This window comes from Modestobacter lapidis (genome assembly GCF_054780755.1).
Map to the genome: position 1 here is coordinate 401097 of NZ_BAAGVS010000001.1, position 112847 is coordinate 513943.

109 protein-coding genes (2 of these 109 cut by a window edge) are annotated in these 112847 nt (G+C 73.6%); 68 read left to right on the plus strand and 41 right to left on the minus strand.

Going from position 1 to position 112847, the window contains the following annotated elements; translation table 11 throughout:
* Positions 1–644 carry the 3' portion of an NADPH:quinone oxidoreductase family protein gene (locus ACYVG5_RS01840; protein WP_222047863.1) on the plus strand. Its footprint begins 313 nt before the window's first position, so only the last 644 of its 957 coding nucleotides appear in the window; its start codon lies off the left edge, out of view; its stop codon occupies positions 642–644.
* Positions 645–704: 60 nt separating this feature from the next.
* Here ACYVG5_RS01840 and ACYVG5_RS01845 read toward each other — a convergent pair whose 3' ends face one another.
* Complete coding sequence (locus tag ACYVG5_RS01845; RefSeq protein WP_222047866.1) at positions 705–908, minus strand: DUF5703 family protein; 204 nt, start codon at positions 906–908, stop codon at positions 705–707.
* Between the two features lie 148 nt (positions 909–1056).
* On the opposite strand from ACYVG5_RS01845, the gene ACYVG5_RS01850 reads away from it, so the two are divergent.
* Positions 1057–1311, plus strand: a complete 255-nt coding sequence (locus ACYVG5_RS01850; protein ID WP_222047869.1) for a hypothetical protein — start codon at positions 1057–1059, stop codon at positions 1309–1311.
* Positions 1312–1397: 86 nt separating this feature from the next.
* Here ACYVG5_RS01850 and rpsD read toward each other — a convergent pair whose 3' ends face one another.
* On the minus strand, positions 1398–1979 hold the full coding sequence (gene rpsD, locus ACYVG5_RS01855; protein WP_460682916.1) for a 30S ribosomal protein S4: 582 nt from the start codon (positions 1977–1979) through the stop codon (positions 1398–1400).
* Between the two features lie 88 nt (positions 1980–2067).
* On the opposite strand from rpsD, the gene ACYVG5_RS01860 reads away from it, so the two are divergent.
* Positions 2068–2862, plus strand: a complete 795-nt coding sequence (locus tag ACYVG5_RS01860; protein WP_222047873.1) for a DUF2470 domain-containing protein — start codon at positions 2068–2070, stop codon at positions 2860–2862.
* A 39-nt stretch (positions 2863–2901) separates the two neighbouring features.
* Here ACYVG5_RS01860 and ACYVG5_RS01865 read toward each other — a convergent pair whose 3' ends face one another.
* From ACYVG5_RS01865 to ACYVG5_RS01875, 3 genes are all read right to left on the minus strand, one after another.
* Positions 2902–3180, minus strand: a complete 279-nt coding sequence (locus tag ACYVG5_RS01865) for a GlsB/YeaQ/YmgE family stress response membrane protein (RefSeq protein WP_222047875.1) — start codon at positions 3178–3180, stop codon at positions 2902–2904.
* Between the two features lie 79 nt (positions 3181–3259).
* Positions 3260–5287 (minus strand): AAA family ATPase, encoded by a 2028-nt coding sequence (locus tag ACYVG5_RS01870; RefSeq protein WP_222047877.1) that lies wholly within the window; start codon positions 5285–5287, stop codon positions 3260–3262.
* Between the two features lie 10 nt (positions 5288–5297).
* Positions 5298–6278 carry an aldo/keto reductase gene (locus tag ACYVG5_RS01875; RefSeq protein WP_222047879.1) on the minus strand — a complete coding sequence of 327 codons (981 nt, stop codon included), beginning with the start codon at positions 6276–6278 and terminating at the stop codon, positions 5298–5300.
* Positions 6279–6440: 162 nt separating this feature from the next.
* Between ACYVG5_RS01875 and ACYVG5_RS01880 the strand changes: the two genes are divergently transcribed.
* From ACYVG5_RS01880 to ACYVG5_RS01905, 6 genes are all read left to right on the plus strand, one after another.
* Positions 6441–7274: an undecaprenyl-diphosphate phosphatase gene (locus tag ACYVG5_RS01880; protein WP_222047881.1), complete on the plus strand. Its 834-nt coding sequence runs from the start codon at positions 6441–6443 to the stop codon at positions 7272–7274.
* A gap of 72 nt (positions 7275–7346) precedes the next feature.
* Entirely contained in the window at positions 7347–8048 is a 702-nt protein-coding gene (locus ACYVG5_RS01885) for a histidine phosphatase family protein (RefSeq protein WP_222047884.1), read from the plus strand.
* An 89-nt stretch (positions 8049–8137) separates the two neighbouring features.
* Positions 8138–8689, plus strand: a complete 552-nt coding sequence (locus ACYVG5_RS01890; RefSeq protein ID WP_222047886.1) for a DUF3090 family protein — start codon at positions 8138–8140, stop codon at positions 8687–8689.
* A 20-nt stretch (positions 8690–8709) separates the two neighbouring features.
* On the plus strand, positions 8710–9573 hold the full coding sequence (locus ACYVG5_RS01895) for an SCO1664 family protein (protein WP_460682917.1): 864 nt from the start codon (positions 8710–8712) through the stop codon (positions 9571–9573).
* A 108-nt stretch (positions 9574–9681) separates the two neighbouring features.
* On the plus strand, positions 9682–10959 hold the full coding sequence (gene mshC, locus ACYVG5_RS01900) for a cysteine--1-D-myo-inosityl 2-amino-2-deoxy-alpha-D-glucopyranoside ligase (RefSeq protein WP_222047888.1): 1278 nt from the start codon (positions 9682–9684) through the stop codon (positions 10957–10959).
* Positions 10960–10961: 2 nt separating this feature from the next.
* Positions 10962–12011: an HD domain-containing protein gene (locus ACYVG5_RS01905; RefSeq protein WP_460682918.1), complete on the plus strand. Its 1050-nt coding sequence runs from the start codon at positions 10962–10964 to the stop codon at positions 12009–12011.
* Between the two features lie 58 nt (positions 12012–12069).
* Here ACYVG5_RS01905 and ACYVG5_RS01910 read toward each other — a convergent pair whose 3' ends face one another.
* The 3 genes from ACYVG5_RS01910 to ACYVG5_RS01920 form a co-directional block, all read right to left on the minus strand.
* Complete coding sequence (locus tag ACYVG5_RS01910) at positions 12070–13869, minus strand: AfsR/SARP family transcriptional regulator (protein ID WP_222047890.1); 1800 nt, start codon at positions 13867–13869, stop codon at positions 12070–12072.
* 100 nt (positions 13870–13969) lie between these two features.
* Positions 13970–14194: a tautomerase family protein gene (locus tag ACYVG5_RS01915; RefSeq protein WP_222047892.1), complete on the minus strand. Its 225-nt coding sequence runs from the start codon at positions 14192–14194 to the stop codon at positions 13970–13972.
* Positions 14195–14321: 127 nt separating this feature from the next.
* Complete coding sequence (locus tag ACYVG5_RS01920) at positions 14322–15185, minus strand: PAC2 family protein (protein WP_222047895.1); 864 nt, start codon at positions 15183–15185, stop codon at positions 14322–14324.
* A gap of 200 nt (positions 15186–15385) precedes the next feature.
* Between ACYVG5_RS01920 and metH the strand changes: the two genes are divergently transcribed.
* A complete protein-coding gene (metH, locus tag ACYVG5_RS01925; RefSeq protein WP_222047897.1) occupies positions 15386–19186 on the plus strand; it encodes a methionine synthase in 3801 nt (1266 codons plus the stop codon).
* Positions 19183–19950, plus strand: a complete 768-nt coding sequence (locus ACYVG5_RS01930) for an HAD family hydrolase (RefSeq protein WP_222047900.1) — start codon at positions 19183–19185, stop codon at positions 19948–19950. Before metH ends, ACYVG5_RS01930 begins: the two co-directional genes overlap by 4 nt.
* Positions 19951–20019: 69 nt before the next feature.
* Here ACYVG5_RS01930 and ACYVG5_RS01935 read toward each other — a convergent pair whose 3' ends face one another.
* Positions 20020–20982, minus strand: a complete 963-nt coding sequence (locus tag ACYVG5_RS01935; RefSeq protein WP_222047903.1) for a RecB family exonuclease — start codon at positions 20980–20982, stop codon at positions 20020–20022.
* A gap of 84 nt (positions 20983–21066) precedes the next feature.
* Here ACYVG5_RS01935 and ACYVG5_RS01940 point away from each other — a divergent pair, with 84 nt between their 5' ends.
* From ACYVG5_RS01940 to ACYVG5_RS01980, 9 genes are all read left to right on the plus strand, one after another.
* The gene (locus ACYVG5_RS01940) at positions 21067–22014 is read left to right on the plus strand and encodes a tRNA (adenine-N1)-methyltransferase (RefSeq protein WP_460682919.1); all 948 of its coding nucleotides are present in this window, start codon (positions 21067–21069) and stop codon (positions 22012–22014) included.
* A 141-nt stretch (positions 22015–22155) separates the two neighbouring features.
* Positions 22156–23934, plus strand: coding sequence for a proteasome ATPase (gene arc, locus ACYVG5_RS01945; RefSeq protein WP_222047906.1), 1779 nt, complete (start codon positions 22156–22158; stop codon positions 23932–23934).
* Between the two features lie 82 nt (positions 23935–24016).
* Positions 24017–25522, plus strand: coding sequence for a depupylase/deamidase Dop (dop, locus tag ACYVG5_RS01950; protein WP_246630090.1), 1506 nt, complete (start codon positions 24017–24019; stop codon positions 25520–25522).
* Between the two features lie 93 nt (positions 25523–25615).
* A complete protein-coding gene (locus ACYVG5_RS01955) occupies positions 25616–25825 on the plus strand; it encodes a ubiquitin-like protein Pup (protein WP_222047909.1) in 210 nt (69 codons plus the stop codon).
* 102 nt (positions 25826–25927) lie between these two features.
* Complete coding sequence (locus ACYVG5_RS01960) at positions 25928–26506, plus strand: endonuclease VII domain-containing protein (RefSeq protein WP_246630091.1); 579 nt, start codon at positions 25928–25930, stop codon at positions 26504–26506.
* Between the two features lie 85 nt (positions 26507–26591).
* Positions 26592–27434, plus strand: coding sequence for a proteasome subunit beta (gene prcB, locus ACYVG5_RS01965; protein WP_222047912.1), 843 nt, complete (start codon positions 26592–26594; stop codon positions 27432–27434).
* 3 nt (positions 27435–27437) lie between these two features.
* The gene (gene prcA, locus ACYVG5_RS01970) at positions 27438–28367 is read left to right on the plus strand and encodes a proteasome subunit alpha (protein WP_222047916.1); all 930 of its coding nucleotides are present in this window, start codon (positions 27438–27440) and stop codon (positions 28365–28367) included.
* A 59-nt stretch (positions 28368–28426) separates the two neighbouring features.
* Entirely contained in the window at positions 28427–29785 is a 1359-nt protein-coding gene (gene pafA, locus ACYVG5_RS01975) for a Pup--protein ligase (RefSeq protein WP_222047919.1), read from the plus strand.
* 111 nt (positions 29786–29896) lie between these two features.
* Entirely contained in the window at positions 29897–30640 is a 744-nt protein-coding gene (locus tag ACYVG5_RS01980; protein ID WP_222047922.1) for an SDR family oxidoreductase, read from the plus strand.
* A 143-nt stretch (positions 30641–30783) separates the two neighbouring features.
* Here ACYVG5_RS01980 and ACYVG5_RS01985 read toward each other — a convergent pair whose 3' ends face one another.
* Entirely contained in the window at positions 30784–31905 is a 1122-nt protein-coding gene (locus ACYVG5_RS01985; RefSeq protein ID WP_222047925.1) for a DUF3866 family protein, read from the minus strand.
* A 103-nt stretch (positions 31906–32008) separates the two neighbouring features.
* Between ACYVG5_RS01985 and ACYVG5_RS01990 the strand changes: the two genes are divergently transcribed.
* The 7 genes from ACYVG5_RS01990 (at position 32009) to ACYVG5_RS02020 (ending at position 39318) form a co-directional block, all read left to right on the plus strand.
* Positions 32009–32986: a helix-turn-helix transcriptional regulator gene (locus ACYVG5_RS01990; RefSeq protein ID WP_222047928.1), complete on the plus strand. Its 978-nt coding sequence runs from the start codon at positions 32009–32011 to the stop codon at positions 32984–32986.
* A 73-nt stretch (positions 32987–33059) separates the two neighbouring features.
* Complete coding sequence (locus ACYVG5_RS01995) at positions 33060–34031, plus strand: helix-turn-helix transcriptional regulator (RefSeq protein WP_222047931.1); 972 nt, start codon at positions 33060–33062, stop codon at positions 34029–34031.
* Between the two features lie 50 nt (positions 34032–34081).
* Positions 34082–34291 carry a hypothetical protein gene (locus ACYVG5_RS02000; protein ID WP_222048240.1) on the plus strand — a complete coding sequence of 70 codons (210 nt, stop codon included), beginning with the start codon at positions 34082–34084 and terminating at the stop codon, positions 34289–34291.
* Positions 34292–34399: 108 nt separating this feature from the next.
* Positions 34400–34714: a Sec-independent protein translocase subunit TatA gene (tatA, locus tag ACYVG5_RS02005; RefSeq protein ID WP_222047934.1), complete on the plus strand. Its 315-nt coding sequence runs from the start codon at positions 34400–34402 to the stop codon at positions 34712–34714.
* 87 nt (positions 34715–34801) lie between these two features.
* Positions 34802–35662 (plus strand): twin-arginine translocase subunit TatC, encoded by an 861-nt coding sequence (tatC, locus tag ACYVG5_RS02010; protein ID WP_222048242.1) that lies wholly within the window; start codon positions 34802–34804, stop codon positions 35660–35662.
* 83 nt (positions 35663–35745) lie between these two features.
* Complete coding sequence (locus ACYVG5_RS02015; RefSeq protein ID WP_222047937.1) at positions 35746–38577, plus strand: DEAD/DEAH box helicase; 2832 nt, start codon at positions 35746–35748, stop codon at positions 38575–38577.
* Positions 38578–38697: 120 nt separating this feature from the next.
* Positions 38698–39318, plus strand: coding sequence for a DUF4333 domain-containing protein (locus ACYVG5_RS02020; RefSeq protein ID WP_222047940.1), 621 nt, complete (start codon positions 38698–38700; stop codon positions 39316–39318).
* 13 nt (positions 39319–39331) lie between these two features.
* Here the strand turns inward: ACYVG5_RS02020 and ACYVG5_RS02025 are convergent, their stop codons facing one another.
* Positions 39332–40249: a 5'-3' exonuclease gene (locus tag ACYVG5_RS02025; RefSeq protein ID WP_222048244.1), complete on the minus strand. Its 918-nt coding sequence runs from the start codon at positions 40247–40249 to the stop codon at positions 39332–39334.
* Between the two features lie 75 nt (positions 40250–40324).
* On the opposite strand from ACYVG5_RS02025, the gene ACYVG5_RS02030 reads away from it, so the two are divergent.
* The 4 genes from ACYVG5_RS02030 (at position 40325) to ACYVG5_RS02045 (ending at position 43957) form a co-directional block, all read left to right on the plus strand.
* Complete coding sequence (locus tag ACYVG5_RS02030; RefSeq protein WP_460682920.1) at positions 40325–41476, plus strand: M24 family metallopeptidase; 1152 nt, start codon at positions 40325–40327, stop codon at positions 41474–41476.
* Complete coding sequence (locus ACYVG5_RS02035; RefSeq protein WP_222047943.1) at positions 41451–41942, plus strand: Lrp/AsnC family transcriptional regulator; 492 nt, start codon at positions 41451–41453, stop codon at positions 41940–41942. The genes ACYVG5_RS02030 and ACYVG5_RS02035 overlap by 26 nt, the downstream gene beginning before the upstream one ends.
* Positions 41943–42092: 150 nt before the next feature.
* Positions 42093–42995 (plus strand): hypothetical protein, encoded by a 903-nt coding sequence (locus tag ACYVG5_RS02040; RefSeq protein ID WP_246630092.1) that lies wholly within the window; start codon positions 42093–42095, stop codon positions 42993–42995.
* The gene (locus tag ACYVG5_RS02045) at positions 42950–43957 is read left to right on the plus strand and encodes an Rv2578c family radical SAM protein (RefSeq protein WP_460682921.1); all 1008 of its coding nucleotides are present in this window, start codon (positions 42950–42952) and stop codon (positions 43955–43957) included. Before ACYVG5_RS02040 ends, ACYVG5_RS02045 begins: the two co-directional genes overlap by 46 nt.
* A 4-nt stretch (positions 43958–43961) precedes the next feature.
* On the opposite strand, the gene ACYVG5_RS02050 is transcribed toward ACYVG5_RS02045, so the two are convergent.
* Complete coding sequence (locus ACYVG5_RS02050) at positions 43962–44807, minus strand: hypothetical protein (protein ID WP_222047949.1); 846 nt, start codon at positions 44805–44807, stop codon at positions 43962–43964.
* Positions 44808–45009: 202 nt separating this feature from the next.
* On the opposite strand from ACYVG5_RS02050, the gene ACYVG5_RS02055 reads away from it, so the two are divergent.
* Positions 45010–45879 carry a lysophospholipid acyltransferase family protein gene (locus tag ACYVG5_RS02055; RefSeq protein WP_222047951.1) on the plus strand — a complete coding sequence of 290 codons (870 nt, stop codon included), beginning with the start codon at positions 45010–45012 and terminating at the stop codon, positions 45877–45879.
* Here ACYVG5_RS02055 and ACYVG5_RS02060 read toward each other — a convergent pair.
* Positions 45857–47293, minus strand: a complete 1437-nt coding sequence (locus ACYVG5_RS02060; protein ID WP_222047953.1) for a lipase maturation factor family protein — start codon at positions 47291–47293, stop codon at positions 45857–45859. The genes ACYVG5_RS02055 and ACYVG5_RS02060 overlap by 23 nt on opposite strands.
* Positions 47294–47305: 12 nt before the next feature.
* The gene (locus ACYVG5_RS02065) at positions 47306–47815 is read right to left on the minus strand and encodes a GNAT family N-acetyltransferase (RefSeq protein WP_222047955.1); all 510 of its coding nucleotides are present in this window, start codon (positions 47813–47815) and stop codon (positions 47306–47308) included.
* A 184-nt stretch (positions 47816–47999) separates the two neighbouring features.
* Here ACYVG5_RS02065 and kdd point away from each other — a divergent pair, with 184 nt between their 5' ends.
* From kdd to ACYVG5_RS02090, 5 genes are all read left to right on the plus strand, one after another.
* Entirely contained in the window at positions 48000–49034 is a 1035-nt protein-coding gene (gene kdd / locus ACYVG5_RS02070) for an L-erythro-3,5-diaminohexanoate dehydrogenase (protein ID WP_222047957.1), read from the plus strand.
* Complete coding sequence (locus ACYVG5_RS02075; protein ID WP_222047959.1) at positions 49031–50554, plus strand: amidohydrolase; 1524 nt, start codon at positions 49031–49033, stop codon at positions 50552–50554. Before kdd ends, ACYVG5_RS02075 begins: the two co-directional genes overlap by 4 nt.
* 482 nt (positions 50555–51036) lie before the next feature.
* Positions 51037–52692 carry an apolipoprotein N-acyltransferase gene (lnt, locus tag ACYVG5_RS02080; protein ID WP_460682922.1) on the plus strand — a complete coding sequence of 552 codons (1656 nt, stop codon included), beginning with the start codon at positions 51037–51039 and terminating at the stop codon, positions 52690–52692.
* On the plus strand, positions 52689–53459 hold the full coding sequence (locus ACYVG5_RS02085; RefSeq protein ID WP_222047961.1) for a polyprenol monophosphomannose synthase: 771 nt from the start codon (positions 52689–52691) through the stop codon (positions 53457–53459). The genes lnt and ACYVG5_RS02085 overlap by 4 nt, the downstream gene beginning before the upstream one ends.
* 77 nt (positions 53460–53536) lie before the next feature.
* Positions 53537–54115, plus strand: a complete 579-nt coding sequence (locus tag ACYVG5_RS02090) for an FxsA family protein (RefSeq protein WP_222047963.1) — start codon at positions 53537–53539, stop codon at positions 54113–54115.
* Positions 54116–54238: 123 nt separating this feature from the next.
* Here the strand turns inward: ACYVG5_RS02090 and ACYVG5_RS02095 are convergent, their stop codons facing one another.
* From ACYVG5_RS02095 to ACYVG5_RS02115, 5 genes are all read right to left on the minus strand, one after another.
* Positions 54239–54583, minus strand: coding sequence for an RNA polymerase-binding protein RbpA (locus tag ACYVG5_RS02095; RefSeq protein WP_222047965.1), 345 nt, complete (start codon positions 54581–54583; stop codon positions 54239–54241).
* A 205-nt stretch (positions 54584–54788) separates the two neighbouring features.
* Complete coding sequence (locus ACYVG5_RS02100; protein WP_460682923.1) at positions 54789–55547, minus strand: thymidine kinase; 759 nt, start codon at positions 55545–55547, stop codon at positions 54789–54791.
* Positions 55544–56926 carry an MFS transporter gene (locus ACYVG5_RS02105; RefSeq protein ID WP_222047967.1) on the minus strand — a complete coding sequence of 461 codons (1383 nt, stop codon included), beginning with the start codon at positions 56924–56926 and terminating at the stop codon, positions 55544–55546. The genes ACYVG5_RS02100 and ACYVG5_RS02105 overlap by 4 nt, the downstream gene beginning before the upstream one ends.
* The gene (locus ACYVG5_RS02110) at positions 56923–57816 is read right to left on the minus strand and encodes a lysophospholipid acyltransferase family protein (RefSeq protein WP_222047969.1); all 894 of its coding nucleotides are present in this window, start codon (positions 57814–57816) and stop codon (positions 56923–56925) included. The genes ACYVG5_RS02105 and ACYVG5_RS02110 overlap by 4 nt, the downstream gene beginning before the upstream one ends.
* A complete protein-coding gene (locus ACYVG5_RS02115; protein ID WP_222047971.1) occupies positions 57813–58589 on the minus strand; it encodes a glycerophosphodiester phosphodiesterase in 777 nt (258 codons plus the stop codon). The genes ACYVG5_RS02110 and ACYVG5_RS02115 overlap by 4 nt, the downstream gene beginning before the upstream one ends.
* A gap of 216 nt (positions 58590–58805) precedes the next feature.
* On the opposite strand from ACYVG5_RS02115, the gene ACYVG5_RS02120 reads away from it, so the two are divergent.
* Complete coding sequence (locus tag ACYVG5_RS02120) at positions 58806–59114, plus strand: hypothetical protein (RefSeq protein ID WP_222048252.1); 309 nt, start codon at positions 58806–58808, stop codon at positions 59112–59114.
* Between the two features lie 86 nt (positions 59115–59200).
* On the opposite strand, the gene ACYVG5_RS02125 is transcribed toward ACYVG5_RS02120, so the two are convergent.
* Together ACYVG5_RS02125 and ACYVG5_RS02130 are read right to left on the minus strand one after the other, a co-directional pair.
* Positions 59201–59473 carry a hypothetical protein gene (locus tag ACYVG5_RS02125; protein WP_222047973.1) on the minus strand — a complete coding sequence of 91 codons (273 nt, stop codon included), beginning with the start codon at positions 59471–59473 and terminating at the stop codon, positions 59201–59203.
* Positions 59474–59617: 144 nt separating this feature from the next.
* The gene (locus ACYVG5_RS02130; RefSeq protein WP_222047975.1) at positions 59618–60532 is read right to left on the minus strand and encodes a DMT family transporter; all 915 of its coding nucleotides are present in this window, start codon (positions 60530–60532) and stop codon (positions 59618–59620) included.
* Between the two features lie 178 nt (positions 60533–60710).
* Between ACYVG5_RS02130 and ACYVG5_RS02135 the strand changes: the two genes are divergently transcribed.
* A complete protein-coding gene (locus ACYVG5_RS02135; protein ID WP_222047977.1) occupies positions 60711–61868 on the plus strand; it encodes a glucose 1-dehydrogenase in 1158 nt (385 codons plus the stop codon).
* 50 nt (positions 61869–61918) lie between these two features.
* Positions 61919–63709, plus strand: a complete 1791-nt coding sequence (locus ACYVG5_RS02140) for a glycoside hydrolase family 15 protein (protein WP_222047979.1) — start codon at positions 61919–61921, stop codon at positions 63707–63709.
* A 62-nt stretch (positions 63710–63771) separates the two neighbouring features.
* On the opposite strand, the gene ACYVG5_RS02145 is transcribed toward ACYVG5_RS02140, so the two are convergent.
* On the minus strand, positions 63772–64566 hold the full coding sequence (locus ACYVG5_RS02145) for a hypothetical protein (protein ID WP_222047981.1): 795 nt from the start codon (positions 64564–64566) through the stop codon (positions 63772–63774).
* Complete coding sequence (locus tag ACYVG5_RS02150) at positions 64563–65498, minus strand: ATP-binding cassette domain-containing protein (RefSeq protein ID WP_222047983.1); 936 nt, start codon at positions 65496–65498, stop codon at positions 64563–64565. Before ACYVG5_RS02150 ends, ACYVG5_RS02145 begins: the two co-directional genes overlap by 4 nt.
* A 138-nt stretch (positions 65499–65636) precedes the next feature.
* Here ACYVG5_RS02150 and ACYVG5_RS02155 point away from each other — a divergent pair, with 138 nt between their 5' ends.
* From ACYVG5_RS02155 to ACYVG5_RS02165, 3 genes are all read left to right on the plus strand, one after another.
* A complete protein-coding gene (locus ACYVG5_RS02155) occupies positions 65637–66953 on the plus strand; it encodes a sensor histidine kinase (RefSeq protein WP_222047985.1) in 1317 nt (438 codons plus the stop codon).
* Positions 66950–67651 (plus strand): response regulator transcription factor, encoded by a 702-nt coding sequence (locus tag ACYVG5_RS02160; protein WP_222047987.1) that lies wholly within the window; start codon positions 66950–66952, stop codon positions 67649–67651. Before ACYVG5_RS02155 ends, ACYVG5_RS02160 begins: the two co-directional genes overlap by 4 nt.
* 94 nt (positions 67652–67745) lie before the next feature.
* Positions 67746–68453 carry a M50 family metallopeptidase gene (locus ACYVG5_RS02165; RefSeq protein WP_222047990.1) on the plus strand — a complete coding sequence of 236 codons (708 nt, stop codon included), beginning with the start codon at positions 67746–67748 and terminating at the stop codon, positions 68451–68453.
* Positions 68454–68519: 66 nt separating this feature from the next.
* On the opposite strand, the gene ACYVG5_RS02170 is transcribed toward ACYVG5_RS02165, so the two are convergent.
* Together ACYVG5_RS02170 and ACYVG5_RS02175 are read right to left on the minus strand one after the other, a co-directional pair.
* Positions 68520–70892 (minus strand): glycoside hydrolase family 65 protein, encoded by a 2373-nt coding sequence (locus ACYVG5_RS02170; protein ID WP_222047992.1) that lies wholly within the window; start codon positions 70890–70892, stop codon positions 68520–68522.
* Entirely contained in the window at positions 70889–71626 is a 738-nt protein-coding gene (locus ACYVG5_RS02175) for a beta-phosphoglucomutase family hydrolase (RefSeq protein WP_222047994.1), read from the minus strand. The genes ACYVG5_RS02170 and ACYVG5_RS02175 overlap by 4 nt, the downstream gene beginning before the upstream one ends.
* Before the next feature lie 297 nt (positions 71627–71923).
* Here ACYVG5_RS02175 and ACYVG5_RS02180 point away from each other — a divergent pair, with 297 nt between their 5' ends.
* Positions 71924–72469 carry a YbhB/YbcL family Raf kinase inhibitor-like protein gene (locus tag ACYVG5_RS02180; RefSeq protein WP_222047997.1) on the plus strand — a complete coding sequence of 182 codons (546 nt, stop codon included), beginning with the start codon at positions 71924–71926 and terminating at the stop codon, positions 72467–72469.
* Between the two features lie 31 nt (positions 72470–72500).
* Here the strand turns inward: ACYVG5_RS02180 and ACYVG5_RS02185 are convergent, their stop codons facing one another.
* Positions 72501–73301, minus strand: a complete 801-nt coding sequence (locus ACYVG5_RS02185) for a GNAT family N-acetyltransferase (protein WP_222047999.1) — start codon at positions 73299–73301, stop codon at positions 72501–72503.
* Between the two features lie 123 nt (positions 73302–73424).
* Here ACYVG5_RS02185 and coaA point away from each other — a divergent pair, with 123 nt between their 5' ends.
* The 3 genes from coaA (at position 73425) to ACYVG5_RS02200 (ending at position 75840) form a co-directional block, all read left to right on the plus strand.
* Positions 73425–74384, plus strand: a complete 960-nt coding sequence (gene coaA / locus ACYVG5_RS02190; protein WP_222048254.1) for a type I pantothenate kinase — start codon at positions 73425–73427, stop codon at positions 74382–74384.
* Positions 74385–74562: 178 nt separating this feature from the next.
* On the plus strand, positions 74563–74754 hold the full coding sequence (locus ACYVG5_RS02195; protein ID WP_222048002.1) for a DUF5999 family protein: 192 nt from the start codon (positions 74563–74565) through the stop codon (positions 74752–74754).
* A gap of 117 nt (positions 74755–74871) precedes the next feature.
* A complete protein-coding gene (locus tag ACYVG5_RS02200) occupies positions 74872–75840 on the plus strand; it encodes a class A beta-lactamase-related serine hydrolase (protein ID WP_222048005.1) in 969 nt (322 codons plus the stop codon).
* 15 nt (positions 75841–75855) lie between these two features.
* Here the strand turns inward: ACYVG5_RS02200 and gcvP are convergent, their stop codons facing one another.
* From gcvP to ACYVG5_RS02255, 11 genes are all read right to left on the minus strand, one after another.
* Complete coding sequence (gene gcvP / locus ACYVG5_RS02205; RefSeq protein ID WP_222048008.1) at positions 75856–78894, minus strand: aminomethyl-transferring glycine dehydrogenase; 3039 nt, start codon at positions 78892–78894, stop codon at positions 75856–75858.
* Between the two features lie 149 nt (positions 78895–79043).
* A complete protein-coding gene (locus tag ACYVG5_RS02210) occupies positions 79044–79616 on the minus strand; it encodes a MerR family transcriptional regulator (RefSeq protein ID WP_222048011.1) in 573 nt (190 codons plus the stop codon).
* A gap of 328 nt (positions 79617–79944) precedes the next feature.
* Positions 79945–80439 carry a bifunctional nuclease family protein gene (locus ACYVG5_RS02215; RefSeq protein ID WP_222048013.1) on the minus strand — a complete coding sequence of 165 codons (495 nt, stop codon included), beginning with the start codon at positions 80437–80439 and terminating at the stop codon, positions 79945–79947.
* A 148-nt stretch (positions 80440–80587) separates the two neighbouring features.
* Positions 80588–81364, minus strand: a complete 777-nt coding sequence (ftsR, locus tag ACYVG5_RS02220) for a transcriptional regulator FtsR (protein WP_222048016.1) — start codon at positions 81362–81364, stop codon at positions 80588–80590.
* 54 nt (positions 81365–81418) lie between these two features.
* Positions 81419–81937 carry an oxoglutarate dehydrogenase inhibitor Odhl gene (odhI, locus tag ACYVG5_RS02225; protein WP_222048256.1) on the minus strand — a complete coding sequence of 173 codons (519 nt, stop codon included), beginning with the start codon at positions 81935–81937 and terminating at the stop codon, positions 81419–81421.
* A gap of 250 nt (positions 81938–82187) precedes the next feature.
* Positions 82188–82592 (minus strand): glycine cleavage system protein GcvH, encoded by a 405-nt coding sequence (gene gcvH / locus ACYVG5_RS02230; RefSeq protein WP_222048019.1) that lies wholly within the window; start codon positions 82590–82592, stop codon positions 82188–82190.
* Positions 82593–82694: 102 nt separating this feature from the next.
* Positions 82695–83510 (minus strand): DUF881 domain-containing protein, encoded by an 816-nt coding sequence (locus ACYVG5_RS02235; RefSeq protein WP_222048022.1) that lies wholly within the window; start codon positions 83508–83510, stop codon positions 82695–82697.
* Positions 83507–83839: a small basic family protein gene (locus ACYVG5_RS02240; RefSeq protein ID WP_222048025.1), complete on the minus strand. Its 333-nt coding sequence runs from the start codon at positions 83837–83839 to the stop codon at positions 83507–83509. The genes ACYVG5_RS02235 and ACYVG5_RS02240 overlap by 4 nt, the downstream gene beginning before the upstream one ends.
* A 3-nt stretch (positions 83840–83842) precedes the next feature.
* On the minus strand, positions 83843–84781 hold the full coding sequence (locus ACYVG5_RS02245) for a DUF881 domain-containing protein (protein ID WP_222048028.1): 939 nt from the start codon (positions 84779–84781) through the stop codon (positions 83843–83845).
* A complete protein-coding gene (locus ACYVG5_RS02250; RefSeq protein ID WP_222048031.1) occupies positions 84778–85443 on the minus strand; it encodes a CDP-alcohol phosphatidyltransferase family protein in 666 nt (221 codons plus the stop codon). Before ACYVG5_RS02250 ends, ACYVG5_RS02245 begins: the two co-directional genes overlap by 4 nt.
* A gap of 225 nt (positions 85444–85668) precedes the next feature.
* Positions 85669–86241 carry an AMIN-like domain-containing (lipo)protein gene (locus ACYVG5_RS02255; protein WP_222048033.1) on the minus strand — a complete coding sequence of 191 codons (573 nt, stop codon included), beginning with the start codon at positions 86239–86241 and terminating at the stop codon, positions 85669–85671.
* Between the two features lie 250 nt (positions 86242–86491).
* Here ACYVG5_RS02255 and ACYVG5_RS02260 point away from each other — a divergent pair, with 250 nt between their 5' ends.
* Positions 86492–87661 (plus strand): LLM class flavin-dependent oxidoreductase, encoded by a 1170-nt coding sequence (locus ACYVG5_RS02260; protein ID WP_246630151.1) that lies wholly within the window; start codon positions 86492–86494, stop codon positions 87659–87661.
* 161 nt (positions 87662–87822) lie between these two features.
* Positions 87823–88377: a DUF6158 family protein gene (locus ACYVG5_RS02265; RefSeq protein WP_222048038.1), complete on the plus strand. Its 555-nt coding sequence runs from the start codon at positions 87823–87825 to the stop codon at positions 88375–88377.
* A gap of 1 nt (position 88378) precedes the next feature.
* Here the strand turns inward: ACYVG5_RS02265 and ACYVG5_RS02270 are convergent, their stop codons facing one another.
* Complete coding sequence (locus ACYVG5_RS02270) at positions 88379–89233, minus strand: PaaX family transcriptional regulator (RefSeq protein WP_246630095.1); 855 nt, start codon at positions 89231–89233, stop codon at positions 88379–88381.
* 189 nt (positions 89234–89422) lie between these two features.
* Between ACYVG5_RS02270 and ACYVG5_RS02275 the strand changes: the two genes are divergently transcribed.
* The 5 genes from ACYVG5_RS02275 to ACYVG5_RS02295 all read left to right on the plus strand — a co-directional run bounded on the left by ACYVG5_RS02275 (position 89423) and on the right by ACYVG5_RS02295 (position 94216).
* Positions 89423–90643, plus strand: a complete 1221-nt coding sequence (locus ACYVG5_RS02275; protein ID WP_222048041.1) for an ABC transporter substrate-binding protein — start codon at positions 89423–89425, stop codon at positions 90641–90643.
* An 81-nt stretch (positions 90644–90724) separates the two neighbouring features.
* Positions 90725–91609, plus strand: coding sequence for a branched-chain amino acid ABC transporter permease (locus tag ACYVG5_RS02280; RefSeq protein ID WP_222048044.1), 885 nt, complete (start codon positions 90725–90727; stop codon positions 91607–91609).
* A 73-nt stretch (positions 91610–91682) separates the two neighbouring features.
* On the plus strand, positions 91683–92726 hold the full coding sequence (locus tag ACYVG5_RS02285) for a branched-chain amino acid ABC transporter permease (protein ID WP_222048047.1): 1044 nt from the start codon (positions 91683–91685) through the stop codon (positions 92724–92726).
* Positions 92723–93514: an ABC transporter ATP-binding protein gene (locus tag ACYVG5_RS02290; RefSeq protein ID WP_222048050.1), complete on the plus strand. Its 792-nt coding sequence runs from the start codon at positions 92723–92725 to the stop codon at positions 93512–93514. The genes ACYVG5_RS02285 and ACYVG5_RS02290 overlap by 4 nt, the downstream gene beginning before the upstream one ends.
* Entirely contained in the window at positions 93515–94216 is a 702-nt protein-coding gene (locus ACYVG5_RS02295) for an ABC transporter ATP-binding protein (protein ID WP_222048053.1), read from the plus strand.
* 71 nt (positions 94217–94287) lie between these two features.
* Here the strand turns inward: ACYVG5_RS02295 and ACYVG5_RS02300 are convergent, their stop codons facing one another.
* The gene (locus tag ACYVG5_RS02300) at positions 94288–94938 is read right to left on the minus strand and encodes a GNAT family N-acetyltransferase (RefSeq protein WP_222048056.1); all 651 of its coding nucleotides are present in this window, start codon (positions 94936–94938) and stop codon (positions 94288–94290) included.
* A gap of 185 nt (positions 94939–95123) precedes the next feature.
* Between ACYVG5_RS02300 and boxC the strand changes: the two genes are divergently transcribed.
* The 6 genes from boxC (at position 95124) to ACYVG5_RS02330 (ending at position 102135) form a co-directional block, all read left to right on the plus strand.
* The gene (gene boxC / locus ACYVG5_RS02305; protein WP_460682924.1) at positions 95124–96854 is read left to right on the plus strand and encodes a 2,3-epoxybenzoyl-CoA dihydrolase; all 1731 of its coding nucleotides are present in this window, start codon (positions 95124–95126) and stop codon (positions 96852–96854) included.
* 3 nt (positions 96855–96857) lie between these two features.
* Positions 96858–98339 carry a benzoyl-CoA 2,3-epoxidase subunit BoxB gene (boxB, locus tag ACYVG5_RS02310; protein ID WP_222048059.1) on the plus strand — a complete coding sequence of 494 codons (1482 nt, stop codon included), beginning with the start codon at positions 96858–96860 and terminating at the stop codon, positions 98337–98339.
* A gap of 165 nt (positions 98340–98504) precedes the next feature.
* Positions 98505–100202: a benzoate-CoA ligase family protein gene (locus ACYVG5_RS02315; protein WP_460682925.1), complete on the plus strand. Its 1698-nt coding sequence runs from the start codon at positions 98505–98507 to the stop codon at positions 100200–100202.
* The gene (locus ACYVG5_RS02320) at positions 100199–101260 is read left to right on the plus strand and encodes an NAD(P)/FAD-dependent oxidoreductase (RefSeq protein ID WP_222048062.1); all 1062 of its coding nucleotides are present in this window, start codon (positions 100199–100201) and stop codon (positions 101258–101260) included. The genes ACYVG5_RS02315 and ACYVG5_RS02320 overlap by 4 nt, the downstream gene beginning before the upstream one ends.
* Positions 101261–101287: 27 nt before the next feature.
* The gene (fdxA, locus tag ACYVG5_RS02325) at positions 101288–101620 is read left to right on the plus strand and encodes a ferredoxin (RefSeq protein ID WP_222048065.1); all 333 of its coding nucleotides are present in this window, start codon (positions 101288–101290) and stop codon (positions 101618–101620) included.
* Entirely contained in the window at positions 101617–102135 is a 519-nt protein-coding gene (locus ACYVG5_RS02330; protein WP_222048068.1) for a gamma carbonic anhydrase family protein, read from the plus strand. The genes fdxA and ACYVG5_RS02330 overlap by 4 nt, the downstream gene beginning before the upstream one ends.
* A 29-nt stretch (positions 102136–102164) precedes the next feature.
* Here the strand turns inward: ACYVG5_RS02330 and ACYVG5_RS02335 are convergent, their stop codons facing one another.
* Positions 102165–102881 carry an SDR family NAD(P)-dependent oxidoreductase gene (locus ACYVG5_RS02335; protein ID WP_222048071.1) on the minus strand — a complete coding sequence of 239 codons (717 nt, stop codon included), beginning with the start codon at positions 102879–102881 and terminating at the stop codon, positions 102165–102167.
* Positions 102882–102950: 69 nt separating this feature from the next.
* Entirely contained in the window at positions 102951–103811 is an 861-nt protein-coding gene (locus tag ACYVG5_RS02340; protein WP_222048074.1) for an amidohydrolase family protein, read from the minus strand.
* A gap of 226 nt (positions 103812–104037) precedes the next feature.
* Here ACYVG5_RS02340 and ACYVG5_RS02345 point away from each other — a divergent pair, with 226 nt between their 5' ends.
* The 8 genes from ACYVG5_RS02345 to ACYVG5_RS02380 all read left to right on the plus strand — a co-directional run.
* Positions 104038–104907, plus strand: coding sequence for a 3-hydroxyacyl-CoA dehydrogenase family protein (locus ACYVG5_RS02345; protein ID WP_460682926.1), 870 nt, complete (start codon positions 104038–104040; stop codon positions 104905–104907).
* The gene (locus ACYVG5_RS02350; RefSeq protein WP_222048077.1) at positions 104904–105680 is read left to right on the plus strand and encodes an enoyl-CoA hydratase-related protein; all 777 of its coding nucleotides are present in this window, start codon (positions 104904–104906) and stop codon (positions 105678–105680) included. Before ACYVG5_RS02345 ends, ACYVG5_RS02350 begins: the two co-directional genes overlap by 4 nt.
* 105 nt (positions 105681–105785) lie before the next feature.
* The gene (locus ACYVG5_RS02355; RefSeq protein ID WP_222048080.1) at positions 105786–106697 is read left to right on the plus strand and encodes an LLM class flavin-dependent oxidoreductase; all 912 of its coding nucleotides are present in this window, start codon (positions 105786–105788) and stop codon (positions 106695–106697) included.
* 63 nt (positions 106698–106760) lie between these two features.
* Positions 106761–108332 carry a phenylacetic acid degradation bifunctional protein PaaZ gene (paaZ, locus tag ACYVG5_RS02360; RefSeq protein WP_222048083.1) on the plus strand — a complete coding sequence of 524 codons (1572 nt, stop codon included), beginning with the start codon at positions 106761–106763 and terminating at the stop codon, positions 108330–108332.
* Positions 108329–108787 (plus strand): MaoC family dehydratase, encoded by a 459-nt coding sequence (locus ACYVG5_RS02365; protein WP_222048087.1) that lies wholly within the window; start codon positions 108329–108331, stop codon positions 108785–108787. The genes paaZ and ACYVG5_RS02365 overlap by 4 nt, the downstream gene beginning before the upstream one ends.
* A gap of 154 nt (positions 108788–108941) precedes the next feature.
* On the plus strand, positions 108942–110387 hold the full coding sequence (locus ACYVG5_RS02370; protein ID WP_222048090.1) for an amidase family protein: 1446 nt from the start codon (positions 108942–108944) through the stop codon (positions 110385–110387).
* Between the two features lie 297 nt (positions 110388–110684).
* Entirely contained in the window at positions 110685–112220 is a 1536-nt protein-coding gene (locus ACYVG5_RS02375) for a tannase/feruloyl esterase family alpha/beta hydrolase (RefSeq protein ID WP_460682927.1), read from the plus strand.
* Positions 112221–112336: 116 nt separating this feature from the next.
* A protein-coding gene (locus tag ACYVG5_RS02380) for a PaaX family transcriptional regulator (protein WP_460682928.1) crosses the window boundary here: on the plus strand, positions 112337–112847 show its 5' portion. 392 nt of this gene lie beyond the right edge of the window; only the first 511 of its 903 coding nucleotides appear in the window; its start codon is at positions 112337–112339; its stop codon lies beyond the right edge, outside the window.

Here is a 112847-nt window from a genome sequence, read left to right on the forward strand (position 1 = left end):
ACATGACCGACGAGCAGGCCGCCGCCCTGTACCTCACGTACCAGACCGGCCACGTCGGCCTGCACCGTCGCGCCGGCCTGCGGGCAGGGGAGTGGCTGCTCGTGCACGCCGGCGCCGGAGGCGTCGGCACGGCGGCCATCCAGCTGGGCAAGGCGGCCGGCGCCAAGGTGATCGCCACCGCCGGCGGCCAGCGCAAGACCGAGGTCTGCCGCTCGCTGGGCGCCGACCACGTCATCGACTACACGGGCGAGGACTTCGTGCCGATCGTCAAGGAGGTCACCGGCGGGCACGGCGCCGACGTGGTCTACGACCCGGTCGGCGGTGACGTGTTCGACGCCTCCCGCAGGTGCATCGCGTTCGAGGGCCGGCTCGTCGTGGTGGGCTTCACCAGCGGCCGGATCCCGGCGGCGCCGGCCAACCACGTGCTGGTGAAGAACTACAGCGTCGTGGGGCTGCACTGGGGGCTCTACCGCGCCCACGACCCGGCGGCGATCGGGATGGTGCACGAGGAGCTGTGCCGGCTGTTCGCCGACGGCGCGATCGAGCCGATGGTCGGCCAGGTGCTGCCGCTGGACGCCGCACCGCGGGCGATGGCCGCGATCGCCGACCGGAGCACGGTCGGCAAGGTGGTGCTCAGACCCTGATCGGCCTCCTCCAGGGCCCCGCCGCGAGCTTGCGAGTGGTGGGCGGGAGGAGGTCCTTCTTCAGGTGACCATCCCGGGTAGGTAGGACAGCCGCATCCGGCGCCGCATGATCACCTTGCGGGTGCCGTCGGCGTGCAGCTGGAGGCGGGCGAGCTCCCAGCCGCCGGTGTCGGACTGCATGCTCATCAGCTGCGCGGCCGCCGAGCGGGACGTGCCGGGCGGGATGCGCAGCGGGACGTACTCGTACTCACCGGCTGAGGACACCCGCCCGATTGTGCCTGCCGGACGCAGTCCGGTCACGTGGTGGTCACCACCATGTGACCGGCGGTGTGTCACCGTCGGACCGGACGGGCAGGGCAGCACTACGCGCGCCGGCAGCGGGCCGGCGCTCCCGACGGGCAGGAGATCCCCGATGACCGAGCCGGAAGCCAACGACGCCGACCGCCAGGAGCAGGCCGCCACCGTTGCCCCGGGCGGTCCGGAGCTGGCCGACGAGGTGATCCCGCCGGGTGACGGGGTCCCCGAGGCCGACGCCATCGAGCAGCAGCTCAGCGCCGCGCCCGGGAGGTCGGCCTCGGTCCGGGCCGGGGCGCCGGAGGCCGACGAGTACGACGTGCTGGAGCAGCAGACCGACGTCCCCGCCGACGAGGACGACGTCCGCGACTAGCCCGGCGACCACCGGGCGCGCCAGGCCGACCTGCCCTCCGCCGGGCCGGGACCGGCCGGGAGCGCTGCCGCCCGCGGCCCGACGGGTCAGCGGGAGTAGTACTCCACGACCAGCTGCTCCTCGCAGACCACCGGGACCTCCTCGCGCCGTGGCCGGCGGGCCACCGTGCAGCGCAGGTCACCGAGGGACACCTCGAGGTAGGCCGGCGCCGTGGCGTGGGCGCCGGACGCGGCCACCTGGAACGGTGGCTTGGCCCTGCTCCGCTCGGCGATGGCCACCACGTCGTAGGGCTGCACCGAGTAGCTGGGGCGGTCGACCCGCCGCCCGTTCACCGTCACGTGCTGGTGGGTGACGGTCTGGCGGGCCTGGTAGATGGTCCGGGCGAAGCCGGCGCGCAGCACCGTGGCGTCCAGCCGGGACTCCAGGTCGGTGATCAGCGCCTCGCCGGTCTTGCCGCCGGTGCGCTTGGCCCGGTCGAAGGCCCGCCGCAGCTGTGTCTCGCTGATGTCGTACTGCGCGCGCAGCCGCTGCTTCTCCAGCAACCGGGTCTTGTAGTCGCTGGTGTTCTTGCGCTTGCGGCCGTGCTCGCCCGGCGGGTAGGGCCGGCGCTCGAAGTAGCTCACGCACTTGGGAGTGAGGGGGATGCCGAGCGCGCGACTGCGGCGCACCTTGGGACGAGACGTGTTCACAGGAACCTCCGGGTTCGGTTAGGCTCACCTTACTCCGACGACGAGTCGGCCGGCCCCGGAGGAACACATGGCTCGATCGACCCGTCCCGCCGTCCCGGGACCCGTTCCCGACGCGCTCCGCCCGTCGGCCGCCGAGCGGGCCCGCACCGTCGCCGGCCGGCCCGGGGCCGCGGTCTGCGCCCCCGGCATCGACGGCAGCCGGGTGCTGGCGCACGCCACGACCGACTGTGGCCGGGTGCTGGTCGTGGTGCCCACCGACGGGGAGGTGTGCGCCGCCGTCTCGAGCGCCCCCGACGGCGACCTTGCCGCCTTGGTGCTGGTCACCGACCATGCGCCGGTCCCGCTGCGCGACCCGGTCCGGGCCCAGGTATGGCTGTCCGGGTGGCTCACCCCGGTCCGGCCGGCCGACCAGCGCGCGGCCACCCTCGCCTTCGCCGACGTCGCACCCGTTGCCGAGCTGCTGGACGTCGGGAGGGGGAACTCGCTGTTGCGCCTCGACCTCGCCGAGGTGGTCCTGGGCGAGGGGGGCGTGGTGGTGGAGGTGGCGCCCGAGGCCTACCTGGAGGCGGAGCCCGACCCGCTGGCCGGCATCGAGGCCACCGCGCTGCGGCACCTGGTCAGCGCGCACCCGGACGAGCTCTCGGCACTCCGCTCGTGGGTGCCGCCCTGCTGGCGGGGCGAGGACGCCGTGGTGCAGCCGCTCGGCCTGGACCGCTTCGGCTTCCGGCTGCGGATCGAGCACCGGCACGGTACCCGCGACCTGCGGGTGCCCTTCGGCGCCCCGGTGACGAGCCCGGACGCGCTGGGGCCTGCGGTGCACCGGTTGCTGTGCGCCGCGCAGCGCAACTGCCCGGGGCACTGACGCGGAGTCAGTGTCCCGGGCAGGCGAATGCGGTGTGCGTCAGTGCACGGAGCGCTTCTTGCCGCCGCTGACGCCCTCGGCGACGCCGATCAGCAGTACCGCGGCGATGATCGCCACGATGCCACCGATGATGTTGAGCTCGCCGAAGTCGCCGGTGCCCAGCGCGCTGGCGACCAGCCCACCGATGAGGGCGCCGACGACGCCGAGCGCGAGGGTGGCCAGGATGCTGAGGTTCTGCTTGCCGGGCTTGATGAGGCGCGCGAGCGCACCGACGATCAGGCCGAACACGAGGAACCCGATGATGCCGCTGATGCTCATGGCCCCTCTGTGCCCCGGATGATCATGCGGCTAAACACCGGATGATCATGTCCTCGGTCACAAAGCGTCACCGGGCCCGTCACTCGGCGAGGTCGGCCAGCAGGGTCGCCAGCCGGGTGCGCCGGGGCCGGATGTCGACCTCGCGCACCGCCCGGGCCAGTGCCGCACCGCTGGCGTGGACGATCGAGAGATGTCGCTGTGCCCGGGTCAGCGCGGTGTAGACCAGCGGCCGGGACAGCATCCCGCCGGCCTCCGGCGGCAGGACGACGACCACGCCCGGCCACTCGGAGCCCTGCGCGCGGTGCACGGTGATCGCCCAACCGTGCCGTAGGTCCGACAGCGCGTTCGTGGGCACGGTGACCGGGCCCGAGGCGAAGGCCACGTCCAGCGAGCCTTCCCCGGTGCCGGTCACCACGCCGACCTCACCGTTGGCGAAGCCGATCGGCTCCAGGTCCAGGTGGTTGGCGGTGGCCACCACGCGGTCACCGACGTCGAAGCCGAACAGCGTCCCGTCGCCGGGGTTGAGCTGGGCCTTGAGGGCCTTGTTCAGCTCGATCGTCCCGGCCGGACCACGGTGCACCGGTGTCACCACCTGGACCGAACCCGGGTCGATGCCCAGCGCGCGGGGGATGGAGTCGGTGACCAGCTGCACCACCCGCCGGGCCGCCTCGGCGCTGCCGGTCGCCGGCACGATCACCACCTCCCGGTCGGGGGAGTCGACCTGCGGTAGGTCGCCGGCGCGCACGCCGGTGGCCAGCCGGGCGATCGCGCCACCGGCGGCCTGCCGGTGCAGGGTGGTCAGCTCGGTCACCGGCACCACCCCGGAGTCGATCAGGTCGCCGAGCACGTGCCCGGGTCCGATCGAGGGCAGCTGGGCCGGGTCGCCCACGAGCAGCAGGTGGGTGCAGTCGGCGCAGGCCTCCAGCAGTGCGGCGGTCAGCTCGACGTCGAGCATCGAGGCCTCGTCCACCACCACGACGTCGGCGTCCAGCGGCCACTCCTCGGTGCGGGCGAACCCACCGGTGGTGCCCTGCGCGCCCAGCAGCCGGTGCACCGTGACCGCCGGGTGGTCGGTGAGCTCCTCCAGCCGCTTGGCCGCCCGGCCGGTCGGGGCGGCCAGCGCCACCTCGGTGCCCTTGGCCTCCAGCAGCTTCACCAGGCTCGCGACCGTCCGGCTCTTGCCGGTACCCGGCCCGCCGGTGAGCAGCGAGACCCCGGCGCCCAGCACCTGGGCCACCGCGGCCTGCTGGGCGGGGTCCAGCCCCGTGGCCACCGACCGCACCGACGCCGGGTCGGCGATCCGCTCACCGGTGGCCACCAGCCGGTGCACGTTCTCGGCGACGGCCTCCTCGGCCATGCCGTAGCGGGCCAGTGACAGGGTGCGTACGGCCTCGGTCCGGGTTCCCTCGTGAGCTTGCGAGTGGAGGGGAGAACGAGGTCCTTCTGCCGGCTGGGACAGCTCGCCGTCGTCCGAACCGTCCTCGTCCGGCTCGAGGAACGGGGGCTCATGCTCCAGCACGTCCCCCGACTCCACGGCGGCGACCACCGCGGCCACCGGGTCGGCGATGGCCTCCGCCCGCAGCGCGGCGACCACCAGGTCGGCCGGTAGCACGGTGTGCCCGTCCCGGGTCGCGGTGCGCAGGGTCAGCGACACGATCGCCCGGCCACGGCGGGTGTCCTGCCGGTCGGCGCCGTTCAGCACGGCGATCGCCAGCCGGTCGGCGTCGGCCAGCGTCACCGCCGCCAACGACAGCAGCGCCCAGGGGTCGTCCCGGAGCCGGCGGGCGGCGTCGGGGCCCAGCGCGTCGGCGGCGTTCGCGGCCAGCCGGGCGTTGAGGCCGGCGCCGACCAGCAGGTCCACGACCTCGTAGGTGGGTGCCGCGGCGAGGAAGGAGGAGAACAGCCGCTCGGCGCGCTGCCGGCCGACCCGCGGCAGCTTGCGCAGCCGGTCGGCGGTGACGTCGTCGGGCCGGGCGATGCCGGCGGCGGGCAGGTCGGCCGCCGTCCGTTTGCCCAGGCCGGGCCACAGGCCCGCGGCAGTGAACGCGGCGAAGACCGGATCCCCGGCAGGGGATCCGGTCGAGGGGGCGACGGGGGAGGAGCTCACGACCGGCCGTTCAAGAGTCGGGCCGGTGTTCGGGATAACCGGCCGGGGGCAGGGAGACGTCGTCCAGTGCGGTGCAGATCGCCGGCGGCAGACGGACCTCCTCGGCGTCCAGGGAGGCTTGCAGCTGCTGCGCGGTGCGGGCACCGACGATCGGGGCGACCACGCCGGGCTGGTCTCGCACCCAGGCCAATGCGACGGCGAGCGGGGTGGTGCCCAGGCCGTCGGCGGCGGTGCAGACGGCCTCGACGACGCGGTCGGTGGTGGACGAGCGGAGCGAGTCGATGAACCGGCCCCACTGGGGTGAGGCGCCGCGGGAATCACCCGGGGTGCTGTACCGGTACTTCCCGGTGAGCAGCCCGCGGCCCAGCGGTGACCACGGCAGCACGCCCAGGTCCAGTGCCTCGGCGGCCGGTATGACCTCGCGCTCGATCCCGCGCTGCAGCAGCGAGTACTCCATCTGCGTGCTGACCAACGGCACCCGCCCGGGCCAGGCCCGTTGCCAGGTGGCGGCCTGCGCGGTCTGCCAGCCGGTGAAGTTGCTGACGCCCACGTAGCGGGTCCGCCCGGAGGTCACCGCGGCGTCGCACGCGGCCAGGGTCTCCTCCAGGGGGGTGGCGTCGTCCCAGGCGTGCAGCTGCCACAGGTCGACGTGATCGAGGCCCAGTCGCCGCAGCGAGGCGTCGAGGGCGGCGAGCAGGTGCCCGCGGGAGGCGCCGCGGCCCATCGGACCCCGCCCGGTCCGGCCGACGGCCTTGGTGGCGACCAGCACGTCGGCGCGGGGGACGACGTCGGCCAGCAGCCGGCCGAGGGTCCGCTCGCTCGCGCCGTCGGCGTAGACGTCGGCGGTGTCCACCAGCGTGCCCCCGGCATCGACGAAGGCGGTGAGCTGCATCGCCGCCTCGTCCTCGTCGGTGTCGCGACCCCAGGTCATGGTGCCCAACCCGAGCCGGGAGACGACCAGGCCGCTGCGTCCGAGCGCCCGCTGTTCCACGACGGGTCAACCTACCGGCGCCAGGCCGCGCGACCCCGGGCAACGCGGCGAGGTCGGTCACGTTCCCGGGCGTCCGCCGCCTGCCGCCCTAGGCTGACCTCCCGTGTCCCGCCTCTCCGACGCCCGCCCACCCGCCGCGCCGTCCGCCGGGAGGAGCTGACCGTGGGCTGGATCGAGGCCATCGTCCTGGGCCTGGTGCAGGGCCTGACGGAGTTCCTGCCCATCTCCTCCAGCGCCCACCTGCGCGTGGTGGGGGAGGCCCTCGGCTGGGGCGACCCCGGCGCGGCGTTCACCGCGATCACCCAGATCGGCACCGAGATCGCGGTGCTGCTCTACTTCCGCCACGACATCTGGCGGATCACGAAGGCGTGGGTGCGCGCGCTGCACGACCGCGAGGCCCGCGGGGACCACGACGCCCGGATGGGCTGGCTGATCATCGTCGGCAGCATCCCGATCGTGGTGCTGGGCCTGCTGTTCCAGGACTCGATCGAGACCACCTTCCGCGACCTGCGGGTCATCGCCATCGCCCTGGTGGCGTTCTCCCTCGTGCTCTACGTGGCCGACCGGGTCGGCAGCACCCAGCGGGAGATGAGCGACCTCACCGTCAAGCACGGCCTGGTCTACGGCTTCGCCCAGGCCATGGCGCTCGTGCCCGGCGTCTCCCGGTCCGGCGGCACGATCACCGCCGGCCGCTTCCTGGGCTACTCCCGGGCCGCCGCCGCCCGCTACTCCTTCCTGCTCGCCGTGCCGGCGGTCCTGGGCGCCGGCTTCTACCAGAGCTACGAGGCCTTCAGCGGGGGCACGGAGGGGCCGCCGCTGGCGTGGGGGCCGACCCTGCTGGCCACCGTGATCGCCTTCGGCGTGGGGCTGGCGGTCATCGCCTGGCTGCTGCGCTACCTGGCCCGGGGCAGCTTCACCCCGTTCGTGGTCTACCGCATCGTGCTCGGCCTGCTGGTGCTCGCGCTGGTCGGCGCGGGGGTGCTCGACCCGACATGAGGGAGGACCCCGTCCTCCTCATCTCTCACCAGCTCGGGCTGAGCCTCCGGACGGGGCCTTAGGCTCGACGATGTGACCACCCTCATCCTGCTGCGCCACGGCCGCACGACGGCGAACGCCTCGGGCGTGCTGGCCGGCTGGACCCCCGGCGTCCGGCTCGACGAGTCCGGCGAGGCCCAGGTCCGCGCGGTCGCCGAGCGGCTCGCCGGTGTTCCACTGGCCGCCGTCGTCAGCAGCCCGCTGGAACGCTGCCAGCAGACCGCCGGCGCGGTCGTCGGGGACCGCGCGCTGGAGCTGCAGACCGATGACCGGCTGGGGGAGGCCCGCTACGGCGACTGGACCGGCCGCCCCATCAAGGAACTGGTCAAGGACCCGATGTGGAAGGTCGTGCAGCAGCACCCCTCTGCCGCGGTCTTCCCCGGCCCGGAGGGTGAGGGGCTGGCGCAGACCCAGGCCCGCGCGGTGGCCGCCGTCCGGGAGTGGAACGCCACGCTCGGCCCGGACGCCGTCTGGCTGGCCTGCAGCCACGGCGACGTGATCAAGGCCGTGCTCGCCGACGCGCTCGGGGTGCACCTGGACCAGTTCCAGCGCATCGTGGTCGATCCGGCGTCCCTGTCGGTGATCACCTACACCGACACCCGCCCCTTCGTGACGCGCATCAACGACACCGGCGGCGACGTCTCCGCGCTCATCCCACCGAAGAAGAAGCGCCGTGCACGGCGGGCGCCCAGTTCCGACGCCGTCGTCGGCGGCGGCGCGGGCGGGCCGGCCTGAGCCCTGCCCATCGGGCCCCGGTCGCGCCGCGCCGGTGACCTGCCCGCTCGTCGCGCGGGATGACCGGCGGACCCGCGTAACCTGATCGCGTGCCCCGTCAGGTCTTCCATTTCGACCGTCCCGCCCGGTTCGTCGCCGGGACCGTCGGCCAGCCCGGCGACCGCACCTTCTACCTGCAGGCCTCCGACGAGGCCGGCCGCACGGTCAGCGTGGCGCTGGAGAAGTCCCAGGTGCAGGTCCTGGCCGAGCGGATGGACGAGCTGCTCGACGAGATCGCCAACCGCGCGACGGTCGTCGTCCCGCCCGAGGCCGACGTCGACGACCTGGAGCCGCTCACCGCCCCGGTCGATGAGGAGTTCCGGGTCGCCGCCATGGGCCTGGCCTGGGACGGCGACGAGGACGCCGTGGTTGTCGAGGCCGTGGCCGCCGGCGAGGAGCCGGTCGAGGAGGACGCCATCCTCTCCGACAGCGACGACGGCCCGGACGCGCTCCGGGTGGTCATCACCCCGGCCGCCGCCCGTGCCTTCGTGGCCCGTGCCCGCCGCGTCGTGGCCGCCGGCCGGCCGGCGTGTCCGCTGTGCTCGCTGCCGCTGGACCCGGCGGGCCACGTGTGCCCCCGGCAGAACGGGTACCGCCGCTGAACCCCGGGGACGGTCGGACGGTGAGCGAGCAGCCGGACGCCGGGCTGGATCCCGCGCTCGCCGACGAGTGGGTCGAGGAGTTCGACGACGCCGACGACGAGTCCGACGGCGAGGAGGGTGAGGTCGTGGAGCTGGACCTCGGCGTCTTCGACCACGGCGACCGCCGCCCGCCGGCGACCGAGGCGGAGGAGCGGACCCTCCTCACCGAGGGCGTGCTCGACCTCGAGGGCCGGCTCATGGACGCCAGCAACGTCACCCTGATCGGCGCGATCCGCACCGACACGCTGGCGGGCGAGTGCGTCTACAAGCCGGTGGCGGGCGAGCGCCCGCTGTGGGACTTCCCCGACGGCACGCTCGCGGGCCGGGAGATCGGCGCGTTCCTGGTGTCCGAGGCGACCGGCTGGCGGGTGGTGCCGCCGACCGTGCTGCGGGACGGCCCGTTCGGCACCGGCATGGTCCAGCTCTGGATGGACGCCGACCCCACGATCGACCTGGCCGAGTTCGTCCGGCGGGACGTGCCCGGGCTGCGGCGGATGGCGATCTTCGACGCGGTGGTGAACAACGCCGACCGCAAGGGCGGCCACATCATCCCGATGGCCGACGGCCACGTGTACGGCGTCGACCACGGCATCTGCTTCTCCGCCGACCCCAAGCTGCGCACCCTGCTGTGGCGCTGGGCCGGCAAGCCGCTGCCGCTCGACGCGCTCGCGGTGCTGGAGGAGCTCGCCGACGACCTGCGCGGCGACCTCGGGGAGCAGCTGCACGAGCACCTCACCCGGCGCGAGGTCCGGCGCACCGAGCAGCGGGTGGCCGAGCTGCTCCGGACCCAGCTGCACCCGGAGCCCAGCGGCGAGTGGCCGGCGCTGCCCTGGCCGCCGTTCTGAAGCTGGCGCGGCGCGGTCTGCGCGTTCCGGTCACCTGGCCCTGGCCCTGAGGCGGGCGTCCCGGGTGCCGTGCGCCGGTCCGTCGGGAGCCCGATCTAGGCTCGACCCGTGCTCAGCTGGCCCGCCCCACTCCTGCCGACCCTCCCCGGGGCCGGTCCCGCACTGCGCCTGTACGACACCGCCCGGCAGGAGGTCGTCGAGACCCGGCCGGACCGCACGGCCCGGATGTACGTCTGCGGCATCACCCCCTACGACGCCACCCACCTCGGCCACGCCGCCACCTACCTGGCCTTCGACCTCGTCAACCGGGTGTGGCGGGACGCCGGGCACGCCGTCCACTACGTGCAGAACGTCACCGACGTCGACGACCCGCTGTTCGAGCGCGCCGACCGGGACGGCGAGGACTGGATCGTCCTGGGCATGCGGGAGACCGCGCTGTTCCGGGAGGACATGACGGCGCTGCGGGTGCTGCCACCGGAGGACTACGTCGGGGCCGTCGAGGCCATCCCGCGGATCGTCGGGCACGTCGAGACGCTCTGGGACGCCGGTCTGGCCTACCAGCTCGAGGACGGGACCGGCGACGTCTACCACGACGTCTCGCAGGCCCCCGGGTTCGGCAGCGAGTCCGGCTACGACGAGGAGACGATGCTCCGGCTGTCCGCCGAGCGCGGGGGAGACCCCGACCGCGCGGGCAAGCGGTCCGCGCTCGACCCGCTGCTCTGGCGCGGTGTCCGCGACGGCGAGCCGTCCTGGCCGGGGCCGCGAGGCGTCGCCGGCCGGCCCGGCTGGCACGTCGAGTGCGCCGCGATCGCGCTGGACACCATCGGCATGGGCTTCGACGTGCAGGGCGGCGGCAGCGACCTGGTGTTCCCGCACCACGAGTACTCCGCGGTGCACGCCGAGGGGCTCACCGGCACCAAGCCGTTCGCGCAGGCCTACGTGCACGCGGCGATGATCGGCCTGGACGGCGAGAAGATGAGCAAGAGCCGGGGCAACCTGGTGTTCGTCTCCCGGCTGCGCGGCGACGGCGTCGACTCGATGGCCGTGCGGCTGGCCCTGCTGGCCGGGCACTACCGCACCGACCGCGCCTGGACCCCCGACCTGCTCGCGGCTGCGGAGGAGCGGCTGGCCACCTGGCGGCGCGCCGTGGCGCTGCCGATCGGGGCACCGGCCGGGCCGGTGCTGACCGGAGTGCGCGAGCGGTTGGCCGATGACCTGGACTCGCCCGGGGCGATCGCCCTGGTCGACACCTGGGCGGCGGCCAGCCTGGCCGAGGCGGGTTCGGGCAGCAGCGCGCCCGCCGCCGAGGCGGTGGACGACTGGGACCCGCAGTCCCCGACGGTCGTCCGGGACATCGTCGACGCGCTGCTCGGGATCGATCTCTAGCCGTGGCAGAGCCGCTGCCGCCGTTCCGGCTGGCCGCCCGGGCCGCCCGGGAGCGGGCCGAGGAGTCGCTGGCCCCGGCAGCCGCACGGTCGGCATCCACCCGGGGGCGGGTGCGGCCGGAGGCCGAGGACGAACTGCGCACCGCGTACGAGCGCGACCGCGACCGGATCCTGCACGCCAAGGCCTTCCGCCGGCTGAAACACAAGACGCAGGTCTTCCTGCACCCCGACGGTGACCACTTCGTCACCCGGCTCACCCACACCCTCCAGGTCACCCAGGTGGCCCGGGCGCTGGCCGCGGCGCTGAGCCTCAACGAGACGTTGGCCGAGGCGATCGCGCTGGCCCACGACGTCGGTCACTCCCCGTTCGGCCACATCGGCGAAGAGGCGCTCGATCCCTACGTCGAGGGTGGCTGGCACCACGCGGCCCAGGGCGTCCGGATCGTCGAGGTGCTCGAGGACCTCAACCTCACGTGGGAGGTCCGCGACGGGGTGCGGGCGCACAGCTGGAAGATCACCCCGCCGCCGTCCACCCGCGAGGGCGAGTGCGTGCGGTACGCCGACCGGATCGGCTATCTCTCCCACGACGCGCTGGATGCCGTCCGGGCCGGCGTGCTGCAGCCCGGCGACCTGCCCGCGCGCACCCGGGCGGTGTTCGGTGACCCGGGCAGCGAGATGGTCGGCGCGATGATCGCCGCGGTCGTCGAGGGCAGCCTGTCGCCGGACAACACCGGTGGCGCGGTGGTCATGCGGGCCGACGCGCTCGAGGCGATGCACGAACTCCGCACGTTCATGTTCGAGCGGGTGTACGAGTCCGACACCGCGGCGGGGCAGAAGCACGTGGCCATCGACGTCATCCGCCGGCTGGTCGACCACCACCTCACGCACCCGGAACTGCTGCCGGCCAGCTACCGCGACACCGAGGCCGACCCGGTCACCCAGGTCGTCGACTACGTCACCGGGATGACCGACCGGTTCGCCCTCGCGACGCACGACCGGCTCTTCGACGACACGGCCGGCACGCGGATGCGCCCGTTGCTGGTGACGTCCTGAGCCGACAGATCGCCGTGTCGATCTGTCGACGAACGCCCGTGTCGACACGGCGGTGGGCTCAGCCCGCCACCGGGCAGGCCTGGATCCGGGCCTGCAGGGCCGGGTCGTCGATCTGCCCGGCGATGGCGGTGGCGGCCGCCAGCGCCGTGCGGGACCCGGCCCGGGCGCGGTGCAGGTGCACGCGCACCAGGAGGTCACGCATGCTGCCGCGCGAGGCGAGGTCGGCCAGCCGGTCGACCGGACCGGCTGCTGCGGCCGGGGCGGTGTCCAGCGTGATCGTGCAGACGACGTCGAGCAGGCGGGCGTAGGGCCACAGGTACCACGGCGCCGGGGTCAGGCCCTGGTCGCACCAGCGCCGTGCCCGCTCCGGGCTGCCCTCCGCTAGTGACAGGGTGGCCTGCCCGTGCGCGACCGTCGCCATCCAGCAGTGGTCATCGCTCTCGGTCGCGAGCACCCAGGCGTGGTCGAGCAGCTCGCGGGCAACGTTCAGGTCGCCCAGTCCGACCGCCGCCTCAGCCCGGAACGCCGTCGGCCACGGCTGGAAAGCCGTCCAGTCCTGCCGCGCCACCTTCTCGAGCGCGCCGTCGAGGACGGCCGCTGCGAGTGCGTACTCGCCGCGCAGGGCGTGGCGGCGTCCGATCATGGACAGCGACCACGCCTCCTGCCGGGAGTCGCCCACCTGCCGGGCCAGGGCAGCGGACCTGTCCAGGGCGGCGAGGGCGCCGGGGTAGTCGGCACCATCGGTGAGGCACATGCCGCGCACCCCGAGCAGCCGGGCGATCTCGGCGTCGTCGCCGGTGGACCGGCGGCCCTCGTCCAGCCAGAGCAATGCCCGATCCTGCTGACCGCGCTGCAGGGCCAGGAAGCCCAGCTCGCGGCAGGCGGCGGCGACGATGTCACCTGCCTGGACCCCGCGGGCCAGGGCGGCCGCCTCCTGGAGGAGACCCCGGACCGCGGTGCCCCGCTCTCCGGCGGCGTGCACCCGTGCACCGGCCAGCGCGACATAGGCGGTCGCGCGCAGGGCAGGTTCGCCGACCTCCACCGCCATGCCCGCCGCCCGGCGCAGCTGCTCGAGCGCGCGCTCCACGGCCCCGGCCATCAGCGACGCGCGGCCGGCGTCGAGGTAGGAGCGCACCGCGGCGGCGCTCGCGGGAAGCGGCGGCTGACGAGGGACCGGGTCCGTCGCGGCGGCGAGTACTTCAGCGGGTGGTGCGCAGCCGAGTTCGCGGCGGAACAGGTCGGTGCAGCGCAGGGCCTGCCGGCGAGCACCGGGCCGGTCCCCGGCCGCGGTCAGACTTCGAACCAGCACCGCGTGGTGGTCGGGGTCCAGCGGGTTCATCGCCACCGCCCGGGCGGCCAGCCGGGCCGCAGCCGCGGCGGAGCCCGCGGCGAGCAGGTCGAGCGCTGCCTCGACGAGGACCGTCTCGGTGCAGGACGTGATCCGGCACCGTTCCGCCGCCAGCCACGCCTCGAACCCAGGCGCGTCGGGGAGTGCCACCCCCTCCAGGAGCTCCGCGCCGAAGTCGGCGAGAGCCAGTGCCTGGGCGGATGTGCCGTCGGTGAGCTGGCGGACGTCGACGCCGCAGGCGGGGGAGAGGGTCAGCGCTAACCCGCCGCCGTCGAGGACGGCGATCCCGGCCAGCGCACGCCGCAGCTCGCTCAGGTTCCAGCGTAGGGCGCCCAAGGGGTCGAGCGCGTCGCCGAACAGCAGGGATGCCAGGTGCTGTCGGCTCGGCGGACACCCGGCCAGCACGAGGTAGGTCAGCAGGGCCCAGGCCTTGTTGCCCCGCGGGGCAACGGCCGGTGCCCCGTCCCGCTCGATGCGGGGTCGGCCGAGCAGTCTGATGGTGGCGGTCACGGCGTCGCCTCCTCCGCCGGAGCGACGGTAGCTGCATCGGGCCGCGCGTGGCGGTGGCGGGGTGGCGGCACCGTGTCCCGCCGGTACCGCCACCCGCTGGTCACCCGGCGGCAGTGCCGGCCAGCGCCCTCACGTCAGCGGTGGTCAGGCACTTCCCACCGATGCCCCACTCGCCGCTGGCCACCTCTTCCACGACCACCCAGGTCACGCCGCGCATGGCCTCGCCCTCGATGGCGACCATCGCATCGGTCAGTCGCTCCACGATGGCCTGCTTCTGGCCGGAAGTGAACACGCCCTCGATGACCTTCACGTTGACGAACGGCATGGCTGCTCCTCTGCTCGGCCGACACCGGATGTGCGGCTGGGAGGACCGTCCACGACCGGGGTGTGACCACGCGTGTGATCGCAACGTGCCACCGGCTCCGCGCGGGGCGGCGCGCCAGGGGAGGGGATCAGCTGCCGGACGGGCCCCGGCGGCGCAGGTAGCGCTCGAACTCGCGGGCGATCGAGTCGCCGCTGGTCTGGGACAGGTCGGTGGCGGTGGCCCGCTCCTCCAGGGACCGGACGTACTCGACGACCTCGTCGTCCTCCTGGGCCATCTCGTCGACGGTGGTGACCCACTCCTCGGCCTGCTGGGGCAGGGCGCCGAGCGGCACCGCCACCTCCAGCACCTCCTCCACCCGCTGGAGCAGCGCCATGGTCGCCCGCGGCGCCGGCGGCTGCGACACGTAGTGCGGCACCGCGGCCCAGAAGCTCACCGCCGGTAGCCCGGCCTGCACGCAGGCGTCCTGGAAGACGCCGAGGATGCCGGTCGGGCCCGTGTAGCGGGAGGTCTCCAGACCCCACTTCGTGGCGGACTCGTCGTCGTAGGCGGAGCCGGTGACCGGGGTGGGCCGGGTGTGCGGGGTGTCGGCCAGCAGGGCACCGAGGGCCACGACGGTGTGCGCGCCGAGCTCCTGGCAGATCTCGATCAGCTCCGCGCAGAAGCCCCGCCAGCGCATGTTGGGCTCGATGCCGCGGATGAGCACGACGTGCCGGTCGCCGTCCGGCGGGCGGGCGACCGAGATGCGGGTGGTCGGCCACTCCAGCCGGCGGCTGATGCCGTCGATCAGGGCGACGGTCGGCCGGTTGACCTGGAAGTCGTAGTAGTCCTCGGGGTCCAGCGCGGCCAGCGGGGTGGCGTCCCAGATGAGCTCGAGGTGCTCGAGCGCCCCGGTGGCGGCGTCCCCGGCGTCGTTCCAACCCTCGAACGCGACCACCACGACGGGGTCGTCCAGCTGGGGCAGGTCGTCTGCTGCGGACTTCGGATCACTCACCTTCACGAGCCTACGTCGATCCCGCCGCCCGGCCCCCGGTGACCGCGCGGGGAGGCACCGCGGTGCACGCAGGACGGTGCGGAGTGCGACCATGGTCGGGTTGTTCGAGGACGACGAGGGGCTCGCCCCCGTCGGAGTTGCCAGGGCCCTGGCGCCGGACGTCTCCGTGATCGTGCCCGATCGACGCCCGAGGATCGCCTGTGTCCGAGCTCCCGTCCCTCCGCCCCGACGCCACCGCCGAGCTGACCGCCCGGCTGGAACAGCGCATCCTGGTGCTCGACGGGGCGATGGGCACCGCGATCCAGCGCGACCGGCCGGACGAGGCGGGCTACCGGGGAGAGCGCTTCGCCGAGTGGCCCAGCGACGTCCAGGGCAACAACGACCTGCTCAGCCTCACCGCGCCGGAGATCATCTCCGGCATCCACCGCGAGTACCTCGAGGCCGGCGCGGACTTGATCGAGACCAACACCTTCAACGCCACCCGGATCTCCCTGGCCGACTACGGCATGGCCGGTCTCGCCACCGAGCTCAACGTCGCCGCGGCCCGGCTGGCCCGCGCCGAGTGCGACGCCATGACCGCCCGTACCCCGGACAAGCCCCGGTACGTCGTCGGGGCGCTCGGCCCCACCAGCCGGACGGCGTCCATCTCGCCGGACGTGAACGACCCCGGCGCCCGCAACGTCACCTTCGACGAGCTGGTCGAGGCCTATCTCGAACAGGCCGACGGGCTGGTGGACGGCGGCAGCGACGTGCTGCTGATCGAGACCGTCTTCGACACCCTCAACGCCAAGGCGGCGATCTTCGCGCTGGAGACGCTGTTCGAGCAGCGCGGGCGCCGCTGGCCGGTGATGGTCTCCGGCACGATCACCGACGCCTCCGGGCGAACGCTGTCCGGCCAGGTCACCGAGGCGTTCTGGCACTCCGTGCGGCACGTGGAGCCGCTGCTGGTCGGCCTCAACTGTGCGCTGGGCGCGGCGGAGATGCGGCCCTACCTCGCCGAGATCGCCCGGATCGCCGACACCTTCGTCTCCTGCTACCCGAACGCCGGCCTGCCCAACGCCTTCGGCGAGTACGACGAGTCCCCGGAGCAGACGGCGGAGATCCTGACGGAGTTCGCCCGGGCCGGCTTCGTCAACGTCGTCGGTGGCTGCTGCGGCACCACCCCGGCGCACATCGCCGAGCTCGCCGGTGGGGTCGGGGAGCTCGCACCCCGGGTCCCGCCCCGGGTGCAGCCCGCCCTGCGGTTGGCCGGGCTCGAGCCGGTGACCATCACCGGCGACTCCCTGTTCGTCAACGTCGGCGAGCGCACGAACATCACCGGGTCAGCCAGGTTCCGGAACCTGATCAAGGCCGGTGACTACCCGGCGGCCCTCGCCGTCGCCCGGCAGCAGGTCGAGGCCGGCGCCCAGGTCATCGACGTGAACATGGACGAGGGGATGATCGACGGCATCGCGGCGATGGACCGCTTCACCAGGCTGATCGCCGCCGAGCCCGACATCTGCCGGGTGCCCACGATGATCGACTCCTCGAAGTGGGAGGTCATCGAGGCCGGGCTCAAGTGCGTGCAGGGCAAGGCGATCGTCAACTCGATCTCGCTGAAGTCGGGCGAAAAGGAGTTCGTCCGGCAGGCCCGGCTGTGCCGCAAGTACGGGGCCGCGATCGTCGTCATGGCCTTCGACGAGGACGGGCAGGCCGACACCCTCGAGCGTCGCCAGCAGATCTGCCGGCGGGCCTACGACGTCCTCACCCGGGACGTCGGCTTCCCCGCCGAGGACATCATCTTCGATCCGAACGTCTTCGCGGTCGCGACGGGCATCGAGGAGCACGCCCGCTACGGGCTGGACTTCATCGAGGCCACCCGCTGGATCAAGTCGAACCTGCCCGGTGCGCTGGTCTCCGGCGGCGTCTCGAACGTCTCGTTCTCCTTCCGCGGCAACAACCCCGTGCGCGAGGCCATCCACGCGGTGTTCCTCTACCACGCCATCGCGGCCGGCATGGACATGGGCATCGTCAACGCCGGCGCGCTGGAGGTCTACGACCAGGTGCCGCCGCTGCTCCGCGAGCGCATCGAGGACGTCGTCCTCGCCCGCCGGCCGGACAGCACCGAGCGCCTGCTCGAGATCGCCGGCGACTTCGCCGGGGACGGCGCGGTGCAGGAGGTCGCCTCCGAGGAATGGCGCTCGCTGCCGGTCGCCGAGCGCATCACGCATGCGCTGGTGAAGGGCATCGACGCGTTCGTCGAAGAGGACACCGAGGAGCTGCGGGCGCAGATCAGCGCGCGGGGCGGCCGGCCGATCGAGGTGATCGAGGGCCCGCTGATGGCCGGCATGAACGTCGTGGGCGACCTGTTCGGGCAGGGAAAGATGTTCCTGCCGCAGGTGGTCAAGTCGGCCCGGGTGATGAAGAAGGCCGTCGCGCACCTGATCCCGTTCATCGAGGCGGAGAAGCGGCCGGGGGACGCCGAACGCAGCAACGGCCGGGTGATCATGGCGACCGTGAAGGGCGACGTCCACGACATCGGCAAGAACATCGTCGGCGTCGTCCTGCAGTGCAACAACTACGACGTCGTCGACCTCGGTGTGATGGTGCCCGCGCAGAAGATCCTCGACGCCGCGAAGGCGGAGGGCGCCGACGTCATCGGGCTGTCCGGGCTGATCACGCCCTCGCTGGACGAGATGGTGAACCTGGCGTCGGAGATGGAGCGGCAGGGCTTCGACCTCCCGTTGCTCATCGGCGGGGCCACCACCTCCCGCGCGCACACGGCGGTCAAGGTGGCGCAGAAGTACCACGGCCCGGTGATCTGGGTGAAGGACGCGTCGCGGTCGGTGCCGGTGGTGGCCGCGCTGCTGTCGGACGATCAGCGCCCGCGGTTGCTCGCCGAGACCGACGCCGAGTACCAGACGCTGCGCGACCGGCACGCCGCCCGCCAGGACACCCGCGCCCTGCTGCCGATCGCCGCCGCGCGGGCCAACGCGACACCGATCGACTGGACCGGCTACGCCCCGCCCCGGCCGCGGATGCTGGCCCAGCAGGCCCGGGACGTCTGCGCCGGGGCCGACTGCGAGCACCAGCACGGCCGGGCCACCCAGTTCGTCCGCACCTTTGGCGACTACTCCCTCGAGGAGCTGCGTCGCTACATCGACTGGCAGCCGTTCTTCAACGCCTGGGAGATGCGCGGCAGGTTCCCCGACATCCTGCACAACCCGACGACCGGCGAGGCGGCCCGCCGGCTGTACGAGGACGCCCAGGCGATGCTGGACCAGCTGATCGGCGAGCGGTGGCTGCGGGCGAGCGGGGTGGTCGGGCTGTTCCCGGCCAACGCGGTGGACGGCGACGACATCGAGGTCTACACCGACGAGTCGCGCAGTGCGGTCCGGGCGACGCTGCACCTGCTCCGCCAGCAGACCGAGGGGCGGGACGGTTCCCCGCGCAAGTCCCTGGCCGACCTGGTGGCACCGCGGTCCACCGGGCTCCGCGACTACGTGGGCGCCTTCGCGGTCACCGCCGGGCTCGGGTCGGCCGAGCGGGTGGCGCGCTTCAAGGCGGACAACGACGACTACTCCGCGATCCTGCTGGAGTCGCTGGCCGACCGGCTCGCCGAGGCGTTCGCCGAACGGCTGCACGAGCGCGTGCGCCGGGAGTTCTGGGCGTACGCGCCGGGCGAGACGCTGGACGGCGCCGGCCTGCTCGCCGAGAAGTACGTCGGGATCCGCCCGGCGCCCGGCTACCCGGCCTGTCCCGAGCACACCGAGAAGCAGACGATCTGGGAGTTGCTGGACGTGTCCGCCGCCACCGGCATCGAGCTCACCGAGAGCATGGCCATGTGGCCCGGCGCGGCGGTCAGCGGGCTGTACTTCTCGCACCCGCAGTCGCGGTACTTCGTGCTGGGCCGGGTCGCCCGGGACCAGGTCGAGGACTACGCACGCCGCAAGGGCTGGACCGTCGCCGAGGCGGAGCGCTGGCTGTCACCCAACCTCGGCTACCGCACGGAGGACGAATGAACTCGAAGGGCCCCGGATCCCCGCATCCCTCGCCCGCGCACGGTGGGCTCCTGCCGCAGGGCCATCTACAGCCGCTGCAAGCAGTGCTGTTCGACATGGACGGCACGCTGGTGGAGACCGAGCAGTACTGGGGTGAGGCGATGTGCGACCTGGCCCGGGAGCTCGGCGGGAGCATGTCGCCGGCGGCCCGGGAGCGCACCGTCGGGACGTCGATGCGGGTCGCCATGGGCGTCCTGTACGCCGACCTCGGGGTACGGCGCGACGAGGTCGACCTGCAGGGGGACGTCCGCTGGGTAGAGGACCGGACGGCGGAGCTGATGGCCGCCGGTGGGATCGATTGGCGCCCGGGCGCGCGCGCACTGCTGGCCGCGGTCCGAGACGCGGGCGTGGCGACGGCGCTGGTGACGACGACGCCGCGCCGACTGGCCGCCCCGGTGCTGCAGCGGATCACCGGCGACCTGGGCGGGAACCCGTTCGACGTCACCGTCTGCGGCGACGAGGCGCCGGCCCGCAAGCCCGACCCGGCGCCCTACCTCCAGGCGATGGCCGCCCTCGGCGTCGAGGCCGGCGGGTGCCTGGTGATCGAGGACTCCCAGGTCGGCATCGCCGCGGGGCTGGCCGCGGGCGCAACCGTACTGGGCGTGCCGTCGTTACAGCGGATGCAACCACTTCCCGGACTGGTTGTCCGCCACGGGCTGGTGGGCCTGACCGCCGGCCAGCTCGGCGACCTGCTCAGGGTCGAGGCCGGCGGCGCCGGCCAGTGACGCCGACCCGCTGGTCGAGCTACCGCCGGGTGGAGCTGGGCAGGACGCCACGCGCTACCGGGCGGCGGCTCAGAGCGGGGTGACCGGAAGGGTGGTGCGCCAGCCGGCCGCCGCGGCGGCGTCGGCCGGAAAGGGCGGCGGAGTGCCGCCGAACGCCGGGCACAGCGCCTGGTGGTCGCACCAGCCGCACAGCCGGCTCTTGTTCGGCCGGAAGTCGGCGGTGGCCACCGCCCGCTCGATCGCCGCCCAGATCGCCTGCAGGGTCCGCTCGAAACGGAGCAGCTCGGCCTCGTCGGGGGCGTAGGTGAGCGCGTCGCCATCGCCGAGGTAGAGCAGCTTCAACTGGGCGGCGATCACGCCGCGGGTGCGCCAGAGGACCAGCGCGTAGAACTTCATCTGGAACAGGGCCTTGGCCTCGAAGGCCTCCCGCGGCATCGAGCCGGTCTTGTAGTCCACCACCCGCAGCGCGCCGCTGGGCGCGACGTCCAGCCGGTCGACGTAGCCGCGCAGCAGCAGCCCGTCGGGGAGGGTGACCTCGACCAGCTCCTCACGGCCGTGCGGCTGGATGCGGGTCGGGTCCTCGAGGGCGAAGTAGGTCTCCACCAGCGTGCCGGCCGAGGCCAGCCACGCCTCCAGGCCGGCCGCCGTGCCGCCGGCGGGGGCATCGGCCCCGTCGGCGGCCGTCGGGACGGGGAACAGCTCCGCGACGCCGGGCTCCGCCCGCAGGTCGGCCCAGGCCGGCTCGATCAGCGAGCGGGCCGCCTCGACCGTGCGCTCGGCCGCCGGGAGGTCGTAGAGCCGCTCGAGTACCGCGTGCACCAGCGTGCCGCGCACGGCCGCGGGCGACTTGCGCTCGGGCAGCCGGTCGATGGTGCGGAACCGGTAGAGCAGCGGGCAGGACTTGAAGTCCGCGGCGCGCGAGGGGGACAAGGACGGCCGCCGGGGCGCCGTGTCGGCGGCCGACGTCCGGTCCGAGGAGCCGCCCGCCGGGGCCACTCCCGCGGACGGGTCCGTCTCGAGGGTCGACGTCATGGGGCGAGGCTAGATCGGTCCTCCGACAGTTCCGGGTGTGCGCGCCGGGAGCGGCCAGGGTCGCCGTCCGTACCCTGTCCGTACGTGAGCGACGAGCAGCAGGACACGATCGAGCGCGCCTCCCGGGTAGCCGCCCCCACCGCGACCGAGGTGCCCGCCGACGCTCCGCCCGCGCCCGCGCCCGTCGAGGCGGAACCCCCGCCGGCGGCGCCCGGGGCCTTCCAGGTCGGCGACCGGGTGCAGCTCACCGACCCCAAGGGACGGCTGCACACCGTCGTCCTGGAGGCCGGCAAGCAGTTCCACACCCACCGCGGCGCGATCGAGCACGACCACCTCATCGGTGCGCCCGAGGGCTCCGTCGTCCACTCGACGGCGAACACCGGGTACCTGGCGCTGCGCCCGCTGCTGGCCGACTTCGTCCTCTCCATGCCGCGCGGGGCGCAGGTCATCTACCCCAAGGACGCCGCGCAGATCGTCGGCTTCGGCGACGTCGGCCCCGGCATGCGCGTGCTCGAGGCCGGCGCCGGCTCCGGCGCCCTCACCTGCTCGCTGCTGCGTGCGGTGGGGGAGCGGGGCTCGGTCACCAGCTACGAGCGGCGGGAGGACTTCGCCGACGTCGCCCGCGGCAACGTCGGTGCCTTCATCGGCGAGGTGCCGGCCAACTGGTCGCTCCGGCTGGGCGACCTCGCCGACCACCCGGCCGAGGAGGTGGTGGACCGCGTCGTCCTGGACATGCTCGAGCCGTGGGCCGTGCTGCCCACCGTCGCCGCCGCGCTGCGGCCCGGCGGTGTCCTGGTCGGCTACGTCGCGACGGTCACCCAGCTCTCGACCTACATGGAGGCGCTGCGCGCGCAGGGCCTGTGGACCGAGCCGTACGCCTGGGAGTCGTTGCTCCGGCCGTGGCACGCGGTGGGGCTCGCCGTCCGGCCCGAGCACCGGATGGTCGCCCACACCGCCTTCCTGGTCACCGCCCGGCGGCTGGCCGAGGGCACCGTCGCACCCCTCCGGCAGCGCCGCAAGAACGCCGGCTGACCGCTCGCCGGAGTCGGCCGGGTGGCGCCCGGACGACGTCCTGGCCGGGCGCGCGCGCCGGTCGCGTGGGCTGCGGCGCTGTCACCTCCCGCGTGTATAGATTGGCGTCCTGGCTCCCCCCGATGGCTGTGGAGGTGCGCGATGACCCTGGATCCCGACGAGTTCCGAGCGCGACGTGAGCGTGACGTCGCCTCACTGGTGAGCCAGATCTCCTACCTCGAGGAGGAGATCGGCCTCCTGCGGCGCAAGGTGTCCGACGGCCCGCGCCAGGTGCGCGCGCTGGAGGAGCGCCTCGCCGAGGCGGAGGGCCGGGCGGCCTTCCTGTCCGAGCGCAACGACAAGCTGGCCACCACGCTCCGCGAGGCGCGCGACCAGCTGGTCACGCTCAAGGAGGAGGTCGAGCGTCTGGGCCAGCCCCCGTCCGGGTACGGCGTCTTCCTCGCCAGGTTCGAGGACGGCACCGTCGACGTCTTCACCGGTGGCCGGAAGCTGCGGGTGTCGGTGTCCCCGGCCCTGGCGGTCGACGACCTCCGGCACGGCCAGGAGGTCATGCTCAACGAGGCGATGAACGTCGTCGAGGCGCGTGGCTTCGAGCGGGCCGGCGACGTCGTCATGCTCAAGGAGCTGCTCGAGCCGGTCGAGGGCATTCCGCGCCGGGCGCTGGTCATCGGGCACACCGACGAGGAGCGGGTCGTCTACCTCGCCGATTCCCTCGCCGACCAGCCGGTGCGTGTGGGCGACTCGCTGCTGCTGGAGTCCCGCTCCGGGTACGTCTACGAGCGGATCCCGAAGAGCGAGGTCGAGGAGCTGATCCTCGAAGAGGTCCCCGACATCGACTACGCCGACATCGGTGGGCTGTCCCGGCAGATCGAGCAGATCCGGGACGCCGTCGAGCTGCCGTTCCTGCACGCCGACCTGTTCCGCGAGTACGAGCTGCGCCCGCCGAAGGGCATCCTGCTGTACGGCCCGCCCGGCTGCGGGAAGACGCTCATCGCCAAGGCGGTGGCCAACTCGCTGGCCAAGAAGGTCGCGGCGCTCAACGGCGACTCCGACCGGAGCCAGGGGAAGTCGTTCTTCCTCAACATCAAGGGCCCGGAGCTGCTGAACAAGTACGTGGGGGAGACCGAGCGGCACATCCGGCTGGTCTTCCAGCGGGCCCGGGAGAAGGCCAGCGAGGGCACGCCGGTCATCGTCTTCTTCGACGAGATGGACTCGATCTTCCGCACCCGCGGATCCGGGGTGTCCTCCGACGTGGAGAGCACGATCGTGCCGCAGCTGCTCAGCGAGATCGACGGCGTCGAGGGGCTGGAGAACGTGATCGTCATCGGCGCCTCCAACCGCGAGGACATGATCGACCCGGCGATCCTGCGGCCCGGCCGCCTGGACGTAAAGATCAAGATCGAGCGGCCGGACGCCGAGGCCGCGCGCGACATCTTCAGCAAGTACCTGACCACCACGCTGCCGATCAACGCCGACGACCTGGCCGAGCACGGCGGAAGCCGCGAGGCGACCATCGCCGGGATGATCCAGAGCACCGTCGAGCGGATGTACACCGAGACCGAGGACAACCGCTTCCTCGAGGTGACGTACGCCAACGGTGACAAGGAGGTCCTGTACTTCAAGGACTTCAACTCCGGCGCGATGCTGCAGAACATCGTCGACCGGGCCAAGAAGATGGCGATCAAGGACCGGCTGGAGACCGGCGTCGGGGGGCTGCGGGTCGGCCACCTGATGGCGGCCTGCGTCGACGAGTTCAAGGAGAACGAGGACCTGCCCAACACGACCAACCCCGACGACTGGGCGCGGATCTCGGGCAAGAAGGGCGAGCGGATCGTCTACATCCGCACGCTCATCTCCGGCAAGGGCAGCGAGAGCGGGCGCGCGATCGACACCGCGACGAACACCGGCCAGTACCTGTGAGCTCGACGGCCCTGCTGCAGGGGCCCGCGCCGAGCTCGCGAGGCGTGGGGGGCAGCAGGGTCCCTTCTCTAACCTGGCGACCATGAGCGTGCGACGGGTGATGGGCACCGAGCTCGAGTACGGGATCTCCGTGCCGGGCCAGCCGGGGGCGAACCCGACGACGTTGTCGAGCCAGGTGGTCAACGCCTGGTCGGTGGCCGAGGCGCCGACCAGGCGGCGGCCGCGGTGGGACTTCGAGGAGGAGTCGCCGCTGCGCGACGCCCGCGGGTTTGACCTGTCGCCCGCCACCGCGCTGGATCACAACGACGCCGACGAGGACGCCGGGATGGCCAACGTCATCCTCACCAACGGCGCCCGGCTGTACGTCGACCACGCCCACCCGGAGTACTCGACGCCGGAGGTGACCAGCCCCCGCGACATCGTGCTGTGGGACAAGGCCGGCGAGCTGGTGATGGCCGAGGCGTCCCGCCGGGCCGCGCGCATCCCGGGCACCCGGCCCATCCAGCTCTACAAGAACAACACCGACGGCAAGGGCGCCTCCTACGGCGCGCACGAGAACTACCTGATGGACCGCCGGACACCGTTCATCGACATCATCCGCGGCCTCGTCCCGTTCTTCGTCACCCGGCAGGTGTTCGCCGGCGCCGGCCGCGTCGGCATCGGCCCGGAGGGCCGCCGGCAGGGCTTCCAGATCTCCCAGCGGGCCGACTTCTTCGAGGTCGAGGTGGGCCTGGAGACGACGCTCAAGCGGCCGATCATCAACACCCGGGACGAGCCGCACGCCGACGCGGACAAGTACCGCCGGCTGCACGTGATCATCGGCGACGCCAACCTCGCCGAGCTGTCCACGTACCTCAAGGTCGGGACGACGTCGCTCGTCCTGGCCATGATCGAGGCCCGGGCGCTGGGCAAGGATCTCACCATCGAGGACCCGGTCGCCGAACTGCAGGCGATCAGCCACGATCCGACGCTGACCCACCGGGTGCGGATGCGCGACGGGCGACGGCTCACCGGGCTGGAGGTGCAGCGGGAGTACCTCGCCCGGGCCGAACGGTTCGTCGCGGACACCGGCGACACCGACGAGCAGACCCACGACGTGCTGCGCCGCTGGGCCGAGGTGCTCGAGGACCTCTCGATCGACCCGATGCGCTGTGCCGACCGGCTGGACTGGCCGGCGAAGCTGCGGCTGCTGGAGGGCTACCGCACGCGCGACGGGCTGGGCTGGGGCGATTCCCGGCTGCACCTGGTCGACCTGCAGTACTCCGACGTCCGCCAGGACAAGGGGCTGTACCACCGGCTGGTGGCCCGCGGGTCGATGCAGCGGCTGCTCACCGACGAGGAGGTCACCCGGGCGATGACCTCCCCACCGTCGGACACCCGCGCCTACTTCCGCGGCGAGTGCCTGCGCCGGTACCCCGCCCAGGTCGCCGCCGCCTCCTGGGACTCCGTGGTGTTCGACCTCGGCCGGGAGAACCTGGTGCGGATCCCGACGATGGAGCCGCTGCGCGGTACCCGGGAGCACGTCGGCATGCTGTTCGAGTCGACGTCGACGGCGCAGGAGCTGGTGGACACCATCACCGGAGGGTGACGCGGAGGCCCACTCCTGTCGCACCCCGCGGGTAGCTTGCTGATCAGCAGGACCCACACCAGACAGCCCCAGCACCGAGCAGCGGAGGGTGAGATGGCCACGAGGGACACCGGCGGGCAGCAGAAGGCCACGCGCACGCGCGAGGAGACCGACGAGGTCGAGGCGTCGGTCGACGCCGACGTCGCCGAGCGCCACCAGGAGATGAGCGACGACGTCGACTCCATCCTTGATGAAATTGATGGCGTTCTTGAGGAGAACTCGGAAGAATTTGTTCGCCAGTACGTACAAAAAGGGGGACAATAGATAACATCGGACAAAATGGCGATGGACGTGAAATTCTGCAGGGATTGTTGCGGTTACAAGCCATTGTCCGAGTTCTCCAAGAACGCACGTTCTCGGGACGGGATGGCCTTCTACTGTCGGGTTCACCTGGCCGAGAGAGCCTTGCGAAGCCGTGAGGCGCGGCGGACACAACCGCGAGTGCAGCGTCGACCACCGGCGGAGTTGGTGGTGCCAGATGGTCACAAGTGGTGCCCCGAGTGCGAGCAGGTCCTCGTCATCGAGAACTTCGTCAGGACCGTGCAGTCGGCCAGTGGCTACTCCGCCTACTGCAAGCCCTGCCACAATAAACGGTCTCGGGCGTCTCGCGAGAAGGTTGGTGGCTCACGTACGTACCACCTGACTCGCCGGTACGGCATCACTGCTGACGAGGCAGATCATCTCCTCGAGGCCCAGGGCGGGTTGTGCGCCATCTGCCGGACGGCGGCCGCCGGACACGTCGATCACGATCATGTGACGGGCAGGGTTCGCCAGCTGCTCTGCTTCAACTGCAACGGCGGGCTCGGCCAGTTCCGGGACGACCCGGTCGTGCTCCGCGCCGCGGCGGACTACGTCGAGCGGCACCGCGCCCGCCAGGCGGCGGAGGGGGAGGGAGCGCCGGCTCCCGGCCCGGCACGCCGGGCCGCCCGGGCAGCCCACCGATAGGGTCGCCGGGACGTCCCAGCGCCTCCCGGCGCACGGGACGGAGCAGCACGAACAGCCGTCGGCAGGCGGCACGAGAGGTGGATGGGTGACAGACCAGTCGGCTGGCCGGAGCGGGTTCCCGCCCGCGTACCTGGACCGGGTGGGCTCCTCGTTCACCGATTTCCTGGGCATCACCGCCCCCGACCTGCTGCCCGGCCGTCGCCCGTTGCCGGCGATGCCGCTCGGTGAGGTCGGCCCGCACGCCACCACGATCGTCGCGGTCACGTACGGCGACGGTGTGCTCATGGGCGGCGACCGCCGGGCCACCATGGGCAACCTCATCTCCTCCCGCGACATCGAGAAGGTCTACGCCGCCGACTCCTGGTCGGTGATCGGCATCGCCGGGGCCGCGGGCATCGCGATCGAGATGGTCCGGCTCTACCAGGTGGAGCTGGAGCACTACGAGAAGATCGAGGGGATGACGATGTCCCTCGACGGCAAGGCCAACCGCCTCGCCGCGATGATCCGGGGCAACCTCGGTGCCGCGATGCAGGGCCTGGCCGTCGTCCCGCTGTTCGCCGGCTACGACCTCGACGCCGCCGAGGGCACCAGCCCGGGCCGCGTATTCAGCTACGACGTCACCGGCGGCAACTACGAGGAGAACGGCTACACCGCGGTGGGTTCCGGTTCCCTCTTCGCCAAGAGCTCGCTGAAGAAGACCTGGCGGCCGGGTCTGTCCGCCGATGCCGCCACCCGCACCGTCGTCGAGTCGCTCTACGACGCCGCCGACGACGATTCCGCCACCGGCGGCCCCGACATGGTCCGCAAGCTCTACCCGATCGTCTACCGGGTCGACGCCGAGGGCGCCGTCCGGCTCTCCGACGACCAGGTCTCCTCCGTGGCGGCCACCATCGTCGCGGAGCGCACCGCCGCGGACGGGCAGGGCTGAGCCATGACCATGCCGTACTACGCCTCCGCCGAGCAGGTCATGCGCGACCGCTCGGAGTACGCCCGCAAGGGCATCTCCCGCGGCCGCAGCGTCGCCGTCGTCACCTACTCCGACGGCGTCCTCTTCATCGCCGAGAACCCCAGCTCCACCCTGCACAAGGTCGGTGAGCTCTACGACCGGATCGGCTTCGCCGCCGTGGGCCGGTACTCGGAGTTCGAGAGCCTGCGGGTCGCCGGTGTGCGCCTGGCCGACGTCCGCGGCTACTCCTACAACCGCCGCGACGTCACCGGCCGGGTCATCGCCAACGCCTACGCGCAGACCCTCGGCGCGATCTTCACCGAGCAGATGAAGCCCTACGAGGTCGAGCTCTGCGTCGCCGAGGTCGGGGAGACCCCCGAGCACGATCAGCTGTACCGGCTCACCTTCGACGGATCGGTCGTCGACGAACCGGATTTCGTGGTGATGGGCGGGCAGGCCGAAGCGGTCAGCGGCCACCTGCGCGAGCACTTCCTCCCCGGCATGGGCCTCGCTGAGGCGCTCCGGGTCGGCGTCCGGGCGCTGTCCGCGGTCAGCCCGGCGACGGCGGCCAACGGCGGGGGCCACGACCAGCTCCCCGCCGAACAGCTCGAGGTCGCCGTCCTCGACCGGCGGCGTCCCAAGCGCGCCTTCCGGCGGGTCGTCGGCGTCGCCCTGCGCAGCCTGCTCGGTGACGAGTCCGCGGCAGCCGCCGAGGACGAGCCGGCCGCCGAGGCCGCGCACGTCCACGCGCCCAGCACCCCCGCACCGGGCACCCCACCCGGCCTCGGCGACCCCGGGGCGGTCGACACCGCCGGCGGCACCGAACACGCCGCGGGACAGCCGGCCGTGACCGACGGTGCCGGTGGCGAGACCGACGGCAAGGGTGACACCACCTCCGTCACCGAGGACCGGTGAGCGGCGCGGCGCGCTCGGGACACGAGCCGAGCGCGCCGCGGACGCCTAGGCTCGGGCAGGTGGAACGACGGATCTTCGGCATCGAGACCGAGTACGGCGTCACGTGCACCTTCAAGGGCCAACGCCGGCTGTCCCCGGACGAGGTGGCCCGCTACCTGTTCCGCCGGGTGGTGTCCTGGGGGCGCAGCTCCAACGTCTTCCTGCGCAACGGCTCCCGGCTGTACCTCGACGTGGGGTCACACCCCGAGTACGCCACCGCCGAGTGCGACGACGTCAGCGAACTGGTCGTCCACGACAAGGCCGGCGAGCGAATTCTCGAAGGGCTGATGGTCGACGCCGAGCAGCGCCTCAACGAAGAGGGCGTCACCGGCGACATCTATCTGTTCAAGAACAACACCGACTCCGCCGGCAACAGCTACGGCTGCCACGAGAACTACCTCGTCGGCCGGCACGGCGAGTTCAGCCGCCTCGCCGACGTGCTCATCCCGTTCCTGGTCAGCCGACAGATGGTCGTCGGTGCCGGCAAGGTGCTGCAGACCCCGCGGGGCGCGGTGTACTGCGTCAGTCAGCGCGCCGAACACATCTGGGAGGGCGTCTCCAGCGCCACCACCCGGTCCCGGCCGATCATCAACACCCGCGACGAGCCGCACGCCGACGCGGAGAAGTACCGCCGGCTGCACGTCATCGTCGGCGACTCCAACATGAACGAGACGACGACGCTGCTCAAGGTCACCATCACCGACCTGGTGCTGCGGATGATCGAGCAGGGCGTGGTTCTGCGCGACATGACCCTGGAGAACCCGATCCGGGCGATCCGGGAGATCAGCCACGACATGACCGGGCGGCGCAAGGTGCGCCTGGCCAACGGCCGGGAGATGTCGGCGCTGGAGATCCAGACCGAGTACCACGACCGGGCCGCCGAGTTCGTCGACCGCGAGGGCTACGGCCCGGTGCACCGGCAGATGCTCGAGCTGTGGGGCCGCACGCTCAAGGCCGTCGACTCCGGTGACCTCTCGTTGATCGAGCGGGAGATCGACTGGGCCACCAAGTTCCAGCTCATCGAGCGGTACCGCGCCAAGCGTGATCTCCCGCTGTCCAGTTCGCGGGTGGCCCAGATGGACCTCGCCTACCACGACATCCGCCGTGATCGGGGCCTGTACTACCTGCTCGAGCGGGCCGGCCAGGTCGACCGGGTGGCCCACGAGCCCCGGGTGTTCGAGGCCAAGAACGTGCCGCCGCAGACCACCCGGGCCAAGCTCCGGGGCGAGTTCATCCGCCGCGCCCAGGAGAAGCGCCGCGACTTCACCGTCGACTGGGTGCACCTCAAGCTCAACGACCAGGCCCAGCGCACCGTGCTGTGCAAGGACCCGTTCAAGGCCGTCGACGAGCGGGTGGAGAAGCTGATCGCCAGCATGTGAGAAAGGACCCCTCGGCCCCCCACGCCTCGCGAGCTCGGCGCGGGACCCTGCCGAGGGGCCGGTCAGCTCGGCGGCAGGTGCCTCGGCGGGTCGGCAGCGCAGACTGCTGGCATGGCCACCGCACTCGTCACCGGGGTCAGCCGGCGGGCCGGCATCGGCTTCGCCATCGCCCGTCGGCTGCTCGACCGTGGCGACCGCGTCGTCGTCCACTCCTGGGCAGCGCACGACGCGCAGCAGCCGTGGGGGAGCGACGACCTGACCGCCGTCCTCGCCGAGCTCGGCCATCCGCCGCACGTCAGCGCCGACCTCGCCGATCCACGTGCGCCGGCCGCCGTCGTCGCGCAGGCCCGGGCCGCGGCCGGACCGCTCACCACGCTGGTCGCCAACCACGCGCGCAGCGCCACCGGCGGGCTCGCCGAGGTGACCGCGGCCGAGCTCGACCTCTGCTTCGCGGCGAACGCCCGGGGGAGCGTGCTGCTCACCCAGGCCTTCGCGGCCCAGTACGAACCGGCCGCCGGCCCGGGGCGGGTCGTGCTGTTCACCTCCGGCCAGCACCGCGGCCCGATGGCCGGGGAGCTGGCGTACGCGCTCAGCAAGGGCGCGATCCAGTCGATCACCCTCAGCCTGGCCGACGGACTGGCCGAGCAGGGCATCACGGTGAACTGCCTCAACCCCGGCCCGACCGACACCGGCTGGGCCGATCCCGGCACCCGCGAACAGGTGGCGGCGGCGATGCCGGGCGGGCGGTGGAACAACCCGGACGACGCCGCGGCCGTGGTTGCCTGGCTGACCGGCCCGGACGCCGGCTCGGTCACCGGTCAGACTCTGGACGCCGAGGGCGGCTTCCGGCGCTGAGGCAGCGGGACCCGGTTGGGACCGATGGACGCGCGCCCGGCCTACAACCGTTATCCCCAACACCGCGGCGAAATCACAACCCGGCCGGCGGGGGAGGAGCATGCCACGCCCTACGGGCGCACACCGCGCAGCAACGAACCCGGTCAGACCGCGACGAGCTCGGCGGCGTACCGGCCGGCAGCCGCGGCGGCGAGGAAGTACGCGTGGTCCTCGGCCAGGCCGCGGCCCATCGTCGACAGCCGCACCGGCAACGCGGCCAGCGCCTCGTCCAGCCCGTCGGTGCGCACGGAGACGACGGGGTTGCGGTCCGGCTGCCCGGCGAGGTCCTCCTCGACCTGGCCGGCGAGCTCCGGCGGCAGCCCCTCGGGGACCACGAGGGTGACCCCGGCCAGCGCGACGCGGCCGAAGGCGGTCAGCGAGTGGTGGGAGACGCCGCGGTGCCGGGGGCGGGGGTCGGCGTCGGACAGCCGCAGCGCACCGACCGCCCGCCCGCCCAGCACGGCGACGGCGTTGCACGCCTCGCCGGCCGCCACGCCGGAGAACCCCCACGGCGTGCCGGTGCCCAGGTTCCCGGGCCCCTGGGCGACCACGGTGACGTCGGCGTGCAGCACGTGCCGGGCGGCGAGCAACCCGGTGTGCACGGTAACCGCCTCCAGGTCGCCACCGAAGGACTGCCCGACGGTGACCACCCCGGCCAGCGTGCCGGCCAGCGCGTCCAGGGTGCGGGAGAAGGCCGCCGGCAGCGCGCCGCCGTCGGTCATCACGTACGCCACCCGCAGCGCCGGGTCGGTCGCCCGCGCCCCGGCCAGCACGGCGGGCAGGGCGGAGTGCAGGTCGGCGACGACGACGGGCATGCCGCCGACGTCCTCGGCGTCGGCGATCACCCGGTGGTGCTCGGTGTCCTGCTCGTCCACGCCCTGCACGGTGACCTGCAGCGGCGTGTAACGGCCCTTCACCAGGTGACCGGGGCCGGCCGGGTCGGCGGGCAGCCGGTCCGGGACGGCGACCACCAGCGCGTACCCGCCGGTGCCCAGCCGCTGCGCCCAGGCCGTGGTGTTGAGCAGCACGTCGTCACCCACCTCGGGGCTGCCGACGACGGAGGGGTGCGCCAGCGCCCGCAGCGTGCCGTCGCCGGGCACCTCGACGGTCAGCTCGAGGGCATCGCGCCAGGCGCGGCCGAGCGCGGCGACCCGGCCGCGACGCCAGCGGATCCGGGATCCGGGGACGGGCGCGGACGGGGACGGCGGGGTCTCCGGGGACGTCACCCCGGCAGGCTAGATGAAGGGCCCCCTGCCCCCCACCGCTCGCAGAGCTCGCAGCGGAACCCTGCAGGCGGCCACCGGCGACCCGGCTGACTAGCCTGGGTCCGTGGCAGCCAAGCGCGCGGAGCGACTGGTGAACCTGGTGATCGCGCTGCTCGGCACCCGGCAGTTCGTCTCGGCCGCCAAGATCCGGTCGACGGTCCCCGGGTACGAGCACGACGACGGCACCGACCGGGCCGACGAGGCCTTCAAGCGGATGTTCGAGCGGGACAAGGCCGAGCTCCGCGAGATCGGCGTCCCGCTGGAGACCGGCCGGAACAGCTTCTTCGACACCGAGGACGGCTACCGGATCGCCCGCAGCGACTACGAGCTGCCCGACGTCACCCTCGAACCCGAGGAGGCCGCGGCCGTCGGGCTGGCGCTGCGGCTGTGGCAGTCCGCCCAGCTGGCCGGCGCCGCGCAGAGCGCGCTGGGAAAGCTGCGGGCCGCCGGCGTCGAGGTCGACCAGAGCCGCGGCATCCCGCTGCGCCCCCGGCTGGACGCCGGTGAGCCGGCCTTCGAGCCGTGCTACCTCGCCGCCCGCGACCGCCGCGAGCTCACCTTCGACTACCGCCGTCCCGACGAGGACACCCCCGTCCGGCGGCGCGTCCAGCCGTGGGGCGTCGTCGCCTGGCACGGCCGCTGGTACCTCGTCGGGCACGACCGCGACCGGCAGGCCCCGCGGGTGTTCCGGCTGTCCCGGGTCACCGGCATGCCGAAGCCCCTGGGGCCCGCCGGTGCGTTCCAGCCGCCGCCCGACCTCGACCTCGCCGCCGTGGTGGCCGGGCAGGAGCGCCGGGAGGAGCAGCTGGTCGTCGTCCGGGTCCGGCCGGGCACCGCCAACGGGCTGCGCCGCACCGGCACCTCGCTGGGCCCCGCCGAGGACGGCGACGACCGGCTGCAGCTGCGCACCACCGAGCCGTGGGCGCTCGCCGACGAGCTGGCCGCCTACGGCCCCGACGTGCTGGTCGAGGCGCCGCAGCCGATTCGGGAGGCGGTCGTCGAGCGGCTGACCCGGCTGGCCGCCCTGGGAGGCACCCCGTGAGCGAGCTTGCGGGCTCACGCCGGAGGAGAGCACCACAGGGCCTGCGGCCGCCGAGCGCCGGCGAGGAGACCGCATGACCAGCCCGAGCACCGCGGACCGGATGACCCGGTTGCTCACCCTGGTGCCCTACCTGCAGGCCCATCCGGACGGGGTCCGGATGGCCGACGCCGCGGCCGACTTCGGCATCACCGAGGTCCAGCTGCGCCGTGACCTGGACCTGCTGTGGGTGTGCGGCCTGCCCGGGCACGGGCCCGGCGACCTGATCGACCTGTCGTTCGAGGGCGACCGGGTACGGGTCACGTTCACCGCGGGGATGGTCCGGCCGCTACGGCTGACCACCGACGAGGCCGTGGCGCTCACCGTCGCGCTCCGCACGCTGCTGGAGCTGCCCGGGCTGGCCGAGGGCGAGGCGGTGAGCCGCGCGCTGGCCAAGGTGTCCGCGGCCGCCGGGCACGCCGCCGAGCAGTCCGCCCCGGTCGCGGTCAGCGTCGACGCCCGGGAGCAGGCCTTGGCCGTCGTCCGCGCCGCCCTGGAACCGGACCGGCACCGGGCGCTGCACCTGCACTACTACGTGCCCAGCCGGGACGAGCGGACCGAGCGCACCGTCGACCCGATGCGGCTGCTGCTGGTCGACGGTCACTGGTACCTGGAGGCCTGGTGCCGAGGGGCCGAGGGCGTGCGGCTGTTCCGGCTGGACCGGATCGACGACGTCGTCGTCCTCGACGAGCCGGCCGCGCCGCCGCCGCAGGCCTCCGAGCGCGACGTCGACTCCGGGCTGTACCAGCCCGACGAGGAGTCGCCGCTGGTCCGGCTGCGGCTGGCCCGGACCGCCCGCTGGGTGGCCGACTACTACCCGGTCGAGGGCGTCGCGCCGGTCGAGGACCCGCCCGGGGGGCTGGCCGTGTCGGTGCGCACCGCGGACCTGGCCTGGGCCCGCCGGCTGGTCGCCTCCCTGGGCGGGGCAGCGGTGGTCGACGAGCCGGCGGAGCTGGGGGAGCAGGTCGCGGCCGAGGCCAGGGCAGCGCTCGCCCGCTACGCGGACTGACGGCGACGGACTGATCGGCGGCGGACTGATCGGCGGCTAGGGTCGTGCCTGTGCTGCTCTGGGTGTGGATCGTGGTCGCCGTCCTGGCCGTGCTGGTGCTGGGCATCCTCGCCTTCGGCCTGCTCGGCGCGATGCAGCGGCTGACCAGGGAGCTCCGGGCAACCGACACCGCGCTGCGGCCGGTCCGCGCCGAGGTGCAGCAGACCCTGGACCGGGCCGCCGCCCAGCGCGCCGGGAACGGGACGGCGACGCCCCGGTGAACCGCTCCTGACCGCTGGCACGAACAACCGGTGCCGCCCGTCCGGAGCGGGGACCGGGTCCGGTTCGCCGCGTAGCATCCTGGGCACGCCCACGACTCGGAGGATCCGATGAACCTCGGCCCGATGGAGATCGGCCTCATCATCCTGGCCGTCCTGCTGCTCTTCGGTTACAAGAAGCTGCCCGACGCCTCCCGCTCCATGGGGCGCTCGCTGCGCATCTTCAAGAGCGAGATGAAGGGCATGAAGGACGACGACGTCCGCGACAAGGAGCCGGCGGCCACCACCCCGGTCCGCGGCGAGATCGTCGCCCCTCCCGCCGGCGGCGACCTGGACGAGGACGCCCGCGCCGCCGAGCTTCGCGCCGCGGAGCTGCGGGCGCAGGCCGCCCGGGCGCGGTCGGCCGCGGCCGACCGCACCCGCTGACCTTCTCGCACTGACCGGCTCGTGAGCACGCCCGGGCGCCCGCGCGACCGTCGCCCCCGGCGTCCCCTGCGGGACGAGGCGGCGACCATGCCCCTCGTCGGCCACCTGCGCGAGTTGCGCAACCGGATCGGCATCGCGCTGTTCTTCGTCCTGATCGGCACCGCGGTGTCGTTCTGGTGGTACGAGCACGGCCTCGGGGAGTTCATCCGCGCCCCGTACTGCGGCCTGGACACCGATCTCCGCGCGTTGGCCACCGGTGGCACGGGGGACTGCGCGCTGCTGGTCACCGACGTCTTCGGCGGTGCCCTGATCCGGTTGAAGATCAGCTTCATCGTGGGCGTGGTGCTGGCCGCGCCGTTCTGGCTCCACCAGGTGTGGGCCTTCCTCACCCCGGGGCTGAAGAAGAACGAGAAGCTCTACGGCGTGGCCTTCGTCGCCGCCTCCAGCACGCTGTTCGCGCTCGGCGCCGCACTGGCCTACTTCTCGCTGTCCGCCGGCCTGGATCTGCTCCTGGGGCTGGCCGGGGACGGCGTGGCCATCGCGCTCACCGCCCAGGACTACATCGGCTTCGTCATCTCGTTGCTGGTCGCCTTCGGGGTCAGCTTCGAGCTGCCGCTGATCGCCGTCGTGCTGAACCTGGTGGGGGTGCTCAGCCACGCGACGCTGAGCAAGGGCCGGCGGTGGATCTTCTTCCTGACCATCGTCTTCGCCGCCTTCATCACACCCACCCAGGACCCGTTCACCATGCTGCTGATGGCCGGGCCGATGATCGTGCTGTTCGAGCTCGCCATCCAGGTCGCCCGGTTCGTCGACAGGCGCCGGGCCAAGCGGGAGGCCGCGCTCGGTCTCACCGGGCTGGCCGACGACGAGTCATCCCCGCTGGTCGAGGATCCCGCCCGGCTGGACGAGCCCAGCCCCCTCGACGAGCCGACCACCGCGCCCCGCTGACCGCCGCCGGCGCCGCCCCCGGCTGATCTCCCGGCGGTTCGGTCCGACCCGCGGCGGTCGCACCCGGCGCATACCGTGGGGACATGTCCAGCCCGGCCGAGCGGTACGCGGCTGCCCGCCGCCGTACCGCGCACCCCACCCTGTCGGAGTTCACCAGCGAGCTCGGCTTCTCCCTCGACCCGTTCCAGGTCGAGGCCTGCGAGGCGGTGGAGGACGGCGCCGGGGTGCTGGTGTGCGCCCCGACCGGGGCGGGCAAGACCGTGGTCGGCGAGTTCGCTGTGCACAAGGCGCTCCGCGAGGGCCGCAAGGCGTTCTACACGACACCGATCAAGGCGCTGTCGAACCAGAAGTACAACGACCTGGTCGCGCGCTACGGCTCGGCCAAGGTCGGCCTGCTCACCGGTGACAACGCCATCAACGGCGACGCTCCGGTGGTCGTGATGACCACCGAGGTGCTGCGCAACATGCTCTACGTCGACTCCCCGGCGCTCACCGACCTCGGCTACGTGGTGATGGACGAGGTGCACTACCTCGCCGACCGGTTCCGCGGCGCGGTGTGGGAGGAGGTGATCATCCACCTGCCCGAGCACGTCGCCCTGGTCTCGCTGTCGGCCACGGTCAGCAACGCGGAGGAGTTCGCCGACTGGCTGGTCACCGTTCGGGGCCACACAACGGTGGTGGTCAGCGAGGTGCGTCCGATCCCGCTGTGGCAGCACATGCTGGTCGGCTCCCGGGTCTTCGACCTGTTCGCGCTGCGTCCGGCCGCGCACGCCGGGGAGTGGGAGCAGACCCCGCGGGGGCAGTCGACCCGGGAACGGGGGCGCGCCGTCGTCGATCCGGAGCTGGTCCGCTACGTGCACGAGCAGGAGCGCCGCTACGACTCCTGGTCCGGTGGCGGCGGCTCCCGGGGCGGCTTCAGCCACCGGCCGCGCTACCGGCCGCCGTCCCGCCCGGAGGTCGTCGACCGGCTGGACCGCGCCGGCCTGCTGCCGGCCATCACGTTCGTCTTCAGCCGCAACGGCTGCGACGCCGCCGTGCAGCAGTGCCGGGCGGCCGGCCTGCGGCTCACCGACGAGTCCGAGCGGTCGGCGATCGCCGAGGTCATCGACCGGCGCACCGGAGCGCTGCCCGAGGAGGACCTGCACGTCCTGGGCTTCTGGGAGTGGCGCGAGGGGCTGCTCGCCGGCGTCGCGGCGCACCACGCCGGCTTGGTGCCGGCGTTCAAGGAAACCGTCGAGGAGTGCTTCGTGCGCGGCTTGGTCAAGGCCGTCTTCGCCACCGAGACCCTCGCCCTGGGCATCAACATGCCGGCCCGGACCGTCGTCCTCGAGCGGCTGGTGAAGTGGAACGGTGAGGCGCACGTCGACGTCACGCCGGGGGAGTACACCCAGCTGACCGGCCGGGCCGGGCGCCGCGGGATCGACGTCGAGGGGCACGCGGTGGTGGTGTGGGCGCCGGGCGTCGACCCGGCCGCGGTGGCCGGGCTGGCCAGCACCCGCACCTATCCGCTGCGGTCATCCTTCCGGCCCAGCTACAACATGGCGGTCAACCTGGTGGGCGCCTTCGGGCGGGAACGGGCGCGGGAACTGCTGGCCGCCTCGTTCGCCCAGTTCCAGGCCGACCGCTCGGTCGTCGGGCTGGCGCGGTCCGCCGCCCGGCACGAGGCCGACGCGCAGCGGCTGGCCGTCGAGATGCACTCCGCTGCCGGCGACGTCCCCGGGTACGCCCGGCTGCGCGTGGAGATCTCCGAGCGGGAGAGGGCGCTGTCCCGCGATTCTCAGGCCAAGCGCCGGCTCGAGGCCGCCGAGTCGCTGGAGGCGCTGCGCATCGGCGACGTCATCCGGGTGCCCAGCGGCCGGCGGCAGGGGCTGGCGGTCGTGCTCGACCCGGGCCTGACCGAGCTCACCGAGCCCCGGCCGCTCGTGCTCACCGAGGACAAGTGGGCCGGCCGGCTCGCGGCGGTCGACTTCCCGTCACCAGTGACGGCGCTGGCCCGGGTCCGGGTGCCCAAGAACTTCAACCACCGCAGCCCGCACGCCCGCCGCGACCTGGCCTCCACGCTGCGCAACGCCCGGATGGAGAACGACCTGGGGGCCCGGCGCACCAAGGGCCGGTCGGCGGCCGCCGACGACCCGGTGCTGGCCGACCTGCGGCACGCGCTGCGCGCCCACCCGGTGCACTCGCTGCCCGACCGCGAGGAGCGGGTCCGGGCCGCCGAGCGCTGGATGCGTGAGCTGCGGGAGGCCGAGGCACTGCGCCGCCGGATGGACGAGCGCACCGGCTCGCTGACCCGGCAGTTCGACCGCACCTGCGACGTCCTGGAGGAGCTGGGCTACCTCGTGCCCGAGGACGCCGGCGAGCCGGCGACGGACGGCGGGGACGCCGACCCCCGGCCGGTCGTGACCGATGCCGGGCGGCGGCTGGGCCGGATCTGGTCGGAGACCGACCTGCTCACCGCCGAGTGCCTGCGTGCTGGGGTGTTCCGCGGCCTGACCCCGGCGGAGCTGGCCGCCTGCGTCTCCACGCTGGTGTTCGAGGCCCGCCGGGAGTCGCCGGGCCAGCCGTCGGTACCCGCGGGGAAGGTCGCCGCCGCGATCGGCGAGATGCGCCGGGTGCGGGTGCGGCTGGCCGACGTCGAGGTGGAGCACCAGGTGCCGGTGACCCGCGACCTGGATCTCGGCTTCGTGTGGGCGGCGTTCCGCTGGGCCGACGGGCAGACGCTGGACCGGGTGCTGGCGGGTGCGGAGCAGGCCGGCACGGAGCTGTCCGGTGGCGACTTCGTGCGGTGGGCCCGGCAGCTCATCGACCTGCTCGACCAGCTGGCCAAGGTCGCCGAGGAGCCGGTGGCGGGAGTGGCCCGGGCGGCGGTCGGCCGGGTACGGCGCGGCGTGGTCGCGGTGGCGGTCGGCGGCTGACCCGGCGAGCCGCTGCGATCCCCGGTCCGCGCGGCCGGGCGTAGGACACAATCGGCATCCGGTCACGAGCGCCGGTCCGCGGCGGCCGGGCCGGCAGCCAGGCGCGAGCAGGGAGCGACGATGACCCATCCGCCCTACGGCGACGACGAGCGGGACGGCGAGCGCGGCGGGCACGCCCAGCCGGCTCCGCCGTGGGGCGGGCAGCAGCCGGCGCGGTCCCAGGGGACGCCGTCGACCGGGCAGTTCGGTCACGGCCAGCCACCGTTCGGCCCACCCCGGCCCGGGCCGCCGCCGTACGGGTACCCCGCGTCCGGGCAGTCGCCGTACGGGCAGTCGCCGTACGGGCAGTCGGCGTACGGACCACCGCCGTACGGGCAGCCCGCGTCCGGGCCACCGCCGTACGGCCAGCCAGGCTGGGAGCAGCTGCCCCCGCCGGGCCGGTCCCGGCGCCCGCTGCTGCTGCTCCTCGGCCTGCTCGCCGTCGTGGTGGCCGTCGGGGCGGTGCTGCTGCTCACCGCGCTGCAGTCCACCGCGCTGGACCCGACGGCGGTGCAGCGCGACGTGGCCGAGCAGTTCGAGCAGCGGGAGGGGGTCGCGGTGGAGCTGCAGTGCGGCGACGACATGACCGTCGAGGCCGGCCGCGACTACCGATGCTCGGGAACCACGGCCGACGGCGAGCCCGTCACCATCACGATCACCGTCACCGACGAGCAGGCGAACTACACCTGGGGCGAAGGCTGAGCGGGCCCGTGGGTCAGCCCAGGACGTCCGCCGGCCAGCCCAGCACCGCGCCCAGCCGCCGCACCGAGTTCTCCAGCCCGTACCCGGCGGCCAGCCCGGCCAGCACGTCCGGGTCGGCAGGACGCGCTGGCAGCACGCCGTCCACCGGGGGCAGGTCGATGTCGGTGACCACGGCGACGACCCGTGGCGCGGCCGCCAGGTAGTCGGTGGCGGCGTGCAGCTTCTTCAGCACCGCGGCGGTCAGCGGGGCCTTCGGCACGACGGCACGGGCCGCCGCCTCCTGGATGCCGGCCAGCGAACCGAACGCGTTGATCAGTGCGGCGGCGGTCTTCGCGCCGACCCCGGCGACGCCGGGCAGGCCGTCGCTGGGGTCGCCGCGCAGCACGGCGAAGTCGGCGTAGGACCGGCCGGGGATGCCGTACCTGGCGGCCACGCTCGCCTCGTCGACGTAGTCGAGGTCGGTGATGCCGCGCGCGGTGTAGAGGATCCGTACGCCGCGGGCGTCGTCCACCAGCTGGAACAGGTCCCGGTCGCCGGTCACGACGTCGACCGCACCGCGGGCGCGGGTGGCCAGCGTCCCGATCACGTCGTCCGCCTCGTAGCCCGGTGCGCCGACCCTGGCCAGGCCCGCCGCGGCCAGCACCTCGACCAGCACCGGCACCTGGGGCCCCAGCTCGTCGGGCACCTCCTCGCCGCCTTCGGGAGCCACCCGGTGCGCCTTGTAGGACGGCAGCGCCGCGACCCGGAAGGCCGGCCGCCAGTCGTCGTCCCAGCAGGCGACCAGCCGCTCCGGCCGGTGCGCGGCGACGAGGCGGGCGGTCATGTCCAGGAAGCCGCGGACGGCGTTGACCGGCCGGCCATCGGGGGAGGTGACGCTGGTGGGCACCCCGTAGAAGGCGCGGAAGTACAGGCTCGCCGCGTCCAGCAGCATGGTCGTCACGACCGCGACGGTAACGGCCCGGTGGCGGCGGTCGGAGCTGTCGTCCCCGCTGGCTAGTCTGCCGAGGTGGTCGCTGCTGCCCCAACCCCGTCCTCCCTCCTGGTGTCCGTCGACCGGGTGCACGCCGCCCGGGCGGTCGCCGGTGAGCTCGGCGTCGACCTGCTGGTCGTGACGCCCGGGTCCGACCTGCGCTACCTCTGCGGGTACTCCGCCCACGCGATGGAGCGGCTCACCGCGCTGGCCGTTCCACGCCGCGGCGAGCCGTTCCTGGTGGTCCCGCGGCTGGAGGCGCCGATGGTCGAGGCCTCCCCGGCGGGCGGCCTGGGTCTGGAGGTGTTGGCCTGGGACGAGACCGACGACCCGTTCGCCCGCCTCGCCGAGGCGGCCGTTGCCCGGCTGGGCACCCCTCCCGCCCGCGTGGCGGTGGGCGCCCGCACCTGGGCCGAGCACGCGCTGGGCGTGCAGCGTGCCATCCCCGGTGCGGCGCTGGAGCTGGCGAGCCCGGTCATCGACCGGCTGCGGATGGTCAAGACACCGGCCGAGATCGAGGAGCTCGCGCTGGCCGGTGCGGCGATCGACCGGGTGCACGCGGCGATGGGGGAGTGGCTGCGGGTGGGGCGCACCGAGACCGAGGTCGGCGCCGACATCGCGGCGGCGATCCTGGCCGAGGGGCACGTGGGCGTCGACTTCACCATCGTCGGCTCCGGGCCCAACGGCGCCAGCCCGCACCACGAGCTGTCCGACCGGGTGGTGCAGGCCGGCGACCTCGTCGTCGTCGACATCGGCGGCGAGACCGCCACCGGTTACCGCTCCGACTGCACCCGCACCTACGTCGTGGGCGGCGCGGCCGGCCCGCAGGTCACCGAGTGGTACGCCGTGCTCCAGGGCGCCCAGGGGGCGGCCACGGCCGCGGTGCGGCCGGGGGTGACCTGCGAGCAGGTCGACGCCGTCGCCCGCGACGTCATCACCGCGGCGGGCTGGGGGGAGCACTTCATCCACCGCACCGGGCACGGCATCGGCCTGGACACCCACGAGGCGCCCTACGTCGTCGCCGGCAACGACCTGCCGCTCGAGCCGGGCATGGCCTTCTCCGTCGAGCCAGGCATCTACCTGGCCGGTCGCTGCGGCGCCCGGATCGAGGACATCGTGGTCTGCACCGACGACGGCGTCCGCGTCCTCAACGAGGGTCCCCGTGGGCTCGTCGAACTCCCCGGCTGAGCCGGCGGGCGGGGGTACGCCGCCATCGGCGCCCGACGTCGACCGGACACTGCTGAGCGCACTGGCCCGGGACGGTCGGGCCAGCTACACCGACCTCGCCGAGCGGGTCGGCCTGTCGGTGTCGGCGGTGCACCAGCGGGTCCGCCGGCTGGAGCAACGCGGCCTGATCACCGGGTACTCGGCCAAGGTCGATGCCAGGGCCGTCGGCCTGCCGCTGACCGCCTTCGTGTCGATCACGCCGATCGACGTCTCCCAGGCCGACGACGCCCCCGCCCGGCTCGCCCACCTGCCGGCCATCGAGGCCTGTCACTCGGTGGCCGGCGTCGAGAGCTACGTGCTCAAGGTCCGGGTGGCCTCACCCGACGCGCTGGAGGCGCTGCTGGGCGAGATCCGCCGGGTCGCCGACGTGACCACCCGCACGACCGTGGTGCTGTCCACGTTCTACGAGGACCGCCCGCCGGTCTGAGGAAGGTGGAAGGACCCCGCTGCCTCCCACGCTTCGCAGGCTCAGCGCGGGCCCCTGCAGCAGGGCCTGACCCCACCACTCGCGAGCTCGCGGTGGGACCCTGCGAGGGGGCCACTGGACTCCTGCTCGAACGTGTGTTCGGATGAGGGCATGCGGTGGGGCGCGCAGCGGCTGGACTTCGAGGAGCCGTCGACGCTGCCCGGGGTGCCCGATGTCCGCGGGCTGCTGCGCAGCGTGCAGGTGCCCGAGTTCCCCGGCCTGACCCTGCACGAGGTGCGCTGCAAGAGCGCGCTGAACGCCGTCCCGAAGAGCTCGGCGATGCCGTTCGGCCACACGATCAACACGTTCCGGGGCTGCAGTCATACGTGCGTGTATTGCGTAGGAGGAGACACCAACGTCCTGACGGCGGATGGCCGTCAGGTGTGGATCGCCGACCTGCGCGTCGGCGACCGGATCATCGGCACCGAGAGACGGGGCAGATACCGGTACTACGTCGAGACCGAGGTGCTGGCGCACTGGTCAACGGTCAAACCGGCGCACCGTTTGCGGCTGGCCGACGGCACCGCGATCGTGGCCAGCGGCGACCACCGCTTCCTGACCGGCCGTGGGTGGAAGCACGTGATGGGAACGGGCTCCGGGGCCGGGCAGCGCCCGCACCTGACGCTGCACGACGAGCTGCTGGGGTTCGGCCGCTCCTCGTCCACGCCGGCGGCCTGCGCCGACTACCGCCGCGGCTACCTGACGGGCATGGTGCGCGGTGATGGTCACCTGGCGACCTACCGGTACGCCCGGGCCGGCCGGGCGCACGGCGATGTGCACCGGCGATGGAGGACCGGCGCCGGGCGAACGGCCTCGCCACGGTCCGGCTGCGCGGCGGGCTGGTCGAGCACCTCCGCTTCATCCACCTGGTCGACCCGGCGATCCGCCGGAAGTGTGGAGTGCAGGGAACCGCCATCAAGTCCTCGGCGGACCTCCGCGTCACTGCGGTCGAGGACATCGGGACCGAGATGCCCATGTTCGACATCGCCACCGGTACCGGCGACTTCATCGTGAACGGCGTGGTCAGCCACAACTGCTTCGCCCGGGGCACGCACGAGTGGCTGGAGCTCGACAGCGGCGCCGAATTCGACCAGCAGATCGTGGTCAAGACCAACCTCGTCGAGGTGCTGCGCCGCGAGCTGGGCCGTCCGTCCTGGAAGCGCGAGCACGTCGCGCCGGGCACCAACACCGACCCGTACCAGCGGGCCGAGGGTAGGTACCGGCTGATGCCCGGGGTCATCGACGCGCTGGCCCGGTCGGGCACGCGGTTCTCCATCCTCACCAAGGGCACGCTGGCCCGCCGCGATCTGCCCCTGCTGACCGCGGCGGCCCTGGACGTGCCGATCGGCATGGGCGTCTCGATGGCCATCGGGGACGACGGCCTGCACGCCGCGCTGGACCCCGGCGCCCCCACCCCCCGCGCCCGGCTGGAGCTGGTCCGCGCCATCACCGACGCCGGGCTGCCCTGCGGGGTGTTCCTCGCCCCGGTGCTGCCCGGGCTGACCGACCGCCTCGACCACCTGGAGGCGGCGATCGACGCGATCGCCGAGGCCGGCGCCACCGGGGTCACCGTGCTGGCGCTGCACCTGCGCCCCGGCGCCCGCGAGTGGTTCACCAGCTGGCTGGTCCGCGAGCACCCTGCGCTGGTCAGCCGGTACCGGGCGCTCTACGGGCGCGACGCGTACGTGCCGGCCGAGCACCGCAGCTGGCTGGCCCGCCGGGTCGCCCCGATCCTGGCCCGGCACGGGCTGGACCGGCAACGGGGCGGTACCGCCCGGGGCATGACCGGGAGCAGTGCAGCCGGGAGCAGTGCAGCCGGGAGCAGTGCAGCCGGGAACGGCCAGGTCGCGGCAGGGGCGGCGACCGGGCTGCCCGGGGGCGAATCGGCCGGCCTCCCGCCGGGCAGCCTGCCCGGCATCCGTCCGGCCCCGGCCGGCTCACGAGCCTGCTCGGCCGAGCAGCTCACCCTCTGCTGAGCGGTCAACCCGCCAGCCTGGCCGCGCGGCTGACGCTGCGCAGCGCCCGGGTGGCCCCCCGGGCGGCGACCGGGGCGGCGCCGCCGGCCAACGCCAGCCGGCGGTAGGAGTCGTAGGAGAGGGCGAGGTACCCGGCGGCCACCGCCTCGGCGGAGCTCCGCCGGCGCTCCGGGGTGGTGGCCCTGAGGTTCAGCGCCGTCCGGACGGCATGCTTGGCGAAGGTCACCTGCAGCGCCTGCGGGGACAGTTGCCCGCCGACATGGGAGGCAAGTCCGGGGCCCCGGCGCAACGCGGGCAGCACCCAGGGGCTGGCGGCCAGGGCCGGGAACCTGTTGCGCAGCGACTCCCAGGCATGCCACGCGGTCAGCGCACCGGGCACCTGCCACTCGCCGTCGTCGGTGCTGACGACCAGCCGGCGGGTGGTGGCCCGGACCTGGTCGCGGCGCAGATCGCGGAACTGGGCGATCGGCGCCGGCCAGCTCAGCGCGATGGCGCACCAGCACACGGCGCGCAGGTGCTCGGCCTCCCCGCCGCGGACCTGGATCAGCGGCCGCAGGTCGAGCGTCGGCGGATCCGGTTCGGGGGTCGGCGGGAGGGGCAGGTCGAGCCCGCCGTACCGGGCGACCTTGCTGTAGAGCGTCACCGTCGCGGGCTTCCAGCCGCGGGCAGCGGCGAGCGGGTCGAGCCCTGTCTCGGCCAGCTGGTCGGGGCCCAGATCCTGCTCGAGGGCCGCCTCGACCAGCCGGCGCCACTGGTCCTCGTAGTGCTCCGGCGGGCTCAGCCGGCGCCAGGCACGGGCGGGGGGCGGAGCCGGCATATCGGGCAGCGGCGGCTGCCACTCACCTCGCATGATCCAACTCTACCGTTATCCCCAACAAAAGTCTCGACTGATTTTTGTGAACACCTACCACCGTCGCCCACCGAGAGGAGCACGGTGCGGCAGTAAAAGGGCCGAGCGCTCCCCGGCGAGCGGTCCGGGACACCGACGTCCCGGTGGGCGGGTGCACGAGGAGGCCGCTCCCACCCGGGTGCGGCCCGTTATGGTCCCGACCATGTACACCGCGAGCTGGCACGACGTCGTGCGCCGCAACCTCTTCGGGCCGCACCCCGACCGGCGGGACCGGCCCTACCGGCTGGTCATCCGGGTGGCGCTCGTCGTCTTCCGGCTGTTCGGCTTCCGGTTCGACGTCCGCGGCTCCGAGCACGTGCCGACCACCGGTGGCGCTGTCCTGTGCAGCAACCACGTCAGCTACCTCGACTTCACCTTCCTCGGTCTGGGCGCGCTGCCCCAGCACCGGTTGGTGCGGTTCATGGCCAAGGCATCGGTATTCCACCACTGGTTCTCCGGGCCCTTCATGCGCGCCATGCAGCACATCCCGGTCGACCGCAAGGCGGGGACGGCGGCGTTCGAGGCCGCGGTGCGGGCGCTGCAGGACGGGCACGTCATCGGCGTCTTCCCCGAGGCGACCATCAGCAGCTCGTTCACCCTCAAGGACCTCAAGGCCGGCGCCGCCCGGATGGCCGTGGACTCCGGTGTGCCGATCCTGCCCGCCGCGGTCTGGGGCGGGCAGCGGATCGCCACCAAGCGCCGCAAGATCGTGCTGCGCCGAGGGGTGGCGATCACCGTGATCATCGGCGAACCGCTCGTCCCGGAGCCGGGGGAGAAGGTGCAGGCCCTGCTGCGGCGCACGAAGGCCGCGATCGAGGAGCTCGTGGTCGAGGCCCAGCGCACCTACCCCGACCAGCCCGCCGGTCCCGACGACCGCTGGTGGATCCCGGCGCACCTGGGTGGCACTGCACCGACCCTGGAGGAGGCCGCCGTGATCGATCTCAGGCACGCCGACGGCCACAAGGTCCACGTGCCGCGGCCGCATCCGGCCCGGCGGCTCGCCGCGCTGGTCAGCCGGCGCCGCGGCCGCTGAGCGTCAGCGGGCCGACCAGCACCCCGAGCGGCTCGCGGTGCCACCAGGCGCCCGACTCCCGCCGCTCGGCCCAGGTGGTGAACCGGTAGCGGTACCGCACCGCCCGTACCGCGGCCGGCGGCGTCGTCCCGAACGGTGCCGACCGCAGCAGACCCAGCGTCGCCGGGTCGGCGGCCAGCAGCTCGTGCAGCAACGGCACGAGCCACCCCCGGCCGTAGCCGGGGTCGATCCCGACGAACCACATCAGCCAGTCCAGCCGCAGGTGGTACGGCGCCACCTGCGGCGGACGGCGGCGCGGATCGCCGGGCTTGCCGCGGAACTCGTACTCGCGCCAGACCGTGCCCGGGCCGGGGGCCGGGTCGTCGGTGGCCTCGAGGACGACCTCGTAGCGGACGCGGGTGACCGACCCGAACGCCCCGTAGCTGTTGACCAGCCGCAGCGGGTCATGGGTGGTGTTCATCCGCTGCCGGGGCGACAGCAGGTTGCGCACCGGCGCCCAGCTCAGCACCGCGACCACGCCGGTGAGGACGATGGTCAGCGCGGTGAACCAGGTGGGGGAGTCGAGGTCGGCCGGCGGATCGACGGGCAGGACGGCGGCGTACCAGCGGCCGTCGATCACCGAGAGCGCGATGACCAGCGTCAGCAGGTTCAGCCAGGCGAAGTTGCCGCTGACGATCAGGTACCCCTGGGCGACCACCATCACGAGTGCGGCGATGCTCGCGACCGGCTGGGGTGCCAGCAGGCCGAAGACGACGACCAGCTGGGTGGCGTGGTTGGCCAGCGTCTCCGCCTTGTGCAGCCGCGGAGGGAGCCGGTGGAACCACCAGCTGGCCGGGTTGGGCAGCGGCTGGGTCTCGTGGTGGTACGCCAGGCAGGTGAGGTCCCGCCAGCACCGGTCGCCCCGCATCTTGATCAGCCCGGCGCCGAACTCCAGCCGGAACAGCAGCCAGCGCAGCAGCCACAGCACCAGCAGCGGCGGCGCGACCGACGCCGGGCCGAGGAAGACCGCGAGAAACCCGGCCTCCACCAGCAGCGTCTCCCAGCCGAAGCCGTACCAGACCTGACCCACGTTGACGATGGAGAGGTACAGGGCCCAGAGCACCAGCCACAGCGCCATCCAGCCCGGCAGCGGCAGCCGATCGGCCACCCCGAGCAGCGCGGCGGCCGACAGCGCGATGCCGGCCCAGCAGCAGCCGGCGAAGAAGCGATCCGACCAGTGCAGGTGGAACACGCTGGGAGAGCGGCGGAACGTCGTCCGGGTCAGGTACCGCGGCACCGGGGTGAGCCCGTCGGTGCCGATCAGCGGCCGGAACTGCCGCAGCGCGGCCACGAAGGCGATGAGGTAGACCAGCGCCACGCCGCGGGTGAACACCAGCCGGCTCAGCCAGGCGCCCGGATCCGCTGCCCAGTCCATCCCCGCCTCCGCTCACTCCGGCGCGACCAGCCGGAACGCCTCCAGCTCGACGTCGTACCAGCGCCGCAGCCGGCCCAGCGGCGTCATGCCCAACCGGCGGCAGACCGCCATGGAGGGGTCGTTGCCCGGCCGGACGACGGCGTAGACCTCGGGCAACCCGCCGTCGAAGGCGCGGTCGACCACCGTCCGCGCGGCCTCGGTGGCGTAGCCGTGCCCCCAACTGTCCGGGTGCAGATGCCACCCCACCTCGACCTCGCCGACGCCGTTGGGCAGCGGCTTGAGCAGCACGGTGCCCGCCGGTGCTCCGCCGTCCACGGGGTCGACGGCCCAGCAGCCGTGCAGCGGGTCCAGCTCGTGCACCCGCTGCCAGCGCTCGACCAGCTCCCGGACCGGCACGCTCGGCGGGCCGCCCAGCCAGCGGACGACCTCCGGACGGCCGTAGAGGTCCGTGAGCCGGGCGAGGTCACCGGGCTCCGTCGTCCACGCCCGGAGCCGCAGCCGGGCAGTGCACAGCACCTCCATCGGGGAGGGCTACCGCCGCCCGTCCACCGGGAAACCCGGCACCGCCCTCCGCACCGTGTCGCCGCCGTCCGCCCCCCACGGCGCGAGGACGGCGACCACAGGGTGCGGCCGGTCGTCCTCAGCCGGCCGGACGTCGCGCACCGATAGGTTCTCGCGCCATGGGGGCCGAGGGGAGGAGAAGCCGGTGAGCTGCACCGCACTGGAGCACAGCCTGGGGGTGCACCGGGTGCTCGAGCCGCCGGGCGTGCTGCCCCAGGCTGCCCTGCGCCTGGACGCCGACCCCGCGCTGGGCCCCGACGAGGTCCGCATCGCGGTGTCCCGGCTCGACCTGGACGCGGTCTCCTTCCGGCAGCTGTCCGTGGCGCACGGTGGGGACGGCGACCGGGTGCGCGCCGCGGTGCTGGAGATCGTCGAGCGACGCGGGAAGCTGCACGACCCGGTCACCGGCTCCGGCGGGATGCTGATCGGCGTGGTCGACGAGGTGGGCCCCGACTCGCCCCTCGGGCTGCAGCCGGGGCAGTCCGTCGCCACCCTGGTCCCGCTCACCCTGACCCCGCTGCGGATCACCGACGGCCTGGCCGGCTGGGACGGCCGCAGCGAGCGGGTGCCGGCCAGCGGGACGGCGATCCTCTTCGCCCGCTCGATCGCCGCGGTGCTGCCCGACGACCTGCCGCGGGAGGTGGTGCTCGCGGTGCTCGACGTCTGCGGCGCGCCGGCCACCACCGAGCGGGTGGTGGCCCGCTCCGGTCACCGCCCGTCGGTCGCCGTCCTCGGGGCCGCCGGCAAGTCCGGGTGCCTCAGCCTCGCCGCGGCGCGGGACGCCCGGGCCGGGCACCTGGTCGGCGTCGTCCGGGACGAGCGGGAGGCCGCCGCGCTGCGGGCCGCCGGGCTCGCCGATGAGGTCGTCATCGCCGACGCCACCGACCCGCTGGCCGTGGCGGCCGCGGTGGACCGGTGCGTCGACGTCACCGTGGTCTGCGTCGATGTGCCCGGCGCCGAGCACGGGGCGGTGCTGACCACGGCCGACGGCGGCACCGTGGTCTTCTTCTCCATGGCCACCTCCTTCTCGGCGGCGGCCCTGGGCGCGGAGGGGATGGCAGCAGACGTGACCATGCTCGTCGGCAACGGCTACACACCGGGGCACGCCGCCCTGGCCCTGGACCTGTACCGGCGGACGCCGGGTGTCCGGGCGCTCATCGACCCGCGGGTCCGCCCATGACCCGGGAGGGCCTGCTGGTCGCCGACGTCACGATCGGCGACACCCCGGGCCGCGCCGTCCACCTGGTCGACGGGGCGATCGGCTGGCTCGGCCCGGCCGCGGACGCGCCGCCCGCCGCCCGCACGGTGTCCGGCGAGGGGGCGCTGCTGACCCCGGCCTTCGTCGACGCCCACGTGCACGCCACCGCCACCGGGCTGGCGCTCACCGGCCTGGACCTGCACGGCACCGACAGCCTGCGGGCCGCGGTCGGCCGGATCGCCGCGCACGCCGCGGCCGCCCCCACCGGGACGGTGCTGGGCACCGGCTGGGACGAGACCGACTGGCCCGAGGGCCGCGGTCTGACCCGGGCCGACCTGGACGCCGTGCTGGGCGCCCGACCGGCCTACCTGGCGCGGGTCGACGTGCACTCCGCCACCGTGTCCACCGCCCTGCTGGACCGGGTGCCGGGGATCACCGCCCTGCCCGGCTACGCCCCGGACGGGCGGCTGCGCCTGGACGCCCACCACGCCGCCCGGCAGGCCGCCTACGGGTCGGTCCACCCCGACCAGCGCCGGTCCGCCCAGCGGGCGACGCTGCGGGCCGCCGCCGCGCTGGGCATCGGCAGCGTGCACGAGATGGCCGGCCCCGAGGTGTCCAGCGCCGAGGACCTCGCCGGGCTGCTGGAGCTGGCCGGCGCGGAGCCCGGGCCGGCGGTGGTCGGCTACTGGGGCGAGCTGTCCGAACGCGGTGGGCTGGACGTCGTGCGCGAGCTCGGCGTGGCCGGGGCCGGCGGCGACCTGTTCTGCGACGGTGCCTTCGGCTCGCACACCGCCGCGCTGAGCGCCCCCTACGCCGACCGGCCGGAGACCGCCGGCGCCCTGCGCTTCGACACCGGCTCGCTGGTCGAGCACCTGCGTGCCTGCACCGCGGCGGGGGTGCAGGCCGGCTTCCACTGCATCGGCGACGCCGCGGTGGCGCAGGTGCTCACCGCCGTCGGCGCCGTCGTCGACGAGCTCGGCCGGAACGCCGTGCGCGCCTGCCGGCACCGGCTCGAGCATGTGGAGATGGTCGACGAGGACGCCATCGAGCGGATGCGCCGGTGGGGAATGGTCGCCAGCGTCCAACCGGCCTTCGACGCCGCCTGGGGTGGGGACGCCGGCATGTACGCCGAGCGGCTCGGTGCCGACCGGGCGGCCGGCTGCAACCCGCTGGCCGACCTGGTCGATGCCGGGGTGGCCGTGGCGCTGGGCAGCGACGCCCCGGTGACCCCGCTCGACCCATGGGGCGGCGTGCACGCCGCCGTCGACCACCGGACCCCGGGTGCGGGGCTACGCCCCTTCGATGCCTTCGACGCGGCCACCCACGGCGGCTGGCACGCCGTTCGGGCCGAGCATCCCGACGGCCCGCTCGCCGTCGGCGCCTGGGCGCACCTGGCGCTCTGGGCGACCGAGCGACCGCTGTCCGCCGTCCTCGCTGCCCGGGCGCGGCCCGCCTGCCGGCAGCTGCTCGTCGCCGGCCAGTTGATCGGAGCCGCACGATGACGACCCGGCTCCGGGCTTCCTGTACCGAAGCCCGGGGCTTTCGGTACAGGAAGCGCCCGGACGACGGCCGTCAAGGGCTCGCTCGGTAACGATCTGGTCACAGGTCGCACCGAAGCCCTCCGGTGCTTGGTGCGTCGACCAGCGCTCTCTATGGTCGGTCCGCGTCACACCCGGGACATCCGGCGTGTCGTGCCTCTCCGGCACAGCCACACGTGGGGCCCCGCGCCACCAGACAACGGTGGACCGGCCGCAGCCAGCGACCGTCCCACCGGCCCGAAGGCGCGGGGTGCCCCGCGGGTGGCTCGCCCGGGCGAGCGCCCCCGTACGTGCCCGGCGACGGACGCCTCCGTCGCCCCACCGGGACGCCTGCGCGGGATGGGATGCTGGGCGGGGTCGTCGCGACGCAGCGGCGGCCCGGCCCCGTCCGACCGGTGCGGGGCCACCTGAGGTGGACCCGGGAACGCCGGGCGGTGGGAGGGACGGTGCCGGCAGTGGCGGCGACCGGCACGATGCAGCTCGGGACGCCGGCTGAGAACGGGCCGGCCGCCGCGGACGACGCCGTCCGCCGCCGGTGGTCCCCGCCCTGGCGTACCGCGCTCGCGGCGGCCGGTGGCCTGGCGCTCTTCCTCTCCTTCCCCGGACACGACCTGGGCTTCCTGGCCGTGCTGGGCCCCGCCGCGCTGGCGCTGGCCACCCGCGGCCAGCGGGTCCGCAGCGGCGTGTGGCTGGGCCTGGTCCTCGGGCTGGTCTTCCTGGTACCGCTGCTGTCCTGGACCGGCATCTACGTGGGTGCCTTCCCCTGGCTGGCGCTCGCCGTCTTCGAGTCGCTGTACCTGGCGCTGCTCGGCGGCGCCCTGGCGCTGACCTCGCGGCTGCCCGGCTGGCCGGTGTGGGCCGCCGCGCTGTGGGTGGCCGACGAGGCGCTGCGCGGGCGCTTCCCGATGGGCGGCTTCCCCTGGGGCCGGCTGGGGTTCAGCCAGGCCGACGGCCCGTTCACCGCGCTGGCCGCGTACGGCGGGGTGCCGCTGGTGAGCTTCGCCGTCGCGCTCACCGGATCCGCCCTCGCCGCGGCGGCGGTGGCGCTGCACCGCGCCCGCCGGGCTCCCCGCGGAACCGGACGGCGGCGCGGAGCGCGGGCGGCGGCGCTGGCCCTCGCCGGCGCGGTGGCCGTGCCGCTGGTGGGGGTGGTCGCCGAGCTGCCGCTGGCCGGCGGCTCGCTGACCGCCGGGGGCCCGACCCGCACCGTCGCCGTGATCCAGGGCAACGTGCCCCGCGCGGGTCTCGACTTCAACGCCCAGCGCCGCGCGGTGCTGGACAACCACGTGAGCCGGACCGTCGAGCTGGCCGACGACGTCCGGGCCGGTACCGCCGCCCGGCCCGACCTGGTGATCTGGCCGGAGAACAGCTCCGACATCGACCCCTACCGCAACGCCGACGCCGCCGCCGCGATCAGCCGCGGCGCGCAGGCCATCGGGGCGCCGATCCTGGTCGGTGCGGTCGTCGACGGGCCGGGGGAGAAGCTGTCGAACACCGGCATCGTCTGGGACCCGGTCACCGGGCCCGGCGCCACGTACGTGAAGCGCCACCCCGTCCCGCTGGCCGAGTACGTGCCGGCCCGGTCGTTCTTCCGCTTCTTCAGCGAGAAGGTGGACCTGGTGCGCCGTGACTTCGTCGCGGGGGAGGGCAGCGGGGTGCTCGACATCGGTGGCGCCCGGATCGGCGACGTCATCTGCTTCGAGGTCGCCTACGACTCCCTGGTCGCCGACACGGTCGCCGATGGCGCCGGCATGATCGTCGTGCAGACCAACAACGCCACGTTCGGGTACACCGACGAGAGCGCCCAGCAGCTGGCCATGGGCCGGTTGCGCGCCGTCGAGCACGGCCGCACGGTGGTGGTGGCCGCCACCAGCGGGATCAGCGCGATCGTCGCCCCCGACGGGTCGGTCGTCCGCCGGTCGGAGCTGTTCACCCCCGACGTGTTCGTCGAGGAGATCGCCCAGCGGGAGCAGCGCACGGTGGCCTCGCGGCTGGGCGGCGGCCCCGAGTGGCTGCTGACCGCCCTGGCGGTGGGCGCGGTGATCGCCGTCGTCGTCCCGGCGGCGGCCCGCCGCCGCTCCGGCCGCGGAGCGGCCGCATGACACCGGAGGTCGGCGCGGGTCATGTCCTGGTCGTCATCCCGACCTACGACGAGGTGGGGAGCCTGGGCGGGGTGCTGGACCGGCTGCACGCCGCGGTCCCGTCGGCGCACGCACTGGTGGTGGACGACGCGTCGCCCGACGGCACCGGTGAGCTGGCCGACGCCCGCGCCGCCGGCGACGAGCGGGTGCACGTGCTGCACCGGGCGGGCAAGGCCGGCCTCGGGTCGGCCTACGTCGCCGGGTTCGGCTGGGCGGCCGAGCGCGGGTACCACGTGGTCGTCGAGATGGACGCCGACGGCTCGCACCCCCCGGAGCGGCTGCCGGCGCTGCTGGCCGCCCTGGCCGACGCCGACCTGGTGCTGGGCTCGCGCTACGTGCCCGGCGGGCAGGTGCAGGACTGGCCGGCCTACCGGCTGGCGCTGTCCCGGTTCGGCAACCTGTACACCCGGTGGCTGCTCCGGCTGCCGCTGCAGGACGCCACCGGCGGGTACCGGGTCGCCCGGGCCGACCTGCTGGCCCGGTTGCCCTTCGACGAGGTCGCCAGCCAGGGGTACTGCTTCCAGGTCGACTGGGCCTGGCGGGCCGTCCGGGCCGGTGCCCGGGTGGCCGAGGTGCCGATCACGTTCACCGAACGTGCCGTCGGGCGGAGCAAGATGAGCGGTTCGATCGTTGGAGAGGCACTGGCCCGGGTCACCTGGTGGGGCGTGCGCGACCGGCTGGCCGACTGGCTGCCCGGGCGAGTCCCGCGGGTGGTGCCGGAACAGTGACCGTGCCCAGCGGTGGCTCAGGGCGCTCCGGTAGGCGGAGCGCCGGTCACCGAGCACGGCACAGCTGAGGAGGAGACATGGCGACAGTCCATCCACCGGCCGGGTACCCGACCCGGCGGCCGGCGTCGCAGCGGCTGCGGGCGGCGATCGGGCTGGGCGTGCTGGCCGAGGTCGCCGTCTTCGCCTTGGTGGCCAGCCAGCTCGGCGTGGGGTGGACGATCCTGCTCGCCCTCGCCACCAGCGCGCTCGGGGCGGTCCTGCTGGCCCGCCAGGGCACGAAGGCGCTGGCCGAGCTGCGTGACCGGGCCCAGACCCGCCAGCACCCCGGCCGGGCCCTCGGCGACGCCGGGCTCGTCGCACTGGGTGGCGTGCTGATGGTGTTGCCGGGGTTCCTGGGTGATCTGCTGGGGTTGCTCTGCCTGCTGCCGTTCACCCGGGCGCTGCCGCGGGCGCTGATCGCCCGTGGGCTGTTGCGCCGGTTGCCCGACCAGCTCCGTGGGCCGGTCCGGGTCCGGTCGACCCGCACGGCGACCGTCGACCCCGGGGGCCCCGCCGGTCCGACCGGGCCCGCGGGTCCGACGGAGCCCCCGGGTCCGGCGGGTCAGCGTCCGGCCGGTCCGCCCCGGGTCATCGAGGGCGACATCGTCGGCCACTGACGGCCGCGGACAGCACACGGCCCTGGCAGGGGAGTCCCCACCAGGGCCGTGTGCGTTCGGTACGGCCTGCCTCCAGGGGCCCGCCGCGAGCCTGCGAGCGGTGGGGAGGAGGCAGGTCCTTTCTCAGCTGGCGCGGGTCCGCCGGCCGCGGAGCACCTCGAGACGCTCGGCGAGAACCTCTTCGAGGTCATCGACCGAGCGGCGCTCCAGGAGCATGTCCCAGTGGGTGCGCGGCGGCTTCACCTTCTTGGGGGCGGGCTCGGTGCCGCCCACCAGCTTGGCGGCCGAGCCGTCGTACTTGCACTCCCAGGTGTCGGGAAGCTCGGCGTCATCAGCGAAGGGCACCGTCACCAGGTGCCCCTGCGGGCACCGGTACTCGGCGTACTGCCGCTCGATGGGCGCGGTGTTGCGCTCGGTCTCGTAGCTCACGCTGCCCAGTCGGCTGCCCCGCAGGGATCGCTCGCCCATGGCACACCGTCCTCTCGTGCTTCGTCGGTGGTCTTGGCTACCCGGGCAGCCGTGTGCTCATGCCACACGGCCAGGGGAAGTCATGGGGAGTAACGACAGAACTCCTGGAGAGATTCCGCGTTATCAGTTCCCCATCATCTCATGGGGTGGTATTGCACCGTCGACCACCCCTGTGCGGAGGGGGTCGTCCCCGCCCGGGGTGAGATCATGGGAGGGCCAGCTGTCCCGGTCCGGTGGGGGTCGGCCCGAGTTGGCCGCGGGCGTGGTGGCGTCGGCAGAGCACCTGGTAGCGCACCGGAGCACCGTCGTCCGCGCCGGCGCCGGGCTCGGCCGGACCGGTGTCGGCGACGACCACCGTGGCACCCTCCCGGACCATCGCGTTCCCGGCCACCCGCGCGTTGAGGAGGCCGGGCAGGCCACACCAGCACAGCACCTCGACCTGCACCCGTTGCACGTCGTCGGCGAGCTCGAACAGCCGTGCGGTGCCCTCGAACAGGCGGGTGCGGAAGTCGGTGGTCAGCCCGAATGCGTAGACGTCGACATGCGACTCGTCGACGAGCTCGGCCAGCTGCCCGACCTGGTCGCGGGTGAGGAACTGCGCCTCGTCGACGATCAGGTAGTCGACCCGGTGGCCGGCGGCCCAGCGGTCCCGCACGAGCAGGCGGACGTCGATGTGCCCGGTGAGTTCGACGGCGTCCTGGCGCAGGCCGACCCGTGAGCTGATCTGCGGGTTCCCCGAACGGTCGCCCTGGGTCAGCAGCAGGCCGTGCCGGCCCTGCCGGCTCTGGTTGTGGTCGACCTGCAGCGCCAGGGTGGACTTCCCGCAGTCCATCGGGCCGTGGAAGAACACCAGGTGCGCCGGCGCCGGGTGCCGGCGGCGGTCGCCGGCCACCGGAACGGCATCCGGGCCGAACGCGGTCTCCGGGAGGAGAGCGGTGGTGTCGGTGCTGGGCAGGGAGGTCACAGGCGCTCCGGTGGGACGTTGCCGGCCTCAACGATCGCCTTCCGCATGTCCAGCGTGGCGAGCAGCACGAAACCGGCGATGAAGAAGAAGACCAGGCTGAAGATGGCGTAGCGGTAGGAGTCGGTGAGCTGGTAGGTCAGGGCGAACAGGAAGGGGCCCAGCCAGCTGGTGCCGCGGTCGCTGATCTCGTAGAACCCGAAGTACTCTGCCTCCTTGCCGGGTGGGATCAGCTGGCTGAACAGCGACCGGGACAACGCCTGGGTGCCGCCGAGCACGAACCCGATGACGACGGCCAGCAGGTAGAACTGCGTCGCCGCGCCGGGTGTGAGGAAGTAGGCGGCCACCAGGACTCCGGTCCAGACCACCAGCGCGCCGAGCACGGTGCGCTTGGCCCCGACGGTGGCAGCGACCCGGCCGAGGGCCACGGCCCCGAAGAAGGCGACCACCTGGACGAGCAGGATCGTGGAGACCAGCGTGGTCTGGGAGAGCTCGAGCTCCTCGGCGCCGTACTGGGCGGAGACGCCGATGATCGTCTGGACGCCGTCGTTGAACAGCAGGTAGGCAGCCAGGAACCACAGCGTGAGCCGGTAGCGGCGCAGGTCGCGCAGGGTGGCGCCGAGCTGGCGGAACCCGCCGACGAGGGCGCCGCTGCCCGGCGCGGCGACCACCGCGGACTCCCGAGGCCGACGGTTGCGCAGCAGCGAGACGCTGACGACGGTGAACCCCGCCCACCAGATGCCCGCCGAGGCCAGGCAGATCCGCACCGCCTCGCCCTCGGTGATCCCCAGCGACCCGTGCTGGGTGAACAGCACCAGGTTGGCGGCCAGCAGCAGCGCGCCGCCGAGGTAGCCGAAGGCCCAGCCGCGGCTGGACACGGCGTCCCGCTCGTCCGGGCCGGCGAGGTCGGGCAGCCACGAGTAGTAGACGACGGTGGCCGCGCCGAAGCACAGGTTGGCGACGACGAAGAGCCCGGCGCCCAACAGGTAGCGCTCGCCGGCGACGAAGAACAGCGCCATCGTGCACAGCGACCCGAGGAAGGCGAAGCCGGCCAGCAACTGACGCTTGCGCCCGCTCCGGTCGGCGATCGCGCCGGTCAGCGGCAGCACGAACACCTGCAGCACCACCGACAGGGAGAGCACGTACCCGAAGAAGCTGCCCGGCGGGATGCTGATCCCCAGCGGATGGATGCGGTCCGCCCGGTCGGCGGCCGCCTCCGCGATGGAGGTCAGGTACGGGGCCAGGAAGACGGTCGTCACCGAGGTGTTGAAGACCGACATCGCCCAGTCGTAGGAGTACCAACCGCGGCGCTCGCGGCGCAGCGCCCGGTCCGGCGGCGGCGCCGGGAAGCGGACCGGCGCGGGGTTTCCGGGCTCGCTCACGGGATGTCCGTCGGCACGACGCCGCCGGGGTACGCCGCGACGCCGGTCGTGGGGCGCGTGGCGTCGAGGTAGGCCATCCGGTCCCGCGGCTCCCCGGCCCGCAGCGGTGCCAGGCCACGGGTGATCGCCGCGGCGATGCGGGCCCGGGCCCGGTGGGCGTCGCCGACCCGGCCCACCCGCAGGTCCTCGACGTGCACCGGCGGCCCGAGGTGCACCTGCAGGGCCGGCCGGTACCGGAGCGCCCGCAGCGCGGTGCTCAGCTTGCCCCGGTCGTTGGCGTACTGCAGCACCTCGTGGGCGCCCCACTGGCTGACCGGCACCACCGGGACGTCGGCTGCCAGCGCCATCCGGGCCAGGCCGGTGCGACCGCGTTCGGGCCAGCCGTCGGGTGCCAGCCCGACCCGGCCCTCGGGGTAGGCGAGCACGTGCCCACCGGCGTCCAGGGCCACCCGGGCCACCCGCACGGCGTGCGCCGCGAGGTCGGTGCCGCGTACCACCCGGATGACCCCCGCCCGCTCCAGCAGCGGGCCGACCACGGGGGCGGCGACGATGCTGCCGGTGGCCATGAACCGCGGGTACACCCCGGCACGGTGCAGCGCCGCAGCGACGACGAAGGTGTCGAAATCCCCGATGTGGTTGGCCGCCAGCAGCAGCGGCCCGCGCAGCCGCCCCTCCTGGATGCTGCCGGTCACCTGCAGCCGCCCGAAGATGCCGGGCAGGTGCGCGAAGACGCGCAGCGCCAGCCGTCCGAACCACCAGGGTGGTGCCGCGGCGATGGCCAGCTCGCGGGCGAACCAGGCGGGGTCGTCCGCGCCGACCATGCCCGCCAGCTGGGGTGGCAGCGGCGGGGGAGCGGGGTGCCAGTCGCGGACCCGTTGCCGCAGGCTCACGACGCTGTCCATTGGTCCCGGGCCACCAACAGGTCGCGCAGCATCGTCGGCCGGTCGGTCATGATGCCGTCCACGCCGAGGTCCAGCAGGTCGGTGGCCTCCTGCTCGGTGTCGACCGTCCACACGTGCACCTGCAGGCCGCGGGCGTGCGCGGCGGCGAGGAACCGCTCGTCCACCAGCGGCCGGCCACCCAGCTGCAAGGGCACCTGGGCGCACCCGGCCTGGATGCGCACCAACCCCGCGGCCCGCGGCGAGTACGACGACAACCGCAGCGCGGCCACGCCCCGCGGGCCGAGCGAGGTGCAGACGTCCGGGCCGAACAGCCGGCGGGCCGCGGCCAGCCGGGCGTCGGAGAACGATCCCAGGCAGATCCGGTCCTCCACCCCGAGCCGGCGGACGGTGCGCACCAGGGGAGCCAGCACGCCGGCCGCCTTGATGTCGAGGTTGAACCGGACGTCGGGCCACGCGCCGAGCAGGTCGTCCAGCCGCACGACCGGTTCCCGGCCACCGATCAGCGCCCCGCGGACCTCCCGCCACGGCAGGTTCTCGATCCGCCCGGCCCGATCGGTCACCCGGTCCAGCGTCGGGTCGTGGAAGGCCACCAGGGCGCCGTCGGCGGTCACCCGGACGTCGGTCTCCAGGTAGCGGTAGCCCAGTGCGAGGCAGGCCTCGAACGCCGGCATGGTGTTCTCCACGTGATCGATGGCCCCGCCACGGTGCGCCATCGCCAACGGTGTCGGTGCGTCGAGGAAGGCATAGCGCGAGCCCGGCACGCGATCACGTTAATGGCGGGCCGCCGGGCGTCCCCCGGGGGTCCCCGGTGTTCCCGGCAGGCCTCCGGCGGTCCGGTTGGGCGTGTCCGCCGGGGCCGCCGCGCTCTGCCGTCTACGGTCCCTGACGTGGTTGTAGAGACCGGCGCACCGCCCCGTCCCGCGTCCCGGACGCGACGGGCCGACGCCGAGGAACGACGGTGCGGATGGTGCCGCAGCGTGCTGCCGGTCCAGGAGACGGTCGGCCGCCCGCGGCTGTACTGCGGACAGGCGTGCCGGCAGCGCGCCTACGAGCAGCGCTCGGCGACGGCCAAAGCAGGCCTGTCCGACGACGTGGTCCTGGTGACCCGCGCCGAGCTCGACGGTCTGCAGGACCGGCTCTACCAGCTGCGCTGCGCCATCGAGGACGTGCAGACCCTGCTGAGCGAGAAGCCCACCAAGGCCGAGCTGGAACGCTCGCTCGCCGAGCTGGTGCGCTCGACCGGGCGACTGGACCGGCTGTGGCTGTCGGGACGGTCGGCCGGCTGACGCACACCTGACCACGTCGCTTCCGTCACTGTGACGAATCGAGGTGGTCGGACGGGATCCGGCCGGGGAGCGGCCCGCCGGCCGGCTCAGTCGTTGCCGCCGTCGCTCTCGTCCTCGTCGCGCTCGCTGTCGCTGTTGTCGTCCGGGTCGTTGTCGCTGTTGTCGGGCAGGTTGCCCTGCGAGACGTCGCCGGGATCGTTGCCGCCGGTGTTCTCGCTGTCGTCGTCGGTCGTGCCGTCGTTACGGGTGTCGCTGTTCTCCCCGCCGCTCGGGTCGCCGCAGGCGGTCAGCGTGCCGGCGCCGCCGCCGACGAGGGCGAACGCGAGGAACAGGGCGGCCACCGGGCGTCGGGTGTTCATGTCCTGACCCTACGAAGCGATCCCGGCCGCCGCCCGTCGAACGCCCGACAACGCAGTGAATACGTCACGGTGACGAATCCACGGTGTTGTCGGGGGCTCCGGACGGTCGCTCTACCGTCCGCCGATAATCGACATTATGTCAAGTCAGCCGGCGATCGGCGGGATCGCTCCGTGCACCGGCACGTGCTCGATCTCCGCGCGCTTCAGCTCGCTGGCCGCGCTCCGTCTGGCCAGCACCAGCACCCCGACCGTCAAGCCGAGGACGCCGACCACCTGGCCGGTGTGCATCAGGAACCCGGGCGCCAGCTGCTCGCCGTACACCGGGCCGGCCAGCCCGACGGCGACCAGCGGCTCCAGCACGGCCATCACCGGCAGCGCCTCGATGAGCGCGCCGGACTGGTAGGCCCACTGGGCGAAGACGATCGACGTGGCCCCGGCGGCGAGCAGCACGTACGTCGTCCAGGAGGTGAGCCACTCCCCTGCCGGCCGGGTGACGACGTCCTTCACCAGCAGGCCGGTGATGCCGAACCCCAGGCCCGAGGCAACGGCCAGCGCCAGCGCGCGATGGGCGGCGTCGGGCCGGCGGGCCCACAGCGCCGCGGCCGTGGCTACGACCACCAGGCCGGCGAGGCAGGCCAGCAGCGCGGCGGGGCGGGCCTCGGCACGGCCGTGCCGGGGCGCGGCGGAGACCACGAACAGCGCCAGGGCGGCCACCACTGCGCCGGCGGCCAGCCACTGCCGCCGGTCGGGCAGCGGCCGGCCGGGGTGCCGGCGGTCCACCAGCGCGCCCAGTGCCAGGGAGATGACCAGCCCGCCGGAGAGCAACGGCTGGACGATGACGACCGCGCCGTGCCGCAGCGCCGCGGCGTGCAGCATGAAACCGGTGAGCGCCGCGGCCTGCCCGGCCAGCCAGCCGCGATGGCTGACCAGGGCGCGGATCAGCCGGAACACCTTCCCCGTGCCGATGTCCGCGGACGCCGACGTGGCGGCGCGGTGCTGGACGACCGTGGAGACGGCGAACATGCAGGCCGACAGCAACGCCAGGACGACGGCCGTCACCGGCGGCCCGCCCGGGGCACCCCGGGGAGGGCGCCGTGGCGCTGCGGCGGCGGGCTCGTCACCGAGTGATACCAACACATCTCGCGGCTGGACACCCGTCGGGGCCGGCGCGGCGTGCCGGTGCCGAAGCCGGGCCTGCCGGGTTTGCCGCGCCCCCGACCGTTGGTAGGGAGAGGACGTGCTGACGCCGCTGCACGCGTGCACGTCGGCCGGCCTGGCGCGTGCTCCGGACCCCGGGCAGTCGCTGGACCGCACCACGACCGCACCGATGCAGGAGGAAGACGTGAAGGCGCTGACCGTGATTCCCGGGCAGAGCGGCTCCCTCGCCGTGACCGACGTCCCCGAGCCGACACCCGCCGCCGACGAACTGCTGGTGGACGGGCTGGCCGTGGGCATCTGCGGCACCGACCACGAGATCGCCGCCGGGGAGTACGGCTGGGCGCCGCCCGGCCGGGACCGGCTGGTGCTGGGCCACGAGTCACTCGGCCGGGTCCGCGAGGCACCGCCCGGCTCGGCCTTCCAGGCCGGTGACCTGGTCGTCGGCGTGGTCCGCCGGCCGGACCCGGAGCCCTGCGGGGCGTGCGCGCACGGCCACTTCGACATGTGCCGCAACGGCCGGTACACCGAGCGGGGCATCAAGGAACTCGACGGCTTCGCCAGCGAGCGCTGGTGCGTCCAGGCCGACTACGCCGTCCCGCTGGACCGCGGGCTGGCCGACGTGGGCATGCTGCTGGAACCGACGAGCGTCGTCGCGAAGGCCTGGGACGAGATCGAGAGCATCGGTAACCGCTCCTGGTTCGCCCCCGAGCGCGTGCTGGTCACCGGCGCCGGGCCGATCGGGCTGCTGGCCGCGATGCTGGGCCGGCAGCGGGGGCTGGAGGTCCACGTGCTGGACCAGGTGACCACCGGACCCAAACCCGAACTGGTCGACGCGCTGGGCGCCACCTACCACTCCGACGGCTTCGACGCAGCGGTCGAGGGCGGGCATCCCGACGTCATCATCGAGGCGACCGGCGTCCCCTCGCTGGTGCTGGAGGCGATGGCGCGCACCGCCCCCTACGGCATCGTCTGCCTGACCGGCGTGTCCGCTGCCGGGCGCACCCGGGAGCTGGACGCCAGCGGGCTGAACCGCTCGATGGTCCTGGAGAACGACGTGGTGTTCGGGTCGGTGAACGCGAACCTGCACCACTACGCGCTGGCGGCCACCGCCCTGGCGGATGCCGATGGTGACTGGCTGCGATCGCTGGTCACCCGCCGCGTCGGGCTCGAGTCGTTCGCGGAGGCGTTCGAGTTCGCGGACGACGACGTCAAGGTCGTGCTCGCCTTCGGCGGGTGAGCCCCCGCCGTCCACCAGCACACCATCCACGACCACGAGAGGGAGCCACCATGGCCAGCAGGATCGAGGACTACGGGCTGATCGGGGACCTCCAGACCGCCGCATTGGTCGGCCGGAACGGCTCCATCGACTGGCTGTGCCTGCCGTCGTTCGACTCCCCGGCGTGCTTCGCCGCCCTGGTCGGCAACGACGGCAACGGCCGGTGGCAGCTCGCGCCGGCCAGTGGGGGCAGCTGCACCCGGCGCCGCTATCGGGGCGATTCGCTGGTCCTGGAGACGGAGTGGGAGACCCCGGACGGCACCGTGCGGGTGATCGACTTCATGCCGCCGCGCGGCGAGGCGCCCGACGTCGTCCGGATCGTGGAGGGGGTCTCCGGCCGGGTCCCGATGCGCATGGACCTGGTGCTGCGATTCGACTACGGACACCTGGTGCCCTGGGTGCGTCACGTGGACGGGGACCTGGTGGCGGTGGCTGGGCCGGACGCGGTCTCGCTGAGCACCCCGGTGCAGCTGCAGGGCCGCGACCGGACGACGCAGGCGGAGTTCGAGGTGGCCGCCGGCGAGCGGGTTCCCTTCGTGCTCACCCACAGCGCCTCGCACCTGCCCCTGCCGACACCGGTCGAGGCCAAGCGGGCTCTCGGGGACACCGAGTCCTTCTGGGCGGAGTGGATCAGCCAGTGCAGCTACGACGGCGAGTGGGCGCCTGCGGTCCGCCGGTCGCTGATCACCCTCAAGGCGCTGACCTACCGGCCCACCGGCGGCATCGTCGCCGCCGCCACCACCTCGCTTCCGGAGGAGCTGGGCGGCAGCCGCAACTGGGACTACCGCTACTGCTGGCTGCGTGATGCGGCGTTCACCCTCCAGGCGTTGCTGGGCACGGGCTACCTCGCCGAGGCGCGCGCCTGGCGGGAATGGCTGCTGCGGGCTGTCGCCGGCGATCCGGCCGAGCTGCGGATCATGTACGCCCTCGACGGGTCCCGGCGGATCCCCGAGTACGAGCTGCCCTGGCTGAGCGGCTACGAGGGCTCCGCCCCCGTCCGGGTCGGCAACGGCGCCGCCGGGCAGTTCCAGCTCGACGTCTGGGGAGAGCTGCTCGACGGTCTGCACCTGGCCCGGGAGTCCGGGCTGTCCCCGATGGAGGACGCCTGGGATGTGCAGAAGGAGCTGCTGAACTTCCTCGAGGACGTCTGGGACACCCCGGACAGCAGCCTGTGGGAGGTTCGCGGCGAGCCACGGCACTTCGTGCACTCCAAGGTGCTGGCCTGGGCGGGCGTCAACGGCGCGATCGAGGCGGTGGAGAAGCACGGCCTGGACGGCCCGGTGGACCGCTGGCGCACGCTGCGCCAGCAGATCCACGACGACGTCTGCGCCAAGGGGTACGACGCCGAGCGGCGGACCTTCACCCAGTTCTACGGCTCCACCGGCCTGGACGCGGCACTGCTGCTGATCCCCCAGGTGGGCTTCCTCCCCTGGGACGACGAGCGCGTCGTGGGCACCGTCGAGGCGGTCCAGCGCGAGCTCACCGAGGACGGCTTCCTGCTGCGCTACAAGGTCGACGCCGACGGGCGGGTCGACGGCCTGCCCGGCGAGGAGGCGCCGTTCCTGCTGTGCAGCTTCTGGCTCGCCGACGCCCTCAACGGGATCGGCCGGACGGCGGAGGCGCGGGAGCTCTTCGAGCGGCTGCTCGGGCTGACCAACGACCTGGGCCTGATGAGCGAGGAGTACGACCCGCGCACCGGCCGGCACCTGGGCAACACCCCGCAGGCGTTCAGCCACGTCGGCCTGGTCAACACCGCGCGGCACCTCGGCGGAGCGCACCGGGTACCCGGCGAGCACGGCTGACCTGCCGGGCGCCCGCCCTCGTCCTCCCGGCCGGCGCCGGCCGGGAGGACGGGGGCTGCGGATCAGGCGATCTCGGCGCGCTGGATCCGCAGCCAGCCGACCACCAGCGGCAGCAGCAGCCACAGCGCCACGGAGGTGCCGACCTGCGCCCAGCCCTGGCCGTCGAGCTGCCCCTCGTACATCGGGATCGTGGTCATGGACAGGTCCAGCCAGTTCTGTACCCAGTCCAGTGCACCGACGGTGCTGACCAGGATGGTGAACACCGTCGGCAGCAGGAAGTACAGGACGATGGCCAGCGGCGAGCTGAGCAGCAGCATGCCGAACGCGACGCCGACGAGCACGTAGACGATCTGGACGAGCAGCACCTGGGCCAGCTGGGCGCCGCTGAGCTCCCAGCCGGCCTCCAGGTCGGTGACCACCGGTGTGAGCGCGGTGGCCAGGGCCGAGACTGCGGCTGCGGCCAGGACGCCCAGGACCGCCAGCACGGTCGCTGCCAGCACCTTGGCCGTGAGCACCTGCGACCTCCGGGGCACCAGCGCGAAGGTGGTCATGGCCGTGCGCTGCGACCACTCGCTGGTGACCAGCAGGATGCCCAGGACGGGCAGCAGGAGGCCCACCGGGAACTGGCTCGCGGTGAAGAAGTAGGCGAAGCTGCCATCCACCCCGTCATCGAAGAACAACTGCAGCCCGACGACGAGCAGCGCCGCCGCGGCGATCGCCACCAGTAGCCAGCGTCCGGCACGGGTGTCGGCGGACTTCCGCAGCTCGACCCGGACCAGTTGCAGCAGCGAGGGGGCGCTGGGCGACTGCTGGAAGCGTGACCTGTCGTCGGCCGGTGTCAGGACGGTGCTGCTCATGCCCGGGCCTCCTGGACCTGGTGGGCGGCCGGAGCGGTGCCGGCCGGCGGGGTGTCGGTGGACCCGGTCAGGGACCGGAAGAGCTCCTCGAGGCCGCCGCCGTCGGCCGGGCGCAGTTCCACGAGGACCACGGCGGCCGCCGCGGCCACCCGGCCCACGGCCTCCGGCTCGGCATCCGCGATCAGCGCGCCGCTCCGGCCGGCGGTCGCGGGGATCCCCGCCGCGGCGAGTGCCTGCTCCAGTGCAGTGGGGTCGGCCGCGCGGACCACCGTGCCGCGGGTGGTGAGCAGCTCGGCCTTGCTGCCCTGCGCCACGATCCGCCCGCCGGCGATGACGACGAGCTGATCGGCGACCGCCTCGACCTCGTGCAGCAGGTGCGAGGAGAGCAGCACGGTGCCGCCGCGGTCGGCAAAGCCGCGCAACAGTCCGCGCATCCAGAAGATGCCCTCCGGGTCCAAGCCGTTGGCCGGCTCGTCCAGCACGAGCACCTGCGGGTCGCCCAGCAGGGCGGTGGCCAGGCCGAGGCGCTGCCGCATGCCGAGCGAGTACTTCCCCACCCGCTTGCCGGCCGGGCTGCCCGCCAGGCCGACCAGCTCGAGCACCTCGTCCACCCGGCTCCGCCCGACTCCCAGGACCATCGCCGACAGGACGAGGGACTCCCGCCCGGTGCGGCCGGCGTGCTGGGCGCCGGCGTCCAGCAGCACACCGACGTGCCGCCCGGCGTTGGGCAGGTCCCGGTAGGCCCGCCCGGCGACGGTCGCCGCCCCGCTGGTCGGGGTGGCCAGGCCGCAGAGCGAGCGGAGGGTGGTGGACTTGCCGGCGCCGTTGGGCCCGAGGAAACCGGTGACCGTCCCGGGGGCGCATTCGAAGGACACGTCGGAGACGGCGAGCTGCGTGCCGTACCGCTTGGTGAGGTGCTCGATCGCGATCATGGGGAGAGCCTGGCGGGGCGGCCGGTCACCCGCATCGGCCGGCGGGCTCGATCTCGTGGCCGAAGGTCTTCCTCCGGAGGTGGCAGGGGTAGACCTCGGTCGCTACCGGGGGTCGGTCCTCCCTCGTAGCCTGCTGGTGTGCCTTCAGCCACCCGACCGCGGACGGGCACCCCCGGCGTCGAGCACCCCTCGCTGGTGCCCGCCCAGCTGCTCGCCGATCTCGACCTGGACACCGACCTGGGCACCGGCCTGGACACCAGCGGGGAACCGTCGGGAGCCGGCCCGCCGCGGCGCCGGGTCCGCCGGTCGGTGCGCGACTGGGCCGTCGACGTCGGCGCGTTCCTGGCCTCGCTGCTGTGCGGCCTGGTCTTCGTGGGCATAGCGCTGTCCGAGCCCTCCCCTCCCTCTGACCCGCTCGTCGCGCTGGACGTCGTCGCCGGGACGCTCGCCTGCCTGGCGCTGTGGCTGCGGCGCCGCTGGCCGGTCGGGGTGGCGCTCGCCGTCGCCGTGGCGGGCAGCTTCTCCGACATGGCCGGCCTCGCCGTGCTCATCACCCTGTTCACCGTGGCCGTGCACCGGCGCTGGCCGACGGTGGTCGTGGTCGCCGCGGCCAACTTGGTCAGCCTGACCGGCTACGTGCTGGTGCGGCCGGTCTCGGGCGTCGACCAGCTGGTGTTCGCCGCCCTGGGCACCGCGCTCACCGCGGCCGTCGTCGCCTGGGGCATGTTCGTGCGGGCCCGGCGCCAGCTGGTGCGGTCGCTCCAGGAGCGGGCGCTGCGCGCCGAGGCCGAGCAGCTGTTGCGCGTCGACCAGGCCCGCCAGCTCGAGCGCACCCGGATCGCCCGGGAGATGCATGACGTGCTGGCCCACCGCATCTCGCTGCTGAGCATGCACGCCGGCGCCCTGGAGTTCCGCCCGGACGCGCCTCCCGACGAGGTCGCCCACGCGGCCGGGGTGATCCGGGCCAGTGCCCGGCAGGCACTGGAGGATCTTCGCGAGGTCATCGGCGTGCTGCGCGACTCCCCCGACGGTGCCGCCGGCATCCGGCCACAGCCCGCGCTGCGCGACCTGCCCGCGCTGGTCGAGGAGGTGCGGGGCGCCGGGGTGCGGGTCCGCGCGGAGTACCGGGTGGCCGACCTCGACGCTGCGCCGGCCGTCGCCGGGCGCACCGCCTACCGCGTCGTCCAGGAGGGGCTGACCAACGTGCGCAAGCACGCCCCGGGGGCGATCTCGACCGTCACCGTCTCCGGCGGGCCCGACGACGGGCTCACCGTCGAGGTGGGCAACCCGCCGCCGGTCGGCGCCCGGGTGCACGCCCCGCTGCCCAGCGGCGGTACCGGGCTGATCGGGCTGCGGGAGCGGGTCGGCCTGGCCGGTGGACGCCTCGAGCACGGCTGGAGTCCGGATGGCGACTTCCGGCTGAGCGCCTGGTTGCCCTGGCCGGCCGGCGCATGACCGCTTCCCCGACGGCCCCCGCGGGCGCACCGGTGCGCGTCCTGGTGGTCGACGACGACCCGCTGGTGCGGGCGGCGCTGTCCATGGTCCTGGGCGGCGCCCCGGGCCTGCTGCTCGCCGGGGAGGCCACCGACGGCGACGAGGTGCCCGGGGCCGTCGAGCGCACCGCACCCGACGTCGTCCTGATGGACATCCGGATGACCCGGGTCGACGGGCTGACCGCCACCGAGCAGCTGCGCGGCCGCCCCGGCGGGCCGCAGGTCATCGTGCTGACCACCTTCGACGCTGACGCGTCGGTGCTGCGGGCGTTGCGCGCCGGCGCCAGCGGGTTCCTGCTCAAGGACACCCCGCCGGCCGACATCGTGGCGGCCGTGCGGCGGGTCGCCGATGGTGAGCCGATGCTGTCCCCCACCGTCACCCGGCAGCTGATGGCGCACGTGGCCCAGCTGGAGCCGGTGCCCGGCGACGCCGGCGCCGACCGCCGGGCGCGGGCCCGGAGCAGGCTGGAGCAGCTGGGCGAACGCGAGCTGGAGGTCGCCCTGGCGGTGGGTCGGGGCCTGTCCAACGCCCAGGTCGGCGCGGAGCTGTACCTGAGCGTGGCCACCGTCAAGGCCTACGTCTCCCGGCTGCTCACCAAGCTGGAAGTGGACAACCGGGTCCAGGTGGCCCTGCTCACCCACGACGCGGAGCTCGCCTGACCGGGCCGGCCGTGGCCGTGGGGTTGACTGGGGCCGCGCCACGGCCGGCCATCCTGGCGGGCCCCCGCGCCGATGCCCCGAGGAGGAACCGACCGTGGAGTTCCTCGGCCGGTTCTGGGAGCGGGTCAGCGTGGTCGCTCCCCCGCTGCCGGCCCGGTGGCTGCTGGCCGGCGCGGTGCTCGCCGCCGTCCTGGTCCTCTCCCCCGTCGTCTGGCGGCGCACCCGGCACGCGGTGACCATCGCGCACGAGGGCGCTCACGGGCTGGCCGCGCTGGTCACCGGACGGCGACTGGCCGGGATCCGGCTGCACTCGGACACCTCCGGGCTCACCGTCTCCGCCGGCCGGCCGACCGGCGCCGGGATGGTGCTGACCAGCGCGGCCGGCTACACCGGGCCCGGGCTGTTCGGCCTCGGTGCCGCCGCGATGCTGGGGGCCGGGTACGCCGTCGGGCTGCTGTGGGCGCTGCTGGGCCTCCTGGCGCTGCTGCTGGTGCAGATCCGCAACTGGTACGGGTTGTGGTCGGTCCTGGTCACCGGCGCGCTGGTGTTCGCCGCCACCTGGTGGCTGCCCGCGCAGGGCCAGTCGGTCTTCGCCCACGGCGTCACCTGGTTCCTGCTCCTGGCCGCCCCGAAGACCGTGCTGGAGCTGCAGGCCAAGCGCCGTCGTCGCGGTGGCGCGCCGGACTCCGACGCCGACCAGCTGGCCCGGCTCACCGGGCTGCCGGGCCTGGTCTGGGTGGGCGTCTTCCTGCTCGTCGACGTCGCCGCCCTGGTCCAGGGCACCCGCTGGCTGGTTCATTGATCCAGGCCCCGCTGCAGGGGCCCGACCGCGAGCTCGCGAGCGGTTGGGGGGCAGCGGGGTCCTGCCTCAGTCGCTGGAGGGCCGGGTGCGCCGCCGCGGCGCGGCGTGCGGGGGCTGGTGCACCGGTTCCACCGAGGGGGCCGGGGGGATGTCGAGGACCAGCTCGCGGTCGGTCACGGTGACCTGCCGGCCGTGGTGGTGGACGTCCAGCGGCTCGCCGTCCACCACCTGGTAGGTGGCCCGTCGCCCGGCCACCGACACCGACAGCACCCGGCCCTGGTAGACGACGCGGAAGCCCAGCCGGCCGAGCCGGTCGGGTAGCCGGGGGGCGAAGGACAGCGCCCCGTCGTGGTCGCGCATGCCACCGAACCCGGCCACCGCCACCGTCCACCCGCCGGCCAGCGACGCGATGTGCAGGCCGTGCCCGGAGTTCTTGTGCAGGTTCTGCAGGTCGGTCAGCGCCGCCTCGGCCCAGTAGTCGTAGGCCAGCTGGAGGTGCCCGGTCTCGGCGGCGACCACGGCCTGCTGCGCGGCGGAGAGCGAGGAGTCGCGGACCGTCCGGGCCTCGTAGTAGGCGAAGTCGGCGATCTTCTGCTCGAGGGTGAAGGCGTCGCCGCGCAGGTGCAGCGCCATGACCAGGTCGGCCTGCTTGACCACCTGCTTGCGGTAGATCTCGAAGTAGGGATAGTGCAGCAGCAGCGGGTACCGGTCCGCCGGCGTGCCCTCGAAGTCCCACTCCTCGTGGTGGGTGAACGCGTCGGACTGCATGTGCACGCCCAGCCGCTCGTCGAAGGGCACCCGCATCGCGTCGGCGGCCGCCAGCCAGTGCTCGACCTCCTGCGCGGTGACGTCCAGCCGGCCCGCGGTCTCCGGCTGTCGCTCGACCGCGGCGGCGGCCTCGCGCAGGTTCCGCTGGGCCATCAGGTTCGTGTACACGTTGTTGTCGACGACGGCGGTGTACTCGTCCGGGCCGGTGACCCCGTCGATCCGGAACCCGTCCGCGACGTCGAAGTGGCCGAGGTCGGCGAACAGGCGCGCGGTCTCCACCAGCAGTTCGGTGCCGTAGTCGCGGTCGAAGGCGTCGTCGTGGGTGGCGTGGAGGTAGCGGGTCACCGCGTCGGCGATGTCGGCGTTGATGTGGAAGGCCGCCGTCCCGGCCGGCCAGTACCCCGACGTCTCCTCCCCCCGGATGGTGCGCCACGGGAACGCCGCTCCCCGGTGCCCCAGTTCACGGGCCCGGTCGCGCGCCATGTCCAGGATCGAGTGCCGCCACCGCAGCGCGTCGCGCGCGGCGGCGGGGGCGGTGTAGATGAGCATCGGCAGCACGTAGGTCTCGGTGTCCCAGAAGGCGTGCCCGTCGTAGCCCGGCCCGGTCAGGCCCTTCGCCGGGATCGGCTGCCGCTCGGCGCGCAGCCCGGCCTGCAGCACGTGGAAGATGCCGACCCGCACCGCCTGCTGGAGCTCGTCGTCGCCGTCGATCTGCACGTCCGACTGCGCCCAGTGGGCGTCCAGCAGCTCCCGCTGCTCGCGGACCAGCCGGTCCCAGCCGGCCAGCTTGGCCGTCGCCAGCCCACCCTCGACCTGGTCGCGCAGCGCCTCGGTCGACCGGCGGGAGGACCAGCCGTAGGCCAGGTACTTGACCAACCGCAGCGACGAGCCGGCCGGTAGCCGGGCGGCGAGGGTGTAGCGGGCCAGGTCGCCGGAGGCCTCGATGTCCTCGGTCGAGGAGTCGGGGATCTCCACCGTGTGGTCCATCCCGGCCGCCAGCCGCAACCGGCTGCGCCTGGTGCGGTGGGCCAGGACGGCGTGCCGGCCGCGGGCGACCGCCAGCTCGGACTGGAGCGGCCTGGCCAGCGCGGCCCACGCCCGCGGGTCGTCGTCGGGCCCGGTGCCCTCGACCAGCTGGTTGGCCAGCAGGTCCGACTGCAGGGCGATGTAGAGGTCACCACCGTCGTCGGTGCACTCGACGGTGTAGTCGATGGCGGCGATCGAGCGGCGGGTCAGCGAGACCAGCCGGGTGCTGGTGACCTTGACCGTCCGGCCGTTGGGCGAGCGCCACTCGGTGGTGCGCCGGAGCACGCCCGCGCGCAGGTCGAGGGTCCGGCGGTGGTCGATGATCTCGCCGTAGGCCAGGTCGAGCGGGGTGTCGCCGACCAGCAGCCGGATGAGCTTGCCGTCGGTCACGTTGACCACGGTCTGGCCCTGCTCGGGGAAGCCGTACCCGGCCTCGGCGTAGGGCAGCGGGCGCTCCTCGAAGAACCCGTTGAGGTAGGTGCCGGCGACGACGACCGGCTCGCCCTCCTCCAGGGTGCCGCGCATGCCGATGTGCCCGTTGGCGAGCGCGAACACCGACTCGTTGACCGCCAGGGAGGACATGTCCAGCCCGATCTCGGTGAGCGCCCATGGCTCGACCGGGAAGTGCGTGCGCCCCTCTGTCATGTGTGCTGCTCCCCCGCCAGCAGCTCGTCCAGGTCGGTGACGACGACGTCCGCGCCCCGGTCGGTCAGCGCCGCCGCCTGGCCGACCCGGTCCACCCCCACCACGAAGCCGAAGTTCCCGGCCCGGCCGGCGGCCACCCCGGACAGGGCGTCCTCGAAGACCGCCGCCCGGGCCGGTGGCACGCCGAGCGCGCGGGCGCCGGCGAGGAAGGTGTCGGGTGCGGGCTTACCGGGCAGCCCGTCGCGGGCGGCGACCAGCCCGTCGACCCGGGTGTCGACGAGGTCGGCGAAGCCGGCCACCTCGAGCACGTGCTCGCCGTTGGCCGACGCGGTCACCACGGCGATGGCCAGGCCTGCGTCGCGGGCGGCGCGCAGGTACCGCATCGAGCCCTCGTAGACCTCGACCCCGTGCTCCGCCAGCTCGCGCAGCACCAGGTCGTTCTTCCGGGACGCGACCCCGTGCACGGTGGGCATGTCCGGCGGGTCGTCCGCGGCGCCTTCCGGCAGGGTGATCCCCCGGCTGGCCAGGAAGTCCCGGACGCCGTCCTTCCGCGGTTTGCCGTCGACGTGCTCGTTGTAGTCGGCCGGGCTGAACTCCGCCGCCTCCGGGTCCCGGCTGCGCAGGAACTCGTCGAAGGTCCGTTTCCAGGCGGCCTGGTGCACCTTCGCCGTCTGGGTCAGCACCCCATCGAGGTCGAACAGGCAGGCTCGGATGTCGTCGGGGAGTCCCAGCACGCCCGACACGCTACGGCCCGGCGCCGGAGCCGACTCGTCGAGCAGCGTGCCGTCACCCGGCCGGGGCAGGGCTGGTGGCGGCGTGGTCGCTGTCGGCGTTCAGAGGGCGTCTTGGCGGTTCGTCGATATATCGCCTTTTGTTGGGGATAACGGTCATGGTCGTGTCCGGTACCGAGTGACCGGAGAGCCGGTGCGCCGGGCAGTACGCCGCCGAGCTGCCTAGGGTCGGTGCCGAGTGCGGCGACCGCCGCCCCCGGCGGAGCCGGGGAACCGCCAGTGACCCGAGGAGGACCCGGCATGGCCGGACGCCCCATCCCCCCGAACCCGTACGACTTCCTGCCGCAGGTGCCGAGCTTTCCGCTCGCCAGCACCGACGTCCGGAACGGTGAGCCACTGGCCACCCCGCACGTCAGCGGCGTCATGGGCGCCGGCGGGGAGGACACCTCACCCCAGCTGTCCTGGTCCGGGTTCCCCGCGGGCACGAAGGGCTTCGCCGTCACCGTCCTCGACCCCGACGCCCCGACCGCCAGCGGCTTCTGGCACTGGGCCGTCACCGGCATACCGGCCTCGGTGACCGAACTGCCCTCCGGAGCCGGCGACGAGGCCGGTTCCGGGTTACCCCCGGGCGCCGTCCAGCTCCGCAACGACGCCGGTCTCGCCCGCTACATCGGCGCCGCGCCCCCGGCCGGCCACGGCCCGCACCGGTACTACGTCGTGGTCCACGCCCTGGACACCGACGAGCTGGGGATCCCCGCCGAGGCGACGCCGGCCTACCTGGGCTTCACGTTGTCCGGCCACACGCTGGCGCGGGCCACGCTGGTGCCCACCTACCAGATCGACTGACCCGGCGGTCCGGCCGGCGTCCCCGCCCCGATCAGCTGCCGGGACGCTCGGCGACGCAGCTGGTGCCGACCCAGGCGAACCCGGCCCGCTCGTAGACCCGGGCGACGTCATCGTCGCCGGCGGAGAGGAACACCAGCTCGGCGGTCTGCCGGGCGTGCTCCACCAGCGCCGACGCCAGCCCGGCACCCAGGCCCCGGCCGCGGAACCGGGGCATCGTGGCCACCCCGACGATCTCGCTGACCTCCCGACCGTCCACGTCCACCGGCTGGTGCGAGCCGACGGCCACGACCTCGCCGTCGTCGACCGCGACCATCATGACCGTGCGGCCGGACGTGACGCGTTCCCGCAGGACGGTCGTCGGCGGCAGCTGCACCGGGCTCGGGGCGGCCGGGCTGGGCGCGGCGCCCGGCGCCTCGAACGCCAGCTGGGTGAGCAGCTGGTAGTGCGCCAGCCGGGGATCGTCCCCGCCGACCAGGTACAACCGAACCTCGGCCGGTAGCAGCACCTCGACCGGGTCGACCGACACCAGGAGCGGTAGCTCCTCGACGACCAGCCCGGCGCTGCGCGCCACCCCGGCCAGGCCGCGGCACCGGTCACCGAGCCATTCCAGCGACGCGGGCAGCCCGGACCGCTCCTGCAGCTCGACCGCCGCCTGGACATCGGCTACGGTGACGTCCCCCTCCAGCCCGGGGCGGGGACGCGCGGGATGGGGCCATTCCGGGGAGCCGATGGGCACCGCGAGCGCCCCGACCTCGTGCACCCGGGCGTCCGGCAGCGGGGCCAGGGAGAAGTAGCGCTCGATCTGGTCGAGCAGCCCGGGATGGGACGGCACAGGGCCGACCCTAGACGCCGGGGCCGACGCTGGACGCCGGAGCCGACCCGGCGGCTCGCCCGGCGACGGAAGGGCACCCGGCCGGGTGGGGTGCCGGACGGGATCGCGGTGCCAGACGGCACGATGGGCGCCGTGACCGTCGGGACGCGAGCGCAGGTCTCGCCCTTCGCCGCCTTCGACCGGGCCTCCTGGCGGGCCCTGGCGGCCGGCTCGACGCTGCCCCTGGACGCCGCCGATCTGCGGGAGCTCGCCAGCCTCGGCGACCGGATCGACCTGGACGAGGTCGCCACCGTCTACCTGCCACTGGCCCGGCTGCTGGACCTGCACGTGTCGGCCAGCCGCCGGCTGTGGTCGGCGCAGACCGAGTTCCTCGGTGCCCGGACCGACAAGGTTCCCTTCGTGATCGGGGTGGCCGGCAGCGTCGCCGTGGGCAAGAGCACCACCGCCCGGCTGCTGCAGGCGCTGCTGGCCGCCGGGCCGGGCTCCCCGCGCGTCGACCTGGTCACCACGGACGGCTTCCTGCTGCCCAACGCGGTGCTGGAGTCACGGGGGCTGCTGCAGCGCAAGGGGTTCCCGGAGAGCTACGACCGGCGGTCGTTGCTCCGCTTCCTGGCTGACGTAAAGTCCGGCCGGCCCGAGGTCAGCGCGCCGCTGTACTCCCACCAGGCCTACGACGTGCTGCCCGAGCGTCAGCGGGTCGACTCCCCCGACATCCTCGTGCTGGAGGGCCTGAACGTGCTGCAGGCCGGGAGCGGGGCCGGCGGCCGGGTACCGGAGGTGTTCCTGTCCGACTTCTTCGACTTCTCGGTCTACGTCGACGCCACCGAGCACGACGTCGAGCAGTGGTACGTCGAGCGGTTCCTCGCCCTGCGGCGCACCGCCTTCCAGGACAGCGCCGCCTACTTCCACCGCTTCGCCGGCCTCACCGACGAGCAGGCGATCGAGACCGCCCGGGGGATCTGGGGCGCGGTCAACGGCCCCAACCTGCGGCGCAACATCGCCCCCACCAGGTCGCGGGCGCGGCTGGTGCTGCAGAAGGCCGCTGACCACTCGGTGCGCCGGGTGCTGCTCCGCAAGCTCTGACCCGCGCTCCCGGCAGGTGCCGCACTGGCGGGAGTTGTTGAGATCCAGGTCACTGTTCATCGATTCCCACCCCGGGCCACGCCCGGCGCCCGGCGCACACTCGGTCGCGGGCCGCACGGATGCGGCCGCTGTGCACCACTCCCCCGGTGCTCCCGGGGGCCGACGAGGAGAGACCCCCATGTGCTTCCACGGAACGCCCTGCCCCGCCGCCGCCGACGACGGCCGCGTGCTCGCCGCCCCGGTCAGCCGGCACCCCGAGCAGGGCTGGACCCTGCTGTGCAACGGCGTCGTCCTGTTCGACGACGACGGCGAGCTGCTGCCCGACGGCCAGGTGGTCCTCAGCCGCCGGTGGCAGCTGGCCAACGCCTGAGCCGGGTGGACCCGGGCAGGTTCCGGGCCCGGTTCACAGCCGGACCACAGCCGGGGGGTGGATCATCGGGCGATGGCCCGACCCGGCCCACGACACGCGGCAGGACGACGTCGGCTGGTGGCGACGCTCCTGGCACCGGTGCTCGCCGTGGTGCTGGCCCTGGCGCTGGCGGTCGTGCTCGCCATCGGCGGCGCGCTGCGGGCGGCGGGGAACGCGGAACAGCCCGATGTCGCGCTGGTGGCCGGGGCCGCCGCACCCGGGTCCGCGCCGGGTGCCGGGGCGACCGATGGCAGCGGCACCGTCGAACGGGCGGTCAGCGGCGCCCTGGCCACCGCGGCGCAGGTGGCCACGGCCCACCTCGCCGGAGAGCGCACCGGCGCCGCGCTCGCCGCGGTGCGCGACGCGGCCGCCCGGGCGGGGGGCACCGTGCACGTCGTGGTTCTCGGGCCTGACGGCCGCGAGCAGCTGGCCGGCCCGGGCGCCGATCAGCCGGTCTTCACCGCCTCCCTGGTCAAGCTGCTGGTCGTCCAGCAGTTGTTCGCCCGGGAGGCGGCCGGCCTGCTTCCCCTGTCGGCCGGGGACCTCCGCCTGATGGAGCGGGCCGTGACCTCGTCCGACGACGGCGCGATGAGCACGCTGTGGGACCGGTTCGGCGGCGCGGAGCTGATGACCGCTGCGGCCGCCCAGGTCGGTCTTCGTGGAACCACGCTGCCGGCGGAGCGCGGTCAGTGGGGCGAGGCGCTCACCACCGCCCGCGACACCGCCGTGTTCCTGTCCCGCCTCCCCGATCAGCTGGCCGCGGACGACCTGGCCACGCTCACCGGCTGGCTGCGCTCTCCCGCCGCGATCGCCCGGGACGGCTTCGACCAGCGGTGGGGGCTGCTCTCCCCCGCCGTGACCACCACCGGCCCGGTCGCGGCCAAGCAGGGCTGGATGTGCTGCATCGACGGCCGCCGGCAGCTGCACTCCGCCGGCGTGCTGGCCGACGGGCGCACCGTCGTCCTGCTCGGCGACTTCCCGGTCACGACGAGCTGGGCCCGCGCCAAGGAAGCCCTGGACGCCGCCGCGCAGGCGGTGGTCGGTTGACGGCCCCGGCGTCGGCTACGCCCGGGAGCCGACCACGTCCGCCGTCGTGCCCATGTCGTCCGGGGACCCGGTCGACCGGTCGGGCTCCGTGGCGACCGGCTGGTGTCCGGCGTGCGGTTCCTCGAAGGCCTCCGGCGGTGGGCAGGAGCAGACCAGGTTGCGGTCGCCGTAGGCCCCGTCGATCCGGCGTACCGGGGCGAGGTAGCCGCGGCCGGCCAGCCCGGGCACCGGGTACACCGCCGTCTCCCGGGGGTAGGGCCGGTTCCACTCCCCCGCCACCATCGCCAGCGTGTGGGGGGCGTTGCGCAGCGGGTTGTCGGTGCGGTCGTACTCGCCGGTGGCAACCTTCTCGATCTCGCCGCGGATGTGCACCATCGCCTCGACGAACCGGTCGAGCTCGGCCTTGTCCTCGCTCTCGGTCGGCTCGACCATCAGCGTGCCGGCGACCGGGAAGCTCATCGTCGGGGCGTGGAACCCCAGGTCGATGAGGCGCTTGGCGATGTCGTCGTTGGTGACGCCGGTGGCCTTGGTGAGCGGCCGGATGTCGAGGATGCACTCGTGGGCGACCAGCCCGTCGGCGCCGCTGTAGAGCACCGGGTAGTGCTCGCGCAGCCGGGCGGCGAGGTAGTTGGCGCCGAGGATCGCGTGCTCGGTGGCCGCCAGCAGTCCGTCCGGGCCCATCAGCCGCAGGTAGGCCCAGGAGATCGGCAGGATCCCCGCGGATCCCCAGGGCGCGCCGGACACCGTCGGCCCCTGCGCGCCGGTGTCGACCAACGGGTGGCCGGGGAGGAACGGCACCAGGTGCTCCCGGACGCCGATCGGGCCCACCCCGGGGCCGCCTCCGCCGTGCGGGATGCAGAACGTCTTGTGCAGGTTGAGGTGGCTGACGTCGGAGCCGAACCGGCCGGGCCGGGCGAGCCCGACGAGGGCGTTGAGATTGGCGCCGTCGACGTAGACCTGCCCCCCGGCGTCGTGCACCGCGGCGCAGATCTCCTGCACCTCGGTCTCGAACACCCCGTGCGTCGACGGGTAGGTGATCATGATGGCGGCGAGCCGGTCGGCGTGCTGACCGGCCTTCGCCCGCAGGTCGGCGAGGTCGACGTTGCCGGCCTCGTCGCAGGCGACCACGACCACCCGCATGCCGGCCATGACCGCGCTGGCGGCGTTGGTGCCGTGCGCGGAGGACGGGATGAGGCAGACGTCGCGCTGCAGGTCCCCGCGCGAGCGGTGGTAGCCCCGGATGGCCAGCAGGCCGGCGAACTCGCCCTGCGACCCGGCGTTGGGCTGCACGCTCACTGCGGCGTAACCGGTGATCTCCGCCAGGCCGGTGCACAGTTCGTCGATCAGCCGCGCGTACCCGCGGGTCTGCTCGGCGGGGGCGAAGGGATGCAGGTCGGCGAACTCGGGCCAGGTGATGGCGGCCATCTCCACCGCTGCGTTGAGCTTCATCGTGCACGAGCCCAGCGGGATCATCGTGCGGTCCAGGGCGAGATCCTTGTCCGACAGCCTGCGCAGGTAGCGCAGCATCGCGGTCTCCGAGCGGTGCGTGGCGAAGACCGGGTGGGTCAGGAACGGGGTGCGGCGGCGCAGGTCGGCCGGCAGCGCGTCGGGGCCGGCGTCGTCCAGCAGGGCCCTGCCCTCCTCGGTGCTGTCGGCCGGCACGCCGAAGGCCTCGGCCACCCGCCGCAGCGCGTCCACCGACGTGGTCTCGTCGCAGGAGATCGCGACGGTGTCGGCGTCGACCCGCCGCAGGTTGACCCTCCGCCGGGCGGCCGCCGCCACCACCTCGTCCGCCCGGCCGGGCACCGACGCGAGCACGGTGTCGAAGAACGAGCCGTGCACGACGTCGACCCCGCCGGCGCGCAGCCAGCCGGCCAGGGCGCCGGCGGACCGGTGCACCCGTGCCGCGATGGCCGACAGCCCCTCCGGGCCGTGGTACACCGCGTAGGCGCCGGCCATGACCGCCAGCAGCACCTGGGCGGTGCAGATGTTGCTGGTCGCCTTCTCGCGGCGGATGTGCTGCTCGCGGGTCTGCAGCGCCAGCCGGTAGGCGACGTCGCCGTCGGCGTCGACCGACACCCCGACCAGCCGGCCGGGCAGCTGCCGCGCCAGGCCCTCGCGGACCGAGAGGTAGCCGGCGTGCGGGCCGCCGAAGCCCATCGGGACGCCGAAGCGCTGGGTGGTGCCGCAGGCGACGTCGGCGCCCCACTCCCCCGGCGCCTCGAGCAGCGTGAGCGCCAGCAGGTCGGCGGCGACCACGACGGCGGCGCCGGCCTCGTGGGCGGCGGCGGCCAGCGCCCGGTGGTCGCGGACCGCGCCGCTGGCGCCGGGGAAGGACAGCAGGACGCCGAACGCGCCGGCCGGAGGCAGGTCGGTGGGCCAGCCGGCCGACAGGTCGGTGACGTGCAGCGCGATGCCGAGCGGCTCGGCGCGCGTCGCCAGGACGGCGAGGGTCTGCGGAAGCGTGTCGGCGTCGACGACGAACACCGTGTCCGCCTTCGCACGGCCGGCGCGGCGCACCAGGGTCATCGCCTCGGCGGCGGCGGTGGCCTCGTCGAGCATGGACGCGCCGGCGACCGGCAGGCCGGTGAGGTCGGCGACCATCGTCTGGAAGTTGATCAGCGCCTCGAGCCGGCCCTGGCTGATCTCGGGCTGGTAGGGCGTGTAGGCGGTGTACCAGGCCGGGTTCTCCAGGATGTTCCGCTGGATCACCGCGGGGGTGACGGTGCCCGAGTAGCCCAGGCCGATCATCGAGGCGAACACCTCGTTGTCCCGGGCGCGGTCCTGCAGGTCGCGCAGCACCGTGGCCTCGTCCCGGGCCGCGGGCAGGTCGAGCGCGGTGCGGTCGCGCACGCCCTCGGGGACGCACGCGTCGGCGAGGGCGCCCAGCGAGGGGTACCCGACGGCGCCGAGCATGGCCGCCGTCTCGTCCGGGCGGGGCCCGATGTGCCGGGCGGCGAACGAGCCGCTGGGAGAGAGAGCGGACAGAGACGGGAGCGGTCCGGTCAGGGGCGGGACCGCCGCCGCATCCGACCCAGACGACTGGTCGACCATTGCATCGACGCTACAACAACGTCGGCCTTCCGGCCGACACCGCGATCAAGTGCCGTCCCCATGCCCGCGGAGCCGCTGCGTCGCGCCTGCGCGGACCCCTCCGGGGCCCACTCGGCACGACAGTGCCTGGCGCTTTCTGGACGGGGCTACTACGCGGAGGCGGCGCGACGCCGGCGGCGGGCGGTGAGCTCGTCGTCCACCTGCTGGCCGCTGCCGTCCAGCCGTTCGGCCGGGAGCTCGGCGAGCTCGCCGGAGAGCTCGCGCAGCGCACCGGAGACGGCGATGCCGAACACGCCCTGGCCGCCGGCGAGCAGGTCGACGACCTCCTCGGCAGACGTGCACTCGTAGACCGTGGCGCCGTCGGACAGCAGCGTGAGGTTCGCGAGCTCACGCACGCCGCGCTGGCGCAGGTGGTCGACGGCCTTGCGGATGTTCTGCAGCGAGACCCCGGTGTCGAGCAGCCGCTTGACGACCTTGAGCACCAGGATGTCGCGGAAGGAGTACAGCCGCTGCGTGCCCGAGCCGGTCGCCGTGCGCACCGACGGGGCGACCAGACCGGTGCGCGCCCAGTAGTCGAGCTGGCGGTAGGTGATGCCGGCGGCCGAACAGGCGGTCGGGCCGCGGTACCCGACGGCGTCGTTGTCGACCTCGTCGTAGGCGGGCGCGCCCACGGCCCGGTCGGAGAACAGCTGCCCCTGCGCACCGTTGCCCTGGTCGGTCACGAGCTCTCCTCGCCGGCGCTCGTCGACCGCGCTCGCGCTGCTGCTGTACCCATGCGCTCGCTCGCAGGCTCGCTCACGTCGGCGCCTCCTCGTGTCCCACCCCGCCACCGAGTCCGGGAACGGTCAGCCCGGGCGACCAAGGAGTCACACGGGCGTGATTCGCTGACCGTAGGCCGGGGCCGGGAGCCGGTCAACCGCGGCGGGGGGCGTGTCGCCCCACTCACCCCTCCCGAGTGGGAGAACACCTCCGGCCCCTCTGCAGGGTCCCCACGTGAGGGGAAGCTCGGCCCGGCCTCTGGAGCGGGCCGGGGGCCGTGGGGCCCCTTCGTCAGGTGGGGCCGCTGCCGCCGGACCCGGAGCCGGCGCCGAAGTCCTCGGGGCTGATGTTGTCCAGGAACTCGCGGAACTTCTCCACCTCGTCCTCCTGCTCGTCGGGGATCTCGATCCCGACCTCGTCGAGCAGGGCCTCGGCCCCGTAGATCGGCGCCCCGGTCCGCACGGCCAGCGCCACCGCGTCCGACGGGCGGGCGCTCACCGTGCGCTCGTCGCCGAACACGAGCTCGGCGATGTAGATGCCGTCCCGCATCTCGGTGATGTTGACCGCCTCGAGGCTGGCGCCCAGGGCGTGCACCACCTCGCGCAGCAGGTCGTGGGTCATCGGCCGGGCCGGCCGGACCCCCTGCTGCTCGAAGGCGATGGCGGCGGCCTCGACCGCGCCGATCCAGATCGGCAGGTAGCGCTCCCCCTGGGTCTCCTTGAGCAGCAGGATGGGCTGGTTGCCGGGCAACTCGACCCGGACGCCGACGACTCTGAGCTCCTGCACGGCTGGCTCCCTCCGCTGTGTGGCACGTCTGCGGACAGACGGTGCAGTGCGGTCTCGGCTGGTCTGGTCGGGGCGGTCGGTGGCGCGTCCGCCGTCCGGGGACGTCGGGTCGCTCCCCCGTGCCTGTCACCCCGAGGTTACGCCAGGGTCAGCTGCCCAGGACGTCCCGCAGTCGGGCTTCCAGCAGGGCGGTGTGCAACTGCACCGACAGCTCGGCCAGCTCCTGCAACTGCTCGGCCGCCCGGGCGCGCGCCTCCTCCGGGCGGGCCCGCAGGAGCGGTGACACCAGCTGCTCCAGCAGGCCGGCCTCGCGTTCGGCGGCAGTGCGGTAGACCCGCAGGTGCCGGGGCTCGATGCCGTGCCGCGCCAGCCCGGCGGCCGCCCGGGCCACCGGGAGGTCGCTGGCCGGGTGGCGGCCGCGGTCGTCCTGGCCGACGAGCCCGAACTGCACGCAGTCGGCGAGCTGGGCGTCGTCCAGCCCGGCCGCGCGGGCGAACTCCTCGGCCGACAGGGCCGCCGGGGCGGGCCGGCCGGCCGGCGAGCCGCCGAGGGTGACGGTGAGGCCCACCGGTCCCGGGTCCGCGACGGCGCCGCCGCCCTCGGGCCCGACGCCCGGCACCGGCTCCCCCCGGTCACGGGCGTCGAGGTGCTCCTTGATCACCCGCAACGGCAGGTACTGATCGCGCTGGGCGGACAGCACGTACCGCAGCCGGGCGACGTCGGCGTCGGCGAACTTGCGGTACCCCGACGGCGTCCGCTGGGGGTGGACGAGGTCCTCCGCCTCCAGGTAGCGGATCTTGCTGATGGTGACGTCGGGGAACTCGTCGCGCAGGGCGCCGAGGACCTCCCCGATGGTGAGCCGCGGTGCGGTGCCGTGGGTGGTGTCCCGGTCAGCGCTCCCGCTGGGCTGGGGCACCGCGTTCATCTCTCACTTCCCGCTTCGTTCCGCTCCCCGGTCGCCGACGCCACTGCGACCGCGTCAGGCCCCGGCGGACTCGCCGGTGCGCGGGCCGGTCAGGTACACCAGCCGGAACTTGCCGATCTGGACCTCGTCACCGCCGGCGAGGGAGGCCACGTCGACCGGCTCGCGGTTGACGTAGGTGCCGTTCAGGCTGCCGACGTCGTGCACGGTGAAGCCACCGCCCTCGCGGTGGAACTCCACGTGCCGGCGGCTGACCGTCACGTCGTCGAGGAAGATGTCGCTGTCGGGGTGCCGGCCCGCGGTGGTGACGTCCTGGTCGAGCAGGAAGCGGCTACCCGCGTTGGGGCCACGCTTGACCACCAGCAGGGCCGACCCCGCCGGCAGCGACTCCACGGCGCCGGCGTGCACGTCGGCCGCCGACTCGGAGACCTCGGCGACCTCGCCGGAGTCCTCGCCGCCGACCTTGGGGATCACGCTGGTGGACTCACCGACGCGCTCCGGGCTCAGAGCCGCCCCGCACTGCGCGCAGAAGCGACTGCCCTCGGGGTTCTGGTGGCCACATCGAGTGCAGTGCACGTCTGTCTCCTCCGGTGCAGCGGCACCGCCGCGGGCTTGTGGTGCGGCCGCGTCGGCCGGCGGACGACGGGCCGGGCGGCCCGTCGCAGGTCGGCCACCGCGGGGTTGCGGCGGGCCGGGGTCATGGAACCAGTCGGTCGGCCCGAGGGTCAACCGAACGTCCGGGGTGCGGATGGGGTGCCCCGGTCGCGCCTCGGACGTCGTGACGATCATAGTGACCGGGGTTCCTCCCGCGATCGCGGGAGGTCGGTCAGGAAGCGTCCACGACGGCCTGGTAACCGGCCGCGTCGAGCAACGCGGCGGTGGGGTCCTCGCCGCCGCCGCTCACCCTGATCTCGATCAGCCAGCCCGCGCCGTAGGGATCGGAGTTCACCGTCTCCGGCTGGGCCTCGAGCGCCTCGTTGCGAGCGGTGACGACGCCGGCGACGGGGGCGTAGACGTCCGAGACCGACTTGGTCGACTCGACCTCGCCGATCGGGGTGCCCACGACGACCTCCTCGCCGACGTCGGGCAACTGGACGAACACGATGTCACCCAGCGCGTCCTGGGCGTGGTCGGTGAGGCCCATCCGCACGACGGTCGCCTCACCCGTGGAGCCCTGGACCTGCGCCCACTCGTGCTGCTCGGTGTAGCGGCGGTCCTCGGGCGTGGCCATGCGGGCTCCAGGGTGAGCGGGGGCAGGGGTGGGTGCGTTCATGGGCCTCGGTGCAGGGGCCCGGTCCGGGCGGAGCGAGGGCTGGGGAGCACCGATCCTTCGTCAGTCGCCGTCGGCCGGCTCAGCGTATTGAGGCATGTCCAGCTGCCGCAACGCGTCGACGACGACCAGGTCGCTCTGGACCAGGTCGACGGTGCCGTCGCGGAGCCGGACCTTGTCGACGACGCCGTTGGGGATGTTCATCGCCGTGGCCATGTCCTGCGGAGAGCCGATCACCTGGAAGACGTAGGGCGCCTCCACCGGCTGGCCGTCGAGCGCGAGGTCGCCGGGGCTGCCGGTGACCGCGGTGCTCACCCCCACCCGGACGTCGTCGATCTGCATGGTCTCCGCCCCGGCGCCCCGCAGCTCCTGGATGGCGTCGAGCAGGACGGCTGCGGGCACCCGGTCCATCGGGTCGCGGATGGTCATCTCCAGCCCCGGCCCCTGCGCCGGCAGGGTTCCGTTGAGGATGCCCAGGGCCTGGGACCGCTCCCGGGCCTCGGCCAGGGCGGCTTCGGCCTGGCTGTCGGAGCTGCCGAGCTGAGCGAGGGCGCTGCGCTGCTCGGCGATCTGCTGCCGCAGCCGGTCCTCCCGGCCGGTGAGGTCGTCGAGGATCCGGACGAGGTCCTCCTCGCGGGCCCCGGCCAGGGCCTGGCCGTCGTCGGTGGTGCGCACCTGGACGGCGAAGGCGAAGCCGAGCAGCAGGGCGAGCACGCCGATGAGGGCGGCGGCCAGCAGATCACCGCGCTGCTTCCGGCGGGGCGCCGGGGCAGCGGGCCCGTCGTCGGCGGTCGCCGGCTCGGGACGCACACTCTCCTGCGCCGGACGCACCTCGTCCGGCGTCCCGTCGCCCGGGTCACCGCTCGACGGCGTGGTCATGCGCGGAACAGGTGCCGTCGGATGGCCGCGGCGTTGCCGAAGATGCGGATGCCCAGCACCACCACCACGGCAGTGGACAGCTGGGCGCCGACGCCCAGCTGGTCACCGAGGAAGACGATCAGCGCGGCGACGACGACGTTGGAGACGAAGGAGACGACGAACACCTTGGCGTCGAAGATGCCGTCGAACCGGGCCCGGACGCCGCCGAAGACGGCGTCCAGCGCGGCCACCACCGCGATGGGGAGGTAGGGCTGCAGCCAGAGCGGGACGCTGGGATCGAGGATCAGGCCGAGCACGACACCGACGGCGAGGCCGAGGATGGGGATCATGCATCAGCCTCCGTTGGTGGGTGTCGGGGTGGAGCCGGCGTCGGCCGACCGTTCCAGCGGCCGCGCGAACCGCAGCTCGGCACCCCTGCCCGCCGGGAGGGACAACTCGTCGGATCGGGCGAACTCGAACGTCAGACCGTAGTCCCTCTCCAGGCCGGCGACGTACGTCGCCTCGGGCGAGCTCAGGAAGCCGTTGGCCAGCTCGTCGGGGTCGCCGATGGCCGAGACCTGGTACGGGCTGGCGACCGGCCGGAAGTCGACCAGGATCGCCCCGCCGGCCTGCCGGATCGCGGTCGTGGGCCCCAGCCGCTGGCCGTTGATGCCGATCGCCTCGGCCCCCGCCGACCACAGCGCGTTGACCACGAGCTGGAGGTCGCTGTCCTGCACCAGGCCGGCCAGCGCGATCTCCGGGGAGCCGCCGACCGGGTCGGAGTCGGCATCGGCCGCGGCGTTGCCCAGGGTGACCCGCAGCCCGGGGCCGGTGACCGCGACGACCCCGGCCCCCTGTTGCGCGGCGGCGAGCCGGGTCAGCGCGTTCTGCCCGATGGCGGTGGCGTCCAGCGCGGCCTCCCGGGTGCGGGTCACCTCGACGATGAGCTCGTCCAGCTGCTCGGCGAGGTCGTCGGTGGTCGCCGACTGCGTCCGGATGTCCTCGATCAGGGCCTCCCGGACCTGCTCGCGGCCCTGCGCACCCTCCGCGGCCTCCCGGTAGGCCACCGCGGCCAGGAGGCCGGCGACGACCAGGGTGGCCGCGACGAGCAGGCTGCTGGCGCGGCGGCTGCGGATCTCGCCGGTGCCGCCGGTGGCCGCGGCCCGCGCCCGGCGGTCGGCGGCCGCCCGCTCGTAGGCCGGGTCGAGGGTCTCGGCCAGGACCTGGTCGAGCAGCGAGGCGCCCAGCGAGCGTTGCCGCCCCGGCACCGGACTGCCCGTGTCCCCGCTCACGGCCGCCCGCCGGCGAACCGCTCGCCGCGGAGCAGTCCGACCGCCTGGACGACGTAGAGCACCCCGGCCAGCAGGTACAACGCGCCGCCCCACGCGGTGAGGGCGTAGGCGAACGGCCGGGCGATGCTGGCCAGCGGCCCGTCACCGTCGGCCAGGAGCAGCAGCGGAAAGGCGTACAGCAGCAGGAAGGTGGCCGCCTTGCCGAGGTAGTGGACCTGCAGCGGTGGCCAGCCGGCCCGGCGCAGGAGCAGGAGCACGATGCCGAGGACGAGTTCCCGACCGACCAGGACGGCGACCACCCACAGCGGGACGACGTCGCGCAGCACGAAGGCGACCAGCGTGGCGATGATGTACAGCCGGTCGGCGGCGGGGTCCAGCAGCGCGCCCAGCTTGCTCTCCTGGCCCCAGGCGCGGGCCAGCTTCCCGTCGGCCCAGTCGGTGAACCCCGAGATCATCAGCACGATGACCGCCCAGCCGTCGGCCTCCGGCCCGAGCAGGAGCCAGAGGAACAGCGGCACGCCCAGCAGCCGTAGCAGCGACAGCGCGTTGGGCAGCGTGGCCACCCGGTCGCCCAGGTCGTCGCGGGACGCGACTGCTCCCGGACGCCGTCCATCGGCCCCGCCGCCGGGCTGCCCATCTGCCCGACCGTCCGTCGCCGTCACCGATCCTCCGCCTCGCCGTCCACCGCCAGCCAGGTTAGTGCCCGGGACCGGCGGTCCCTGTGTTGCGGCTCGTGCGGTGTCGGCCGGGTGGCGGGCTCCTTCTCGCCGGGCGACCACTTGATATGTCGACGCAGTGTTGGGGATAACGGTCGAATCACCGACCGGCGTGGGCAGCCGCCCGCCCGGGATCAGGACGGTACGGCGAACCGGATCAGCGCCGGAACGTCACCACTCGTGGGCGACGTCGACGACCAGCCGCGCGCCCTCGGACGAGTCGGCGTTCCCGGACAGCACGAACACCCGGAACGGCAACCGCGCCCGCGTGCCGAGGCCGAGGGATGTCTGCCCCTCGAAGGAGCCGGCCCAGGCGACCTGCTGCAGGGTGCGGTGGCCGCTGACGTCGACGACCTCGGCGGGGTCGGACGGCAGGAAGGTCGGCCGGCGGGCGTCGTCGTACGCCGGTGCCTGCACGATGAGCCGGAGCACCGCGCCGCCGCGCAGCGGGACCGGCTCGCCGGATCCCTGCGCGGTCAGCCGCGGAACGTACCGCGCGTCGTAGGCGTCGGTGGCTCCGGAGAGGTCCACCACCAGCCGGTCGAAGCAGTCGTGCTGTCCGGTCCGCACGTCGACGACGGCGCCTTCCGGCACCGGGCCGCCGGGCTCGACCTCGGGCAGGGACCCCCACCAGATCCCGCAGTAGGGAGTGGCCGCGGCGGCCGGTGACACCAGGCCGACCGCCACGGCCATGACACCGGCCAGCACCAGCGGGAGCCGGCGGAGTGAACGGGCACTGAACATGACGGACCTCCATCGGTTGCCTTCCACCAGCGTCCCGCAGTGATCGGGCACCCACCTGGTCAGGGCGACATCGTCACCGCCTCCCCGAGCGTGTCGTCCGCAGATCGCAATGTGTGCCGCGCCGGCGGCGACCGAACAGCGGAGTTCCCGTGACCCACCGCATACTCGGCCTACCGCACCCGCGGGCCCCAGCCGGGCCCGGCCGCGTTCCCCGGTCCACCGACGCACCCGAGGAGTTCCCGTGTCCAAGATGCGCTTCGGCATCTTCATGCCGCCGTTCAACAGCCCGCCCACCCAGAACCCGACGACCTCGCTGCAGCGCAACGTCGAGACCATCCAGCTGCTGGACCGGCTGGGCTTCGACGAGGCCTGGATCGGCGAGCACCACTCGGCCGCGACGGAGATCATCGCCGACCCGCTCACCTTCATCGCGCACGTCGGCGCGATCACCCGGGACATCAAGTTGGGCACCGGCGTGGTCTCCATCCCGTACCACAACCCGTTGTGGGTGGCCGACCGCGCGATCCTGGTCGACCACCTGCTCCGCGGCCGGCTCATGCTCGGGGTGGGCCCGGGCTCGCTGCCCACCGACGCCGCGATGATCGGCCTGGAGCCGGCGCAGCTGCGCCCGGCGCTGGCCGAGGACCTCGACGTCCTGCTGCGCCTGCTGCTCAGCGAGGAGCCGGTGTCGGTGAAGACCGACCGGTACGAGCTGGTCGACGCCCGCTGCCAGCTGGCTCCTTTCCAGGACCCGTGCTTCGAGCTGGCGGTCGCCGCGACCGCCTCGCCCACCGGCCCGACCCTGGCGGGGAAGTACGGGCTCGGGATGCTCTCGGTCGGTGCCACCACCAAGGAGGGGTTCGACGTCCTCGGTCACCACTGGAACGTGCTGGAGGCCGAGGCGGCCGCGGCCGGCCGGACTCCGGACCGGTCCCGCTGGCGGTTGATGGGCCCGATGCACATCGCCGAGACCCGGGAGCAGGCCGTCGAGGACATCCGCTACGGGTTCGACGCGTTCGCCGACTACACGCAGAAGACGCTGGCCCTGCCGCCGGTCCGCATCCCCGGGGACACCTTCGACGAGCGGCTGGCCTGGATCGACGAGAGCGGGTGGGGCGTGGTGGGCACGCCCGATGACGCGATCGCCCAGATCCAGCGGCTGGTCGACCAGTCCGACGGCGGGTTCGGCTGCTACATCCTGCTGCAGCACGACTGGGCGAACTGGCAGGCCACCCAGCGCAGCTTCGAGCTGTTCGCCCGGCACGTCATCCCGGCCTTCCAGCCGTCGCAGCGGCGGCTGCTCGCCGCCGAGGCGTGGGCCCGCAGCAAGCACAGCGAGCTGGACGCCAAGAACGGCGCAGCCATCCAGGCGGCATCCGACAGGTACGCCCAGGAGAAGGCCGCCGCCGGCCAGGCCTGAGCTGCAGGAGGCCGCCGGGACCACCCGGCGGCCTCCCCTGCCGGCCCGGCCCTGGTGACGGTCGCCACCCGCCGGCACCCCGGGAGATGACAGTGCACGACCCACACAGCACGATGGGATCCCGGTCACGTACGGCCGGACACCGAACGAGGGAGCGGCAGATGAGCGACCGACCGGGCATCCCCGCCCGCGAGTTGTCCGACGAGGAGCTGGAACGCCAGGGCGTGCACGCCCACGCCATGCGCCACTGGGTGTTCCTGCACGGCACCGCCGAGCAGTTCCGCACGCACACCGAGCGGATGCTGGAGCTGGAGCAGGAGTACCTCCGCCGGCACCCGCAGCGCACCTGGCAGGGATCGGGCGGCGAGGCCGCCACGGGCTCACGCGACGACCGGATCCGCGACCTGGTGCTCACCTTCTCCCGGGCCATCACGGCGCTGCTGGACGAGGCCCCGCCCGCGGCGTCGGCCGGCGGGACCCCGCGGCTGGACCCCGCGGCGGCGCAGGCCGCCCTGCTGCAGCGCTTCGCCGAGGCCCCGGGCGGCCGGATGCACAAGCTGGAGGCGCACCACATCGCCCGGGAACTCACCTCCGACAGCCACCTGGTGGCGCGCCTCTACCGGCAGGAGCCGTCCCTGCTGCAGGCCGAGCGGGACATGCGGGTCATCACCGACGCCGGACGGGCCTGGCTGGCCGAGCACGCCGTGCCGGCCTGAGTCAGTCCTGCCGGGCGACGGACTCCCACGCCAGCTGGGCTCGCGGAGCCCAGCTGGCGTGCCGCTCCCGGAACACCTCCGCGGCCCGGTTGCCGCTCCACCGGGGGGGCAGCAGCTCCCGGGGCAGGCCGGGATCCAGCAGCGGGAACCGCCGCCACTCCTGGATCAGCCGCACCTGGGCCACCAGCGCCTGACGGTCGGTCCGCGGCCGACGACGGCTCACCAGGTCGAGAAAGTGCTCGTACCGGCGCTCGATGACGTCGAGGTCCCAGGCGCTCCGGGCCAGTGACCGCTCGTCCCCGACCTGCCCGGCCGATGCCAGGAAGGACCAGCTCCCGGCCAGCAGCCCGAGGTCGTCCAGCACCCGGTGCGCCTCCGGCTCGCGGCCCGTCCGTGGGGTGACCCAGGTGCTGGCGTTGACCGACCCCAGCCCGGCCCAACCCAGCTGGGTGCGCAGCCGCTGGCGCAGCGCCCGCTTGTTCTCCGGCACCCCGACGGTCATCACCAGCCAGCGCCCGTCCCACGCCCGTTCGTCGGCGGCGAAGCCGTAGATGCGGTCGGTGCCCGCCCGCAGCAGCCGGGTGCCGGCGCCGGTGAGCGCCCAGCGCGTCTCCCGGCCCACCCGGCTGCCCTCGATCCAGCCGCTGTCAGCGGTCCGCATGATCGCCTGGCGCGCGGCCTTCTCGGCGACGTCGAGGTCGGCGAGCAGTTCGATGAGCGTCGCGGTCCACACCGGCCGGCCACTGGGCAGCACGAACTCACCGAGCACGGTGAGCAGCAGGCTGCGCGCACTCGCGGCGCCCAGCTCCTGACGCCGCGTCACGAACGGCCCTTCGACGACCTCCACGCCCGCCATCCTGGCATCCTCCGGTGGTGGCGTTCCCGGCTGCCGGGCCGACGCCCCACCACGGGGTGGTCACGACTCGGCCACAACGGCCGCGGAAGGCCCTGTGAGGCTTGACACCAGCGGATCGCGCACTACAGGCTTTGTCGCCAACGGACGTGCGATGTAGCACGTCACGAGATGTTCGGAGTGTGTGTGTCCATGGCACAAGGATCGTCCCGACGGAACGGAACCCGACTCGGCGTCGGGCTGCTGGCCCTGACCCTGACCGCCGCCTGCGGTGGCGGCGGCAGCCTCGGCGGTGACGAGGGCGGCGGTGAAGGTGGCGGCGAGGCCGGCGGCACCGTCACCGTCGGGCTGGTCATCCCCCAGGCCGGCGTGTACACGCCGCTGGGCGAGGACATGCAGCAGGGCTGGGATCTCTACCTGGACCAGCACGACGGTCAGCTCGGCGGGTACGAGGTCGAGACCGTCGTCGCCGACGAGGGCGAGAGTCCCGACACCGGCGTCCCGGCCGTCCAGCGGCTGCTGACCGAGGGGGAGGTCGACGCCCTGGTGGGCATCGTGAACTCCGCCACGGCGCTGGGGGTGGCCGAGCAGGTGGCCGAGGCCCAGATCCCGCTGATCGTCGCCAACGCCGGCGCCGAGGCCGTCACCAAGGACGCGGGCAACCCCTACGTGTGGCGCACCTCGTTCACCAACGCGCAGGTCGCCGCGGCGATGGGTGAGCACCTCGCCGCCGAGGGCGTCGGCCCGGTCTACGTCATGGCGCCGGACTACGCGGCCGGCCAGGAGGTCGTGGCGGGCTTCACCGAGGCCTACGAGGCCGCCGGCGGCACCGTGGCAGGCCAGACGCTGACCCCCTTCGGCAGCACCCAGGACTTCCAGCCCTTCCTGTCCAACGTCCAGTCCTCCGGCGCCGAGGCGGTCTTCGTCTTCTACGCCGGCGGCGAGGCCGTGAGCTTCGTGCAGCAGTACGACGCCTTCGGGCTCAAGGACAGCACCCCGCTGTACGGGTCGGGCTTCCTGACCGAGGGCAGCGTCCTGGACGCACAGGGCGAGTCCGCAGTCGGGGTGCGCACGTCGCTGCACTACTCCACCGAGATCGACAACCCGGCCAACACCGAGTTCGTCGCCGCCTACCAGGAGGCCTACGGCGAGCTGCCGACGACGTACGCGGTGCAGGCCTACGACGCCGCCAACGTGCTCGACAGTGCGCTGGAGGGAGTCGAGGAGGTCAGTGGCCAGGCGATCGCCGAGGCTCTCGAGACCGTGGGCGAGATCGACGACAGCCCCCGTGGGCCGTGGACGTTCAACGGCCAGACGCCCGAGCAGACCATGTACCTGCGCGAGGTGGCCGAGGTGGACGGCACCCTGCGCAACACCGTGGTCACCGACCTCGGCGTGTTCGCCCAGCCCTAGTCCAGCGCTGACCGGCGGCCGCGGTCGGGGTGTTCGCACCCCGACCGCGGCCGCCGGTCCATGCGGAGCGGAGGTTCTTCCATGGCCGGCTGGTTCGACGCGAACCTGGTCAGCATCCTCAACGGGTTCGCCATCGGCTCGTTGCTGTTCATCCTCGCCGTGGGCCTGTCGATCGTCTTCGGGATGATGGACGTGCTCAACCTGGCGCACGGCGCCTTCTTCCTCGTCGGCTCCTACCTGGCGGTCAGCTTCGTGGCCGGCGTCTCCTGGGGTGGTTTCCTCGCCGCGCTGGCCGTCGCCGCCCTGTTCGGCCTGCTCGCCGGCGGGGTGCTCTCGGGCATGACCGAACCACTGGCGCGCCGGCCGATCCTCGACCAGGCCCTGCTCACGCTGGGCATCTCACTGATCGTCGCCGAGGTCCTGTCGATCATCTACGGCAACAACGTCCGTTCGGTGCCCGGCCCCCCCGGGCTGGACGGCAGCGTGCAGGTCGCCGGCAGCACCTATCCCACCTACCGGCTGATGCTCATCGCGGTCGGGCTGCTGCTGGCCCTCGTGGTCTGGCTGGTCGTGGAGCGGACCTCGATCGGCGCGCTCGTGCGGGCCAGCGTCGCCGACCGGGAGATGGTCTCGGCGATGGGCATCGACAACCGGAAGGTCAAGTTCGCCGTCCTCGGGATCGGCTCGATGCTGGCCGCCGTCGCCGGAGTGCTCGGCGCCCCGGTCTACGGTGCCCGGCCGGGCCTGGACAAGACGATCCTCATCCTCGCGCTCGTCGTCGTCGTCATCGGCGGCCTCGGCTCGGTCCGGGGCGCCCTCATCGGCGCGCTGGTCATCGGCCAGGTCGAGTCACTGGGCCGGGCACTGCTGCCCGAGCTGGCGTCCTTCATCCTGTTCGGGACCCTCGCGCTGGTGCTCATCATCCGGCCGCGGGGCCTCTTCGCCGGAAAGGTGGCCCACTCGTGAGCGAGCTTACGAGTTCGCGCAGGGGTACAGCAGCGCCGCGAATGCGGCCGACGAGCGCCAGCGAGGAGGACTCATGAGCGTGGTCCCCGACAGCTCGACCGACGCCTCCGGCGTCGGCGCCGACCCGAGGACCGGCCCGGCGCCGGGCCCGTCCCGGGCCGCCCGGCTGGCCACGCGCGGCATCCCGCTGCTCGTCCTGCTGGTGCTGCTCGCATCGGCCCCGCTGTTCGCCGCTCCGTTCACCGCGAACACGCTGTCCCGGATCCTGATCTTCGCGCTGTTCGCGGTGAGCCTCGACCTGCTCGTCGGCATCACCGGACTGCCCTCCCTCGGGCACGCCGCGTACTTCGGGGTGGGCGCCTACACCGCCGGCCTGGTGTCGATCCACTGGACCAGCGCAGCCCCCGTCCCGGTCCTGCTGGCCGCAGCCGTAGGGGCGCTGGCCGCGGTGGCCACCGGCTGGCTGGCGGTGCGCAGCGGCGGGGTGTACTTCCTGATGCTCACGCTGGCCATCGGTGAGCTGGTGCACCAGCTCGCGCAGAGCCTGTCGTCGGTGACCGGCGGCTCGAACGGCCTGTTCGGGATCCCGAGCGTCCGGATCGGGGGCGAGCCGCTGACCCTGGCCGGCTACGTCTACTGGTACGTGCTGGCCGTGGCGGTGCTCGGCTTCCTCGGGCTCTGGCTGGTCGCGCGCTCCCCGTTCGGTGCCACGTTGCGCGGCATCCGCGACAACGAGCCCCGCATGCGGTCGCTGGGCTACTCGCCGTTCCGCTACAAGTACCTGGCGTTCGTCGTCGCGGGCGGGTTCGCCGGGCTGGCCGGTGGCCTCTTCGCCGCCCTGGTACGCATCGTCAACCCGAGCGACGCCGGCTTCACCACCAGTGCGCTGATCCTCCTCGCGGTGGTCCTGGGCGGCGCCGGGACGCTGTGGGGCCCGGTGCTGGGCGCGGCCGTCGTCGTGCTCGTGCGGGACACCTTCGGGCCCCAGCTGGACGGGCACGGTCCGCTCCTGCTCGGGGTCGTGTTCGTCGTCGCGGTGTACGTGCTGCCCCGCGGCTTCGCCGGTCTCGCCGGCCTGGTTCCCGGTCGCCGGCGCTCAACGGGAGGCACCGCATGAGCACCACCCTGCTGTCCCTGTCCGGCGTGAGCCGGCACTACGGCGCCCTCCGGGCCGTGGACGACGTCTCGATCGACGTCCCGGCCGGTGCGCGGCACGCGCTCATCGGGCCCAACGGCGCCGGCAAGAGCACCCTGTTCAAGCTGGTCACCGGCTCGATGCCGGTCTCGGCCGGCACGGTCACGCTGGACGGCACGGACATCACCCAGCTGCCCGAGCACCAGCGGGCGCGGCGGGGTGTCAGCCAGACGCTGCAGCACTCGAGCCTGTTCCTGTCCCAGAGCGTGCAGGACAACGTGCTGCTCGCCGCGCAGCGCCAGCACCGCAGCCGTCGCTCGCTCCTGCCGCGGCGGCAGGCCGCCGCCCGGGACCGGGTGCGCGGCCTGCTGGTGGACGTGGGCCTGGAGGCGCGGGCCGACACCCCCGTCGCTGCGCTGTCCCACGGCGAGCGGCGTCAGCTGGAGGTGGCCATCGCGCTGGCGTGCGAGCCGAAGCTGCTGCTGCTCGACGAACCCGCGGCGGGCATGTCGCCGGCGGAGAGCTCACGGTTGGTCGGCCTGCTCCAGTCGCTGCCCGCGTCGGTGACGCTGGTCATCGTCGAGCACGACCTCGACGTCGTCTTCGCTTTGGCCACGTCGGTGACCGTGCTCCACCTCGGGCAGGTGCTGCTCACCGGCAGCCCCGACGAGGTGCGGGCCAGCGCGGCGGTCCAGGAGGCCTACCTCGGCACCGGACGCGAAGCGCTCTTCCTCGACCACCCGGGATCGACCCAGATGGAGGTGAGCTGAGTGCTGGAGGTCCGCGGACTGGAGTCCGGGTACAAGCGGAGCACGGTGCTGCAGGGGGTCGACCTCGACCTCGCGGCGGGGCAGGTGCTCGGCCTGCTGGGCCGCAACGGAGTCGGCAAAACCACGTTGATCAACACGCTGATGGGGCTGGTGACACCGTCGGCGGGCAGTGTGCGGCTCGAGGGCGCGGATCTGGCCGGTCGCCGGCCCGACGTGATCGCCCGCGCCGGCGTGGCGCTGGTCCCGCAGGGCCGCCGGGTGTGGGCGCCGCTCACCGTCGCCGAGCACCTGGCCCTGGCCGCGCGCCGGGGACGCGGGCGGGGGCCGTGGGACACCGCCCGGGTGATCGAGCTGCTGCCCCGGCTGGGCGAGCGGGACCGGCACCAGGCCGGTCAGCTCTCCGGCGGCGAGCAGCAGATGCTGGCCATCGCGCGGGCCCTGCTGACCAATCCGCGGCTGGTGCTGATGGACGAGCCCTCCGACGGGCTGGCCCCGGCGGTGGTCGACTCGATCGGTGAGGTGATCGCCGGCATGAAGCAGGAGGGCGTCACGCTCGTGGTGGTCGAGCAGGACCTCCACCTGGCCTTCGCGGTGGCCGACGAGATCGCGGTGATGGACAAGGGGCGGGTGGTGCACCGCTCCCCCACGTTGGAGTTCCGCCGCGACAGCTCGATCGCGCACGCGCTTCTCGGCGTCGCCTGACCGAACCGCGCCTCCCGACCCATCCGCATCCGGCGGCCGGCTCCCTGGGAGCCGGCCGCCGGATGCGCGTCTCAGAACCGGTGCTGCTCCTGGTCCACGTAGCCGCCCTGGTCCTCGGCGCCCGGTCCGAGCGGTTCGCTCTCCACGTCGGCGTCCACCGACCGCGGTCGGACCGCTGCCCGGTCCCGTTCGGCCACGTACCGCGAGCGCCGTCCCTCGTCGGGCTCGGCAGCTCGACCGGTTCCGGGACGGCCGCCCTGGTGCTGCCCGATGTCCCTGGTCCGGTCCCCCACCTGCTTGCGCAACCGCCCGTCCTCGGTATCGGCGAAGCCCCGGGCGCAGAACCACGCCGTCACCGCATCACGCTCCGGATGTGTGTCGCGCACCACATTGACGACGTAGTTGAGTCCGCGCGCGGCGGCCTCCTCCTCCAGCCGGGCGAGGGTGAAGGCCCCGGCACCGGTTCCCCGGGCGTCGGCGTCGATGGCGAGCAGGATCTCCGCGTCCCCCCACACGTCGTCCAGCCAGCCGTACCCGACGACCCCGTCGGGACCTTCGACCCGCCACCAGTCCCCGGACAGCCGATCGCCGGGGTGCCGGGTCTCAGCCCGGAAGACTCCCTCCGGAACGGTGCTGAAGACTCGTTCCCGGGCGGCATCCCAGCGGGGATCGGGCTCCTTCACCCAGTTCAATCGAGTCGTTCCCGTTTCCGCCGTCACCATGTCGGTTCCTCTCGGTAGGTCGGCCCGTACCCGCCTCAGCGTCGCAGATCCACGATGGAGCGAGGAAGATGGGAGCTACGCCACATGTCTACACTCGGCCGACGGGTTGCACTTCCGTCTGTAGCACGTCAGGATGGGATCGGAAGCCCGCGGGACCCCCTCGCACAGCAAGCCCTGGAGGCAGCGTGACCACTCTCGAAGACGCCCGTCAGGCCGACGCCGGAACGGAGGCTGCCGCGGCTGCACCCCAGCCGGCCCCGACCGTCTCCTTCGACACGTCGCCTGAGGCCTACAAGCACTGGTCCCTGTCGGTCGACGGCGAGATCGCGACACTGCTGCTCAACGTGGCCGAGGACGGCGGGATCGTCCCGGGCTACGAGCTGAAGATGAACAGCTACGACCTCGGCGTGGACATCGAGCTCCACGACGCGGTGCAGCGGCTCCGCTTCGAGCACCCCGAGGTCAAGGCCGTCGTGGTGACCAGCGGCAAGGACCGGATGTTCTGCGCCGGCGCCAACATCAAGATGCTGGCGGCCTCCTCGCACAGCTGGAAGGTGAACTTCTGCAAGTTCACCAACGAGACCCGCAACGGCATCGAGGACGCGACCGCGAACTCCGGCCTGCCCTTCATCGCCGCGGTGAACGGCACGGCCGCCGGTGGCGGCTACGAGCTGGCGCTGGCGTGCGAGGAGATCGTCCTCATCGACGACAGCTCCTCGGCCGTCTCGCTGCCCGAGGTGCCCCTGCTGGGTGTGCTGCCCGGCACCGGCGGTCTGACCCGGGTGGTGGACAAGCGCGGCGTCCGGCGCGACCTGGCCGACATCTTCTCCACCACCGCCGAGGGCGTCCGCGGTGACCGCGCCGTCCAGTGGCGCCTCGTCGACGCCGTCAGCAAGGCCAGCGACTTCCCGGCGGAGATCGCCAGCCGGGCAACGGCGGCCGCCGCGACCTCCTCGCGTCCGGGGGCCGGCGCCCGCGGCGTGGCCCTCACCCCGCTGCAGCGCGAGGTGGACGGCGACACCACCCGCTACCAGCACGTGCGCGTGGTGCTCGACCGGGCGGCCGGCACCGCGACCATCACGGTGCTCGGGCCCACCGGCGTCCCCTCCTCCATCGAGGAGCTGCACGAGCAGGGCGACCAGGGCTGGCTGCTGGCCGCCACCCGCGAGCTCGACGACGCGATCCTCCGGCTCCGCACGAACGAGCTCGGTCTGGGCACCTGGCTGCTGCGCACCGAGGGCGACGTCGAGACCGCCATCGCGATGGACCAGTTCCTGCTGGACCACCGTGATGACTGGCTGGTCAACGAGCTCATCGGCTTCTTCAAGCGCACCGTCAAGCGGCTGGACACCACGTCCCGCAGCCTGTTCGCGCTGATCGAGCCGGGCAGCTGCTTCGCCGGTGCGCTCGCCGAGATCGCCTTCGCCGCCGACCGCTCGTTCATGCTCGAGGGGCAGTTCGAGGACGACGACGAGCCCAAGCCCCCGGCGGTCCTCCGGCTCGACGAGTTCAACACCGGACTGCTGCCGATGGGCAACGACCTCACCCGGCTCCAGGTGCGTTTCCTGGGCTCTGCCGCGGAGCTGGCCGCAGCCGAGGCCGCCGTCGGCCGTGACCTGCTCGCCGCCGACGCCCTCGAGCTCGGCCTGGTGACGGGCACGCCGGACGACATCGACTGGGAGGACGAGGTCCGCCTGCTCCTCGAGGAGCGGGCCAGCTTCTCCCCCGACGCGCTGACCGGCATGGAGGCCAACCTGCGCTTCGCCGGGCAGGAGACCCCGGAAACCAAGGTCTTCGGCCGGCTGACCGCCTGGCAGAACTGGATCTTCCAGCGGCCGAACGCCGCTGGTCCCGAAGGAGCGCTGCGCCGGTACGGGACCGGCCAGCGGGCTGACTACGACAGGAAGCGGGTCTGATCCATGACCACCACCGAGAGCACCCCGGCGACCGGAACGGTCACCGGCGAAGCCCCCACCCCGACCGGTCCGCTGTCGAAGATCGACTACAGCGAGAAGATCCCCAACAACGTCAACCTGGCCGGTGACCGGAAGCTGCAGCGCGCACTGGAGAGCTGGCAGCCGAAGTTCCTGGACTGGTGGAAGAACCTCGGTCCCTCCATCCCGACCCACGACGTCTACCTGCGCACCGCGGTCGCGGTCGGCCGGGACGGCTGGGCGCACTTCGACCGGGTGCCGATGGAGGACTACCGCTGGGGCATCTTCCTCGCCGAGGCGGACCCCGACCGGAAGGTCAACTTCGGCCAGCACAAGGGCGAGCCGGCGTGGCAGGAGGTCCCGGGCGAGTACCGCTCCGACCTCCGCCGGCTGATCACCGTGCAGGGCGACACCGAGCCGGCCTCGGTCGAGCAGCAGCGGCACCTGGGCATGACCGCGCCGTCGCTCTACGACATGCGCAACCTCTTCCAGGTCAACGTGGAGGAGGGCCGGCACCTGTGGGCGATGGTCTACCTGCTGCAGGCCTACTTCGGGAAGGACGGGCGCGAGGAGGCCGAGGAGCTGCTCAAGCGCAACTCCGGTGACTTCGACAGCCCCCGCATCCTTGGCGCCTTCAACGAGGAGACGACCGACTGGCTGCAGTTCTTCATGTTCACCTACTTCACCGACCGGGACGGCAAGTACCAGCTCGGCACGCTGAAGGAGAGCGCCTTCGACCCGCTGGCCCGCACCTGCGAGTTCATGCTCAAGGAAGAGGCGCACCACATGTTCGTCGGGACCACCGGCGTGCAGCGCACCGTCCAGCGGACCGCGCAGCTGATGAAGGAGCACGGCACCGACGACATCTGGAAGTACGGCGGCATCCCGCTGTCGGTCATCCAGAAGTACCTGAACTTCCAGTACTCGGTGTCGATGGACCTGTTCGGCTCCGAGACGTCGTCCAACGTGGCCGGGTACTACACCTCCGGGCTCAAGGGCCGGTGGATGGAGACCCGCCGCAAGGACGACCACCTGCTGCACGACCTCACGATGGACGTGCCGATCATCGAGGACGGGCGGATGAGCACCCGCAACGTGCCGATGCTGACCGCGCTGAACCTCGACCTCCGCAACGAGTACGCCGCGGACTGCGAGAACGGCGTCAAGCGGTGGAACCAGGAGCTGGAGGACGCCGGGCTCGACGAGCGGCTGACCGTTCCGCACGAGGGGTTCAACCGCAAGGTGGGTGTGTTCGCCGGCCACAACGTCACGCCGACTGGCGAGATCGTCGACGACGCCACCTGGGAGCGGATCTCGCACGAGGCCCTGCCCAGCCCGGAGGACCGCGCCCAGGTCGCCGAGCTGATGGTCCCGCACTACGAGGCCGGTGACTTCGCCGGCTGGATCGCGCCGCCGTCGGTCGGCATCAACTCGCTGCCGGTCGAGTACGACTACGTCCGCTTCTGAGTTCGACGCCGGTCGAGTGCGTGGGTGAACCAGCGCACTCGACTGGGCTGCGGCCGGGCCCTTCCCGGGGCCCGGCCGCAGCCATGACCTCAGGTACTCCAGCGGCAGCACCGCCGGTACCGGACCCAGCCGGAACGACTCCACGGCACTGAAGGGACTCCCAGCGTGGCCATCCTCGACACCGCACCACCCGCGACACCCGGCCTCCCGGCCGGTACCGGAACCTCCACGGGGCAGGAGACCTTCAACGCCGCGGAGTGGCTGGTCACCCGGCACGCCCTCGCGACGCCCGACCGGCGGGCGATCACCGCCATCGACCTGGACGGCAGCGTCCGGACGCTCAGCTACGCCGAGGTCGAGACAGCGGTCCACCAGTTCGCCGCGGCGCTGCTGGCCTCCGGCGTGCGCCCGGAGGAGCGCCTGCTGCTGTGCCTCGGGGACAGCCCCGAGCTGCTCATCGCCTTCCTGGCGGGAATGCGGATCGGCGCGGTGCCCGTACCGGTCAGCACGATGCTCAAGCCCAAGGACATCGCCCTGATGGCCCGGGACAGCCGGGCCCGGATGCTGGTCGTGAGCTCGGAGTTCGTCGCGCTCGCCCCCGCGGTCGGCGGCCTGCCGGACCTGGCCGACGTCGTGGTGCTGACCGCCGACGCCCTGCCCGAGGTGGCGGGTCCGCGGGTCCGCAGCTGGGACACGTTCGTATCCGACGGCGCCGACTGCCTCGACCGGGTGGCCACGCCCTACCCGACCGTCCCCGACTCCCCCGCCTTCTGGCTCTACACCTCCGGCACCACCGGTACGCCCAAGGGGGCGATGCACCGGCACGGGTCGCTGCGCGACACCGCGGAGACCTACGCCCGGGACGTGCTGGCGATCGGCCCGGACGACGTGACCTTCTCGGTCGCCAAGTTCTTCTTCGCCTACGGCCTGGGCAACACCCTGACGTTCCCGTTCTCCGTGGGCGCCAGCGTGGTGCTCGACCGGTCCCGGCCCAGCCCGGCCGGCACGCTGCGGGTCCTCCAGGACCACCGCCCCACGCTGTTCTTCGGGGGCCCGACCTACTACGCCGCCCTGCTCGCCGCCGGGCTGCCGGGCGATGCGTTCGCCGGCGTCCGCGCCTGCGTGTCGGCGGGCGAAGCCTTCCCGGCCCCGCTGTTCGAGCGCTTCACCAGCACCTTCGACGTGGAGATGCTCGATGGCATCGGGTCCACGGAGATGCTGCACATCTTCATCTCCGGCCGCCCCGGACGTACCCGGGCGGGCGCCACCGGCGAGGTCGTGGCCGGGTACGAGGCGAAGATCGTCGACGACGACGGTCAGCCCGTCCCCGACGGCACGCCGGGCAACCTCTACGTGCGCGGCAACTCGGCGGCGACCGGCTACTGGTGCCGGACGGAGACCACGCGCCGGGTGTTCGAGGGCGCCTGGGTGCGCACCGGCGACACGTACGTGCGCAGCGAGGACGGCTTCTTCGCGTCGCTGGGCCGCACCGACGACATCATCAAGGCCGGCGGCATCTGGGTCTCCCCCACCGAGGTCGAGGAACGGCTGCGACTGCACCCCGAGGTCGTCCAGGTGGTCGTGGTGTCGGTCCCCGACGTCGACGGGCTGGACAAGCCGGTGGCCTGCGTGGTCCTCAACCCGGGGTCGGCCACGACCGCCGAGGACCTGGTCGCCCACTGCCGCGAGGGCCTGGCCGCCTTCAAGCGGCCGCGGCACGTGCTGGTGTTCGACGATCTGCCCCAGACCGCGACCGGCAAGCTCCAGCGCTTCCGGGTCCGCGAGCTGGCCCTGGCCCGCATCGACGGTGCGGGCGCCCCTTCCGCCCCTTCCGCCCCTCTCGCCCCCGGAGGCCCCGCATGACCGCCACGGACACGCTGGCACCCACCGACGCGAGCGGCACCGGACGCGACGTCGAGGTCGACCTGCTCGTCGTCGGCGCCGGCCCGGCCGGCCTGTACGCCGCCTACTACGCCGGCTTCCGCGGGCTGCGGACGGCGATCGTGGACAGCCTCTCGGAGCCCGGTGGCCAGGTGATGGCGCTGTACCCGGAGAAGAACATCTACGACGTGGCCGCACTCCCGGCGATCAAGGGCCGCGACCTGGTGGCCGGGCTGGTGGAGCAGGCCGCCCGGTTCGAGCCGGTGTACGTGCTCGGCGAGCGTGCCGAGAGCCTCACCAACGCCGCGGGCCAGCGCCCCCGGCCCGGTGACCGGCTGATTGTGACCACCGACCGCGGCACCCGCATCCACTGCGGCGCCGTGGTGATCACCGGCGGGATCGGCACCTTCACCCCCCGGCCGCTGCCCGGCGGCGCGGAGTGGGAGGGCCGCGGACTGACCTACGTGGTCAAGGAGCTGGCCGCCCACGCCGGGCAGGACGTCGTCATCGTCGGCGGCGGGGACAGCGCCGTGGACTGGGCGCTGGCCCTGGCCGACATCGCCTCGTCGGTGACGCTGGTGCACCGCCGGAAGGCCTTCCGCGCCCACGCCGCGAGCGTGGCCGACATGGAGGCCGGCCCGACCGTCGTCGTCACCGATGCCCAGGTGAGCTCGGTCGAGGGCGAGGACCGGGTGCACACCGTCCAGGTGAAGCACAAGGACGGGTCGATCACCCCCCACAAGGCACAGGCCGTGATCGCCGCCCTCGGCTTCACCGCCGACATCGGCCCGCTGGAGACCTGGGGCATCGACATCGTCGACCGCAAGATCCTGGTCGACACCGCGATGCGCACCTCGGTGTCCGGCGTCTACTCCGCCGGCGACATCACCGAGTACCCGGGCAAGGTGCGGTTGATCTCGGTAGGTTTCGGGGAGGCAGCCACCGCCGTGAACAATGCGGCCACCTATCTCGACCCCGACCAGCCGCTCTTCCCAGGGCACAGCAGCGACGACCCCGCCGGCATCGGCGCCCCCGCCTGAGCCCCATCGCACCCGAGGAGACATCCCGTGCCCTACGTCATCGGCGCCGAGTGCATCGACACCACCGACATGTCCTGCGTCGAGGAATGCCCGGTCGACTGCATCTACGAGGGTGACCGCAAGCTCTACATCAACCCCAAGGAGTGCATCGACTGCGGGGCCTGCGAGCCGGTCTGCCCGGTCGAGGCGATCTCGCAGGACCGCCGGGTGAGCGCGGACAACGAGCCGCACATCGCCGACAACCGGCGCTTCTTCGTCGAGCCGCTGCCCGGTCGGGACGAGCCGGTGGGCAGCCCCGGCGGTGCCTCGAAGGTCGGCCGGATCGGGGCGGACACCGAACTCGTCGCCGACCAGGGGTGACCCTCTACGCGCTCGACGGCGTCGCCCCCGTCCTCCACCCGACCGCCTGGGTGCACCCCGACGCGACCGTGATCGGCCGGGTGGAGCTCGGTGCGGAGGTCAGCGTGTGGCCCCAGGCGGTGCTGCGCGGCGACTTCGGCGACATCCGGATCGGCGCGCGGACGTCGATCCAGGACGGCACGGTGCTGCACACGACGGCCGAGCACCCCACGGTGATCGGGGCGGACTGCGTCGTGGGGCACCTCGCCCACCTGGAGGGGTGCACCGTGGGGAACCGAGTGCTCGTCGGCTCGAACTCCGTGGTGCTCAACCGCGCGGTGCTCGGTGACGGCTCGCTGGTCGGGGCGGGGGCCCTCGTCGCCGAGGGCACCGTGGTGCCGCCGGACCACCGGGCGCTGGGCATTCCGGCGCGCGTGCGTCCCGGCGCCGGAACGGCCGGGTTCATCGAGTCGGCGGTCGCGGAGTACGTCGGGAACGCCCGCCGGTACCGCGACGGGCTCAGCCGGGTCGGCTGACCCCAGAGCCGGTCAGCGCAGCCCGCCGGTCAGCGCAGCCCGCCGGTCGCCTCCACCACGGTGCCGGTGACCCAGCGGGCGTCCGGCCCGAGCAGGAAGGTGATCACGCCGGCCAGGTCGTCCGGGGCGCCCAGCCGGCGCAGCGCGGGCGCGCCGGCCATCGCCTCGATCGCCTTCTCGCTCGTGCTCCCGCGCAGCTGCGGGGTGTCGGTCGCGCCCGGCCGCACCACGACCACGCGGATCCCCTGCCGGCCCAGCTCCTTCGCCGCCACCCGGGCGGCCGCCTCGGCCGCGGCCTTGGTCATGACGTAGCTGGCCTGCCGGGGCGGCGCGAGCTCCGCGGCCACCGACGAGACCACCACCACCGCGCCGCCCTCGGGCAGCAGCCGGCCGGCGTGCTGCAGGGCGAGCACCACCGAACGGCCGTTCATCGCCCAGGCGTCGTCGAGCTCGTCGAGGGTCAGCTCGGCCAGCCGGGTGTAGGTCCAGGCGCCGACGCAGTGGACGACCCCGGTCAGCCCCTCCCCTGCCGCCGCGAAGGCCGCGGCCAGCGACTCGGGATCACGCACGTCGCAGTGCACCGTGCGGACGTCGGGGCCCAGCTCGGCGCAGATGCGCCCCGCCCGGTCCGCACCGGTGCGGTGGGTGAACACCACCGGTGTCCCCCCGGCCACCAGGCGACGGACGGTCGCCTCCCCGATCCCACTGCTCCCACCGAGCACCAGCACGGTGCCTGTCTGCGCCATTCGGTCACCCTACGGGAACCGCACCTCGACGCAATGGTGCCGTAGCACGTCGCAGCGGCCGCGGGATGGTCAGGCGGGGTCGAGCCCCGAGTACACCCGGAGCGCGTTGCCGCCCAGCACCAGCGGTACGACGTCCTCGGGCAGCCCGAGCGACGCCACCGCACGGGCGTTCGCCGCCTGGCCGGGCACGCCGGGCCAGTCCGTGCCGTAGATCCACTTGCGCGCCAGCCGGCCGAGGTCGAACCGGCTGTAGTACTCCGGCAGCCGCTTCGGCGGCAGCCCGGACAGCTCGATCCAGACGTTCTCGCGCGAGACCGCCAGGAACGCGGCCGCGTCGTACCACCAGCCCCGGCCGCCGTGGGCCAGCACCACCTGCAGGCCGGGGAAGTCGCGCAGCACCGCGTCGAGGTGCACCGGGTCGGCGAAGGAGTTGGTCGACCCCGGGAAGCTGCTGGTGCCGCAGTGCACGACGAGGGGGACGCCCCGCTCGACCAGCACCGCGTAGGCGGGGTACAGCGCGGGGTCGTCGGTGCGGAAGCCGCCGTGCACGGGGTGCAGCTTCAGCGCGGCCGCACCCAGGTCGAGCTGCCGGGTCAGCTCGCGGGCGATCGGGAAGTGCAGGTGCGGGTTGACGTTGGCGACCGGGCGGAAGCGCCGCGGGTTCTGCGCCACGATGGGCAGCAGGTCGTCGAAGAGCTGGTACCCGGTGGCCTTGGGGCTGTACTCGCAGAACAGCAGCGCGGTGTCGACGCCCTCGTCGGCGAACAACTGGTCCAGCGCCGCCGGCTTCGGCGTGCCGTCCGCGGCCCAGACCTCCTCGAGGATGCCGGGCCGGCCGAACCGGCGGGCCCAGTCGACCCAGGCCGGCGCCAGCGTGGACAGCTGCGGCACGTGGACGTGCGCATCGACGAGGACATGACCGTCAAGCACTGCGGGCTCCGTTCTCCATGGCGGGCGGTCCGGCCGCCGCCTGCCGGTTCACTGTTCCACCGTCGGCCCCGAGCCGGACGACCGGGCTACACGTCGTTCACTTGTGGCAAGGTGTCGTGTAGCACGTCCCGACGTCGAGGAGATCCGTGTCCAGGTCCATTGCCATGCCCAGCCAGCCCAGTCGCGGCGTTCCGCGCCGGGGCTCCGACCAGTCGGCGGTGCCGGCGTGACCGGCGTCCCAGCCCAGGTGGGCGTGATCGGCGGTGGCCGCATGGGTGCGGGCATCGCCCAGGTGTTCCTGGCGGCCGGCGCGCGGGTCGCGGTGGTGGAGGCCGGGGACGCGGCGGCCGAGGCCGCCCGCGGGCGGGTCGCCGACGGCCTCGAGGAGTCGGCCCGGCGGGGCAAGCTCACCGGCCCGGTGGAGGCGGTTCTCGACCGGCTTACCCTGGTCGACGCACCCGGGGAGCTCGACCCGGCCACGGGGCTGGTCGTGGAGGCCGTACCCGAGCGGGCCGAGCTGAAGGTCGCCGTCCTCACCGCCGCGGAGTCGGTGCTGGGGCCGGACGCCGTGCTGGCCACCAACACCTCGTCCCTGTCGGTCTCCGAGCTGGCCGCCGCCCTGCGCCGGCCCGCCCGGTTCCTCGGCATGCACTTCTTCAACCCCGTGCCCGCCTCGAAGCTGGTCGAGGTGGTGGTGGCCCCCGGGACCGCACCCGAGGTGGTCGACGCGACCCGCGGCTGGGTGCAGGCGCTGGGCAAGACCGACGTCGTCGTCCGGGACTCCCCCGGCTTCGCCTCCTCCCGGCTGGGCGTGCTGCTCGGCCTCGAGGCGATCCGGATGCTGGAGGAGGGGGTCGCCGACGCCGCCGCGATCGACGCGGCGATGGAACTGGGCTACCGGCACCCCATGGGCCCGCTGCGCTCCACCGACCTGGTCGGGCTGGACGTGCGGCTGGCCATCGCCGAGTACCTGGCGAGCACGCTGGGCGAGCGCTTCGCACCACCACAGCTGCTGCGGGACAAGGTGGCCGCCGGCGAGCTGGGCCGCAAGACCGGCCGCGGGTTCCACTCCTACGACGACCAGCCCCCGGCATGAGCGACGACGTGCTGCGCGTGGCCGTCTCCCGGGGCGTCGCCACCCTGACGCTGGACTCCCCCGGCAACCGCAACGCCCTGTCCCGGGCGATGCGGGCCCGGCTGCGCACCGCGCTGGCCGACGCGCTCGCCGACGACGCGGTGCGGGTCATCGTGCTCGACCACACCGGACGGGTCTTCTGCTCCGGGATGGACCTGGCCGAGGCGGCCGGCGGCTCGGCCGCGGATCAGGGCGTCCACGAGTTCCCCGAGCTGCTGGAGACGATCTGGCACTCCCCCAAACCGGTGCTGGCCGCCGTCCGCGGCCCGGCGCGCGCCGGCGGGGTGGGCCTGCTCGCCGCCTGCGACGTCGTCGTCGCCGGGAGGTCGGCGACGTTCGGCTTCGCCGAGGTCCGGATCGGGGTGGTGCCGGCCATCATCTCCGCCGTGGTGGTGCCCCGGATGATCCGCAACGCCGCGCACCGGCTGCTGCTCACCGGCGAGGTGTTCGACGCCGGCACCGCCGCGGCGGGTGGGCTGGTGGACCTCGTCGTGGACGACGGCGACGTCGACTCCGCCGTCGCCGGGCAGGTCGCCGCGCTGGCCGCCGGGGCCCCGCTGGCCCTGGCGGAGACCAAGCGGCTGCTGCGCGCCGAGCGTGGCGGGCCGCTGGGGGCCCAGTTCGAGGAGCTGCTGGGCTTGTCGGCCCGGTTCTTCGCCAGCGAGGAGGGCCAGGAGGGGATCGCGGCGTTCCGGGAGAAGCGCCCGGCGCGCTGGGTGCCCGCCGCGGACTGACCGGATCCGGTCGGCCCGCACGACGTCGCACCACGACGTCCTACACCGGGTCGCCCATCCAGTAGGGTTCTCGTAGTATTTTCCATCGTCCCATCGGAGGCCAGCGTGCGCGTCGTGCTCATGCTCAGCAGCGACCAGACCGCCACCGCGACCGAGGCCCGAGCCGCGGAAGAGGCCGGCTACGACGGGGTCTCGACCGGTGAGCACGTGTTCTTCCACGGGCCGGTGACCAACGGGTTCATCGCGATGGCCGCGGCGGCCGGCGCCACGACCCGGATCCGGCTGCTCACCTCCCTGACCGTGCTGCCGCTCTACCCGGCGGCCCTCGCGGCCAAGTTCGCCACCACCCTGGACCAGGTCTCCGGCGGGCGCTTCGACCTGGGCGTGGGCGTCGGCGGGGAACACCCGCCCGAGTTCGTCGCCGCCGGCGTCGAGGTCGGCGAGCGCGGAGCCCGCGCCGACGAGGCGCTGGAGGTGCTCCGCGCGCTGTGGGCGGGCGGGCCGGTCGACTTCGCCGGCCGGTTCACCACCGTTCCCGGGCTGACGCTGGACCCCGGCCCCGTGCAGCCCGGTGGGCCACCGATCTGGCTCGGTGGCCGCCGCCCGCCGGCAATCCGCCGGGCCGGGCGGCACGCCGACGTGTGGATGCCCTACATGTACACACCCGAACAGGTCGCCCGGAGCCTGGCCGAGGTCCGCGACGCGGCGGAGCAGGCCGGCCGCGACCCGTCGTCCGTGCGGGGCTCGGTCTTCTGCTGGGGCGCGGTCCACGAGGACCCGGCCCGGGCCCGGCAGGACGCCGTCGAGACCGTCAGCGCGGTCTACCAGCAGGACTTCGGTCCACTCGCCGACCGCTACCTCCTGCACGGCGACCCCGACCGGGTGGTCGCCCGCGCCCGGGAGTACGCCGACGCGGGCGCCGAGACCCTGGTCTTCTCCCCCTCGGGGGAAGGCGCCCACCGGCAGACCGCCGTCGATCTCTTCAGCCACGCCGTCCTGCCGCGGCTGCACGGCTGACATCCGCCCGTCCGGGGCATCCCCCTCATCGCACCCCCGCAGCCACGTCCAGGAGGACTGACCATGTCGACCACCGCACCCGCCCTCGAGTCCTACGTCTCCGGGCGCTGGCAGTCCGGCACCGACGAGGGCACCACCCTGACCGACGCGGTGACCGGGAACCCGGTCGCCCGGGTGTCCAGCACCGGCGTGGACACCGCCGCCGCGGTCCGCTGGGGCCGGGAGGTCGGCGGGCCCGCGCTGCGGGCGCTGCCCTTCGCCGAGCGCGCGGCGCTGGTGAAGGCGGTGGCGACGGTGCTCGGAGAGGCCCGGGAGGAGCTGTACGAGCTGTCCGCCCGGACCGGCGCCACCCGCCGGGACTCCGCGGTCGACATCGACGGGGGCATCGGCACGCTCGCGGTCTACGCCAGCAAGGGGCGCAAGGAGCTGCCCGAGGGCGACGTCCTCCTCGACGGCGACATCGAGCCGCTCGGGCGCGGGGGAACGTTCGCCGGCCGGCACCTCTACCGCTCCCGGCTGGGGGTCGCCGTGCAGATCAACGCGTTCAACTTCCCCGTCTGGGGCCCCGCAGAGAAGTTCGCGCCCGCGCTGCTGGCCGGTGTCCCGACGATCATCAAGCCGGCCACCCCCACCGCCTACCTCACCGAGCTGATGGTGCGCCGGGTCATCGAGTCCGGAGTGCTGCCCGAGGGTGCGCTGCAGCTGGTCTGCGGCAGCGCCCGGCAGCTGCTCGACGAACTGGACGGCCAGGACTCGGTGTGGTTCACCGGCTCGGCCGACACCGCGGCGGCGCTGCGCCGGCACCCGGCGGTCACCGAGCGCTCGGCCCGGTTCAACGCCGAGGCCGACTCGCTGAACGCCTCGGTGCTCGGCCCCGACGCGGTCGCCGGTACACCCGAGTTCGACCTCTACGTCGACCAGCTGGTCACCGAGATGACGGTCAAGGCCGGGCAGAAGTGCACCGCGATCCGGCGCGCGTTCGTCCCGGCGGCCGCGGCGGACGACGTGGTGGAGGCGGTCCGGTCGCGGCTCGCCGAGGTCGTGGTGGGCAGCCCGGCCGACGAACGGTCGGTCATGGGGGCCCTGGTCAGCCACGAGCAGCGGGACAGCGTCCGGGAGGCCGTCGCCCGGCTCGCCGGCGCCGGCGGGATCGTCTACGGGAACCCGGCGTCCATCGACGTGGTGGGTGCCGACGACACCACCGGGGCGTTCCTCTCCCCGCTGCTGCTGCGCTGCGATGACACCGACCGCCCCGAGCCGCACGACATCGAGGCCTTCGGGCCGGTGAGCACGGTGCTGCCCTACACCGGGACCGCCGACGTCGTCGACCAGCTCGCCCGCGGTGGCGGTAGCCTCGTCGCCTCGGTGGTGAGCGAGGACGCCGCCTTCCAGCGCGACGTCGTGCTGGGTGCCGGTGCGCACCACGGCCGGATGCTGCTGCTGGACCGGCACTCCGCCGCCGAGAACACCGGCCACGGCATCCCCATGCCGCAGCTCGTGCACGGCGGGCCGGGCCGGGCCGGTGGCGGCGAGGAGGAGGGTGGCCTGCGCGCCGTCCTCCACCACATGCAGCGGGTCGCGATCCAGGGCAGCCCGGCCCTGCTGGAGTCCTTCGCGCCCGGTCCGAGGCCGTGACCGAGCGCTGGTTCGCCGACTACGTACCGGGCACGACGAGCGAGTTCGGGCCGATCCGGGTGGACGAGGCCGAGCTGGTCGAGTTCGCCCGGCGGTTCGACCCGCAGCCCTTCCACGTGGACGCGGACGCCGCCGCGGCCGGCCCCTTCAGTGGGCTGATCGCCAGTGGCTGGCACACCGGCGCGCTGATGATGCGGCTGTTCGCCGACGAGTACCTCTCGCCGGTGTCCAGCCTCGGGTCACCGGGGATCGACGAGCTGCGCTGGCCGTTGCCGGTGCGGCCGGGTGACGAGCTCACCCTGCGCACCACGGTCGAGGACGCCCGGCTGTCCCGCAGCAAGCCCGACCGCGGCGTCGTCACCACGCGCATCGAGATGGTCAACCAGGCCGGGGACGTGGTCCTGCGGCTGGTGGCGGTGAACCTGATCCGCGCCCGGCCGGCCCAGGCGCACTGACCCGCTCGCGCCGCCCGGACCGGGACCGATGGTGCGGCGACCCGGGGCTCCTCGTCGACGTGCAACACGCCGTTGACACCCCGGTAGCCCGTTGTAGAGGATTGCCCCCGCCCGTGTCGGGCGCCACACCGTCCAAGCCCTGGGAGGGCGAGCAATGACAGCTGACACCAACGCTCCGGGTAGCACCGACGAACTCTGGCGGTGGTCGGCGACGCGGATCGCCGACGGGGTCGCCACCGGACTGATCTCCAGCCGCGAGGCGGTGGAGAGCTGCCTGTCCCGGATCGAGGCGGTCAACCCCGAGCTCAACGCCCTCGTCGAGGTGTCCGGTGACGAGGCGCTGAAGGCCGCGGACGACGCCGACCGGCGCACCGCGTCCGGCGCCCCGCTCGGCCCGCTGCACGGCGTCCCGGTCGCGATCAAGGTGAACTCCGACCAGGTCGGTCACGCCACGACGAACGGCGTCGTGGCGTTCAAGGACAACACCGCCACCACCGACAGCCCGCACGTGGCCAGCCTCCGGCAGTCCGGCGCGATCCTGCTCGCCCGCAGCAACACGCCGGCGTTCTCCTACCGGTGGTTCACCAACAACGACCTGCACGGACGCACGCTGAACCCGTGGGACGCGACCCGCACACCCGGCGGGTCCAGTGGCGGGGCGGGCTCGGCCGTCGCGTCGGGCATGGTTCCGATCGGGCACGGCAACGACATCGGCGGCTCCGTCCGGTACCCCGCCTACGCCTGCGGCGTCGTCGGCCTGCGGCCGACCGTGGGCCGGGTGGCCGGGCTCTACGGCCCCCCGGACGCCGACCCGGCGCTGTCGGTGCAGTCCATGCTGGTCCAGGGGCCGCTGGCCCGCACGGTCGCCGACGTCCGGCTGGCGATGCGCGGGCTGACCGCCCACGACCCGCGTGACCCCTTCCACGTGCCCGGGGCTCCCGCGGCCGCGGCCGCGGAACGCCCGCTCCGGGTCGCACTGGTCCGGGACCACGGCGTCGCCACGCCGACCGCGGCCGTCGACGAGGCCCTGACCCAGGCCGCGGGCTGGCTGACCGAGGCCGGCTACGTGGTCGAGGAGGTCGAGCTGCCCTTGCTCGCCGAGGCCTACCGGCTCTGGTACCTGCTGTGCATGGAGGAGTTCCGCCAGATCATGCCGCTGGTCGAGGAGGTCGGCGACGAGGGCATGAAGAAGGCGGCGGAGGGCTACTACGCCGTCTCCTCGGAGTGGTGGGGCACCCAGCCCGGCCTGACCGACTACATGAACGGATACGCCCGGCGGGGCACGTTGATCCGCATGCTCGGGGAGTTCATGGAGCGGTACTCCACCGTCCTGCTGCCCATGTCCGCGGAGCAGGCGTTCGAGCAGGACGCCGACATCGCCAGCATCGAGAGCATGCGGCGGGTGATGGCCGCGCAGGCGTCGATGATGGCGGTTCCCGTCCTCGGCTTCCCGGCGCTGTCGGTGCCCACCGGGGTCACCGACGGCCTCCCCGCCGGCGTCCAGCTGCTCGGCCGGCGCTTCGACGAGGACGGCATCCTCGATGCCGCCCAGGTGATCGAAGCCCGCGCGGGCACCTTCACCCCCCTCGACCCGCGCTGACAGCGGCGTCCGGGGGTCACCGGTGCGCCACGGTGACCCCCGGGCGTCCTGCCACAGGTCGAGCTCGGGTGGCGCCACCACCGCACGCGGTGGACATGCCGACACGACACGCCGGGACATTCCACGTCCGGGTTGACGGTTGGGAGCTCGGCGTAGCACCTTTCCCGGGTCAGTGATCCAGCTCACCTCCCGAGGAGCGGCATGCGCGCTGCCAGGTATCCCGATCGGCCCACCTCTTCCCGGCACCGGCCTCGAAGCAGGGTGCCGCTCCGCAGCCTCGTTCCCGCAGTCGTCGCCATGGCGGCGATGGTGCTCGGCGCCGGCCCGGCGGCGGCCACCCCCGGGCCGGATCCCGCCCCCGCTCCGGCACCGACTTCTCCTGCCGGCGACTGCGCCGGGTTGGCGGAGCTCGAGCTGGCCGAGGTCACGGCGATCTCCGCCGAGCTCGTGACGGCGGGTACGTCGGACGACCAGACCGACCTGCCGGCGTTCTGCCGGGTGGCGCTGACCGTCGAGCCGATGGTCGACATCGCGGTCTGGCTGCCCGTCGAGACGTACAACGGGCGGTTCCAGGCAGTCGGTGGCGGCGGCTACGCCGGCACCATCAGCTACCCGGCCATGGCCACCGCGCTGCGGGACGGGTACGCCACCGCATCCACCGACACCGGCCACTCCACGCCGGGCGGCTCGTTCGCCCTGGCGGCGCCCGGCGACCTCGACGAGCAGCTCATCGAGGACTTCGCCTCCCGGTCGCTGTTCCAGCTCACGGAGAAGGCACAGACCCTGGTCGGGGCGTTCTACGGCATGCCGGCGGAGTACTCCTACTGGAACGGCTGCTCCACCGGGGGGCGGCAGGGCCTGATGCTGGCGCAGCAGCTCCCCGACGGCTACGACGGGATCCTCGCCGGCGCGCCGGCCATCAACTGGGACCGCTTCATCCCCGCGGAGCTCTGGCCCCAGGTCGTGATGCAGCAGGAACTCGGCGGGCCGATCGCCCCGTGCAAGCTGGAGGCCGCGACCCGCGCCGTCGTGGCTGCGTGCGACACCCTGGACGGGGTCGCGGACGGCGTGCTCGACGACCCGCGCAGGTGTGACTTCCAGGCCGCCTCCCTCGTCGGCCAGCCGACCGACTGCGGCGAGTTCACCGACGTCGATGCCCGCGTGGTCCAGGCGATCTGGGACGGTGCCCGGACCGTTGACGGCACCCGGTTGTGGTACGGCCTGGCACCCGGCGCCCCGCTGCAGGGCCTCGCCGGGCCGCAGCCCTTCCCGATCACCGTCGACCACCACAGGTACTGGATCGAGCAGGACCCGAACTGGGACTGGCAGAAGCTGGACTACGCGGGTTTCGAGGAGAACTTCGCCGCCTCGCAGCAGCTCTTCAACGAGGTCATCGGCACCGACGACCCGGATCTGTCCGCCTTCCGGCACTCCGGCGGCAAGGTCCTGATCTGGCACGGCTGGAACGACCAGCTGATCTTCCCCGAAGGCACCATCGACTACTACGAACGGGTCGTGGACACGGTGGGCAACCTGCACCGGGCCCAGGACTTCGCCCGGTTGTTCATGGCCCCCGGGGTGGAGCACTGTAGTGGCGGTGCGGGGGCCGACCAGTTCGACATGTTCGGCGAGCTCGTCGCGTGGGTCGAGGACGGTGCGGCACCCGAGCGCATCTCCGCCGCGCGCGTCGAGGACGGCCAGCAGGTGCTGACCCGGCCGCTGTGTCTCTACCCGCTGGTCGCCCGGTACGACGGCAGCGGGAACCCCCGTGTCGAGGCCAGCTACGACTGCAAGCGCACGTACGGCCGCTGGGGCACGCCGGGCCACGGCTGATCCGACGGGGCCGACCGGCGCCGGTGGGGCACGCACGCCCCGCTCCACCGGCGCCGGTCATCCGGGCGGACCCGCACCCGGCCGTGCACTCCGCAGTGCGGCGATATTCTGCTTCCGTGACGACGGAGCCGAGTTCGACCTCCCGCGCCGGCGGTCGGGAGGCCCGGCTCGCGCCGCTGATCACCACGGTCCTGGGTCTCTACGCCCGGGCCGAGGGCAACTGGCTCTCCGTCGCGTCCTTGATCTCGCTGATGGCGGACGTCGGAGCCGAGGCGCAGGCGGTGCGGTCCTCGATCTCCCGGCTGAAGCGCCGCGGTGTCATCCACGCTGAACGGCAGCGGGGCGCGGCCGGCTACAGCCTGGCCGGCTCCACACTCGAGGTGCTGGCCGAAGGTGACGTCCGGATCTTCGAGCGCCGGCGGGCGACGGTCGCGGACGGCTGGGTCCTGCTGGTGTTCTCCGTGCCCGAGTCCGAGCGGGAGAAGCGGCACTCGCTCCGCACGAGCCTGACCGGCCTCGGCTTCGGCACCGCGGCCCCCGGGGTGTGGCTGGCACCCGGCAACCTCGAGTCGGAGACCCGCCACACCCTGGACCGGCGGGGCCTGTCCTCCTACGTCGACATCTTCC

Excerpts from the sequence above, each read along its gene's own strand:
- ACYVG5_RS02090 (WP_222047963.1), top strand. The coding sequence starts at position 53,537 with ATGGCGACAGTCCATCCACCGGCCGGGTACCCGACCCGGCGGCCGGCG.
- ACYVG5_RS02265 (WP_222048038.1), top strand. The coding sequence starts at position 87,823 with ATGAGCGACCGACCGGGCATCCCCGCCCGCGAGTTGTCCGACGAGGAG.
- dop (WP_246630090.1), top strand. The coding sequence starts at position 24,017 with ATGAGCGTGCGACGGGTGATGGGCACCGAGCTCGAGTACGGGATCTCC.
- ACYVG5_RS02060 (WP_222047953.1), bottom strand. The coding sequence starts at position 47,293 with ATGGACTGGGCAGCGGATCCGGGCGCCTGGCTGAGCCGGCTGGTGTTC.
- ACYVG5_RS02320 (WP_222048062.1), top strand. The coding sequence starts at position 100,199 with ATGACCGCCACGGACACGCTGGCACCCACCGACGCGAGCGGCACCGGA.
- ACYVG5_RS02350 (WP_222048077.1), top strand. The coding sequence starts at position 104,904 with ATGAGCGACGACGTGCTGCGCGTGGCCGTCTCCCGGGGCGTCGCCACC.
- ACYVG5_RS02260 (WP_246630151.1), top strand. The coding sequence starts at position 86,492 with ATGCGCTTCGGCATCTTCATGCCGCCGTTCAACAGCCCGCCCACCCAG.
- ACYVG5_RS02290 (WP_222048050.1), top strand. The coding sequence starts at position 92,723 with ATGAGCACCACCCTGCTGTCCCTGTCCGGCGTGAGCCGGCACTACGGC.
- ACYVG5_RS01865 (WP_222047875.1), bottom strand. The coding sequence starts at position 3,180 with ATGAGCATCAGCGGCATCATCGGGTTCCTCGTGTTCGGCCTGATCGTC.
- ACYVG5_RS02255 (WP_222048033.1), bottom strand. The coding sequence starts at position 86,241 with ATGTTCAGTGCCCGTTCACTCCGCCGGCTCCCGCTGGTGCTGGCCGGT.
- ACYVG5_RS02375 (WP_460682927.1), top strand. The coding sequence starts at position 110,685 with ATGGCGGCGATGGTGCTCGGCGCCGGCCCGGCGGCGGCCACCCCCGGG.
- ACYVG5_RS02020 (WP_222047940.1), top strand. The coding sequence starts at position 38,698 with ATGACCCATCCGCCCTACGGCGACGACGAGCGGGACGGCGAGCGCGGC.
- ACYVG5_RS02275 (WP_222048041.1), top strand. The coding sequence starts at position 89,423 with ATGGCACAAGGATCGTCCCGACGGAACGGAACCCGACTCGGCGTCGGG.
- gcvP (WP_222048008.1), bottom strand. The coding sequence starts at position 78,894 with ATGGTCGACCAGTCGTCTGGGTCGGATGCGGCGGCGGTCCCGCCCCTG.
- ftsR (WP_222048016.1), bottom strand. The coding sequence starts at position 81,364 with ATGAACGCGGTGCCCCAGCCCAGCGGGAGCGCTGACCGGGACACCACC.
- ACYVG5_RS01935 (WP_222047903.1), bottom strand. The coding sequence starts at position 20,982 with ATGACGTCGACCCTCGAGACGGACCCGTCCGCGGGAGTGGCCCCGGCG.
- boxB (WP_222048059.1), top strand. The coding sequence starts at position 96,858 with ATGACCACCACCGAGAGCACCCCGGCGACCGGAACGGTCACCGGCGAA.
- ACYVG5_RS02235 (WP_222048022.1), bottom strand. The coding sequence starts at position 83,510 with ATGACCACGCCGTCGAGCGGTGACCCGGGCGACGGGACGCCGGACGAG.
- ACYVG5_RS02240 (WP_222048025.1), bottom strand. The coding sequence starts at position 83,839 with ATGATCCCCATCCTCGGCCTCGCCGTCGGTGTCGTGCTCGGCCTGATC.
- ACYVG5_RS02180 (WP_222047997.1), top strand. The coding sequence starts at position 71,924 with ATGGCCGGACGCCCCATCCCCCCGAACCCGTACGACTTCCTGCCGCAG.
- ACYVG5_RS02140 (WP_222047979.1), top strand. The coding sequence starts at position 61,919 with ATGGCCAGCAGGATCGAGGACTACGGGCTGATCGGGGACCTCCAGACC.
- ACYVG5_RS02065 (WP_222047955.1), bottom strand. The coding sequence starts at position 47,815 with ATGGAGGTGCTGTGCACTGCCCGGCTGCGGCTCCGGGCGTGGACGACG.
- ACYVG5_RS01995 (WP_222047931.1), top strand. The coding sequence starts at position 33,060 with ATGACCAGCCCGAGCACCGCGGACCGGATGACCCGGTTGCTCACCCTG.
- ACYVG5_RS02280 (WP_222048044.1), top strand. The coding sequence starts at position 90,725 with ATGGCCGGCTGGTTCGACGCGAACCTGGTCAGCATCCTCAACGGGTTC.
- ACYVG5_RS02050 (WP_222047949.1), bottom strand. The coding sequence starts at position 44,807 with ATGCGAGGTGAGTGGCAGCCGCCGCTGCCCGATATGCCGGCTCCGCCC.
- tatA (WP_222047934.1), top strand. The coding sequence starts at position 34,400 with ATGAACCTCGGCCCGATGGAGATCGGCCTCATCATCCTGGCCGTCCTG.
- ACYVG5_RS02045 (WP_460682921.1), top strand. The coding sequence starts at position 42,950 with ATGCCCATGTTCGACATCGCCACCGGTACCGGCGACTTCATCGTGAAC.
- ACYVG5_RS02150 (WP_222047983.1), bottom strand. The coding sequence starts at position 65,498 with ATGATCGCGATCGAGCACCTCACCAAGCGGTACGGCACGCAGCTCGCC.
- ACYVG5_RS02370 (WP_222048090.1), top strand. The coding sequence starts at position 108,942 with ATGACAGCTGACACCAACGCTCCGGGTAGCACCGACGAACTCTGGCGG.
- ACYVG5_RS02085 (WP_222047961.1), top strand. The coding sequence starts at position 52,689 with ATGACACCGGAGGTCGGCGCGGGTCATGTCCTGGTCGTCATCCCGACC.
- tatC (WP_222048242.1), top strand. The coding sequence starts at position 34,802 with ATGCCCCTCGTCGGCCACCTGCGCGAGTTGCGCAACCGGATCGGCATC.
- prcA (WP_222047916.1), top strand. The coding sequence starts at position 27,438 with ATGACCATGCCGTACTACGCCTCCGCCGAGCAGGTCATGCGCGACCGC.
- ACYVG5_RS01915 (WP_222047892.1), bottom strand. The coding sequence starts at position 14,194 with ATGCCGTTCGTCAACGTGAAGGTCATCGAGGGCGTGTTCACTTCCGGC.
- ACYVG5_RS02040 (WP_246630092.1), top strand. The coding sequence starts at position 42,093 with ATGCGGTGGGGCGCGCAGCGGCTGGACTTCGAGGAGCCGTCGACGCTG.
- ACYVG5_RS02125 (WP_222047973.1), bottom strand. The coding sequence starts at position 59,473 with ATGAACACCCGACGCCCGGTGGCCGCCCTGTTCCTCGCGTTCGCCCTC.
- ACYVG5_RS02285 (WP_222048047.1), top strand. The coding sequence starts at position 91,683 with ATGAGCGTGGTCCCCGACAGCTCGACCGACGCCTCCGGCGTCGGCGCC.
- ACYVG5_RS02095 (WP_222047965.1), bottom strand. The coding sequence starts at position 54,583 with ATGGGCGAGCGATCCCTGCGGGGCAGCCGACTGGGCAGCGTGAGCTAC.
- ACYVG5_RS02270 (WP_246630095.1), bottom strand. The coding sequence starts at position 89,233 with ATGGCGGGCGTGGAGGTCGTCGAAGGGCCGTTCGTGACGCGGCGTCAG.
- arc (WP_222047906.1), top strand. The coding sequence starts at position 22,156 with ATGACCCTGGATCCCGACGAGTTCCGAGCGCGACGTGAGCGTGACGTC.
- coaA (WP_222048254.1), top strand. The coding sequence starts at position 73,425 with ATGGGCGCCGTGACCGTCGGGACGCGAGCGCAGGTCTCGCCCTTCGCC.
- ACYVG5_RS01930 (WP_222047900.1), top strand. The coding sequence starts at position 19,183 with ATGAACTCGAAGGGCCCCGGATCCCCGCATCCCTCGCCCGCGCACGGT.
- ACYVG5_RS02335 (WP_222048071.1), bottom strand. The coding sequence starts at position 102,881 with ATGGCGCAGACAGGCACCGTGCTGGTGCTCGGTGGGAGCAGTGGGATC.
- ACYVG5_RS02160 (WP_222047987.1), top strand. The coding sequence starts at position 66,950 with ATGACCGCTTCCCCGACGGCCCCCGCGGGCGCACCGGTGCGCGTCCTG.
- ACYVG5_RS02195 (WP_222048002.1), top strand. The coding sequence starts at position 74,563 with ATGTGCTTCCACGGAACGCCCTGCCCCGCCGCCGCCGACGACGGCCGC.
- ACYVG5_RS02145 (WP_222047981.1), bottom strand. The coding sequence starts at position 64,566 with ATGAGCAGCACCGTCCTGACACCGGCCGACGACAGGTCACGCTTCCAG.
- ACYVG5_RS01955 (WP_222047909.1), top strand. The coding sequence starts at position 25,616 with ATGGCCACGAGGGACACCGGCGGGCAGCAGAAGGCCACGCGCACGCGC.
- paaZ (WP_222048083.1), top strand. The coding sequence starts at position 106,761 with ATGTCGACCACCGCACCCGCCCTCGAGTCCTACGTCTCCGGGCGCTGG.
- ACYVG5_RS02055 (WP_222047951.1), top strand. The coding sequence starts at position 45,010 with ATGTACACCGCGAGCTGGCACGACGTCGTGCGCCGCAACCTCTTCGGG.
- ACYVG5_RS02075 (WP_222047959.1), top strand. The coding sequence starts at position 49,031 with ATGACCCGGGAGGGCCTGCTGGTCGCCGACGTCACGATCGGCGACACC.
- ACYVG5_RS02025 (WP_222048244.1), bottom strand. The coding sequence starts at position 40,249 with ATGCTGCTGGACGCGGCGAGCCTGTACTTCCGCGCCTTCTACGGGGTG.
- ACYVG5_RS02170 (WP_222047992.1), bottom strand. The coding sequence starts at position 70,892 with ATGACAGAGGGGCGCACGCACTTCCCGGTCGAGCCATGGGCGCTCACC.
- gcvH (WP_222048019.1), bottom strand. The coding sequence starts at position 82,592 with ATGGCCACGCCCGAGGACCGCCGCTACACCGAGCAGCACGAGTGGGCG.
- ACYVG5_RS01860 (WP_222047873.1), top strand. The coding sequence starts at position 2,068 with ATGGCTCGATCGACCCGTCCCGCCGTCCCGGGACCCGTTCCCGACGCG.
- ACYVG5_RS01850 (WP_222047869.1), top strand. The coding sequence starts at position 1,057 with ATGACCGAGCCGGAAGCCAACGACGCCGACCGCCAGGAGCAGGCCGCC.
- ACYVG5_RS01980 (WP_222047922.1), top strand. The coding sequence starts at position 29,897 with ATGGCCACCGCACTCGTCACCGGGGTCAGCCGGCGGGCCGGCATCGGC.
- ACYVG5_RS02015 (WP_222047937.1), top strand. The coding sequence starts at position 35,746 with ATGTCCAGCCCGGCCGAGCGGTACGCGGCTGCCCGCCGCCGTACCGCG.
- ACYVG5_RS02300 (WP_222048056.1), bottom strand. The coding sequence starts at position 94,938 with ATGGTGACGGCGGAAACGGGAACGACTCGATTGAACTGGGTGAAGGAG.
- ACYVG5_RS01960 (WP_246630091.1), top strand. The coding sequence starts at position 25,928 with ATGGCCTTCTACTGTCGGGTTCACCTGGCCGAGAGAGCCTTGCGAAGC.